At 69.4% G+C, this 113,265-nt stretch carries 102 protein-coding genes and 1 pseudogene (1 of these 103 only partly in view); 66 read left to right on the top strand and 37 right to left on the bottom strand.

Annotated features, from left to right (window positions below; all coding sequences use genetic code 11):
- Positions 1 to 80: the 3' end of an ABC transporter substrate-binding protein gene (locus tag ACSU1G_RS29020; RefSeq protein WP_439284190.1), read on the top strand. Its footprint begins 1,471 nt before the window's first position; only the last 80 of its 1,551 coding nucleotides appear in the window; the start codon falls outside the window, past its left edge; it ends in the stop codon at positions 78 to 80.
- A 78-nt stretch (positions 81 to 158) separates the two neighbouring features.
- Positions 159 to 1,109: an aldo/keto reductase gene (locus ACSU1G_RS29015; RefSeq protein WP_439284188.1), complete on the top strand. Its 951-nt coding sequence runs from the start codon at positions 159 to 161 to the stop codon at positions 1,107 to 1,109.
- A gap of 7 nt (positions 1,110 to 1,116) precedes the next feature.
- Here the strand turns inward: ACSU1G_RS29015 and ACSU1G_RS29010 are convergent, their stop codons facing one another.
- Together ACSU1G_RS29010 and ACSU1G_RS29005 are read right to left on the bottom strand one after the other, a co-directional pair.
- Positions 1,117 to 2,442, bottom strand: a complete 1,326-nt coding sequence (locus ACSU1G_RS29010; protein WP_439284186.1) for an amidohydrolase family protein — start codon at positions 2,440 to 2,442, stop codon at positions 1,117 to 1,119.
- Complete coding sequence (locus ACSU1G_RS29005) at positions 2,439 to 3,587, bottom strand: CoA transferase (RefSeq protein ID WP_439284184.1); 1,149 nt, start codon at positions 3,585 to 3,587, stop codon at positions 2,439 to 2,441. The genes ACSU1G_RS29010 and ACSU1G_RS29005 overlap by 4 nt, the downstream gene beginning before the upstream one ends.
- Before the next feature lie 116 nt (positions 3,588 to 3,703).
- Here ACSU1G_RS29005 and ACSU1G_RS29000 point away from each other — a divergent pair, with 116 nt between their 5' ends.
- From ACSU1G_RS29000 to ACSU1G_RS28930, 15 genes are all read left to right on the top strand, one after another.
- A complete protein-coding gene (locus ACSU1G_RS29000; protein ID WP_439284183.1) occupies positions 3,704 to 4,567 on the top strand; it encodes an alpha/beta fold hydrolase in 864 nt (287 codons plus the stop codon).
- 141 nt (positions 4,568 to 4,708) lie between these two features.
- Positions 4,709 to 6,253 (top strand): ABC transporter substrate-binding protein, encoded by a 1,545-nt coding sequence (locus ACSU1G_RS28995; protein ID WP_439284181.1) that lies wholly within the window; start codon positions 4,709 to 4,711, stop codon positions 6,251 to 6,253.
- Positions 6,254 to 6,343: 90 nt separating this feature from the next.
- A complete protein-coding gene (locus ACSU1G_RS28990) occupies positions 6,344 to 7,369 on the top strand; it encodes an ABC transporter permease (RefSeq protein WP_439284179.1) in 1,026 nt (341 codons plus the stop codon).
- Positions 7,366 to 8,259, top strand: a complete 894-nt coding sequence (locus ACSU1G_RS28985) for an ABC transporter permease (protein ID WP_439284177.1) — start codon at positions 7,366 to 7,368, stop codon at positions 8,257 to 8,259. Before ACSU1G_RS28990 ends, ACSU1G_RS28985 begins: the two co-directional genes overlap by 4 nt.
- Before the next feature lie 8 nt (positions 8,260 to 8,267).
- A complete protein-coding gene (locus ACSU1G_RS28980) occupies positions 8,268 to 9,257 on the top strand; it encodes an ABC transporter ATP-binding protein (protein ID WP_439284175.1) in 990 nt (329 codons plus the stop codon).
- Positions 9,254 to 10,303, top strand: a complete 1,050-nt coding sequence (locus ACSU1G_RS28975; RefSeq protein ID WP_439284173.1) for an ABC transporter ATP-binding protein — start codon at positions 9,254 to 9,256, stop codon at positions 10,301 to 10,303. The genes ACSU1G_RS28980 and ACSU1G_RS28975 overlap by 4 nt, the downstream gene beginning before the upstream one ends.
- Entirely contained in the window at positions 10,300 to 11,562 is a 1,263-nt protein-coding gene (locus ACSU1G_RS28970; protein ID WP_439284171.1) for a 2-hydroxyacyl-CoA dehydratase, read from the top strand. The genes ACSU1G_RS28975 and ACSU1G_RS28970 overlap by 4 nt, the downstream gene beginning before the upstream one ends.
- A 175-nt stretch (positions 11,563 to 11,737) precedes the next feature.
- Entirely contained in the window at positions 11,738 to 12,925 is a 1,188-nt protein-coding gene (locus ACSU1G_RS28965; RefSeq protein ID WP_439284169.1) for a 2-hydroxyacyl-CoA dehydratase subunit D, read from the top strand.
- Complete coding sequence (locus tag ACSU1G_RS28960; RefSeq protein WP_439284167.1) at positions 12,922 to 15,372, top strand: CaiB/BaiF CoA transferase family protein; 2,451 nt, start codon at positions 12,922 to 12,924, stop codon at positions 15,370 to 15,372. The genes ACSU1G_RS28965 and ACSU1G_RS28960 overlap by 4 nt, the downstream gene beginning before the upstream one ends.
- Entirely contained in the window at positions 15,369 to 16,193 is an 825-nt protein-coding gene (locus ACSU1G_RS28955; protein ID WP_439284165.1) for an SDR family NAD(P)-dependent oxidoreductase, read from the top strand. The genes ACSU1G_RS28960 and ACSU1G_RS28955 overlap by 4 nt, the downstream gene beginning before the upstream one ends.
- Before the next feature lie 29 nt (positions 16,194 to 16,222).
- The gene (locus ACSU1G_RS28950) at positions 16,223 to 17,008 is read left to right on the top strand and encodes an SDR family NAD(P)-dependent oxidoreductase (RefSeq protein ID WP_439284163.1); all 786 of its coding nucleotides are present in this window, start codon (positions 16,223 to 16,225) and stop codon (positions 17,006 to 17,008) included.
- A 41-nt stretch (positions 17,009 to 17,049) separates the two neighbouring features.
- Positions 17,050 to 17,343 carry a hypothetical protein gene (locus tag ACSU1G_RS28945; protein WP_439284162.1) on the top strand — a complete coding sequence of 98 codons (294 nt, stop codon included), beginning with the start codon at positions 17,050 to 17,052 and terminating at the stop codon, positions 17,341 to 17,343.
- A 2-nt stretch (positions 17,344 to 17,345) separates the two neighbouring features.
- Entirely contained in the window at positions 17,346 to 18,848 is a 1,503-nt protein-coding gene (locus ACSU1G_RS28940) for a class I adenylate-forming enzyme family protein (protein WP_439284160.1), read from the top strand.
- Positions 18,845 to 20,053: a D-arabinono-1,4-lactone oxidase gene (locus tag ACSU1G_RS28935; RefSeq protein WP_439284158.1), complete on the top strand. Its 1,209-nt coding sequence runs from the start codon at positions 18,845 to 18,847 to the stop codon at positions 20,051 to 20,053. Before ACSU1G_RS28940 ends, ACSU1G_RS28935 begins: the two co-directional genes overlap by 4 nt.
- A gap of 29 nt (positions 20,054 to 20,082) precedes the next feature.
- Positions 20,083 to 21,060, top strand: a complete 978-nt coding sequence (locus tag ACSU1G_RS28930; protein ID WP_439284156.1) for a PaaX family transcriptional regulator — start codon at positions 20,083 to 20,085, stop codon at positions 21,058 to 21,060.
- Positions 21,061 to 21,084: 24 nt separating this feature from the next.
- Here ACSU1G_RS28930 and ACSU1G_RS28925 read toward each other — a convergent pair whose 3' ends face one another.
- Both ACSU1G_RS28925 and ACSU1G_RS28920 read right to left on the bottom strand, forming a co-directional pair.
- Positions 21,085 to 22,053 (bottom strand): enoyl-CoA hydratase/isomerase family protein, encoded by a 969-nt coding sequence (locus ACSU1G_RS28925; protein ID WP_439284154.1) that lies wholly within the window; start codon positions 22,051 to 22,053, stop codon positions 21,085 to 21,087.
- A 191-nt stretch (positions 22,054 to 22,244) separates the two neighbouring features.
- Entirely contained in the window at positions 22,245 to 23,396 is a 1,152-nt protein-coding gene (locus ACSU1G_RS28920) for a YihY/virulence factor BrkB family protein (protein ID WP_439284152.1), read from the bottom strand.
- A 57-nt stretch (positions 23,397 to 23,453) separates the two neighbouring features.
- Between ACSU1G_RS28920 and ACSU1G_RS28915 the strand changes: the two genes are divergently transcribed.
- Together ACSU1G_RS28915 and clpB are read left to right on the top strand one after the other, a co-directional pair.
- A complete protein-coding gene (locus tag ACSU1G_RS28915; protein WP_439284150.1) occupies positions 23,454 to 24,020 on the top strand; it encodes a mycothiol transferase in 567 nt (188 codons plus the stop codon).
- A 169-nt stretch (positions 24,021 to 24,189) separates the two neighbouring features.
- The gene (clpB, locus tag ACSU1G_RS28910) at positions 24,190 to 26,799 is read left to right on the top strand and encodes an ATP-dependent chaperone ClpB (protein WP_439284148.1); all 2,610 of its coding nucleotides are present in this window, start codon (positions 24,190 to 24,192) and stop codon (positions 26,797 to 26,799) included.
- Positions 26,800 to 26,879: 80 nt separating this feature from the next.
- Here the strand turns inward: clpB and ACSU1G_RS28905 are convergent, their stop codons facing one another.
- Positions 26,880 to 27,572, bottom strand: coding sequence for a hypothetical protein (locus ACSU1G_RS28905; RefSeq protein WP_439284146.1), 693 nt, complete (start codon positions 27,570 to 27,572; stop codon positions 26,880 to 26,882).
- A 162-nt stretch (positions 27,573 to 27,734) separates the two neighbouring features.
- On the opposite strand from ACSU1G_RS28905, the gene ACSU1G_RS28900 reads away from it, so the two are divergent.
- Positions 27,735 to 27,947 (top strand): DUF3073 domain-containing protein, encoded by a 213-nt coding sequence (locus ACSU1G_RS28900; RefSeq protein WP_439284367.1) that lies wholly within the window; start codon positions 27,735 to 27,737, stop codon positions 27,945 to 27,947.
- 11 nt (positions 27,948 to 27,958) lie between these two features.
- A complete protein-coding gene (locus ACSU1G_RS28895) occupies positions 27,959 to 28,972 on the top strand; it encodes an NAD-dependent protein deacetylase (RefSeq protein ID WP_439284144.1) in 1,014 nt (337 codons plus the stop codon).
- A gap of 9 nt (positions 28,973 to 28,981) precedes the next feature.
- Here ACSU1G_RS28895 and purM read toward each other — a convergent pair whose 3' ends face one another.
- The 7 genes from purM to ACSU1G_RS28860 all read right to left on the bottom strand — a co-directional run bounded on the left by purM (position 28,982) and on the right by ACSU1G_RS28860 (position 35,650).
- Complete coding sequence (purM, locus tag ACSU1G_RS28890) at positions 28,982 to 30,169, bottom strand: phosphoribosylformylglycinamidine cyclo-ligase (protein WP_439284365.1); 1,188 nt, start codon at positions 30,167 to 30,169, stop codon at positions 28,982 to 28,984.
- A 35-nt stretch (positions 30,170 to 30,204) separates the two neighbouring features.
- Positions 30,205 to 31,794 (bottom strand): amidophosphoribosyltransferase, encoded by a 1,590-nt coding sequence (gene purF, locus ACSU1G_RS28885; RefSeq protein WP_439284363.1) that lies wholly within the window; start codon positions 31,792 to 31,794, stop codon positions 30,205 to 30,207.
- On the bottom strand, positions 31,784 to 32,200 hold the full coding sequence (locus ACSU1G_RS28880) for a hypothetical protein (RefSeq protein WP_439284142.1): 417 nt from the start codon (positions 32,198 to 32,200) through the stop codon (positions 31,784 to 31,786). Before ACSU1G_RS28880 ends, purF begins: the two co-directional genes overlap by 11 nt.
- A gap of 63 nt (positions 32,201 to 32,263) precedes the next feature.
- Positions 32,264 to 33,754: a hypothetical protein gene (locus ACSU1G_RS28875; protein WP_439284140.1), complete on the bottom strand. Its 1,491-nt coding sequence runs from the start codon at positions 33,752 to 33,754 to the stop codon at positions 32,264 to 32,266.
- A gap of 57 nt (positions 33,755 to 33,811) precedes the next feature.
- The gene (locus ACSU1G_RS28870; protein ID WP_439284139.1) at positions 33,812 to 34,237 is read right to left on the bottom strand and encodes a sterol carrier family protein; all 426 of its coding nucleotides are present in this window, start codon (positions 34,235 to 34,237) and stop codon (positions 33,812 to 33,814) included.
- Positions 34,238 to 34,272: 35 nt separating this feature from the next.
- Positions 34,273 to 35,334 carry an asparaginase gene (locus tag ACSU1G_RS28865; RefSeq protein WP_439284137.1) on the bottom strand — a complete coding sequence of 354 codons (1,062 nt, stop codon included), beginning with the start codon at positions 35,332 to 35,334 and terminating at the stop codon, positions 34,273 to 34,275.
- Between the two features lie 19 nt (positions 35,335 to 35,353).
- Entirely contained in the window at positions 35,354 to 35,650 is a 297-nt protein-coding gene (locus ACSU1G_RS28860) for a hypothetical protein (RefSeq protein ID WP_439284135.1), read from the bottom strand.
- A gap of 51 nt (positions 35,651 to 35,701) precedes the next feature.
- On the opposite strand from ACSU1G_RS28860, the gene purD reads away from it, so the two are divergent.
- Together purD and ACSU1G_RS28850 are read left to right on the top strand one after the other, a co-directional pair.
- Positions 35,702 to 37,009: a phosphoribosylamine--glycine ligase gene (gene purD, locus ACSU1G_RS28855; protein WP_439284133.1), complete on the top strand. Its 1,308-nt coding sequence runs from the start codon at positions 35,702 to 35,704 to the stop codon at positions 37,007 to 37,009.
- Complete coding sequence (locus ACSU1G_RS28850) at positions 37,009 to 37,917, top strand: phosphoribosylaminoimidazolesuccinocarboxamide synthase (protein WP_439284131.1); 909 nt, start codon at positions 37,009 to 37,011, stop codon at positions 37,915 to 37,917. The genes purD and ACSU1G_RS28850 overlap by 1 nt, the downstream gene beginning before the upstream one ends.
- Positions 37,918 to 37,999: 82 nt before the next feature.
- On the opposite strand, the gene ACSU1G_RS28845 is transcribed toward ACSU1G_RS28850, so the two are convergent.
- The 4 genes from ACSU1G_RS28845 to ACSU1G_RS28830 form a co-directional block, all read right to left on the bottom strand.
- Positions 38,000 to 39,865 (bottom strand): ABC transporter ATP-binding protein, encoded by a 1,866-nt coding sequence (locus ACSU1G_RS28845; RefSeq protein WP_439284130.1) that lies wholly within the window; start codon positions 39,863 to 39,865, stop codon positions 38,000 to 38,002.
- On the bottom strand, positions 39,862 to 41,838 hold the full coding sequence (locus ACSU1G_RS28840) for an ABC transporter ATP-binding protein (protein ID WP_439284128.1): 1,977 nt from the start codon (positions 41,836 to 41,838) through the stop codon (positions 39,862 to 39,864). Before ACSU1G_RS28840 ends, ACSU1G_RS28845 begins: the two co-directional genes overlap by 4 nt.
- Before the next feature lie 130 nt (positions 41,839 to 41,968).
- Positions 41,969 to 42,940 (bottom strand): metallophosphoesterase, encoded by a 972-nt coding sequence (locus tag ACSU1G_RS28835; protein WP_439284126.1) that lies wholly within the window; start codon positions 42,938 to 42,940, stop codon positions 41,969 to 41,971.
- Between the two features lie 11 nt (positions 42,941 to 42,951).
- Positions 42,952 to 45,165, bottom strand: a complete 2,214-nt coding sequence (locus ACSU1G_RS28830; RefSeq protein WP_439284124.1) for a transglycosylase domain-containing protein — start codon at positions 45,163 to 45,165, stop codon at positions 42,952 to 42,954.
- A 75-nt stretch (positions 45,166 to 45,240) separates the two neighbouring features.
- Here ACSU1G_RS28830 and ACSU1G_RS28825 point away from each other — a divergent pair, with 75 nt between their 5' ends.
- Genes ACSU1G_RS28825 through ACSU1G_RS28815 form a run of 3 tightly spaced genes read left to right on the top strand, consistent with a single transcriptional unit; the run spans position 45,241 to position 46,935 of the window.
- Entirely contained in the window at positions 45,241 to 45,393 is a 153-nt protein-coding gene (locus tag ACSU1G_RS28825) for a hypothetical protein (RefSeq protein WP_439284122.1), read from the top strand.
- Positions 45,390 to 45,851: a RidA family protein gene (locus ACSU1G_RS28820; RefSeq protein WP_439284120.1), complete on the top strand. Its 462-nt coding sequence runs from the start codon at positions 45,390 to 45,392 to the stop codon at positions 45,849 to 45,851. The genes ACSU1G_RS28825 and ACSU1G_RS28820 overlap by 4 nt, the downstream gene beginning before the upstream one ends.
- Before the next feature lie 58 nt (positions 45,852 to 45,909).
- Positions 45,910 to 46,935 (top strand): NUDIX hydrolase, encoded by a 1,026-nt coding sequence (locus ACSU1G_RS28815; RefSeq protein WP_439284119.1) that lies wholly within the window; start codon positions 45,910 to 45,912, stop codon positions 46,933 to 46,935.
- Positions 46,936 to 47,010: 75 nt separating this feature from the next.
- On the opposite strand, the gene ACSU1G_RS28810 is transcribed toward ACSU1G_RS28815, so the two are convergent.
- Positions 47,011 to 47,688, bottom strand: coding sequence for a Crp/Fnr family transcriptional regulator (locus ACSU1G_RS28810; protein ID WP_366219631.1), 678 nt, complete (start codon positions 47,686 to 47,688; stop codon positions 47,011 to 47,013).
- Positions 47,689 to 47,839: 151 nt separating this feature from the next.
- Here ACSU1G_RS28810 and ACSU1G_RS28805 point away from each other — a divergent pair, with 151 nt between their 5' ends.
- Positions 47,840 to 49,033, top strand: coding sequence for a MarP family serine protease (locus tag ACSU1G_RS28805; RefSeq protein ID WP_439284117.1), 1,194 nt, complete (start codon positions 47,840 to 47,842; stop codon positions 49,031 to 49,033).
- Between the two features lie 73 nt (positions 49,034 to 49,106).
- Here ACSU1G_RS28805 and mftF read toward each other — a convergent pair whose 3' ends face one another.
- Positions 49,107 to 50,591 carry a mycofactocin biosynthesis glycosyltransferase MftF gene (gene mftF / locus ACSU1G_RS28800; protein ID WP_439284361.1) on the bottom strand — a complete coding sequence of 495 codons (1,485 nt, stop codon included), beginning with the start codon at positions 50,589 to 50,591 and terminating at the stop codon, positions 49,107 to 49,109.
- A gap of 348 nt (positions 50,592 to 50,939) precedes the next feature.
- Here mftF and ACSU1G_RS28795 point away from each other — a divergent pair, with 348 nt between their 5' ends.
- Both ACSU1G_RS28795 and ACSU1G_RS28790 read left to right on the top strand, forming a co-directional pair.
- Positions 50,940 to 52,625 (top strand): sodium-dependent transporter, encoded by a 1,686-nt coding sequence (locus ACSU1G_RS28795; protein ID WP_439284115.1) that lies wholly within the window; start codon positions 50,940 to 50,942, stop codon positions 52,623 to 52,625.
- Position 52,626: 1 nt separating this feature from the next.
- Positions 52,627 to 52,767 (top strand): methionine/alanine import family NSS transporter small subunit, encoded by a 141-nt coding sequence (locus ACSU1G_RS28790; protein ID WP_439284113.1) that lies wholly within the window; start codon positions 52,627 to 52,629, stop codon positions 52,765 to 52,767.
- Positions 52,768 to 52,972: 205 nt separating this feature from the next.
- Here the strand turns inward: ACSU1G_RS28790 and ACSU1G_RS28785 are convergent, their stop codons facing one another.
- Positions 52,973 to 55,042 carry an acetate--CoA ligase gene (locus ACSU1G_RS28785; protein WP_439284111.1) on the bottom strand — a complete coding sequence of 690 codons (2,070 nt, stop codon included), beginning with the start codon at positions 55,040 to 55,042 and terminating at the stop codon, positions 52,973 to 52,975.
- Positions 55,043 to 55,310: 268 nt separating this feature from the next.
- Between ACSU1G_RS28785 and ACSU1G_RS28780 the strand changes: the two genes are divergently transcribed.
- Genes ACSU1G_RS28780 through ACSU1G_RS28770 form a run of 3 tightly spaced genes read left to right on the top strand, consistent with a single transcriptional unit; the run spans position 55,311 to position 58,191 of the window.
- Entirely contained in the window at positions 55,311 to 56,579 is a 1,269-nt protein-coding gene (locus ACSU1G_RS28780) for a hypothetical protein (RefSeq protein WP_439284109.1), read from the top strand.
- Positions 56,576 to 57,373 carry an endonuclease III gene (nth, locus tag ACSU1G_RS28775; RefSeq protein ID WP_439284107.1) on the top strand — a complete coding sequence of 266 codons (798 nt, stop codon included), beginning with the start codon at positions 56,576 to 56,578 and terminating at the stop codon, positions 57,371 to 57,373. Before ACSU1G_RS28780 ends, nth begins: the two co-directional genes overlap by 4 nt.
- The gene (locus ACSU1G_RS28770; RefSeq protein WP_439284106.1) at positions 57,370 to 58,191 is read left to right on the top strand and encodes an NUDIX hydrolase; all 822 of its coding nucleotides are present in this window, start codon (positions 57,370 to 57,372) and stop codon (positions 58,189 to 58,191) included. The genes nth and ACSU1G_RS28770 overlap by 4 nt, the downstream gene beginning before the upstream one ends.
- 71 nt (positions 58,192 to 58,262) lie before the next feature.
- Here ACSU1G_RS28770 and ACSU1G_RS28765 read toward each other — a convergent pair whose 3' ends face one another.
- The 3 genes from ACSU1G_RS28765 to ACSU1G_RS28755 form a co-directional block, all read right to left on the bottom strand.
- Complete coding sequence (locus tag ACSU1G_RS28765) at positions 58,263 to 59,141, bottom strand: NAD(P)-dependent oxidoreductase (protein ID WP_439284104.1); 879 nt, start codon at positions 59,139 to 59,141, stop codon at positions 58,263 to 58,265.
- Positions 59,142 to 59,176: 35 nt separating this feature from the next.
- The gene (locus tag ACSU1G_RS28760) at positions 59,177 to 60,706 is read right to left on the bottom strand and encodes a GntP family permease (RefSeq protein ID WP_439284102.1); all 1,530 of its coding nucleotides are present in this window, start codon (positions 60,704 to 60,706) and stop codon (positions 59,177 to 59,179) included.
- Positions 60,707 to 61,325: 619 nt separating this feature from the next.
- The gene (locus tag ACSU1G_RS28755; RefSeq protein ID WP_439284100.1) at positions 61,326 to 61,985 is read right to left on the bottom strand and encodes a GntR family transcriptional regulator; all 660 of its coding nucleotides are present in this window, start codon (positions 61,983 to 61,985) and stop codon (positions 61,326 to 61,328) included.
- A gap of 621 nt (positions 61,986 to 62,606) precedes the next feature.
- Here ACSU1G_RS28755 and ACSU1G_RS28750 point away from each other — a divergent pair.
- Both ACSU1G_RS28750 and ACSU1G_RS28745 read left to right on the top strand, forming a co-directional pair.
- Positions 62,607 to 63,470, top strand: a complete 864-nt coding sequence (locus ACSU1G_RS28750) for a transketolase (protein WP_439284099.1) — start codon at positions 62,607 to 62,609, stop codon at positions 63,468 to 63,470.
- Complete coding sequence (locus ACSU1G_RS28745) at positions 63,467 to 64,504, top strand: transketolase family protein (protein ID WP_439284097.1); 1,038 nt, start codon at positions 63,467 to 63,469, stop codon at positions 64,502 to 64,504. The genes ACSU1G_RS28750 and ACSU1G_RS28745 overlap by 4 nt, the downstream gene beginning before the upstream one ends.
- Before the next feature lie 178 nt (positions 64,505 to 64,682).
- Here the strand turns inward: ACSU1G_RS28745 and ACSU1G_RS28740 are convergent, their stop codons facing one another.
- Positions 64,683 to 65,456, bottom strand: a complete 774-nt coding sequence (locus tag ACSU1G_RS28740; protein ID WP_439284095.1) for an SDR family NAD(P)-dependent oxidoreductase — start codon at positions 65,454 to 65,456, stop codon at positions 64,683 to 64,685.
- Positions 65,457 to 65,618: 162 nt separating this feature from the next.
- Between ACSU1G_RS28740 and ACSU1G_RS28735 the strand changes: the two genes are divergently transcribed.
- From ACSU1G_RS28735 to ACSU1G_RS28700, 8 genes are all read left to right on the top strand, one after another.
- Positions 65,619 to 66,365: an alpha/beta hydrolase gene (locus ACSU1G_RS28735; RefSeq protein WP_439284093.1), complete on the top strand. Its 747-nt coding sequence runs from the start codon at positions 65,619 to 65,621 to the stop codon at positions 66,363 to 66,365.
- Positions 66,366 to 66,703: 338 nt separating this feature from the next.
- Entirely contained in the window at positions 66,704 to 67,900 is a 1,197-nt protein-coding gene (locus ACSU1G_RS28730; protein WP_439284091.1) for a hypothetical protein, read from the top strand.
- Positions 67,897 to 69,336, top strand: a complete 1,440-nt coding sequence (locus ACSU1G_RS28725) for a TadA family conjugal transfer-associated ATPase (protein WP_439284090.1) — start codon at positions 67,897 to 67,899, stop codon at positions 69,334 to 69,336. Before ACSU1G_RS28730 ends, ACSU1G_RS28725 begins: the two co-directional genes overlap by 4 nt.
- On the top strand, positions 69,320 to 69,982 hold the full coding sequence (locus tag ACSU1G_RS28720) for a type II secretion system F family protein (protein ID WP_439284088.1): 663 nt from the start codon (positions 69,320 to 69,322) through the stop codon (positions 69,980 to 69,982). The genes ACSU1G_RS28725 and ACSU1G_RS28720 overlap by 17 nt, the downstream gene beginning before the upstream one ends.
- The gene (locus ACSU1G_RS28715) at positions 69,979 to 70,449 is read left to right on the top strand and encodes a type II secretion system F family protein (protein WP_439284086.1); all 471 of its coding nucleotides are present in this window, start codon (positions 69,979 to 69,981) and stop codon (positions 70,447 to 70,449) included. The genes ACSU1G_RS28720 and ACSU1G_RS28715 overlap by 4 nt, the downstream gene beginning before the upstream one ends.
- A gap of 146 nt (positions 70,450 to 70,595) precedes the next feature.
- Positions 70,596 to 70,868, top strand: a complete 273-nt coding sequence (locus ACSU1G_RS28710) for a DUF4244 domain-containing protein (RefSeq protein WP_439284084.1) — start codon at positions 70,596 to 70,598, stop codon at positions 70,866 to 70,868.
- A gap of 78 nt (positions 70,869 to 70,946) precedes the next feature.
- On the top strand, positions 70,947 to 71,336 hold the full coding sequence (locus tag ACSU1G_RS28705; RefSeq protein WP_439284082.1) for a TadE family type IV pilus minor pilin: 390 nt from the start codon (positions 70,947 to 70,949) through the stop codon (positions 71,334 to 71,336).
- Entirely contained in the window at positions 71,333 to 71,779 is a 447-nt protein-coding gene (locus ACSU1G_RS28700) for an Rv3654c family TadE-like protein (RefSeq protein ID WP_439284080.1), read from the top strand. Before ACSU1G_RS28705 ends, ACSU1G_RS28700 begins: the two co-directional genes overlap by 4 nt.
- On the opposite strand, the gene ACSU1G_RS28695 is transcribed toward ACSU1G_RS28700, so the two are convergent.
- Complete coding sequence (locus tag ACSU1G_RS28695; RefSeq protein WP_439284358.1) at positions 71,692 to 74,136, bottom strand: DEAD/DEAH box helicase; 2,445 nt, start codon at positions 74,134 to 74,136, stop codon at positions 71,692 to 71,694. The two genes, ACSU1G_RS28700 and ACSU1G_RS28695, sit on opposite strands and share 88 nt — an antisense overlap.
- 87 nt (positions 74,137 to 74,223) lie before the next feature.
- Entirely contained in the window at positions 74,224 to 74,979 is a 756-nt protein-coding gene (locus tag ACSU1G_RS28690) for a GNAT family N-acetyltransferase (RefSeq protein ID WP_439284078.1), read from the bottom strand.
- A 171-nt stretch (positions 74,980 to 75,150) separates the two neighbouring features.
- Between ACSU1G_RS28690 and trhO the strand changes: the two genes are divergently transcribed.
- The 7 genes from trhO (at position 75,151) to proC (ending at position 84,723) form a co-directional block, all read left to right on the top strand.
- A complete protein-coding gene (trhO, locus tag ACSU1G_RS28685) occupies positions 75,151 to 76,065 on the top strand; it encodes an oxygen-dependent tRNA uridine(34) hydroxylase TrhO (protein ID WP_439284076.1) in 915 nt (304 codons plus the stop codon).
- Positions 76,062 to 77,960: a DUF7059 domain-containing protein gene (locus ACSU1G_RS28680; protein ID WP_439284074.1), complete on the top strand. Its 1,899-nt coding sequence runs from the start codon at positions 76,062 to 76,064 to the stop codon at positions 77,958 to 77,960. Before trhO ends, ACSU1G_RS28680 begins: the two co-directional genes overlap by 4 nt.
- 66 nt (positions 77,961 to 78,026) lie before the next feature.
- Complete coding sequence (locus ACSU1G_RS28675; protein WP_439284072.1) at positions 78,027 to 78,776, top strand: ArsR/SmtB family transcription factor; 750 nt, start codon at positions 78,027 to 78,029, stop codon at positions 78,774 to 78,776.
- Between the two features lie 144 nt (positions 78,777 to 78,920).
- On the top strand, positions 78,921 to 81,767 hold the full coding sequence (gene topA, locus ACSU1G_RS28670; RefSeq protein WP_439284070.1) for a type I DNA topoisomerase: 2,847 nt from the start codon (positions 78,921 to 78,923) through the stop codon (positions 81,765 to 81,767).
- Positions 81,768 to 81,786: 19 nt separating this feature from the next.
- Positions 81,787 to 82,815, top strand: a complete 1,029-nt coding sequence (locus tag ACSU1G_RS28665; RefSeq protein WP_439284069.1) for a Ppx/GppA phosphatase family protein — start codon at positions 81,787 to 81,789, stop codon at positions 82,813 to 82,815.
- 232 nt (positions 82,816 to 83,047) lie between these two features.
- A complete protein-coding gene (locus ACSU1G_RS28660; protein ID WP_439284356.1) occupies positions 83,048 to 83,884 on the top strand; it encodes a sugar phosphate isomerase/epimerase family protein in 837 nt (278 codons plus the stop codon).
- Positions 83,881 to 84,723 (top strand): pyrroline-5-carboxylate reductase, encoded by an 843-nt coding sequence (gene proC / locus ACSU1G_RS28655; protein WP_439284067.1) that lies wholly within the window; start codon positions 83,881 to 83,883, stop codon positions 84,721 to 84,723. Before ACSU1G_RS28660 ends, proC begins: the two co-directional genes overlap by 4 nt.
- A gap of 6 nt (positions 84,724 to 84,729) precedes the next feature.
- Here the strand turns inward: proC and ACSU1G_RS28650 are convergent, their stop codons facing one another.
- Positions 84,730 to 85,401 carry a potassium channel family protein gene (locus ACSU1G_RS28650; RefSeq protein WP_439284065.1) on the bottom strand — a complete coding sequence of 224 codons (672 nt, stop codon included), beginning with the start codon at positions 85,399 to 85,401 and terminating at the stop codon, positions 84,730 to 84,732.
- Positions 85,394 to 86,920, bottom strand: coding sequence for a TrkH family potassium uptake protein (locus ACSU1G_RS28645; RefSeq protein WP_439284063.1), 1,527 nt, complete (start codon positions 86,918 to 86,920; stop codon positions 85,394 to 85,396). The genes ACSU1G_RS28650 and ACSU1G_RS28645 overlap by 8 nt, the downstream gene beginning before the upstream one ends.
- A 202-nt stretch (positions 86,921 to 87,122) precedes the next feature.
- Between ACSU1G_RS28645 and ACSU1G_RS28640 the strand changes: the two genes are divergently transcribed.
- From ACSU1G_RS28640 to ACSU1G_RS28620, 5 genes are all read left to right on the top strand, one after another.
- Positions 87,123 to 88,382 carry an acetoin utilization protein AcuC gene (locus ACSU1G_RS28640; RefSeq protein ID WP_439284061.1) on the top strand — a complete coding sequence of 420 codons (1,260 nt, stop codon included), beginning with the start codon at positions 87,123 to 87,125 and terminating at the stop codon, positions 88,380 to 88,382.
- Between the two features lie 179 nt (positions 88,383 to 88,561).
- A complete protein-coding gene (locus ACSU1G_RS28635) occupies positions 88,562 to 88,753 on the top strand; it encodes a helix-turn-helix domain-containing protein (RefSeq protein ID WP_439284059.1) in 192 nt (63 codons plus the stop codon).
- A 148-nt stretch (positions 88,754 to 88,901) separates the two neighbouring features.
- Positions 88,902 to 89,000, top strand: coding sequence for a 30S ribosomal protein bS22 (locus ACSU1G_RS28630; protein ID WP_009882927.1), 99 nt, complete (start codon positions 88,902 to 88,904; stop codon positions 88,998 to 89,000).
- A gap of 136 nt (positions 89,001 to 89,136) precedes the next feature.
- On the top strand, positions 89,137 to 89,433 hold the full coding sequence (locus ACSU1G_RS28625; protein ID WP_439284056.1) for a glutaredoxin family protein: 297 nt from the start codon (positions 89,137 to 89,139) through the stop codon (positions 89,431 to 89,433).
- Complete coding sequence (locus tag ACSU1G_RS28620) at positions 89,430 to 90,080, top strand: redox-sensing transcriptional repressor Rex (protein ID WP_439284054.1); 651 nt, start codon at positions 89,430 to 89,432, stop codon at positions 90,078 to 90,080. Before ACSU1G_RS28625 ends, ACSU1G_RS28620 begins: the two co-directional genes overlap by 4 nt.
- Positions 90,081 to 90,118: 38 nt before the next feature.
- Here ACSU1G_RS28620 and ACSU1G_RS28615 read toward each other — a convergent pair whose 3' ends face one another.
- Complete coding sequence (locus tag ACSU1G_RS28615) at positions 90,119 to 90,904, bottom strand: hypothetical protein (protein WP_439284052.1); 786 nt, start codon at positions 90,902 to 90,904, stop codon at positions 90,119 to 90,121.
- 81 nt (positions 90,905 to 90,985) lie between these two features.
- Between ACSU1G_RS28615 and ACSU1G_RS28610 the strand changes: the two genes are divergently transcribed.
- The 5 genes from ACSU1G_RS28610 to ccsB all read left to right on the top strand — a co-directional run bounded on the left by ACSU1G_RS28610 (position 90,986) and on the right by ccsB (position 96,217).
- On the top strand, positions 90,986 to 91,654 hold the full coding sequence (locus ACSU1G_RS28610; protein ID WP_439284050.1) for a histidine phosphatase family protein: 669 nt from the start codon (positions 90,986 to 90,988) through the stop codon (positions 91,652 to 91,654).
- A gap of 239 nt (positions 91,655 to 91,893) precedes the next feature.
- Positions 91,894 to 92,496, top strand: coding sequence for a TlpA family protein disulfide reductase (locus ACSU1G_RS28605; RefSeq protein ID WP_439284354.1), 603 nt, complete (start codon positions 91,894 to 91,896; stop codon positions 92,494 to 92,496).
- Positions 92,497 to 92,609: 113 nt separating this feature from the next.
- Positions 92,610 to 93,335: a cytochrome c biogenesis CcdA family protein gene (locus tag ACSU1G_RS28600; RefSeq protein WP_439284352.1), complete on the top strand. Its 726-nt coding sequence runs from the start codon at positions 92,610 to 92,612 to the stop codon at positions 93,333 to 93,335.
- 119 nt (positions 93,336 to 93,454) lie between these two features.
- Positions 93,455 to 95,107 (top strand): cytochrome c biogenesis protein ResB, encoded by a 1,653-nt coding sequence (resB, locus tag ACSU1G_RS28595; RefSeq protein ID WP_439284350.1) that lies wholly within the window; start codon positions 93,455 to 93,457, stop codon positions 95,105 to 95,107.
- A 3-nt stretch (positions 95,108 to 95,110) separates the two neighbouring features.
- Positions 95,111 to 96,217 carry a c-type cytochrome biogenesis protein CcsB gene (ccsB, locus tag ACSU1G_RS28590; protein WP_439284048.1) on the top strand — a complete coding sequence of 369 codons (1,107 nt, stop codon included), beginning with the start codon at positions 95,111 to 95,113 and terminating at the stop codon, positions 96,215 to 96,217.
- 74 nt (positions 96,218 to 96,291) lie between these two features.
- Here the strand turns inward: ccsB and ACSU1G_RS28585 are convergent, their stop codons facing one another.
- From ACSU1G_RS28585 to ACSU1G_RS28570, 4 genes are all read right to left on the bottom strand, one after another.
- Positions 96,292 to 96,909, bottom strand: a complete 618-nt coding sequence (locus ACSU1G_RS28585; RefSeq protein ID WP_439284046.1) for a hypothetical protein — start codon at positions 96,907 to 96,909, stop codon at positions 96,292 to 96,294.
- Between the two features lie 77 nt (positions 96,910 to 96,986).
- Positions 96,987 to 98,963 (bottom strand): alpha/beta hydrolase, encoded by a 1,977-nt coding sequence (locus tag ACSU1G_RS28580; protein WP_439284045.1) that lies wholly within the window; start codon positions 98,961 to 98,963, stop codon positions 96,987 to 96,989.
- A gap of 10 nt (positions 98,964 to 98,973) precedes the next feature.
- Positions 98,974 to 99,297, bottom strand: a complete 324-nt coding sequence (locus ACSU1G_RS28575; protein WP_439284043.1) for a DUF6507 family protein — start codon at positions 99,295 to 99,297, stop codon at positions 98,974 to 98,976.
- Between the two features lie 78 nt (positions 99,298 to 99,375).
- A complete protein-coding gene (locus ACSU1G_RS28570; RefSeq protein ID WP_439284041.1) occupies positions 99,376 to 99,816 on the bottom strand; it encodes a PLD nuclease N-terminal domain-containing protein in 441 nt (146 codons plus the stop codon).
- A gap of 74 nt (positions 99,817 to 99,890) precedes the next feature.
- Here ACSU1G_RS28570 and ACSU1G_RS28565 point away from each other — a divergent pair, with 74 nt between their 5' ends.
- On the top strand, positions 99,891 to 100,247 hold the full coding sequence (locus ACSU1G_RS28565) for a DUF4229 domain-containing protein (protein WP_439284039.1): 357 nt from the start codon (positions 99,891 to 99,893) through the stop codon (positions 100,245 to 100,247).
- Here the strand turns inward: ACSU1G_RS28565 and ACSU1G_RS28560 are convergent, their stop codons facing one another.
- Together ACSU1G_RS28560 and ACSU1G_RS28555 are read right to left on the bottom strand one after the other, a co-directional pair.
- Positions 100,248 to 101,117 carry a 1,4-dihydroxy-2-naphthoate polyprenyltransferase gene (locus ACSU1G_RS28560; protein WP_439284037.1) on the bottom strand — a complete coding sequence of 290 codons (870 nt, stop codon included), beginning with the start codon at positions 101,115 to 101,117 and terminating at the stop codon, positions 100,248 to 100,250. It lies immediately after the preceding gene.
- Between the two features lie 17 nt (positions 101,118 to 101,134).
- A complete protein-coding gene (locus ACSU1G_RS28555) occupies positions 101,135 to 102,397 on the bottom strand; it encodes an AMP-binding protein (RefSeq protein WP_439284036.1) in 1,263 nt (420 codons plus the stop codon).
- A gap of 51 nt (positions 102,398 to 102,448) precedes the next feature.
- Here ACSU1G_RS28555 and ACSU1G_RS28550 point away from each other — a divergent pair, with 51 nt between their 5' ends.
- Together ACSU1G_RS28550 and ACSU1G_RS28545 are read left to right on the top strand one after the other, a co-directional pair.
- Complete coding sequence (locus ACSU1G_RS28550; RefSeq protein WP_439284034.1) at positions 102,449 to 102,652, top strand: CopG family transcriptional regulator; 204 nt, start codon at positions 102,449 to 102,451, stop codon at positions 102,650 to 102,652.
- Complete coding sequence (locus tag ACSU1G_RS28545; protein ID WP_439284032.1) at positions 102,649 to 103,026, top strand: type II toxin-antitoxin system death-on-curing family toxin; 378 nt, start codon at positions 102,649 to 102,651, stop codon at positions 103,024 to 103,026. The genes ACSU1G_RS28550 and ACSU1G_RS28545 overlap by 4 nt, the downstream gene beginning before the upstream one ends.
- On the opposite strand, the gene ACSU1G_RS28540 is transcribed toward ACSU1G_RS28545, so the two are convergent.
- Together ACSU1G_RS28540 and ACSU1G_RS28535 are read right to left on the bottom strand one after the other, a co-directional pair.
- Positions 103,017 to 104,012, bottom strand: a complete 996-nt coding sequence (locus tag ACSU1G_RS28540; RefSeq protein ID WP_439284030.1) for a 1,4-dihydroxy-2-naphthoyl-CoA synthase — start codon at positions 104,010 to 104,012, stop codon at positions 103,017 to 103,019. The two genes, ACSU1G_RS28545 and ACSU1G_RS28540, sit on opposite strands and share 10 nt — an antisense overlap.
- A 108-nt stretch (positions 104,013 to 104,120) precedes the next feature.
- Complete coding sequence (locus ACSU1G_RS28535) at positions 104,121 to 105,854, bottom strand: MFS transporter (RefSeq protein WP_439284028.1); 1,734 nt, start codon at positions 105,852 to 105,854, stop codon at positions 104,121 to 104,123.
- Positions 105,855 to 106,129: 275 nt separating this feature from the next.
- On the opposite strand from ACSU1G_RS28535, the gene ACSU1G_RS28530 reads away from it, so the two are divergent.
- The 4 genes from ACSU1G_RS28530 to ACSU1G_RS28515 all read left to right on the top strand — a co-directional run bounded on the left by ACSU1G_RS28530 (position 106,130) and on the right by ACSU1G_RS28515 (position 111,688).
- Positions 106,130 to 106,888, top strand: coding sequence for a tyrosine-protein phosphatase (locus ACSU1G_RS28530; protein WP_439284027.1), 759 nt, complete (start codon positions 106,130 to 106,132; stop codon positions 106,886 to 106,888).
- A gap of 107 nt (positions 106,889 to 106,995) precedes the next feature.
- Entirely contained in the window at positions 106,996 to 107,628 is a 633-nt protein-coding gene (locus tag ACSU1G_RS28525) for a PadR family transcriptional regulator (protein WP_439284026.1), read from the top strand.
- 59 nt (positions 107,629 to 107,687) lie between these two features.
- Positions 107,688 to 108,425 carry an ABC transporter ATP-binding protein gene (locus ACSU1G_RS28520; protein ID WP_439284348.1) on the top strand — a complete coding sequence of 246 codons (738 nt, stop codon included), beginning with the start codon at positions 107,688 to 107,690 and terminating at the stop codon, positions 108,423 to 108,425.
- Positions 108,422 to 111,688, top strand: a complete 3,267-nt coding sequence (locus tag ACSU1G_RS28515; RefSeq protein ID WP_439284024.1) for an FtsX-like permease family protein — start codon at positions 108,422 to 108,424, stop codon at positions 111,686 to 111,688. Before ACSU1G_RS28520 ends, ACSU1G_RS28515 begins: the two co-directional genes overlap by 4 nt.
- A 125-nt stretch (positions 111,689 to 111,813) precedes the next feature.
- Here ACSU1G_RS28515 and ACSU1G_RS28510 read toward each other — a convergent pair.
- Positions 111,814 to 113,081, bottom strand: a pseudogene (locus tag ACSU1G_RS28510) (IS110 family transposase).
- Between the last annotated feature and the right edge of the window lie 184 nt (positions 113,082 to 113,265).

The following is a 113,265-nucleotide window of genomic DNA, read 5'->3' as shown; positions in this document are numbered from 1 at the left end:
CCGGAAAGAACGTGATCGGCATGCGTGAATGGCTCGGCGGGTTCCCGGTGCTGGACGGGGTGGGGATAGCCGCGAACTGAGGTTGATGTAATCGTCCGTCAGCTCCGCGAACGAGATCACACTCGTTCGCGGAGCTGACGATGCTGCAGGAGGATGGCATGGATATACGTGAACAGTTGGGCCGGCTTGACCCGCGGATCGGGCTCGGCACGAACGTCTTCGGATGGACGGCAGACCGAGTCGAGTCGCATCGCATCCTCGATGCCTTGGTCGATGCGGGCGGCGGGCCGACTCTCGTCGACACGGCCGATGTGTACGTGGCACCGGATTGGGCGGGCCCCGGTGATGACGAGCACTCGGCGGAGGGCGTGCTGGGATCATGGCTGGCGACGCGCAGCTCGGCGCAGCGGGACAACCTGGTCATCGTCACCAAGGTGGGCGGGGGCACCCGCACTCCGGGACTGAGTGCTGCGAACATCCGCCGGGGTGCCGAGGAGTCCCTGCGGATTCTCCACACTGACCACCTGGACCTCTTCTACGCGCACAAGGACGACCCCTCCGTGCCACTGGAGGAGAGTGTGCGCGCGTTCGACGCACTCATCGACGACGGATTGGTCCGTGGCATCGGGTTGTCCACGTTCAGCCCGGAGCGCATGCGGGAGTGGATCCGGGTTGCGGACGAGGTCGGGGCGCGGCGACCGGTGGCGGTCATGGCACGGTACAGCCTGCTCGATCGCACCGCCTTCGAGATGGGATATCTCCCGATCATCGAGGAGTTCGGGATGCACGGATTCCCGTACTTCGTGCTGGCCTCGGGCTTGCTCAGTGGGCGATTCGCCTCGGCGGAGGACGTCTCCCGCAGTGCGCGCGCGGCCATGACGGCCTCGTTCGTCGATGACCGGGCCTTCGAGATCGTCGGCCGTCTGCGGCACCTGGCGCAGGAGGCCGGTGTGGCCCCGGCCGCGTTGGCCACCGCCTGGGTCGCCCGTCAACCCGGAGTGTGCGCGCCGATCGTCGGCGCCCGTACGGCAGAACAGCTCCAGGCGAGCCTGAACGGGTGGGATGCCGTGGCGGCCGAGGCCTTCGCCGAACTGACCGCCTGCTCATGACCTGAGGTCAGTGGTCGAGTACGGCGACCACTCTGGTGCGGGCGAGTGCCGCGCGTGCGGTGCCCCACGGCCGATCGAGCAGGCAGGACGCCGAGTCGCCGACCGCCACGGCGGGGACTGATCCCCCGCCACGCAAGCCGTGGGCGGAGAACATCGCCAGAGCCTCCTCCGGCGTCAGCGACTCGTGGGCACCGAGCGCTTGACCCCCGGGTGTACGCCGGTCGACCGCGACCTGCATCGCGGCCCAGACATTCGAGGCCCCGAACGGAGCGTCCGTTCCGCCGTAGAGCGGCACTCCCGCATCGGCCAGCGACCGCAGGGGCTGGTAGCACGTCTTCTCGCGTGGGGTCAGCGCGGTGGCCAGCCGATCTCCCTGGGTCAGGATGAAGCCGGGATGGGCGCCGACGGAGGCGCCGGAGGCCGCCACGGCCGCCACCAGGTCGGGCGGACAGATGAAGGCATGCTCGAAACGGATCGTGCGGGCACCCGGATTCGCTGTCTCCTCGTGGCAGGCGGCCAGGCCGAGAGCGAGGGCCCCGTCCGTCACCGCATGCAGCGCGAACGGTGCCATCGGTGCTGACACGAAGGACTCTGCGAGGTGGTCCGGGGACGTGCCGAGATGATCGTGCACGAGAAGCTTGACGCCGTCCACCCCACCACCCCGGGCGGCATCGGGGGTGCCGAAGACGGAGACGTCGACGATCCCCGCGGCCGTCGAGCGCAGCGTCGCGGCATCCGTGGCCGTATTGGTGACCGTGAGGTCCGCTGCTCCGACGACCCCCTGGGCACGCATGCGCCGGAACTCCTCGGCGATGTCAGCCGCCGTGATGACGGGTGGAAACGCGGAGAGCGCGGTGTCCTCGTCCCAGAGGACTCCGTCGGACGGGACGGTGAAGCCACGGGAGGCGACCAGCGCCCGTGCGGAGGCGTTCAGCACCCAATGGTGTCCGCTCCTGTGCTGGAGGCGTATCGGCGGTGCTCCGGGCAGGAGCTCTTCGAGGTCGGCGAGGGTGAGCTGGCCGAGGCGGTCACTGTCATAACCCACGATCCGCAGGGCGCGGTCGGATTGCCGGCGCGATCGGATCCGTGCTGCCAATTCGTTCCGGCTACCGACATCGCCCACCTCCAAGGACGTGCGGCGCGCAGCGGCCGAGCGGACGTGGACGTGATGGTCCCGAAGGCCCTGAATGAGCGCTCCACCGTGTGCGTCGATCACCGAGGCCCCGTGCGGTGCAGCCCCGTCCGCAGAGATGTCCTCCACCACGCCGTCCCGGATCACCACGCGGCGGCCGGCGACACCGCCGACCTCGGCGTGAATGACGCAGATGATCACTTCTCGCTCCGGTTCGAGACCAACCAGCTCGCGGTCGTGCGCAGATCCAGGTCCACGACGCCGCTGGCACCGGCGTGCAGAAGCGTGATCACCGCGGTGGCGGCGAGCAGGCCGGTCGCGGGGTCGGCGAGGGCATCGGCGGCGAACACCGGGCGGCCCTCGACCCACCCGACTGCTCCCGCCGCCGCGGCGCAGTCATCGCCGAAACCGATCCGTCCGGCGTCCACACCCGTCGCACCGTGCGCCGTGATGCGGACGAAGATCTGTCCCGGTCGGGGCACCAGGCCCAGCGTCTGAAGGGCACGGGAACGCGCAGAGACGATGACGACGTCGGATTGGTCGACCGCAGCGGCGATTCCACCGCGGTCCCGGGTGTCGAACACGACGCGTTCCTTGGCGCCGTTCAGCCGGTGAGCGAAGTCGGCATCGGACGGGAGCGGGGTCTCGGGGCGGTCGTGTGCCTCATAGCGGCGCACTCGCAAGCCGGCCTGGGCGAGCAACGCAGCGGCCAGCGGGCCGGCCCACAGGGAGGAGAAGTCGGCGACTCGCAGAGTCTCGAGCGGACGGTGAGGGAGGGGAGCCAATCCGCTGAGGTGAAAGGGTGGTGTGGGTCCGGCTTCTCCGGGAAGGCCGACCCGTGCGGACGCGATGTCCAGGAGCACCGCGGTCCCCAGGGCCTCCGCTCGTGAGGTCCCGGCAGCCCAGTCCTGAAGTGCCGTGGTCTCCGGTCGCGTGACCCGACCCCCTGTGAGGGCGCCCAGTGCCTCCTCATCCGAGGGGCGCGCAATGGTGTAGGCCGCCCAGCCCTCGGGATGTCGGAGCAAGTATCCAGCGCCTCGCAATGTTGTCCCGTCGGGGGGAGGCGAGTGGATACCGGTCAGGCGGGCCCGTTCGGAGAGGAGGCCGCCGCCGTCCACATCGACAGACGCGCCCATCCTTCCGGCGAGTTGACGCAGCGTGTGCGCAACCGCGTCCATGCGACCGACGACGTCCCCGGCGGGGACGGCGCCCGACGCGGTGAGGGCGGCCGCGCCCGAGCTCGCCCACTTCTGAGCGGGAGACAGGCCCCCGTCACCGGGGGCCGGGACGGCCAGTGCTGACAGGGTCTGATCGAGCGCGCGGGGCACCTTCAGGGGCATGGTCATCTGCTCGCGGCCTCGTTGGCCTTCCTCCTGTGACGTGGATCATTCGAATATAGAGTAACTTATAGACACTCGATCGGAAAAGGTTTGATTCATTAGAGGAGATCTGGAGGCTGTGGATGTCTGTCGATGATCAGGACACGTTGGAGTTGGGAGCCCTGGCGGCTCATGCGCAGAGTCTCGGCATCCCCATGCCACGCGTCCGCCGGCGACGACTCGCCGCCGAGGCCGGTGACCTGAGTGCTCTGCAGTGGGGCGAGGGGGATCCTCAACTCGTGTTGCTGCATGGAGCCGGCCTGCAATCGGGGACGTGGAATGGGACCCTGCTTCGGCTGGGCAGGCCCGCGGTGGCGATTGACCTTCCCGGCCATGGCCAGTCGGACCACCTGCCGGTCGACGGGTATCGAGTGGCCTCCATGGGGGACATGGTCTCCCAGGCGATCTCGGAGGCGGGGTGGATGGTGGACAGCCTCGTCGGGCACTCCCTGGGCAGCTTCGTCGCCGCCCGGGCGGCGTCTGAACTCGGGGGCGTGAAGGCGCTGGTGGTCCTCGACGCCACCCCGCACCGCGTGGGTTCCCGTGACCCCACGCGGATGCATGCCGGAACCCTGGAGCAACTCGTGAGCGCGATGCGGGAACGCATGCCCCACCGGGATCCGCGGTCACTGGAGCGTGCGCTGCTACGGGACACCCGTCTCCGTGCCGACGGGCTTCGTGAATGGCTGTGGGACGAGGGGTTCATGGACGCCGTGCCACTCAGGGCGATCGAAAGGGACTCCCTCTGGCGCTTCTTCGAGCGGGCTGCGGAGCGCGTCTTCCTGCTGCGCGCGGAGCGGGGCGGGGTGGCAGACCATGAAGCCGAGGAATTCGTCTCGCATGTTCCGCAGGCATCGGTCCAGGTGGTTGAGGGGGCGGGGCACAACGTGCACACGGATCGGCCGGAATGGCTTGCCGAGTGGCTGCGCGACGTGCTGTCCGGATAATCCGTCACGATGCTCTGGTGGGCCATCGATTCGTTGACACTCCCTCAGAAATGTGTAACATCAGTCATATCGACCGGGTGATTTTGATTACATGGTTCGATGATCTTCATTACACTGGCTCGTCCGTCTCATAGGAGTGACATGCAACAGAACACGCAGCGACGCCGTCGCCTGGCCTGGGGTGCTGGATTGACCCTTTCCGCGGTCCTCCTCACCGGCTGTGGTGGAGGCTCAGCGGACGAGCCTTCGGCCTCCGCAGAGACCGACCCCGACGCGACGATCTCCGTCGGCCTCCGCTTCCTGCAGAACTCGTGGGATCCGTCGAAGATGCCGGGAGCGACCATCGTTCCGATCTATCAGATGGTCTACGACAACCTCATCGGCCTGGACCCGGAGCTGAACCTGGTTCCGGCCCTGGCCGAGGAATGGGCCACCACGGACAGCGGAACCACGTGGGAGCTCATGCTGCGCGACGATGCCCAGTTCAATGACGGCACCCCCTTCGACGCTGAAGACGTCAAGGCCACCCTGGAGTACTACGCCGGCGAGGGGTCCAACACCCGCGCGGATCTGGACGGCCTGGAGACCATCGAGGTGGTCGATGACACCACCGTGCGCATCACGCTCGCCAGCCCCAACGTGGGTTTCCCGGAGGTTCTCGCCGGCCGCGCCGGACTGATGCTGAGCTCCGAGACCGTCGCCTCCGGTGATTTCGCGTCCCCGGTGGGGACGGGCGAGTACCTGGTGGAGGAGGACGTTGAAGGGGTGGAGGTCCAATTGGTGCCGAATCCGGACCATTGGGATCCGGACGTCGTGCAGGTCGCCGGTGTGACCCTGCGCTGGATCGAGGACCCGGTGGCCATGGCCAACGCCATGCGCTCCCAGGAGATCGACATGGCCGTGATCGAACCCTCCCAGGCCGACTCGATCGAGGCCGCCGGCATTCCGACGTACGAGGTCCAGGGTGCCCAGCTCGTCGGCATCAGCCTGAACCCCGACCTCGCCCCCGAGCTCGCCGACCCCAAGGTCCGCAAGGCACTGGCCATGGCCATCGACCGAGACGGCATCCTGAACGGACTCATGTTCGGGTACGGCGCCGAGGCGCACCAGTTCATCGCCCCTGAGCGCTTCGGGTACGACGAGAACCTGGACGAGATCCCGTATGACATCGAGGGCGCCCGCGACCTCCTCGCCGAGGCCGGCTATCCCGAGGGCTTCACCTACACGATGGCCGCCCAGGCGAACAACCGGCCGATCGCCGAGGCCATCCAGGCCAGCTGGGCCGAGATCGGCGTGGATGTCGAACTCACCTTCCCGCCCGGCGCCGGCGTCGCGGAGGCCACCTGGACTCAGCCGACGATCCCGATCGCCACCCAGAACCTGGTCCCGGAGATCGACCCGACCCCCTTCCTGTGGCGACACCTCAGCACCGACACGGTCCGCAACCCCGGCGAGGTCGAGGTGCCCGGACTGATGGACCTGCTGCGTGAGGCACAGGTCACCGAGGACCAGGAGGAACGCGGCGAGATCTTCAGCGAGGCCGCCGAGATCACCCGCGAGGAGACATCGGCCTACATTCCGGTGCTGTGGCGCAACTACACCGTCGCCTACAGCGAGGACCTGGTCGGCGTCGAGGAATGGCAGGCCGGTTACCCGATCCTCGACGGCGTCGGCGTCAAGCAGTAGACGGCCCCCCAGGAAGCCAATCAGTGGGGAGGATATCCCTCCCCACTGTGTCCTCTCGCGCGCACACGATCAGAGCAAAGGAAATTCCAGATGACGGCGACACCCGCTGCGGCTGCGGCCGAATCCCGGACGGTCGGGAAACGCAGAACACATCCGAAGCTGACCCTCGGCGCATTGCGATTCATCGGTCTCCGGTTCGGGAGGATGGTGCTCGTCTTCGTGATGGCCACCTTGCTGGTCTTCAGTCTGGCCTCACTGGTCCCAGGCGATCCGGCGATCGCCCTGGCCGGCGAGGACGCCGATCCTGCCACCGTCGCGCTCATCCGAAGCGAACTCGGTCTCGACCGGCCGTGGGCCGTGCAGTACCTCAGCTGGCTCGGGGGACTGCTGACGGGGGATCTCGGTGATTCGCTGATCTACCGCGCCCCGGTCACGGAACTGATCGCGGACCGGTTCCCAGCCTCCTTGTCCCTCGCGGTGACCGCCATGACCCTCGCTGTGATCGGCGGCGTCCTGTTGGGCATGCTCGCGGCGGCGTTCCGCGGCAGGATCGCTGATCGGGTGACGACGGTCCTCTCCACACTCGGGATCGTGACCCCGAACTTCTGGGTCGGCATGATCCTGATCCTGTTGTTCTCGTTCGCCATCCCCCTGTTCCCCGCCGTCGGATACACGGACTTCACGGAGGATCCGGTCGACTGGCTCGCCCACATCATCATGCCGGCCATCGCCCTGGCCCTGGCGGTGGGCGCGGAACTGCAGCGCCAGACCCGGAGCTCCGTATCGGACGTCTTGACGCAGGACTACATCCGGACAGCTCGAGCGCAGGGACTGAGCCGTGGCCGCGTGCTGTGGACACGAGGGCTGAAGAACGGCTCCATGCCCGTCGTCACCGTCATCGGCTACCAGATGGCCGGACTGCTCGGCGGATCCGTCGTGGTGGAGAAGGTGTTCAACATCCCCGGCCTGGGGACCCTCGCCATCGACTCCGTCGTCGCCAAGGACCTACCCGTCCTGCAGGGCATCGTGCTCGTCACCACGGTCATCGTGATCATCGTCAACTTCCTGACGGATGTCCTGTACACCGTCCTCAACCCGAAAGTGCGGGTGTCATGACCCAGACGACGCAGTCAACTGTCAGACCGACCACGCGGCCCGTCGGTCCGCCGAAGCGAGCCGGCTTCCTCAGACGTCTCGCCCAGCAGAAACTGGCGATCGCCGGACTGATCACGTTGGCCGTCGTCATCCTGGCGGCCCTCTTCGGAAACCTGCTCAGCCCGTACAACCCGGATGCGACGAGCCTCAGCGCGGTGCTCCTGCCACCCGGCAGCCCGGGATACCTGCTCGGCACCGACGAACTCGGCCGCGACCTGCTCAGCCGGTTGATCTCCGGTACACAGGTCTCCCTGATGGCCGCACTGCAGGGGACGTCCCTGACCGTTGCCATCGGCGTCACCCTCGGACTGGCAGCCGGTTTCTTCCGCGGTTGGGTGGAGAAGATCATCATGTTCGTCACCGACGTCCTGATGAGCTTCCCCGGCATCCTGCTGGCGATCGCCATTGCCGGAATCCTCGGCCCCAGCCTCAGCAACGCCATGATCGCACTGGGTGTCGTGCTGGCGCCCGGGGCCATCCGTCTCGTGCGAGGTTCGGTCCTCGGAGTCCGGGAGGAGACCTACGTCGAGGCGGCACGCAGCATCGGGACACCCTCGGGGCAGATCCTGGTCCGTCACATCCTCCCGAACGTCGTACCGCCCCTGATCGTCTACATCGCCATCCTCGCCGGCCAGGTCATGCTCATCGAAGCAGGTCTGAGCTTCATCGGCGTCGGTGTCCAGCCGCCTCAGGCGTCCTGGGGAGCCATGCTCTCGTCCTCCTTCGCCTATATCGACCGCGCGCCGTGGCTTGCCGTCTTCCCCGGTCTGATGATCGCGATCTGCGTGTTCGCACTCAACCTGCTCGGTGACGGCATCAGGGACTCGATTGGAAAGAAGGTCACACGATGACAGGAAACATGACAGACCCCATCCTCGAGGTGGAGGATCTGCGCACCGAGATCAAGATCGACGGCCGCTGGCTGTCGGTGGTGGACGGCGTGACGTTCTCCGTCCGCCCGGGGGAGACCCTCGGCATTGTCGGAGAGTCGGGCTCGGGCAAGAGCGTCTCCGCCATGAGCCTCATGGGATTCGTCGGCCGACACCGCGGACAACGCCTGTCCGGGAGGGCCTCGTTCCGTGGCCAGGACCTGCTGGGCATGTCCGAACGCGACCTGGGGAAGCTACGAGGTAACGACATCGCGATGGTGTTCCAGGAACCGATGACCAGCCTGGATCCCTCCTTCAAGGTCGGGAACCAGATCGCTGAGGGCATCCGTCTGCATCAGGGAGTCTCCCGGGATCAGGCTATGCGATTGGCCGTCGAAGCCATGGACAAGGTGCGCATCCCCAACGCGAAGGTCCGAGCGGACAGCTACCCGCACGAATTCTCCGGGGGCATGCGGCAGCGTGTGCTGATCGCCATGGCGATCGCGAACAACCCCGCCCTGCTCATCGCCGACGAGCCGACGACGGCTCTGGACGTGAGCGTGCAGGCGCAGATCCTCACGCTCCTGGCCGAGATGCGTGATGAACTGGGACTCGCCATGGTCTTCATCACCCACAACATGGGTGTCGTCGCCGACATCTGCGATCGCGTCGCGGTGATGTATGCCGGACAGATCGTCGAGACCGGCGAGGTCCGGGAGACGTTCGCTGATCCACTGCACCCCTACACCGAGCGGCTCCTGGCCTCCATGCCGCGACTGCGCGGGGAACGCCGTCAGCTCGAATGGATTCCCGGGACTCCGCCCGGTCCCGCCGGTTTCGCGGAGGGCTGCCGATTCGCGCCACGGTGCACCCATGCCCGTGACGTGTGTCTAGCCCCCACGGACCTGTGGCAGATCGATACCGGACGCGCACATCGCTGCTGGCGTGCCGGCGAATGGAAAGAAGAGGCCTCCGCGTGAGTACTGTCACATCGCCCACAGTTCTGGAGGCCACCGGCCTCGAGGTGTCCTTCCCCGTGGTGCGGGGCGGACACCGCACCACGGTGCAGGCCGTCCGCGGCGTCGACCTCTCCATCGCTGCCGGCGAGACGCTCGGCATTGTCGGTGAGTCCGGGTCCGGGAAGTCCACGCTCGCCCGGGCTGTGATGCGGCTCATCCCCGCCGAGGGAACCGTCGAGTTACTGGGAACAGAGGTCTCCGGCCTCAGCGAACGCGAGTTCCGCGCGCATCGCCGCAAGGTCCAGATGGTGTTCCAGGACCCCTATTCCTCGTTGAACCCGTCGCTCACCGTCGGTCAGAGCGTCGCCGAGCCGCTCACGGTGCACACGAAGATGTCGGCGCGGGAGCGACGGAGCCGCGTCGAGGAGGTGCTCGATCTGGTGGGCCTGCGCCCGGAATTCGCCGACCGGTATCCGGATGAGTTCTCCGGCGGCCAGCGCCAGCGCATCGCGATTGCGCGGGCCATCATCCTGGAGCCGGAGATCCTGATCTGCGATGAGGCCGTCAGCGCGCTGGACGTGTCGACGCAGAACCAGGTGATCAGCCTGCTGGAGAGCCTGCGCGAGCGACTCGGACTGTCCTACCTCTTCATCTCCCACGACCTCGCCGTCGTCCGTCACATCTCCGACCACGTGGCCGTGATGTATCTCGGTGAGGTGCTCGAGGAGGGGCCCGTGGACCGGATCTTCGAGCGCCCGGCACATCCGTACACGCAGGTGCTGCTCGAGGCGGTTCCGGAACCGGACCCCGAACTCCAGCGTTCGACCACCAAGAGGGTGCTGGAAGGGGACATCCCCGATCCGACGAACCCGCCGCCGGGTTGTCCCTTCCAAAGCCGCTGCCCGTTCGCCATGGAGGTGTGCAGCGAGCCGATGCCCGTGGTCGCCGTCGAGGGCGGCGGAATGTCCCGGTGTCACCTGCACACCAGTGGGCCACGGCTGGGCGGTGCCCCACTCGTCTCGCTGAACGATGCGGTGGCGCATCAGGAGCAGAAGGAGACGCGATGACGGAGAAATGGCGAGGCGTGCGCAGCGTCAAGCGGCTCGACTCCGTCCGAGAGGCGACGGCCCTGAACCGCGCCCACAATGAACGGATGTGGGCCGATATCGCGGCGGGCAAACAATTCGTCTTCGGTTACGGACCGATGGAACTGTTCAGCGCCATGGGCCTCTACCTGATCCTTCCCGTGCAGTACGGCTCGGTGATGGCGGCCAAGCAGCTCTACGGCCACTACCAGGCGGCCATCGAGCGCCGCGGCTACTTCCCGTCCCTGGCGAACTACGAGAGCCTGCCCCTCGGCTACTGCTTCGAACCCGATGACGGGGCGCCCTACGGTGGACTGCCCAAGCCGGCCGCGATCTTCGGCGGCTACATGCAGGAGCCGGGGATCTACGAGCTCTACGCACGCGAGTTCGGTGTTCCGGCGATCATGACGGATGATCCCTACCGCCAGCAGGGCATCCCAGACGGCTGGTGGGACGGGCCGGAGTGGCGCGATCCGCGCATCGTGGACTTCTCCGTCGGGGAGCTGCGCACTGCAGTGCGGATGCTCGAGCAGCTGACCGGGGTGCCCTACCGCGAGACGGACCTGCGGGAATTGATGATGCGGGCCAACGAGATGTCAGAGTACTACGAACGCATCGTGCAGCTCGGCTGGGGCGGGCCTGGACCGGCGCTCTTCACCGCAACCGATGCGTACTCCGAGGTCGCCGTCTTCGAGACGCACTTCGGGCAGGAATGGGCGCTGGACCATGTCAAGAAGGTGCACGCTGAGGTCGCCGAACGGGCGGCCGACGGTGCGGTGGCCGTGCCACAGGAGCGCACGCGGCTGCTCTGGGCCGGCACGCCGCTGTGGTTCAACCTCGGTTTCCTGAATGCATGGGAAGAGAGCCATGGTGCGGTCTTCATCGAGACGATGTACCTGCCCCGGGCGAAGCGCCTCATCCAGGATCCCTCCGAGGATGCGCTGCGCGCCGCGTTCCTGCGCCGCCATATGAAGTACACCGGTAGCAGCCCGAAGGCCGCCGCAGAGCTGATCATCGCGCAGTGTCGCGAGTTTCGCGTGGATGGAGTGGTGTTGCCAGCCCGTGCCGCCACCCGGGACACCGTGGCCTCTTCCCGCTACATGGCGCTGGCCTTGAAGCGGGCGGGGATCGATGTCCTGCAGCTGGACTATGCGCCGTTCGACAGTGACGCGTGGGACCAAGAGGCGATGCACGCGCAGGTCACCGAGTTCATCGAGGGCATCCAGGTCCACGGTCAGTGAACGTGACATGACTTTGGACGTCCGACAGCAGAACTGAAGGTCTCCTTCTCGGGCGGCGCGGCGGGCCCCGCCGTGCCTGAGCCCGGGCGACGAGGGATAAGTGTGCGATCCATATGTAACTTTCTAACTTCGAGCGAGTGGTATTATGTTTACTATTAGAGGGCAGGAGGCAGGCATGAGTCACGATGAGGCATTCGAGGTCTTCCACCGTGTCGTCGAGAACCGGTGGGACGCATCCGCGGTGGCGGAGCTGTGCGGCGGATCGACGGCGCCGACCTTGGGATTCCTGGACACGGGATTCCCCGAGGAGATCGCCATCGCCGCAGGATTCCAGCCGATGCTGCTGACGGGGGACCTGTCGCGTACACCCGACCTCATCGACGACCACCTCGATATCTCCGCTCCCGCCCGCATCCGGTACCTCTACGAGGCCCTGGCGACGGGGAGACACGATGCCTGCTCCGTCTGGTGTGTCACCGGTGGTGACCGCTGGATCGGTGAAACGGCCGGGTTCTTCGAGGTCTACTCGGAGGTCTTCGGCGCGCCGAACATCCCCCACGTCCTGTACCTGGAGCGCGCACGCGGCACGTTCGCAGCCCACCGTGAGTACAACAGGGCGGGCATCGAACTGATCGCTGACCAGCTCTCCGGCCTCGGGCCGCGACCGGTCACCTCCGAACGACTGTGGGAGGCGATCCGCCAGGTGAATCGCACCCGTACGTTGCTGGGCGAGGTCGAGGCCTTGCGCTCCGGCGAGACCCCGCGGATCTCCGGAGTGGATGCGCACGCCGTTCTGCTGGCCGCCCTGCTGATGCCGAAGGCCGCCTTCAATGCGGCGCTGGAAGGCGCCCTTTCACGCTTGGGTGGCGCGCCGCCGTCGTCCGCATCCCGGCCTCGTGTCTTCCTCACCGGCAGCGCCGTGGATCATGGCGGTTTCGTCCGCCTGATCGAGGAGCTGGGCGCCGTGGTGGTGGGGGAGGACACCGAGTTCGGGCAGCGGTATGCGCACACACCGGTGGCCGAGGACGGGCCTGATCCGTTCGAGGCGCTCGCGGACCGCTGGACGTACAAGTTTCCGGAGAGCTGGGCCTTCGGCCGTGAGCGCCGGATCGGTGCCCGCGTCGACCTGGCCGCCGGCGCAGCACCCGATGGTGTGATCGCGATCCACCTCCGGGGGGACACCGCCTACGGCTGGGACTACCCGGACCAGGCAGCAGCACTGCAGGAGCGCGGGATCCCGACGCTCGCCCTGCCGGACACCGACTATGCGATGGGGGACGAAGGGCGGCTGCGCGAGTCGATCGCGTTGTTCCTCGAAGGACTTCAGAACGCCACCACTGACAGCACGGAGGAGAAGGAATGAAACCGATGCTCCACGGCATGCGAGTACTGGACCTGAGCGACGAGATGGGATTCGTCTGCGGCAAGATCCTTGCCGAACTCGGCGCAGAGGTGATCAAGGTCGAGCGCCCCGGCGGCGATGCGTCCCGTTTCCTGCCGCCCTTCCGCGGTGATGAGCCCGGCGTCGAGAACAGCCTCTACTGGCGGGCCTTCAACGCGGGCAAGCGCAGCATCGTGCTCGACCTCGACGGCGAGGCGGGTGTGCAGGCCTTCCGCTCGCTCGCGCGCACGGCCGACGTCATCCTGGAGGGATCCAACCCGCGTTTTCTCGCGAGTCGAGGAATCGCTCCCTCCGACCTGCGGGCGGAGAACCCCCGGCTCATCGGTGCCGCGGTCACCGCGTTCGGCCGGACGGGCCCGTACTCCGACTACATCGCCTCGGAGCTGACAGCGGTCGCGATGAGCGGCGTCCTCAACAACACCGGCGATCCCGATCTGCCGCCGGTCAAGGAGTCCCTGGACTCCGGTTACTTCCATGCAGGCGTGGCCGCCGCCGTCGGCGTCCTGCTGGCGTACTACCACGTCGATCTCGCCGGTGACGGGCAGGATGTTGACGTCTCGGTCCAGGAGGTCGCCGCGAGCCGGATGACCTCGGCGATCGTGGCCTGGAGCGAGGGACTGGCGCTGTCCCGTGAGGGACACAAGTCCCAGCTCGGGCCCACGGCCACCGACTGGTTCTGGCCGTGCCAGGACGGTCACCTCTTCTGGCACATGCTCGGTGGTGCCTTCGGCGCCACAGCGAACAAGGCGCTCTCTGACTGGATCAGTGAGTATGAGCCGGTGCACGCCCTGCAGGAGGTCGAGGACTGGTTCGCCTTCGACAAGGCCGGCATCACCCAGGAACAGTGGGAGCGCTACGCCGCGGTGATCGGCCCCTTCTTCGCACAGTTCACGCGAGAGGACATCCGTCGGGAGTCGATCGCACGCGGCATCAATGCCACGGTGGCGAACGAGCCAGGCGACATCCACGCCTGTGAGCACCTGCGGTCGCGTGACTACTGGACCAGGGTGGATGATCCGGCACTCGGAGAGATCGACCTGCCCGCCTACTTCTTCAAGGCGAGCGCAGCCACGAGCGGCATCACCACGCCGGCTCCACTGCTCGGTGCCGACACCGAAGCGGTGCTCGCCGAACTGGCCGAGGCCCCTGGACTCGCGCAGGCCTCCCCGGACGGGCAACGTGAAACGGGCTCGGCCGGTGTGCTCGCCGGAGTCCGCGTCCTCGATTTCGGCTGGGCCCTCGTGGGATCCCTGACGGGCAAGTTCCTCGGCGACCATGGAGCCGAGGTGATCCGGGTGGAGTCGTCGACTCGGCCGGACATGACCCGGGTCGATCGTCGCTTCTCCAAGTCGAGCCGGACGAGCCTGGACGACAAGCCGTGGTTCGCCCACTTCAACACGTCGAAGGAGAGCCTCTCGATCGACCTGAAGAACCCCGCCTCGCGGCCGATCATCGAGGGGCTCATCCGTCAGGCGGATGTCATCAACGAGAACTTCACGCCGGGCACCCTCGCCGGTCTCGGCTACGGCTATGAGGAGGTCATCAAGATCAACCCTGATGTCGTCTACATCAGTGGCAGCCTCTTCGGCCAGACCGGTCCCTTGGCCAAGGAATGGGGCATCGACGGTACGGGTGCGGCCATCTCCGGACGCCTGCACCTCACCGGCTGGCCCGACCGCACGCCCATCACCCCGAGTGCGGGAATCTACGGCGACTACATCGTGCCGCTGGTCAACACGATCGGAGTCGTGGCCGCACTGATCCACCGTCGGCGGACCGGGGAGGGGCAGTATCTCGAGGCGAGCATGTACGAGGTGACGGCCCAGCAGATCGCGCCGGCCATCCTGGACTACCAGGTGAATGGCCGGGAGCAGGACCGGGTCGGCAACCGGGTGGAGAACGCCGCTCCGCACGGCGTGTACCCCTGTGCGGGGGAGGACCGCTGGAGTGCCATCGCTGTCTTCGGCGACGAGGAGTGGGTGAGGTTCGTCGACGCGATCGGTGCGCCCGAATGGACATCCGAACCCGACTTCGCCACCCATTCCGGGCGCAAGCGCCACGAGGACCGCCTCGACGAGCTCGTCTCCCAGTGGACCCGCACGCGCCAGCCTCACGAGGTGATGCGCATCCTGCAGGCCGCCGGGGTCAGGGGAGCAGCGGTCCAGACGCCGCACGATTTCATCGACGCGGACCCCCAGCTGAACCACCGGCAGTTCCTGCGGGAGGTGCCGAACGAGGTGCTGGGCGCGTTCCCACACCAGGTGCCACCGCTCCGTCTCAGCCTGACGCCAGCCAACGTGACGGCGGCGCCGAAGATCGGCGAGCACAACGAGCTGATCATCACTGAACGCCTTGGCATGGACGAGGCGGAGTACATCGAACTGCTCCTGGAAGGAGTCCTGCAATGAGCACTGTGAATCCCACAAGGGCCGGACGATTGAGCGGCAAGACCGCCATCGTCACCGGGGCCGGCACCGGTATCGGCCGGGCGATCGCCGAGATGTTCGCCCGCGAGGGAGCCAGTGTCGTCGTCGCGTGCCGCACGCCGGAGACCGGCGAGGAGACCGTTGACCTGATCCGGGCGGCCGGTGGTGACGCGTTGTTCGTGCAGACCGATGTGTCTGCCGAGACGCAGGTTCGACGCCTCGTCGAGGAGGCGGTGCGGGCGTTCGGCGGGGTCGACATCCTCTGCAACAACCACGCCGTGTACGGTATCGAGCCGCCCGAGCTGTTCGACCTGACCGAGGACGTCTGGGACCAGACGATGGACGTCAACGCCAAGGGTGTCTTCCTCACGATGAAGCACACACTGCCGGTGATGCGGGATGCCGGCGGGGGGGCGATCGTGAACATCTCCTCGATCGCCGCCCTGGTGAAGTCGGCCCTGCCGGCCTACGCCGCATCCAAAGCTGCCGTGAACGCACTGACGAAGGCGGTGTCCGCCCAAGCGGCGGAATACGGCGTCCGTGCCAACGTGATCACCCCGAGCACCATCGAGACCGACCGTCGCTCCGAACTGGCGCACACCTCCGAGTACAAGAACGACTTCATCGCGAACACCGCAGCCGAACAGGCGGCCAAACCGATCCTCAGCAAGGTGCTGCCCGGATTCGGCAAGCCGGACGACATCGCCTACGCGGCGACGTTCCTCGCCTCGGACGAGGCGGCCTACATCACCGGTGTGGTCATGCCCGTCGACGGCGGCACCACACGGACTCGCACGGACTGAGCGCCGTGCTCGAACAGGGAGGGACAACAATGACCAAGGGCAGAGTGGCCGGTAAGGTCACCATCGTCACCGGGGCTGGCAGCGGCATCGGGCGCGGCATCGCCAAGCGTTTCGCAGTAGAAGGGGCCGCCGTGGTGGTGGCGGACATGGCGCAGGACGCCGCTGATGAGACGGTAGACCTCATCTCACAGAGCGGCGGCCGGGCGCTGGCCGTGCGTGCCAACGTCACCCAGGTCGATGACATGGCTGCCCTCGTGGCAGCCACCACGGACGCCTTTGGGGGAGTGGACGTGCTCGTGAACAACGCGGGCATCTCCTTCGGTGACACCCTGAAGCTGCACGAGCTGGAGCAGGACGCCTGGCAGCGGATCATGGACGTGAACCTGACGGGTGTCTTCCTCAGCTGCAAGCACGTCCTGCCCAGTCTCATGGAGCGGGGCGGTGGAGCGATCGTCAACATCGCCTCGGCCGCGGCGATCGGTATGGCGCCGCGTGCGGCCTACGCCGCATCCAAGGGAGGCGTGGTCGCACTCACGCGAAGCCTGGCCTTCCAATACGGCGAGCAGGGAATAAGGGTGAACGCGATCTGCCCCGGACCGGTGGAGACGCCGATGAGCAACGCAGTGCGTGCCTCCGGAATGTACGACGACGACGGCATCGTCGATCTCTCGATCAAACGGCGGGGGACACCCGAGGACATCGCGAACGCCGTGCTGTTCCTCGCCTCCGACGAAGCACGGTACGTGACGGCGGACGTGATCCCCGTCGATGGCGGCGCGCTCCGATTGCGGGCCGAACGTTTTCGTGGCCGATGAAGGCACCACAGGACAAACGTCCCCTAGAAAGGAACCTGAACATGAACAAGTGGACTGCAGGTACACGGCTCTTCAGCACGGTCTCTGCCATCGAAGCGATCATTGTCACGGGAGCAGAGGTGGAACTGGCCTGCGCCGGAGAGCCGATGCTCACGGCGCGCACGGAAGCCTCAGATGCCGCGACGGAAGGCCCCGAACTGGCTGTCGGCAAGAGGTATGAGGACGCCGAGAGCGGCCTCGTGGTGATGGTGACCCGGGCCGGGGTCGGACCGATCACGGCGGACGGCCGAGAACTGACACAGCGCGCGGCCACGGCGCTTCCGTCCTCGGACTGATCATGAGTATCTCAGTTCTGCTCAGCACTGTCGCAGAGATCGTGCCGGACCGGGTGGCCGCAGTGGATGCCTCCGGGCCGTTGACCTATGCCGACGTACAGCGCGACGCGAGGCGGCTCGGCGCGCGCGCGACGGCCGAGGGCGCCGACTGCATCGCCTATGTCGGCACCAATTCCGCGGTGGTCCCGCTGCTGTTGTTCGCGGCCGCGGAGGCAGGGGTCCCGTTTGCGCCCCTGAACTATCGCCTGGCCGATGACCAGCTTCGCCGTCAGACGGAGCGATTGGGCCGTGCGTTGATCGTCACCGATGGGCCCGGCGCGGCACGCATCGGTGTGCCTGAGGGGTGCTCCGTGATGGATGCCTCGGACGCACGTTTCCCGGCTCCAGTAGAAGCCGGGGCTGCCGCGCCCAGTGACGTCGCCGTCTGGTTGTTCACCAGCGGGACGACGGGTGAGCCCAAGATCGTGGAACTCAGCCATGAGAACCTCACCGCCTATATCCTCAGCACCGTCGAGATGCTGTCGGCGCCCGAGGGCGACGCCACGCTCGTGAGCGTCCCGCCCTACCACATCGCGGGGATCGCAGCGGTCCTGTCCTCGGTGTTCGCCACCCGGAAGCTGGTCTACCTCGAGTCCTTCGATGCGGAGGGGTGGATCGCCGCCGCCCGTGAGCACGCGGTGACATCTGCCATGGTGGTGCCGACGATGCTGCAGCGCATCCTGGCCCTGCTGGAAGAGTCCGGCGAAACGCTGCCGGCCCTGCGCGCGCTGTCCTACGGCGGCGGACGCATGCCGGTCGAGCTGATCCGGGCCACGCTGCAGCAACTGCCGCACGTCGGGTTCACGAATGCCTATGGGCTCACCGAGACGAGCTCGACGATCGCCCTGCTCGGCCCGGAGGACCACCGTGAGGCCCTCGCCTCGCCGGACCCCCTGGTGCAGGCCCGACTCGGCTCCGTGGGCCGACCGATCCCGTCTATCGAACTCGAGGTCCGCGGCACGGACGGTGAGGTCCTGCCGTCCGGCGAAGAAGGAGACATCTGGGTCCGTGGGCCACAGATCTCCGGCGCCTATCGGGGCATGGACTCGCACCTGGTCGACGGCTGGTTCGCCACGAAGGACCGCGGGCTGATCGACGAGGGGGGCTACTTGTTCCTCAGCGGTCGAGCGGACGACGTGATCGTCCGTGGCGGTGAGAACATCTCGCCGGGAGAGATCGAGGACGTGCTGCGTGAGCACTCCGCGGTCGCAGACGTGGCCGTCGTCGCGATGCCTGACGACCAGTGGGGCGAGGTGCCCGTCGCCGTCGTGGTGCCCACCGGCGGTACCCAGGTCGACGTCGGCGAGTTGCAGATGCTGGTCCGGTCGCGGTTGCGCTCCTCGCGCGTCCCGGCAGAGATCGTCACCTGGGCGGAACTGCCGCACAACGAGATGGGCAAGCTGTTGCGCAAGGACATCCGCACGATCCTGGCGCAGAGATCCGCAGAGAACGACGTGGTCCGGTGACGTCTACGGCGTCCAGCCCGGGGACCTGGTCGAATTGGACCGGGTCCCGGGCGGTGGAGGTCGCCCGTGCGGAGGTGCCAGCGGATGAGTCCTCGGTCGCGGACGCCGTAGTGCGTGCGCAGGCTGAGGGACGTCAGCTGCGGGCGGTCGGGACCGGCTATTCCTGGTCCGAGGCGGTGGGCGCCGGGGCCGTGCTGGTGCGGACCGACCGATTGCGCGGCGTCAACACGGCCGATCTCGCCGCGGGCACGGCGTGGATCGCAGCGGGGACGAAGCTGCACGAGGTCTGCTCCGCACTGTGGGCAGAGGGCATGGAGTTGCCCACGCTGGGAGGCTTCTCCGGGCAGACGATCGCCGGCGCGATATCGACGGCCACCCATGGCAGCGGACGCCGTGCGGCCTGTCTGTCTGCGTATGTCCAGGCGGTGCGGCTCGTCGACGCGGCTGGGAGTGCCGTCGTGGTGGACGGGAAGCGGCCCGAGGCGTTGCAAGCCGCGCGGGTGGGGCTCGGTCTCTTGGGAGTGATGACCGAGGTCGAGGTGCAGGTCCGTCCCGCCACCTGGTTGCGCATCGATGATTCGTGGCATGCCCACTTCGATCCGCGGTGGCTGAGCGCAGATGACGGAATCCGCCGGGCCGTGCGCTGGCATCCGCTGGGACAGGACGGGTCTCCCGGCATGAGGTTCCAGCTGCGCGAGTGGGTTCCGGTCGCCGAAGACTCCGTCGGAGCGTTGCCCAGCCCGGCAGCACTGGCCACGGGCGGTTGGGAGGAGCCACAGCCGTTCGCCGTCGTGGAGCACGCACTGCCGCTTTCTGGGGCGGCAGAGGCGGTGGAGGCCTTGACCTCGGCACTGGCGCGAGAATCGGACGCACTGTCCGGCATGCCCCTGGCCTTACGGGTCGTCGCACCCGACAACGCGTTCCTGTCGCCAACACAGGGTGAGGCGACGATGACGATCTCCGCGGCGGCACGCTCCACCTCTGCGGGCCGCGGCTTGTTCGGACTGGTCCACGCGGCCTTAGTATCGTATGGAGCCAGACCGCATTGGGCCAAGGAACATCAGTACTCATCGGAGACGTTGAGGGACAGGTATTCGAAGCTCTCCCGATTCGAGACGGTAAGGCAGACCTTTGATCCTCACGGGATGTTCCTCACGCCGGCCATGAGTGACGTGCTGGCGGGCGCAACCGAAGATCTGGCGTGACGGGGGAAATGGTGAGTGATCAGGAGACGATGACGATCGACGAGGAGTTGGAGAGTCTCGCACAGCCGGGGGGCGTAGCCGCGCGCACGACCGAAGGCCGCATGGCTCGAAGGATCACCGCACGCGACCTCATGGCGACCTTCTTTGCCTACTATTGGCGCAATCGTCTGGACATCGAGGTTCCCGGCACCTTCCTCGTCGCCCTGATGGGCGATTTCGAGGTGGCCGCCGCGAACACGCGGGCCACCCTGCGTCGGCTGGAGCGCGACGACTTGCTCGTGACCCGCCGTTCCGGCCGGAACCGCTTCTTCCGCACCGGCCCGCTGGCCCGCACCCGGGCTGAGCCGGGTGTCCACCGCATCCTGAACTTCGGGCTGTCTGACCACTGGGCTGGATGCTGGACGGTCGTCGCCTTCTCAATCCCCGAAGACCAGAGCCGTATCAGAATGGCCCTGCGAGACTCCCTGCGACTGGAGGGATTCGCCCCCTACTATGACGGCGTGTGGATCGCCCCCGGCGACCTTCGGGAAACGGCGATCCTCAAGGCTGACGTACGAGGGGTGGCACAACTCAGTGCGCACCTCGTTGAGGACGCGTCCTTCATGGTCCGCGGCCGGCATCCGATCGAATCCTGGGATCTGGAGGGCATCAATGCGGCCTACTCGGTGCTCCGTGACGAAGCGGTTGGGCTGGCCCGGGAGTTCGAGGGCGGTTTGTTGTCACCCGCGGCCGCCTTGTCGCGTCGCACGCTGTTGCTCACCAAGTACCGGCGGCTCGTGCCGTTGGATCCAGGTCTGCCACTGGCCCTTATGCCCGCGGGGTGGCTGCGCAGCGAGGTGCGGGACGCCGTTGCCGGCGTGTTCGACGCACTCAGTCCGCTGGCGGTCTTCCGGATCGAACAGCTGCTGGAAGGAATCCACGACGGATGGGCGGACCGGGTCAGGGCTGCGGCACGGCTCTCCCTGGATGAGCTCGCCGCGTTCGTGCCAGAGGCAGACCCGGCCTGACTGATCCGTCACCGGGCGCGGAGCTCAGTCCTCGAGGGTATCGATGAGGCCCCACCGCAGCGCCCGGTCAGCGCGGACCGTGATGCCGCTGAGGACCATGTACAGCGTCCTGAAGCGTCCGATGCGGCGAGGAATACTCACGCAGCCGCCAGCCCCGGGGATCAGGCCCATCTGCAATTCCGGCAACCGGAAGAAGGCTCCCGGTGTTGCGGTGATCCGTGAGGCGAACGCCGGAATCTCGATGCCCGCCCCGATACAGGCACCCTGCGCCTGGACGTGTACCCGGTCACCCAGGGTCGCCACGGCACGGCCCACGTGTTGCTGGGTGCGCACCAGGTGCGCAACGGCTAGGTCGTTGGCCAGTCCGAACTCGCCCAGGTCCGCACCCGAGCATAGTGACCGTCCGGCGCCGGTGATCTGAACAGCGGAGATGCTGTCGTCCGCTAGGGGGACCGTCAGCGCCTCGATCAGCGCATCGCGCATGCGGGCGCTATAGGCGTTGTGCCGATCGGGATCGTTCAACGTGATCACGAGCCGGTCGCCCGTCCGCTCCAGGATCACGGGATCTGCCAGCGTCAATGACGGTGAGGGTGGCTTCCGGTGATGGAGCCAGTCCTTGAAGCCAGCCCCACCCAAGAGCGTTCCATAGGCCAGTGACTCCATCTCCAAGGCGGTTTCCACCGGCAGCTCAGTACTGGCGCGGAGAAGCCGGACGAGGATCTCGGCTGCGGCAGGACGCGACCGCACCGCGGTGTCCATGCGCTGGAGTTCTTCCAGGGGGTCAGGCACCAGGACGAGGGGTTGGTTTCGGGTCGACTCGTCCTCCGGCCGCCCGGCAGCGATGACCAGATCGATGTTGCGGACCTGAAGTGGGCCCGGTCGGAGGGACCCAGTGCTCGGGGGGCCCCAGAGGGCCACCGTCACCGGTCCACGCGGATGAGGTTCTCGGTCGAGCAGGTCGTCCAGATGAGCGATCTCCGATGGATTTCCCACGGCCACGATGCGAAGCGGGGAGTCAGGCGGCTCCCTGCCGAATCTCCCGAGAGACACGTCCGCAAGGGACTGGACGTCAAGATGGCTCACCTCCTCAACACTAGAGGATCACGCACCGACCCCACCCAGCTTCGGCACCACCGACTGCGGCCCTCTCCCACGGTATCCGTGGTGGGAGCCCAGGACGCCGATCAGCCGGTGTTGTCCGCGATGCCTGTGTAGGGAGCGCCGGTGGAGAGGGGGCGATCCACGGCGTCGATCGACCAGAGCGTGTCTGCCTCCGCGATCCAGGGGCTGCGGGACAGGGTGACCGGCTTACCCGTGCGCACGGACTCGGCCACCGCCCGGGCGGTGGTCCGGGCCTTGGCGGCATCCTCATCGAGGAATTCGAGCACCCCCGTGTGCCGGGTGCGCAGCTGCAGGGCGTCCGCGGCCGGGAGTCCGGCCGCCAGCTGCCGCCCGCGCAGAAGCTCCGCGTCGAAGGCGGCACCGGCCACCAGCACGATGAACGCCACCCAGAGCACCACCAGGATCACCACCACGCTGTTCAGCGTGCCGATGACCGCGTTGAAGGTGCCGGACAGCCCGGCGAGCCAGCCGAGCAGCACCGTCATGGCGAACAGGATCAGCACCGCGGCCAGCCCGCCCCAGGACAGCCACCGGTACCGCGGCTGCACCACGTTGGGACCACGATGGTAGGCGAGGGTGACGGCCAGGACCAGTACGGCGAGGAGTGCTGGCCACTTGAACACGTTCCAGGCGGTGACCGTGGCGGTGGTCAGCCCCAGAGCGGCGCCTAGGCGCTCGGACAGGCCGCCGCCGATCACGATCAGCAGCAGGACGGCGATGAACGCCGCCATCAGCAGCACGGTCTCCACGAAGATCACCGTACGGAACCAGAGGAACCGACGGCCCTCGCGGGTGTCGTGGATGCGGTGCATGGCCCGGTGGAAGGACGCCAGGGCGTTGGAGGCCGCAATGATGGAGCCGACCAGGCCCAGCACCACGCCGACCACGCCGCCCGAGGTGTTGGCCAAGGCGAGCAGTGCTCCGGTGACCACGTCCGGGTCCACCCCCGGCAGCAGCTCGTGCACCAGCTCCGCGGCCGTCACCACGGTCTGGTCCGCCAGGCCCAGCAGGGAGACGATCGAGACCATGGAGATGGCGGCCGGCACCATGGACAGCACGGTGTAGAAGGTCATGGATCCGGCCACGTCCCACACCTGGATGTCCACGAGCTTCATGATGGTCCTCCGGATCACGTGGAACAGGGTCACTCGCGGCCGGTGGTAGGTGTGCGCCGGTGCCGGACGTTGGAGGAGTCGGCGCAGTCGGCGGGGCATGATCCCGAGGGTACCGCCCCGGGACAGCGCGGCCACGGCCTGCGTACCGTGGAGCCCATGAGCGAACGCGAGACCCTGATCGAGTCCCTGGCCCGCCACCGGGGGTTCCTGCTGACCACGGCGGAGGGCCTGACGGAGGAGCAGGCCCGGAGCCGCAGCACGGTGAGCGAACTGGCGCTGGCCGGGCTACTCAAGCATGTGGCGGACACCGAGGAGCAGTGGATGGACTTCGCCGTACACGGGGCCGGGGCCTTCGGCGACTCCGAGGTCTACGGTGCGGACGTGGACTGGGATGCCGTCGACGAGGAGGCCGCGCGGCTGCAGGAGGCCGGTGACGACTGGTCGGACAGCGAGTGGCAGGACGACCGGTTCACCGTCGCCGAGGAGGAGACGGTGGAGGTGTTGCGCGGCCGGATCACCCAGGTGGCGGACGCCACTGCGGAGATCGTCCGCACCGTGGACCTGGACTCCGAACACGCCCTGCCGGCGGCGCCCTGGTTCGAGGCCGGGGCCAGCTGGAGCGCTAGGCGGGTCATCCTGCACGTGCTGGCGGAGATCAGCCAGCACGCCGGCCACGCGGACATCCTCCGGGAGGCGCTGGACGGCCAGAAGACCATGGGATGACCGCGCAGGTCCTGCCGTCGTCGACGTGGTGGTCGCCTTCGAATCCGGCCTGGAAGCGCGGGGATCCTGATCCCCTGGGGAAGTACCCGTCGACGGGAATAGGGCCTGCGTGAGCAGGGTTGAGTGAGTTAGACTCAACTCTAGATCGAGAATCACCGAAAGGATCAGCATGGACGCGAAGTTCACCACGAAGAGCCAAGAGGTGCTGTCCGGGGCGGCCATGAATGCCTCGACCCTCGGCAACCCCCAGATCGAACCGGCCCACCTGCTCAAGGCGCTGATGGATCAACGCGGTTCGGTGGCGGTGGCCGTCCTCAAGGCCGCGGGTGCGGACCCGGACGTGGTCTCCACCGCGGCCAGCTCCGCCATCCAGTCCATGCCGGCCACCTCGGGCTCCTCCGTGGCCCAGGCTCAGCTCTCCCGCCAGGGGCTGCTCGCGGTGCAGGCGGCCCAGCAGCAGGCCGAGGCGCTCGGGGATGACTACGTCTCTACCGAACACCTGCTGCTCGGACTCGCCGCAGACGCGGGGAAGGCCGGTGCTGCCCTGCGGGACGCCGGCGCCACGGTCGATTCGCTCTCGGCCGCCGTCAAGGAGGTCCGAGGGGACTCCCGGGTCACCACCCCGGACCCGGAGAACACCTTCCAGGCCCTGGAGAAGTACGGCACCGACCTCACGGAGATCGCTCGCTCCGGCTCCCTCGACCCGGTCATCGGCCGTGATTCCGAGATCCGCCGCGTGGTGCAGGTCCTCTCCCGCCGCACCAAGAACAACCCCGTGCTCATCGGCGAGCCCGGGGTCGGCAAGACCGCCGTGGTCGAGGGCCTGGCCCAGCGCATGGTGGCCGGGGACGTGCCCGAGTCCCTGCGCGGCAAGTCCCTGATCTCCCTGGACCTGGGCTCCATGATCGCCGGCGCCAAGTACCGCGGCGAGTTCGAGGAGCGCCTGAAGTCCGTGCTGGAGGAGATCAAGGCCTCTGACGGGCAGATCGTCACGTTCATCGACGAGATCCACACCGTGGTCGGCGCCGGGGCCTCCGAGGGCGCCATGGACGCGGGGAACATGCTCAAGCCCATGCTGGCCCGCGGCGAGTTGCGCCTGATCGGCGCCACCACCCTTGACGAGTACCGGGAGAACATCGAGAAGGACCCAGCCCTGGAGCGCCGCTTCCAGCAGGTCTACGTGGGGGAGCCCACCGTGGATGACACCATCGCCATCCTGCGCGGGCTCAAGGAGCGGTACGAGGCCCACCACAAGGTGGCCATCTCCGACTCCGCCCTCGTGGCCGCCGCCAACCTCTCGGACCGGTACATCTCCGGCCGCCAACTGCCGGACAAGGCCATCGACCTGATGGACGAGTCCGCCTCCCGGCTGCGCATGGAGATCGACTCCGCGCCCGAGGAGATCGACCAGCTGCGCCGCTCCGTGGACCGGCTCACCATGGAGGAGCTCGCGCTCGCGAACGAGACCGACCCGGCCTCCATGGAGCGCCTCGCCGCCCTGCGTGAGGAGATGGCCAATCAGAAGGAGGAACTCGCGGGGCTCAACGCGCGGTGGGAGTCCGAGAAGGCCTCCCTCAATCAGGCCGGTGACCTGCGCGTGCGCCTGGATGAGCTGCGCTCCGCCGCCGATAAGGCGCAGCGGGACGGGGACCTGGCCGAGGCCTCCCGCATCCTCTACGGGGAGATCCCGGCCCTGGAGCAGCAGCTGGCGGCGGCCGAGGCGGGTGAGGGCGGCGGGCCGGCAGGCTCGGGCGCCGGCCAGCACGCGCACCCCACCATGGTCTCCGAGGAGGTCACGGCGGACGACATCGCGGAGGTCATCTCCGCGTGGACGGGCATTCCCGCCGGCCGCATGCTGCAGTCCGAACAGGACAAGCTGCTCTCCATGGAGGAGCACATCGGTGAGCGGCTGATCGGCCAGCGACAGGCGGTGGCCTCGGTATCCGATGCCGTCCGGCGATCCCGCGCCGGGATCTCGGACCCGGACCGGCCCACCGGCTCGTTCCTGTTCCTCGGCCCCACCGGTGTGGGCAAGACCGAGCTGGCCAAGTCCCTGGCGGACTTCCTGTTCGACGACGCTCACGCCATGGTGCGGATCGACATGTCCGAGTACTCGGAGAAGCACTCCGTCTCGCGGCTCGTCGGGGCGCCCCCCGGCTATGTGGGCCACGAGGAGGGCGGCCAGCTGACCGAGCTGGTACGGCGCCGGCCCTACTCCGTGATCCTGCTGGACGAGGTGGAGAAGGCCCACCCCGAGGTCTTCGACATCCTGCTGCAGGTGCTCGACGACGGCCGCCTCACCGACGGCCAGGGCCGCACGGTGGACTTCCGCAATGTCATCCTCATCCTGACTTCCAACCTGGGCTCGCAGTTCCTGGTGGATCCGACCCTGGACGAGGCGGCGAAGAAGGACGCGGTGATGAGGGTGGTCAACTCCTCCTTCAAACCGGAGTTCCTGAACCGGCTGGATGACATCATCCTGTTCGACCCGCTGTCCATCGAGGACCTGACGAGGATCGTGGACCTGCAGGTGGACTCGCTGGCCGGGCGGCTGTCCTCGCGCCGGCTGGCCCTGGAGGTCACCGATGCCGCCCGCGAGTGGCTGGCCCTGACCGGCTTCGACCCGGCCTACGGTGCACGGCCGCTGCGGCGGCTCGTCCAGCGCGAGATCGGCGATCAGCTGGCCCGTGCCCTGCTCTCGGGCACCATCGCGGACGGGGACACCGTCCTGGTGGACCGTGCGGAGGACCGACTGTCCGTGACCCGCAAGGCCGACTGACCGGCCTGCGCTTTCAGTCGACTGGGGGGTGGGTGTTTCGAGAAAACACCCACCCCAAGTCGACTCAAAACGAAGAGGGATCAGCCGTCCTCGTGATCCGTCCAGTCCTCGAAGGACGGCCGGCTCACGAGGGAGGTGTGCAGGGTGCCCTCGTGGGCCACGGCGAGGCAGTCGACCCGGCGGTCGCCCTCGGCCCAGGTGCCCTCGGCGGGGTGGGAGATCTCGACGATGACCTGCGCGTCCGCGGCGCTGTCCAGCTCGATGGTGGCGCAGAAGCGCTCGGCGTCCGCCTTCATGTCCGCCGGGAAGGCCCGCCCGGTGGGCCACAACTTGCGCCCCACCAGCTGGGCCTCGTGGTCTCGGCTGCACTCCACCACGGTGGACGGCTCACCCACGGAGTCGAAGTCGGTGAGGCAGTCCCCGGGCTGGACCTGCACGGGTGGCACCTCGCGGGCGACGATCCCGTCCAGCCCGGGTTCCGCGTTGCGCGAAACAGGAGGACCCGACTCCAGCGACTCGCCGGAACCGTCGTCCTGTGGCGAGGTCAGCAGGGGAACCAGGACGAAGACCACGAGCGCGAGGACCACCAGGGCGGCGGCTGCCACCCACCAGCCTCGCCTGATCGGGGGTTTCGGCGGCGGGGCGTCCGCAGCGGGCCGGGGCGGCAGGTAGGGGACGAAGCGGTCGCCGGGGGCGCCGCCACTGGCAGAGTCCGGGGTCCGGGGGGAGTCAGGTCTTGACTCGTCCGCGGGCCCGTTCGGGGATGTGTCCATGGTTAAGATCCTTTCGGTGCCGCCACGGGGGCCGGCGGCTCCAAGGGGTGCTAAAACATGTTAACCTAGTGACCACGAACCATCATGATCAGTGCATACCCCGGATCAGCCCTGCCTAAGGGGCTGACAGCACGGGGACAGACAACAAAGGGGGTCACGCTCATGGGGCGCGGCCGTCAAAAGGCAAAAGCAACCAAGCAGGCACGGGACATGAAGTACTTCTCCCCGGCCACAGATTTGTCGGCACTGGAGCGTGAGCTTGCCGGCAACAGCGGTTCCAGCCATGACGATGACCAGTACATCGACCACGCGGATCAGTACGCTGATTATGTGGACAGCGCTGAGGAGGACGACGACCCCCAACGCAGGGGTTGATCGTCAGCATGATGCCTGATCCCGCGACGCCGGAGGTCCCCGGGGACCCAGCGGTGCAGGGCGACGGCACCGTCGGTTTCCCCGGGGGCACACTGCACCCGGGGCATCCGGCGGCCAACGGTCACCGGGCCGCATTGCGCTCGATCGAACGCATCGTCGAGGACGCAGCACCGCCGCAGGATCCAGAAGTGGCTCGTCAGGGCATCCTGGAACTGTTGCTGGACCACCGCCCGATGGTGATCACCGGCGCGGGCGTCTCCACCGATTCCGGCATCCCCGATTATCGCGGCCCCGAGGGTTCGCTGCGCCGGCACCGGCCCATGACCTATCAGGAATTCCGGCACGACGACGGCGCCCGGCACCGCTATTGGGCGCGGTCCTTCGTGGGCTGGCGGCAGATGGACGCCGCCGCTCCGAACCCGGCCCACCACACCCTGGCACGCTGGGCGCGCGAGGGCATCCTGGCCGGCGTCGTGACGCAGAACGTGGACGGACTGCATGCGGCGGCGGGCACCGAGGGGCTGATCCGGCTGCACGGGGACCTGGACCGGGTGGTCTGCCTGCACTGCGGTGCGGTGGAGGCACGCCGGTCCTTCGACGCGCGGCTCGCGGAGGCGAATCCCGGCTATCTCGAGGCCGTCCAGGTGGATCCTCTGCTGATCAACCCCGATGGCGACGTCACCCTGGACCAGCGGTGGGTGGACCGTTTCAATCTGGTGGGCTGCCTGGTGTGCGGCTCCGTGGAGCTCAAGCCGGATGTGGTGTACTTCGGCGAGTCCGTGCCCGCCGAACGCAAGGCCGCTGCGCGCCGGGCCTTCGAGGACTCCGGGTCAGTGCTGGCCGTGGGCACCTCGCTGGCGGTGATGAGCGGCTACCGGTTCGTGCTGGACGCGGAGCGCGCCGGCAAGCCGGTGGCCACGCTCAACGGTGGCCCCACCCGGGCCGACGCCAAGGCACAGTACCGCTGGCGTACCCGCGTGGCCCCGGCCCTGGAGTGGCTGGACGCCCGCCTCTCCACGCCCTGAGGGTGGGGCTCAGGCCGCGGCGTAGGCGCCCGTGAGCAGCACGGCGCCGCCGTCCACGCCCTTGGCACCCTGCATGAAGTCCGCTCCGGCGCCGGCGGCCGCGTCCGTCACGCGTCCCACGGTGCCGGCCACCCAGGAGGTCAGGCCGCGGGCGTTCAGGCGGGCCAACGCGGCGTCGGCCGCGGAGGGGTCCACCACGGCCACCATGCCCACGCCGAGGTTCAGGGTCCGCTCCAGGTCCTGAAGCGGCACCCGGCCGAGCTGGCCGATCAGCTCGAAGACGGCCGGCAGGGACCAGGTCCCGCGGTCCACGGTGGCCATGAGGCCCTGCGGCAGCACGCGGGCCAGGTTGGCCGCCAGTCCGCCGCCGGTCACGTGGGAGAAGCCGCGCAGGGCGGCCTCACCGGAGGCGGTGGCCACGGCCGCAGCGGTGCCGGCGACCGGGTCCCCGTTGAGGTGGCGCATCACGTCGAGGCAGTCCGCGGTGTAGATGCGCGTCGGCTCGAGCAGTTCCTCGCCCAGGGTGCGACCCAGGTCGGTGACCTCACGGTGCAGGGACCAGCCGGCGTCGTTGATCACGCGCCGCACCAGCGAGTAGCCGTTGGAGTGGATGCCGGAGGAGGCCATGGCGATGACCACGTCCCCCTGGCGGACCCGCTCGGGGCCCAGCAGGGCGGAGGCCTCCACCACGCCCGTGGCGGCCCCGGCCACGTCATACTCGTCCACGCCCAGCAGGCCGGGGTGCTCGGCGGTCTCCCCGCCCACCAGGGCGGTGCCGGCGAGCGCACAGCCGGCCGCGATGCCGCGGACGATGTCGGCGACCCGCTCGGGCACGACCTTGCCGCAGGCGATGTAGTCGGTCATGAACAGCGGCTCGGCACCGACCACCACGATGTCATCCACCACCATGCCGACCAGGTCGAAGCCGATCGTGTCGTGCTTGTCCAGGGCCTGGGCGATCGCCACCTTGGTGCCCACGCCGTCCGTGGAGGTGGCCAGCAGCGGCTTGGAGTACTTCAGCAGGGCCGAGACGTCGTAGAGCCCGGCGAAGCCGCCGAAGCCGCCGACCACCGAGCTGTTGTGGGTGGCCTTGACGGCGTCCTTCATCAACTCCACGGCCAGGTCCCCGGCCTCCACGTCCACGCCGGCGGAGGCATAGGTGGTGCCAGTGGTGCCGGTGGCGCCGGCAGGGGGCACGACGTCGGCCGGGTCGTTCGGGTGCTTGGGTGCGGTCACAGCGGGGTCCTGTCAGTCTCGGTCAGCAGGGCTTCAAGGGAGGATCCGGGTCCCGGGTCCCCGCCGACGGCGCCGGGGCGCTCGTCCGGGTCCAGGGTGGAATCGGGGGTCAGGGCGGGGACGGCGACCGGCTTCTCCAGCAGGTCCTTGCCGCGTTCGTCCTCGCTGGGCAGCGGGATCGGGTACTCACCGGTGAAGCAGGCGGTGCACAGGGACGTGCGGGGCTGGTGGGTGGCCTCGACCATGCCCTCGGCGGAGATGTATTCCAGCGAGTCGGCGCCGATCGAGGCGGCGATCTCCGCCACCCCGGCGCCGTTGGCGATGAGCTCGGCGCGGGAGGCGAAGTCGATCCCGTAGAAGCACGGCCACTTGATGGGCGGGGAGGAGATCCGCACGTGCACCTCTGCGGCCCCGGCCTCCTTGAGCATCCGGACCACCGCGCGCTGGGTGTTGCCGCGGACTATCGAGTCGTCCACCACCACCACGCGCTTGCCGGCCACCACGGAGGGCTGGACGTTGAGCTTGAGCCGGATGCCGAGCTGGCGCAGGGTCTGCGAGGGCTGGATGAAGGTGCGCCCCACGTAGGAGTTCTTGACGAAGCCCTGGCCGAACGGGATGCCGGACTCCTCGGCGTAGCCCACCGCGGCGGGGGTGCCGGACTCCGGGACGGGGATCACGACGTCGGCCTCGACCGGGTTCTCCCGGGCCAGGGCGCGCCCCATGGCACCCCGCGACTCGTACACGGAACGGCCGGCGATGGCGGCATCAGGTCGGGCGAGGTAAACGTACTCGAACACGCAGTGCGCCGGTTTGGACTCGGCGAAGCGGGTCGAGCGGATGCCCTCCTCATCGATCGCGATGAGTTCGCCGGGGGCGACCTCGCGGATGAAGGAGGCACCCACGGTGGCCAGGGCGGACTGCTCGGAGGCCACCACCCAGCCGCGCTCGAGCCGGCCGAGCACCAGCGGACGCACGCCCTGGGGATCCCGTGCGGCGTAGAGCGTGTGCTCGTTCATGAAGACGAAGGAGAAGGCCCCGCGGATCATCGGCAGCAGCTCGGTGGCCGTCTGCTCCAGAGTGGAGCCGGGCCGGCCCTGCAGCAGGGCCGTGACCAGGGCGGTGTCCGTGGTGTTGCCCTGGGCGATCTCCCCGCGGGTCTGCTTGCCGTAGCGGGACTGCACCAACCGGAACAGCTCGGCGGAGTTCACCAGGTTGCCGTTGTGGCCCAGCGCCACGGTGCCGTCGGCGGTGGCCCCGAGGGTCGGCTGGGCGTTCTCCCAGTTGTTCCCGCCCGTGGTCGAGTAGCGGCAGTGGCCCACGGCGATGTGCCCGGTCAGGGTGTTGAGCGTGGACTCGTCGAAGACCTGGGAGACGAGCCCGAGGTCCTTGTACACGGAGATCCGTTTGCCATCAGAGGTGGCGATGCCCGCGGACTCCTGGCCGCGGTGCTGCAGGGCGTAGAGGCCGTAGTAGGCGAGCTTGGAGACCTCCTCACCCGGGGCCCAGACGCCGAAGACGCCGCATTCGTCCTGGGGGCCCTTCTCATGGGGGTCGAGATCGTGGTTGAGCAGTCCATCACCGTGCATTGTGGTCACGATCGTCATTCTCCCACTTGTCGGTCCACTGCTGTAGGTCATGGTCCTGCACCGCGTAATCGGCGTCCTCGTAGTCCTCGACCACCTCTGCGGTCACGGTGTAGGTGTGCTTCCTGGACCGGCGGTCCAACACGAGCCAGACGAGGGCACCGAGGGCGACGCCGACGATACCGAAGAGCACCACGAAGTAGCCGAAGAGCGAGCCGAAGGTGAAGTCCTCGTTCTCCCCACCGAGCGAGGTCGAGATCAACGCGGCGATCACGCCCAGTACAGCGCCGCCCACCAGGAACACCTGCACCTTCGGGGCCTGCCGGACCACGAGGGTGCGGTGCTCCAGTGAGGCGCCTTCCGGTGGAGTGGCGGGATCGCCCGGGGAACCGTCGGGGGGGAAAGTCATGCCCTCCATCGTACGGGGCACCGGTGCCGGTGCTGGCCATGGGTCGGCGGGTTCTCCGGGCGCCTAACGGTACGGGTTCTGTGGCCCCAGGGGCGGGACTGGCCGCTGCGACCGCTGTGGGGACCGCTGTGGAGACGACTGCGGAGACAGCCGCAGAGACGACCGCAGAGAAGGGCCGAGGGAGAGCACGGTCACCAGGCCGGCCACCACCGCGAGCAGCAGCAGCGCGCCGGCGGCGATGAAGCTGACCAGCCCCGCGCCGGAATCCTGGAGGGGGAGGAAAGAGGCGGCGGCGACGAACACGAGCGCTGTGGCCAGGGTCGAGACCCGGGCGGTCAGGGGCACATAGCGTCCGGAGAACACGGAGTAGAGCACGCCGACCAGGCCCACCAGGGCGCAGAGGACGGCCGCCCCGGCGCCGATGACCAAGGCCCCGAGGACCGCCCAGCCGCCGCCCATCAGGCCCCCGAGGGCCAGCGACGCCGGCACCACGAGGACCGAGGCCGGTACCGCCACGTCCCCGGTCAGGTGCCCGGCCCGGGGCTCACCGGTGCCGGCCAGGGACCGGAAGTCCAGGACCGCCCCGACGATCGCCGCGATGGCCAGCGCTGCAGCCGCCACGAGGAGCAGGATGGCCAGCCCCCACGCCTCGAGGGCGTCCATCAGCGGCAGGATGAGCACGAGGCAGGCCATCCCCAGCGGGGTGGCCACGTGGCGCAGGAACCGCCGGCCACGCCACTCAGGCTCCGCGGCGGCCGCCGGCTTCACGGACTCCGCGGACCACCCTGCTGCCGAGGACCACTCTGACTCCGCGGACCGCGCTGCCGTTGCCGGCCGCTGTACCCCCGCGGGGCCGGTGCCGTCCCAGGAACCGGCCGGGCCGGCGTCGGGCAGCTCTTCGGTGGGGGTGGGGGCGTGCTGCCGCGCGGCCACGACGGCGGCGGCCAGGCCAAGCAGGGCCAGGGCCAGCCCGGCGTAGACGGACACGGTGTACATGGCGGTCTGGCGGAAGAGACTCCCGAGGATCGGGGTGAGCAGTGCGGCGGGGGTCGCGACCGCGGCCAGGGTCAACGCCCCGGCCCCCGGGCGGCCACGGTGCCCTGCCGCGGCGATGGCCCCTGCCACGAGTGCGGCGGCGGCCAGCAGCATCCCGAGCGTGGAGACCACGAGGTTCGTCTGCGTGGCCATCAGCAGCCCGGCGCCGATCCCCGAGTACCAGGCCAGGGCGTAGAGCGAGGTCAGCAGCAGGGAAGCTGTCAGGGTGGCCCCGGCGACGGCCCACCCCCGGGGCCGGGGGTGCCCGGCCCGGCGGCTTCGGAGGAAGGACGTCACGGCGGCGGCGCAGAGAGCCATCACCAGGACGGAGACGAGGACGGTGGCGACCGTCATCAGGCCGCTCAGCGCGGTGAGGTTCCCCCGGGCCGTCGAGGAGGTGATCACCAGCTGGACGATGAGCTGGCCGACCGCGTCGAGGACCACCGCCACGGGTAGGGCCAGGTACCCCACGGCTCCGGCGCGGGTGATCCGGTTCGTGGCCGTGCTGGTCTCGTTCACAGGTTCCCCCTCGTCACGGCCGTGTCCCCAGCCGGTCCCCACGGTACCCGGGCGGCGCTACAGCGGGAGCAGATCCGTGAGGTCGGCCCGGGCCCCGGAGGCCGAGACCTTCCCGCTCCCGACGGCGGCCCGCCAGGTGACCAGCCCCGTGGCCAGCTCCAGCCAGGTCGCCGGGTCCATCTCGATGACGTTCGGCGGTGTGCCGCGCGTGTGGCTGGGCCCCTGAACGCATTGGCAGACGCCGAAGGGGGGAACGCGGACCTCCACGGAGTTTCCGGGGGCGCGGGTGGCCAACTCCTCGAGCGTGTACCGCACGGCGGTCGCCCGGACGCTGCGGGGCAGGGCGGCGGCCTGAGCCGAGCCGGCGGAACCATCTGTACCGGCGGAACCATCTGTATCGGCTGAACCAGCTGAACGGGCCTGGGACCAGGCTTCGAGGGCCGCCCGGCCGTCGTCGGGGGCGATGCGGCGTTTGATGGACACGGGGTCTCCTCCTGCTCCGTTCAGTCCAGCCGGGGTCAGTCCAGCAGTGCCATGACCGGACGGGCCAGCTGCACGCGGCCCACGGGTGTGCCGCGGCCGAGGATCTTCGGCACCACCGTGTCCAGGACACCTGGCAGCGCGTCCAGGTCCACCTGCTCGGGGGCGAACTGGGCCAGCAGCACCAAGGCCACGAGGTTGCCGGCGCGCGTGCCGCCGTCGAGGGCCTTGACGGCCACGGAGGTGCCGTCGGCAGTGGCCATGACCATCACCCCGTCCGCCCCGAGCTTGGCGATCACGCCCAGCTCGCGGATGACCACGGTGTTCGTGTTGGACTCCCCGTGCACCGCCCAGGGGTACTCGAGCATGGCGGTGGCCACGGAGGCGGCGTGGACCTCGGCGTCCCGGCGGTGCGGGGCCGCCGCGACCCGGCCGATCCCGCGGGCCAGGCCGGTCAGGGACAGCACGGGGGCCGGGGCCCCGCAGCCGTCCACGCCCCAGTGGGCCACCGGCTCGCCGCAGTACTCCTCGAGGACGGCGGCCACCTCGCGCTGGACCGGGTGCTCGAGGTCCAGGTAGGTGCGCACGTCATGGCCGCCGTGCTTGGCGGCGGAGAGGAAGCCGGCGTGCTTGCCGGAGCAGTTGTACGCCAGCGGGGTCTTCACGGGGCCGCCGGGGCCGGCGTCCTGGGCCATCTCGATCAGACCGGCCGGGTCCGCGGGCCAGGCGGCCGGGCACTGCAGGAAGGTCTCGTCCATGCCGGCGTAGGAGAGGACCGTGGCGGCGGTCTGCCGGTGACGCGCGGTGCCCCGGTGGGAGCCGCAGGCCAGGGCGATCTGCTCGTCCACCAGCCGGGCCCCGTGCCGCAGCGAGGCGATGGCCTGCAGGGGCTTCAGCGTGGAACGGGGGTAGACCGGGGCGGCGGGGTGTCCGAGGGACGCCAGGAGGGAGCCGTCCGGGGCCGTGACCACGGCCGAGCCGATGGTGCGGGACTCGATGAAGCCGTTCCGGACCACGTGCACCAGTTCGACGGCCTCCTCCACCGTGAAGGTGGCGGCGGGCTGGTGGTGCTGGGGCTGCTGCGGCGGGGTGGCGGGCATGACACCACTGTAAGGGGCGTCAGCGGCCACGCATCCGCAGCCAGGCCGTGAAGCCGATGGCAGCGGCCAGGGACACCACGAGCGAGACCACGGCCACGACCACATCCCCGCGCTCGAAGCCGAACATCCGGGAGCCGAACCACAGGATCAACGCCATGGTCAGCCAGACCAGGATGAACCGGTAGACGGAGCCCAGGGTCTTGCCGGCACCCTGCGGGGCGCGCCCATAGGGGTGGCCGTAGTGCTGCTGCCCGGAGGGGTGGCCCTCCTCGGGAAGGTCCCGGCCGCCGTCGGGCCCGGGGGTGTTGGACGTCATGCGCCCATCGTACTGACCGGCGGGGGCACAGACGGTCTAGGCTTGGGCACCGTGAAGATCCTCGTCCTCGGCTCCGGCGGCCGCGAACACGCCATCATCCGTGCCCTACAGCGGGACCCCGACGTCCGGGAGATCCACGCGGCCCCGGGCAACGCGGGCATCGCCCTCGACGTCCCGGTGCACGAGGTGGACGCCACCGACGTCACGGGGGTCACCGTGTTGGCGGGAGAACTCGAGGCCGACCTCGTGGTCATCGGCCCCGAGGCCCCTCTGGCGGCGGGTGTCTCCGACGCCCTGCACCAGGCCGGGTTCACCGTCTTCGGGCCCTCCAAGGCCGCCGCCGAGCTGGAGGCCTCCAAGTCCTTCGCCAAGGACGTCATGGCCCAGGCCGGCGTCCCCACCGCCGCAGCCCGCACGTGCGCCACAGCGGCGGAGGCGGCGGCCGCCCTGGCGGAGTTCGGCGCGCCCTACGTGGTCAAGGACGACGGCCTGGCCGCCGGCAAGGGCGTGGTGGTCACCGCCGACCGCGCTGAGGCCCTCGCCCACGCCCAGACCTGCTTCGACGTGGGCGGCACCGTGGTCATCGAGGAGTTCCTGGACGGCCCCGAGGTCTCCCTCTTCGTGATCTCCGACGGCACCAACGCCATCCCGCTCGTCCCCGTGCAGGACTTCAAACGGATCGGGGACGGTGACGCCGGCCCGAACACCGGCGGCATGGGCGCCTACACCCCGCTCGACTGGCTGCCGGCAGGCTTCACCGAGGAGGTCATGGAGCGCGTGGCCCGGCCCGTGATCGCCACCATGGCAGACCGCGGCACCCCGTTCGCCGGCGTGCTGTACTGCGGCCTGGCCCTCACCTCGCGCGGTCTCAAGGTCATCGAGTTCAACACGCGCTTCGGGGATCCGGAGACCCAGGCGGTCCTGGCCCGGCTGCGCACCCCCTTCGGCCGTTTCCTGATGGACGCCGCCACCGGGTGCCTGGCCCGGGTGCCCCAGCTGCAGTGGTCCGGCCAGTACGCCGTGGACGTGGTGGTGGCCGCCCGCGGCTACCCGGACTCGCCCGTCAAGGGTGGGACGGTGAGCGGCGTCGAGGCCGCCGAGGCACTGGAGGAGGTGTCCGTGCTGCATGCGGGCACCGGCACCGGGCCCGACGGCGGACTGGTCGCCACCGGCGGGCGGGTCCTGGCCGTCGTCGGGCTGGGGGAGGACCTGGCCCAGGCGCGGGCCCGCGCCTATGCGGGCGTTGCGGAGATCTCGCTGGAGGGGGCTCAGCACCGCACCGACATCGGCCTGCGGGCCGAGCGCGGGGAGATCGTGGTGGCTGACGGAACTGGCGGAACTGACGGGGAGGCACGCTGATGGCGGGACTGGACACCGAGGTACTGGAACTGCCCGGGTGGCGGCACCTCTACTCGGGCAAGGTCCGGGACCTGTATGAGCCCGCCGGGTCCGCCTCGGAGCGGCCCGGCTCGTCGGAGCACCTGCTGGTGGTGGCCTCGGACCGGATCAGCGCCTATGACTTCGTGCTGGACACCGAGATCCCGGACAAGGGCAAGGTGCTGACCCAGCTCTCCCTCTGGTGGTTCGAACAGCTGGACGTGCCGCACCACGTGGTGTCCCTGGACGTGCCGGAGGCCGTGGCGGGGCGGGCCATGGTGGTGCAGCGCCTGGACATGTATGAGGTCGAGTGCATCGCCCGGGGCTACCTGACCGGCTCCGGACTGGCCGAGTACCGGGAGTCCGGCACCGTCACCGGACTCGAGTTGCCGGCAGGGCTGGTGGACGGCTCGAAGCTGGAGCCGGCGATCTTCACCCCCTCCGCGAAGGCGGACGTGGGCGAGCATGACGAGAACATCACCTTCCAGCAGATGGCCCGGTTGATCGGGGACACCCCCGCGCAACGCCTCCGGGAGCTGACCCTTCAGGTGTACACGCGCGCCGAGGCGATCGCCCGGGAACGCGGGATCATCCTGGCGGACACCAAGGTGGAGTACGGACTGGACTCCACGGGGCGGATCGTGCTCGGGGACGAGGTGCTGACCCCGGACTCCTCGCGCTTCTGGGACGTGGACGACTACGAGCCGGGGCGCTCGCAGCCCTCCTTCGACAAGCAGTTCGTGCGCGATTGGCTGACCGGTCCGGAATCCGGCTGGGACCGGGCGTCCGGCGAGGCGCCGCCTGCGCTGCCGGCCGACGTGGTGGCCCAGACCCGCCAGCGGTACATCGACGCCTACGAGCGCCTCACGGGGCTGACCTTCACGGCCTGATCACCGTGTTTTCAGTCGAGTTGGAGTGGGTGTCCTCCTCAAAGACCCACGCCAATTCGACTGAAAGCGTCACGGAACGGGACTAACCGACCAGGGAGTCCTTCCACGCGGCATGCAGTTCGGCGAAGCGGCCGCCGGCGGCGATGAGCTCGGCGGGGGAGCCGTCCTCCACCACCCGGCCGTCGTGCACCACGAGGACGCGGTCGGCGATCTCCACGGTGGAGAGCCGGTGCGCGATGATCAGCGCCGTGCGGTCACCCAGCAGGCGTTCCAGCCCCTGCTGGACGAGCCGCTCGCTGGGCAGGTCCAGCGAGGAGGTGGCCTCGTCCAGGATCAGCACGGCGGGGTCGGCCAGGAAGGCCCGGGCGAAGGAGACCAGCTGGCGCTGGCCGGCCGAGAGCCGGCCGCCGCGCTTGGTGACATCCGTGTCATAGCCGTCCGGCAGGGACAGGATGAACTCGTGGGCCCCCACCGCCCGCGCCGCGGCCTGGATCTCCGCGTCCGAGGCATCCGGACGGCCCAGCGCGATGTTCTCCGCCACCGAACCGGAGAACAGGAACGCCTCCTGGGTCACCATCACCACGTGGTGCCGGAGATCGGCTGCGGAGAGCTGGTCCAACTCCACCCCGTCCAGGGTCAGCGACCCCGAACTCAGATCGTAGAACCGGGCGATCAGCTTCACGAGGGTGGACTTGCCGGCGCCGGTCTGGCCCACCACGGCCACGGTCTGCCCGGCCGGGATGGTCAGGTCGAACTCCGGCAGGATCACCGCCCCGTCCCCATAGCCGAACTCGGCGGCCGTGAACTCGATCCGCCCGTGGGGCTGCCCGGGGGTGTCCGGCAGCGGCACCGTCCGCTCCGCCTCCTTCACGGTGGGTGCCTCCTCCAGCAGGCCGGAGACCTTCTCCAGGGCGGCGGTGGCGGACTGGAACGCGGAGTAGAACATGGCCACCTGCTCCATCGGCTGGAAGACGCGTTTGCCGGCCAGCAACAGGGCCACCAGCACGCCGACGGCCAGCGTCCCGTCCAGCACGCGCAGGCCCCCGAAGAGCAGCATCGCCACCACGGTCAGGTTCCCGGTGATCACCAGGGTGGGCTGGAGGACGCCGAACAGGTTCAGGGACGTCACCATGTCATCGCGGTACTTGGTGGCCAGCTGCCGGTAGGTGGCGTTGTTGCGGCGTTCCTGGCGGAAGGCCTGCACGGCGCGGATGCCGGTCATGGTCTCCACGAAGTGCACGATCATCCGCGCGGAGGACACCCTCGACTCGCGGTACACCGCCTCCGAACGCACCTGGTACCAGCGCACGGCGATCGTCACGGGCACGAACGCCACCGCCAGGATCAGTGCCGAACGCCAGTCCAGGATCACGATCGAGATGCCGGTGAACAGCATGAACATCAGCCCGGAGACGAGCGAGGACACCCCTTGGTCCAGCAGCTCGCGCAGCGAGTCCAGGTCCGAGGTCTGCCGCGAGATCACCCGGCCCGAGGTGTACTTCTCGTGGAATTCGAGGCTGAGGCGCTGCGTGTGCCGGAACACCCAGACCCGCAGGTCCAGCAGCATCGCCTGGCTCAACCGCGCGGTCAGCCACGTGTAGACCCCCAGCAGCAGCCCTGCGGTCAGCGCGGCGGCCACATAGGTGCCCCCGACGCCGGCCAGCACGGGTACGGCGGATTCCCCGACTTCCAGCGCGGAGACCATCCGGGGCAGTCCCCAGTCGATGCCCCACGCGACGATCAACGGGAACGACGCCCGGGCGGCATTGGAGATCACCACGAGCACCGCCGTCAGGAGGAGCTTCCACCTCACCGGCCGCGCGAGGGCCTTCAGCAGTGTCCACGAGCGGGCCCGGACATAGCTGCGCTCCTCACGGTTGAGGTCCAGCCGCTCCTCACCGCGGGTGCCGAGCAGGGTGGGCGGCTGACGGTCCTGACGGCGGCTCATGGCGTCGGTCCCTTCTCTCGGGGCTGGTCGCCGGGCTGCGCGGACTGCTCGGTGGACTGGACCGGCAGCATCCCGGTGATCACCCCGGAGTCCATGACCGATTCGATGGACTTGTCCTCCTCGAAGCTGGAGATGATGAAGCGGTAGGCGGGGGACCGGCCCAGCAGCTCGGCGTGCGTGCCGACATCGTGGATCCGTCCGTCCTGAAGCACCGCCACCCGGTCCGCCAGGGCGACGGTGGAGGGGCGGTGCGCCACGATCAGCGTGGTGGTCCCGGCCAGCACCCGGCGCAGGCGCTGCGTGACGATCTCCTCGGTGCGCACGTCCAGGGCGGAGAGCGGATCGTCCAGCACGAGGATCTCGGGCTGGGTGGCGATGGCGCGGGCCAGGGCGATGCGCTGACGCTGCCCGCCGGACAGGCTCAGGCCCTCCTCGCCGATCTGGGTGTCCACGCCTTCTGGCATCTCGTGCGCGAACTGCGCCTGGGCCGTGTCCAGGGCCAGCTCCAGCAGCTCCTGCGCAGCCGCCGGGTCCGAGGTCACCGTCTCCGGGGCGCCCAGCAGCACGTTGTTCCGGATCGAATCGGAGAACAGGGTGGCGTCCTCGAAGGCGATCGAGACCTTCCGGCGCAGCTCGAGCAGGCCGTAGTCCCGCACATCGACCCCGTCCACCAGCACCCGCCCCGAGGTGGCGTCGTAGAGCCGGGGGACCAGCTGGACCAGCGTGGACTTGCCCGTGCCGGTCAGGCCCACCAGGGCCATGGTCTCCCCGGGCTCCAGGCGCAGGGTGACCTCGCGCAGGATGGGCGGCGCACCCGTGTCCTCGGCTGCATCCGGGAAGCGGAAGCCCACCGACTCGAACGCCAGCCCGCCTGCTCCCGGCACCGGGGCACCCGGGTGCCGGCCGCCGTCGGGCACCGGATCCTGCTCGGCGTGCTCCACCACACCGCCCGCCGGCTCCACCGGGTCCGCGAGGGGATCGGCGATGTCGACCGGGGTGTCCATCACGTCCAGGTGGCGGTCGATGGCGGTCTTGGCGGACAGGGACATGCCCATCAGCTGCCCCACGGACTCCACCGGTCCGGCGAGCACCGCGGTGGTGGCGAAGAAGGCGGCGATGGCGCCCACCGTGAGGTCCCCGGTGGCCACGAGGTAGATCCCGACGGCCAGGGAGATGCCGATGACGGTCTCCGGCAGGGCCACGATCAGGGCGACGAACTGGGAGAGCACCGTGGCCTTGTGGACCTCGGTGTCCCGCAGCGTGTCCGCCTGGCCCCGGAATCCCTCCAGCGCCTCGCCGCCGCGGCCGAAGGCCTTGAGCACGCGGATACCGTGCACGGATTCCTCCACCGTGGTGGCGAGGTCCCCGGCCTGGTCCTGGGACAGCCGGGATGCGGCGCGGAAGTCGTTGCGGAAGTAGAAGGAGCGCCACATGATCGGCACGGCGCCCGCGAGGTAGATCAACCCGAGCACCCAGGAGGTGTTGAACAACAGCACGATACCGACGGTGATCGTGACGATCGAGACCACGAACATCACCGTGCCGAAGGCGATCCACCGGCGCAGCAGGGACAGGTCGCCCACGGAACGGGAGAGCAGCTGGCCGGAGGGCCAGGCATCGTGGAAGGCCACGGGCAGGCGCTGCAGGCGGGTGAACAGGGCGATCCGGGCGCGGTTCTCCACGCCGGCGGCGGGCGGCAGGATGAAGAAGCGGCGGCCGAAGATCAGCAGGCCTTCCGCCAGGCCCAGCCCGGCCATGAGCCAGACGGCGGCCCAGATGTCCGCCGTGGAGCCTCCCGGATGCAGCACCGAGTTCACGAGCTGCTGGATCACCTGGGGGATGGCCAGGGCCACCAGTCCGGCCAGCATGGCGGAGATCAGACCGGCGATCCAGCGCCCGCGCACCCCGTCCAGATAGGGGGAGAGGCGGCGGATGGCCTCGATGAGGCTGCGTTCCCGGTCTGGCGCGGACACGGCAACCCCTCCTGATGGCATCAGGCGGCCGGCGCGGGTGCCGGCGGCCAATCCACCATCCTACGACCGGCGAGATGGTTCTGAAAGATCCCTTTGAAGGTATCGGATCGGGAACGCGCCGGTGGGATGCTCAGGCCGGGGCGACGACGTCCAGCACGACCGCCTCGGGCCGGCAGGCGAAGCGGACCGGGGCCTTGGGGGAGGTGCCGATCCCGGCGGAGACCTCCAGCGGCACGGTGCGCCCGCCGGCCGTCCAGGAGGTCAGCCCGGAGGCCTGCCACGTGGGCAGATCACAGTTGGTCACGAGCGCCCCGTAGAACGGCACGCAGATCTGGCCCCCGTGGGTGTGGCCGGCGAACAGGACGTCCGCGCCATCGTGGACCATGGCGTCCAGCACGCGGCGGTAGGGGGCGTGCGTCACACCGATCCGCAGGGCGCGGGCGGGCTCGGAGCTGGCGCCGGGGAACCCGGGCCACTCATCGCGGTCGAGGTGCGGGTCATCGGTGCCGGCGACGTCCAGGCGGACGTCGTGCAGGATGCGGGAGAACCCCTGGTTGGCCAGGTTGAGCCAGCCGCGCGACTCGAAGGCACCGAACAGCTCCTGCCACGGCAGCTCGGTGCGGTTCGGATCCTGGTGCGAGGGGCCGGCGAGGTAGCGCAGGGGGTTGGCCGGCTTCGGCGCGTAGTAGTCGTTGGAGCCGGGGACGAAGACCCCGGGGACGTCCAGCAGCGGGTCCAGGGCGTCGAGCAGCAGCGGGACGGACGCGGCCGCGCCGATGTTGTCTCCCGTGTTGACCACCAGGTCCGGCTTCACCGAGGCGAGGGAGGACAGCCACGCGAGTTTGTCCCGCTGGGAGGGGATCAGGTGGATGTCGGAGAGGTGCAGGATCCGGAACGGCCGTCCGCCCGGCGGCAGGATCGGCAGTCGTTCGGTGCGCACCGCGAAGTTCCGGGCCTCCACGAGGGCGCCCCAGGCCACCAGGCCCGCTCCGGTGGCGGCCAGCGCCCCGGTGGCCACGGCCGCCTTCGTGGCGGCGGAGGCCCAGGAGGTACGACGCCGGCCACCCGTCTGCCGCGTTCGGCTCACCCGTGCGTCACCCATGGAGTTCCCCCTCAGTCCTCGGTCGAGACGACGGTGTTGGGATCGTAGAACGGCTTCGGGCCGCCACGGTTCTCGACCCTGACGGTCTGGCCGCCCTCGCGGGAGCCCTCGGTCCGCGGATCAGAGGCCGGACCGTTGTAGGCGGTGAAGTCGCCGGTGCCATAGTTGCCGGCCACTGTTCCCATGTAATCCGACCACATGGGCCCGGCGATGATGGAACCCCAGACGTCGTCATAGGTCACGCCGCCGATCTTCTGACCCTCCAGGGAGATCTGGTTGCGGAAGTTGCCGACCCAGGAGGCCGTGGTCAGGCCGGTGGTGGAGCCGATGAACCAGGTCGACGAGGACCAGTTGTTCGTCCCGGTCTTGCCGGCGACCTCGAACGGCATGTCCTGGGCGATGCGCTCGGAGGCGATCGCCTTGAGGGTGTTGTTCAGCTCGGCCACCTGCTGGGTGTCCGCGACCTTCTGGCAGTTCACCGGGGGCACCTGGTAGGAGTTGCCGCGGGTGTCCGTGACCTCGCTGATGAACCGGGGCTCGCAGTAGTTGCCGTCATCGGCCAGCGTGGCGTAGGCGGCCGCCATCATCAGCGGCGAGACCTCCTCGGAGCCCAGCACGAACGACGGGTTCTGGGGGTCGATGTCCTTGCCGGTGCCGGCGTTGTGGATGCCCACGCGGTTCATGACATCCGTGATGCCGCACAGGTCCTGGGCGTAGGAGGCGGCCACGGTGGCGGTGTTGATGGACCAGTAGAGGCCGTAGTCGGCCCGCATCGGCTTGTTCATGTTGGCGATGGCGTTGCGGACGGTCCAGCCGTCCCGGGGGACCACCCAGGACTTGCCCTGCTCGCGGCAGGAGGCCTTGAACGCGGTGCCCTGGGGGTATTCGTTGACGCGGGCGTCCAGGGTGTCCGTCATGGAGTGACCGGATTCGAGCCAGGCCAGGAACGTGAACGGCTTCAGGGTGGAACCGGCCTGGAAGCCGGCGCCGCCGCCCATGGGGCGGTTGACGTTGAAGTTCAGGGTGGTGTGGCCTTCACCCTCGCTGACGGCGTACGTGGTGTTCTGGGCCATCGCCCGGACGTTGCCGGTGCCGGGCTCCACCGTGACGAGCGAGGCCCCCAGCTCACCTTCCGTACCGTCGTCCGAGGTGAAGATCGTGTAGGGGGCGTTCGCCTTGGCCACGTTCTCGGCCTCCCGCTGGAGGGTGGAGTCCAGAGTGGTGGTGATCTGCAGGCCGCCGCGGTCCAGCAGGCGCTGGCGGGACTCGGCATCGGGACCGAAGGTCTCCGAGGTCTGGACCACCCGCTGCACGTAGTCGCAGAAGTAGTTGCCGTACGCCGCGGAGACGCAGCCGGAGTTCAGCGGGTTGACCTTGTCCGGGATCGGCGCCTGGACCGCCTCGTCATATTCCGCCCGGGTGATGACCTCATTGCCCAGCATGGCCGACAGGACGATGTTCCGGCGATCAGTGGCGCCCTGCGGGTTGTTGATCGGGTTGTAGCCGTTGGGGGACTGCACCATGCCGGCGAGCAGCGCGGCCTGGGGGATCGTCAGCTCGGAGGCGTTGGTGTCGAAGAAGTACCGGGAGGCGGCCTCCACGCCGTAGACACGGCCGGAGAAGAGCACGATGTTCAGGTATCCCTCGAGGATCTCCTCCTTGGACATCTCCTTCTCCACGGCCACGGAGAGCTTCATCTCCCGCAGCTTGTCCGCCACGGACTTGGTGCCGGAGATCGTGGTGCGCTCGTTGTTCAGGTACTGCGCGTTGATCAGCACGTTGTTCACGTACTGCTGGGTGATGGTGGAGGCACCCTGGGTCGAGTCCGAGGTGGCGTTGTTCACGAGGGCACGGGTCAGGCCGCGGGCGTCCACACCGCTGTGCTCGTAGAACCGCTCGTCCTCGATCGAGATGATGGCGTCCTGCATGTTCTGGGAGATCTCATCCAGGGTCACCGGCACGCGGTTCTCGGCGTAGAAGGTGGCCAGGACCGTGCCGTCCTTGTCCAGGACGCGGGAGGGGACCGAGAGCGGCTCCTCCTTCAGCTCGGCCGGAAGCTGGTCCAGCATGTCCCCGCCGGCCGTGGCCGTGGCCCCACCCACGGCGGCCATCGGCAGCATCAGCCCCGCCGCGAGGACACCGCACAGCGCACTGACACCGAGGAAGGCGACGATTTTGCCCAGCGTGGTGGCAGTGTCGAAGAAGGGGGACTTGCGATTGGCCATGGGGAGGATTCTACCGGCCGGAGGTCCCCCGTAGGGGACCTCCGCAGTCGGTTGTGGTCCGGCTAGGCTGGGCCCATGACAACCTGGGAATACCTCATCACCCCGCTGCCCCTGCACACTCCCAAGCAGGTGCTGGACATGCACGGCACCGAAGGCTGGGAACTGGTCAACATCGTGACCGGTCCCGAGGGCGGCTCCGTGGCCTACATGAAGCGCCCGAAGCAGTGAGCGCCGTCGAGGCCAGGCTGGCCGAGCTGGGGCTCACGCTGCCCCCGGTGGCGGCCCCCGTGGCCGCCTATGTCCCCGCCCTGGTGGACGGAAACCATGTCTACACCTCCGGGCAGCTGCCCTTCCAGGGTGGGCAGTTGCCCGCCACGGGCAAGGTCGGCGCTGAGGTCGATCCGGCCGAGGCCGCGGAGATGGCGGGAATCTGTGCCGTCAACGCCCTGGCTGCCATCAAGTCCGTCATCGGAGACCTGGACCGGATCGAACAGGTCGTCAAGGTCGTCGGCTTCGTCGCGTCGGACCCGTCCTTCACCGGCCAGCCCCAGGTGGTCAACGGCGCCTCGGAGCTGTTGAGCCACGTCCTCGGCGAGGCCGGAGCACATGCCCGTTCCGCCGTGGGGGTGGCCGTGCTGCCGATGGACACGCCCGTCGAGGTCGAGGTCATCGTCCGGTTCAGTTGAGCCTGCCGGTTCAGTTGAGCCTGCCGGTTCAGCTGACCGCGCCGGCCCCGCGCCGATCATGAGCCAGCCCCCTCCGCCGCCCCGCCGTCCTCCGGCGCCGGAACCGCCCCCCGCCCCACGTGCCGGACTGGCCGTGGGCCACGGGCCGGTCCACCGCCCTGCCAGCGCACTGCAGCCGCGGGCGTTCGAGCTGCCCGAGGACGAGGTCCCCGCGGCACGCAGCTGGTGGGTGCACGGAGAGCGTCGGCCCCGTGCGGCGCGCCGGGCCTCCTCCGTGGCCGTGGTCCGGGATGGGTTGAACGGGGTGGAGACCCTGCTGCGCTACCGGCCGGAGCCCACCCCGCTGGGTTCGGTGGCCTTCCCCGGGGGATCGCTGGATGCCGCCGACGAGGACGGATGCGCCTGGTTCGGTCCCACGCCGGCGCAGTGGTCCCGCGTGCTCGGCGCGCGCGACCACCGCCTGGGACGGCGGCATCTGACCGGGGCCATCCGTGAACTCTTCGAGGCGACCGGGATCCTGCTGGCGGGTCCGGACCGGTACTCGGTGGTGTCCAACCCGGGGGGCGGGGAATGGCCCCAGGCCCGCACCGCCCTGGACCGGCAGGAGATCACGCTCCCGGAGCTCGTGAACCGCCGCGGCTTCGGACTGAGGACGGATCTGTTGCGGGCCGTGGGCCGCTGGCACAGCCCCCACTTCTCGCACCGCCGGTTCGACACCCAGTACTTCGCGGCGGCCGTGCCGTACGGCCAGGACGTGTCACGGCTGGAGGGCCCAGGACACTGGGCCGAGTGGGTGCCGGCCCGGTGGGTGCTGGCCGGACGGGACACCACCGAGGTGGGGGACTGGATCGGCCGCCCGGACACCGTGGGCCGGACGTTCGGCGGACTGACGGTGCCCGCGGTGGAACTGCTGCTGGAGCGCATGGCGGACGCCGGCTCCACCGTCGAGTTCCTCATGGGCCTCACCGTCCGCGGCAGCGTGCCGGACTACACCCCCGAGCTGCAGGGGCACCCGGAGGGGCCCGACGGCGGCGGGTTCCGTCTCAGCGTCGACCTGCCCGGCGGGCAGTGGGCCGGCCGCTGACCCTCCGCGACGTTGTGAGGGCAGAACGCACCGGTGCGTTCTGCCCTCACAACGGACATCAGGAGTGGGTGCGGATCAGCGCGAGCGCTGGCGCAGGCGCTGCAGGTCCAGCACCACCACGGCGCGGTTCTCCAGGCGGATCCAGCCGCGCTGCACGAACTCGGCCAGGGCCTTGTTCACGGTCTCGCGGGAGGCGCCCACCAGCTGGGCCAGCTCCTCCTGGGTGAGATCATGGGCCACCAGCAGGCCGTCGTTGGCCGGACGGCCGAAGCGATCGGCCAGGTCCAGCAGCGCCTTGGCCACCCGGCCGGGAACGTCGGAGAAGACCAGATCCGCCAGGGACTCGTTGGTCTTGGACAACCGCTGGGCCAGGGCCCTCAGCAGCTGTATGGAGACCTCAGGGGTGGACTGGATGACCTTGCGCAGGTTGTCGTGACGCAAACCGGCCAGACGGGCGGCGGAGACCGCCGTGGCCGTGGCCGTGCGCGGGGCGGGGTTGAACAGGGCCATCTCGCCGAAGACCTCACCCGGGCCGAGGATGGCCAGCAGGTTCTCCCGGCCGTCCGGGGCCGTGCGGCCGAGCTTGATCTTGCCGGACATGATGACGTAGAGCTGGTCGCCCTGGTCACCCTCATGGAAGGCGGAGGCGCCGCGGGAGAGCTCCACCTCGGTCAGCTCCGAGGTCAGTGCAGAAAAGACCTCGTCATCCAGGTTGGTGAACAGCGGGGCCTTGCGCAGTACCTCGAGATCCATGTGTCCTTCGTCCTCACTGTCGACTGGCATGCCGGTCATCTTTCGACATGCGGGGCATTACTGTGATCCATTCTGCCCCATCTGCGGCAATGGTAACGGTAAACTGGCCACTCACGCGTGTACGGGGGGCGGACGCAGGAAGAGGGATTCCTTGTTTATCGGACTGACCGTACTGGACTGGGTCCTGGTGGTGGTCCTGTTCGTGTTCCTGATCGCGGGCTACCGCCGTGGCTTCTGGGTCACGCTCGGGACCATTGTGGGATTGGTGGCCGGTGCCGCCGCCGCCTTCTTCTCGATCCCCTTGGTCTCCGAATGGGTCCCTGATCCGGGCTGGCGTCTGCTGGCGATCATCGCCGCCGCGCTCGTGCTGGTCCTCCTGGGACAGGCCATCGGGGCCGCGATCGGACGGGCCATCCGCCTGAGGATGGCCCTGCCCGCGCTGCGGACGGTGGACCGCCTGGCCGGTGCCGTGGTCAACACCGCCGTGGCGGCCGTCCTCATCTCCCTGGTGGCGTTCTCCGCCTCCTCCATGGGCCTGCCGCCCGTGACCACCGCGATCTCCGAATCCCGGGTCATCACCTCCATCAACAGCCTGGCCCCGGAATCCGCCAAGGCACTGGTCGCGCGGGTCCGGTCCGCCGTCGCGGGCTCGGACGTGGTGCCGGAACTGCCCGAACCGGTGACCACCGCCACGCCTCCGGCGCCTACGGCCACGGTCGAGCCGGGTGAGGCGTTGCAGGCGGCCCGCGCCTCGGTGGTGCGGATCTCCGGCACCGCCCTGGTGTGCGGACAGAACCAGACCGGGTCCGGCTTCGCCGTCGCCTCTGATCGGGTGGTCACCAACGCCCACGTAGTCTCCGGACTGACGGAGCCGTCCGTGGAATCCGCCGACGGCACCGTCCACGCCGGCCGTGTGGTCCACTTCGATACCGCCCGGGATGTGGCGGTGATCGCCGTGGACGGGGCCGAGCTGCCCGAGTTGGAGACGGGGGCGGAGCTCGAGGACCAGGAGTCCGGCGTCATCATGGGCTACCCGGCGGGCGGTCCCTTCCAGATAGACCCCGCCCTGGTGCAGGCCCGCGGTGAGGTCACGGTCAACAACATCTACGGGGCGGAGCCCGGGCTCCTGGACATCTACCAGCTGCACGCAGACGTCCAGCAGGGCGGCTCCGGTGGACCGCTGCTGACCCCCGAGGGGGAGGTCGCTGGAATCGTCTTCGCCCGGGCGACCGGCGACGTCAAGGTGGGCTACGCCATCACCGGTGATGAGGCCGAGCAGGCCCTGACCGGGGCAGAGCAGATGGAGGACACCGTCTCCACCGGCCAGTGCATCCAGGGGCACTGACCGGACCAGAACGGTTCAGCGGGCAGCGATGACCGTTGAGGATCGGTGGACCCCACCTCCCCTGCGGCGGAACCTACCGACGTCTCGTCTTCCGGGGCCACCGGGGGAACCGCGGTCGAGGGGTGATGACGTTCGGCACGCGTTCGGAGATCGCGTTGATGATGACACCGGTGCCATAGGACGCATCGTCGAGGAATCTCATCAGCAGGCTGCGTGCCGGATCGAGGCGTGTCGGACGCAGGATGTGGTCGCGCACCGGCTCCCACACCATGGCTGCCGCGACTCCGCGGGCCAGCGCCGACCGCGGCGTCAGCGCGATCGTTGCCCAGCCCACGGGCCACCAGTCACGGCGCAGAAGGTGACCCGTCCAGAACCAATCCGACCCGAGTGAGCGGGCCGTCTCCTCAGCAACGACGCGCCATGGCATCTCGGGGCCGTAGAGGCGTCGCGTGCGGGCCAGTTCGTAGGCGATGATGCCGGCAGCGATCCAGGGCCTGCCGGTCGAGGCAGAAGCCAGGACACCCAGGCCGGACCATGACGGCGAAGCCGGAGTCAGGCGTCGGGGATGCCGCATCTCCAGGAAGGCCGCGGAACTGCCGTACATCACCCGGCGAGACGTGAAGTGCCTCCAGGAGGCTCGAAGTTCGTGGTGCACCACGACATCAGGCACGTAGCGGACCGTCCATCCGGCCTCGTCCATGCGCCAGAACAGGTCCACGTCCTCGCCGACGCGAAGACCCGGCTCAAAGGGCGGATCCGTCACCGCGCTGCGCCGCACGAGGACGGCCGCGCTCGGCAGCCAGCCCACCGGTACCCCGTGGACGACACGGCTGGGCGCGGCGCCCATATCCAGCTCCGAGCGCGTCTCCTCATAGAGCTCCACGGCGCTCTCGCCTCGGACATCCGGGCGTACTCGCGGTCCGACCGCTCCGAGGTGGGCGTCGTCGAACAGTGGCCGCAGCCGGGTCACCCAGTCGGGGCCGGCCAGGGCATCGGCATCGATGAAGGCGACGAAGGGTGCACTCGTCGCCGTGAAGCCGGTGTTGCGGGCACCGCCGGGTCCGGTGTTGACGCTGTGACGGATCAGGCGGGCGCCATGTCGTTCAACGATCGAGGCGATCCGCCCAGCATGCGGTTCCGGGCTGGCATCGTCGACGACGGTGACTGGGAGCGCCTCGGCCTGCAGGGACGCCAGACAGCGTTCGAGTGGACCGGGATCTCCGTAGACGGGCACGACGACTTCGACGTCGTCCACTGGTCCTCGGTCATAGGGCAACGGGTCCACGATCCCGTGGTCGAGGAGGAATATCGCAGCGTTCTGTTCCTGCGGTGTCTCCGCAACGACTCCCGAACGTCTGCCGGCGCGCACACGCAGGGCGAATCTCCGCACCTCGGACGGAAGCACCGTGACCCGGCGCGGAGAACCGCCCAGGGCAACGCGTCGGGCCCGCAACGCGGTCCCGGGCGTCCACGCCAGCGGGCCACTCGTCGCGGAGCCGATATCCCGCTCCGGCCGCTCCGGGAACGTCGGGGGGCCCCAGTCACGGCTTGACTCCATACCGTTCACGCAGTCTCCTCTGCCGTCGCCGGGCCGCCAGCGCTGTCGATGGCTCTGGACACCACTGAAATCGCGGTCATATGTCTCTACCCCCAACGTAAGGCATGGAGCAAACCTTCCGTGAAGGTGGCGCAGACCGGTCGTCTCGGGCCGTCTGGGCCGTCTGGGCGGTCTGGAACCTGCGGCTGACTAGCGACGACCGGGGCCCAAATCGTGCGTGAACCGATCGTCCTGTACTACTGTGGCCGTCATCACATTCTCGCACCGCACCGCTGGTCCACCGCCGTCCTACCCCTGACGGACGGTGTACGGACCAGGCCGGTTGGGTCATTGACCGGGAGGACCTCCGTGTCTACACACACCGCACTGCCCCAGGGAGGCAAGCGAACCCGCGAGGAGTTCGCCGGCCGCTGGGCCTTCATCTTCGCCGCCATCGGCTCCGCCGTGGGCCTGGGCAACATCTGGCGCTTCCCCTACGTCGCCTACGAGAACGGCGGCGGGGCCTTCATCGTCCCGTACCTGATCGCGCTGCTGACGGCGGGTATCCCACTGCTGTTCTTCGACTACGCGATCGGCCACCGCTTCAAGGGCTCCCCGCCCCTGGCCTTCCGCCGGTTGAGCAGGTGGACCGAGTCCATCGGCTGGTGGCAGGTGCTGATCTGCTTCGTGATCGGGGTCTACTACGCCGCGATCATCGCCTACGCCGCCATGTACACCTGGTTCTCCTTCGGCGAGAAGTGGGGTGATGACCCGGAGACCTTCTTCTTCGGGGAATACCTGCAGGTGTCCGAGGGGGTGGCCCCGAACCTCGAGTTCGTCGCAGGGGTCTTCTGGCCGATGTTGATCGTGTGGATCATCCTGCTCGTGGTCCTGGGGGCCGGCGTCCAGCGCGGCATCGCCATGGCCGCCCTGGTGGGCATCCCGGTCCTGTTCATCATGTTCATCGCCCTGGTGATCGTGGCCCTGTTCCTGCCCGGCGCACCGGAGGGCCTGAACGCCCTGTTCACCCCGAACTGGGGCGTGCTGACCGATCCACAGGTGTGGATCGCCGCCTACGGCCAGATCTTCTTCTCGCTGTCCGTGGGCTTCGGCATCATGATCACCTACTCCTCGTACCTGAAGCGCCGCACCAACCTCACGGGCTCCGGCCTGATGGTGGGCTTCACCAACTCCAGCTTCGAGATCCTCTGCGGCATCGGCGTCTTCTCGGCGCTCGGTTTCATGGCTCAGGCCAACGGGGTCGAGGTCGCGGACGTGGTGAGCAACGGCATCGGGCTGGCCTTCATCGCCTTCCCGACCATCATCTCCGAGGCGCCGGCCGGCGTCCTGATCGGCGTGCTGTTCTTCGCCTCGCTCGTGTTCGCCGGTTTCACCTCGCTGATCTCCATCCTCGAGGTGGTCGTCTCCGCCGTGAAGGATAAGCTCGGTTGGAGCCGCTGGACCACGGTGATCGTGGTGGTCGGCGGTTCGGGGATCATCTCCCTGCTGCTGTTCTCCACCACGTCCGGGCTCAACGTCCTGGATGTCACGGATGCCTTCGCCAACAACTTCGGCATCGTGGGCGCCGCCCTCGTGGCCGTGGTGGTGGTCTCCTGGGTGCTGCGGCGGCTGGACAACATGGTCGGCCACCTGAACGCCGTGTCCTCCTTCCGGGTGGGCCGGGTCTACAAGGTCCTCGTGGCCGTGATCCTGCCGATCGTGCTGGCCTACATGTGGGTCTCGGACGTGGTCCTCAAGGCCAAGGACGGCTACGGAGATCTACCCGCGTGGTTTGTGAACACCTTCGGCTGGGGCATGTCGATCGCCCTCATCCTCATCGCGATCCTGCTGTCCCTGCTCCCGTGGGCCAAGAACTCCGCCCTCGATCGGGAGTTGAATGACAACCTCGAACCGGAGGCACTTCCCGAGCACGAGGGCGCCGGCATGGGCGTCGCCTGGGACACCTTCGGTCAAGGGCGCCACAGCGCCGGCCCGCCCACTGCCCAGCCGTCTACCGTCAATCCTCCGACCGACAACCCTCCGAAGGGAGCCTGATATGGACCCGATTGCCATCGTCTTCATGCTCATTGCGATCGTGGTGGTGTGGGGTGGCATGGCAGCCTCCCTGGTCCACCTGCTGAAGAACCCGGACCACCTCTCGGGTGAGGAGGGCATCGCCCCCGGCCCGACCACCTGACCGACAAGCGCCAATACGCGGCGCCGCACCATGCCGCGGTGCCTCATATTGCCGCGGTGCCACAGCAATCGTGCCGGGCCACTGTGATGATCACTGTGACCCGGCACGATTGCTGTGTGCGGTTGTGTGCGGTTGTGTGCGGTTGTGTGCGGCTGTGTGCTCCGAGGCCGGGGGCGAGCGAGAGCAGGCCGCCCCCGGCGGGCTGTTACTTCCGCATGGACTCGGCGATCTGCTGCATGATCGTCGGGTCGGACAGGGTGGAGGCGTCGCCCGGATCGCGGCCCTCGGCCACGTCCTTGAGCAGACGGCGCATGATCTTGCCGGAGCGGGTCTTGGGCAGCTCCGGGACCACCATGATGTGCTTCGGCTTGGCGATGGCCCCGATCTCGGAGGCCACGTGGGCGCGCAGATCGGCCTCGGCCTGTTCCGGGTCAACCGCCCCGTTCGCCAGGTACTCCTCGGTGAGGATCACGAAGGCCACCACTGCCTGCCCCGTGGTGGCGTCGGTGGCGCCGACCACAGCGGACTCGGCCACCATCGGGTGGGACACCAGGGCGGACTCGATCTCCGAGGTGGAGAGCCGGTGCCCGGAGATGTTCATGACGTCATCCACGCGTCCGGTGACCCACACGTCCCCGTCCTCGTCGCGGCGGGCGCCGTCCCCGGCGAAGTACATGCCCTCGAACCGGGACCAGTAGGTCTCCTTGTAGCGTTCCGGGTTGCCCCAGATGCCGCGCAGCATGGCCGGCCACGGGTCGCGGATCACCAGGAACCCGGCGCCGGCGCCGGCGATCGAGACGCCCGCATCATCCACCACGTCCACCGTGATGCCCGGCACGGGCGTCTGGGCCGAACCGGGTTTGGTGGCTGTGACACCCGGCAACGGGGAGATCATGTGGGCTCCGGTCTCGGTCTGCCACCAGGTGTCCACGATGGGGACAGGATCCTGTTTCCGGGCACCCGGGGTGACGGAGCCGTCGTCGTTCTTGGTGCCTGCGCCGGCGTTGCCGCCCACCACGTCCCGGTACCACATCCAGGCCTCGGGGTTGATGGCCTCGCCCACGGAGCCGAGCACACGGATGGAGGACAGGTCGAAGCTGTCCGGCACGGACCGGCCCCACTTCATGCAGGTGCGGATCGCGGTGGGGGCGGTGTACATGATGGTGACGCCGTACTTGGCCACGATCTCCCACCAGCGGCCGTTGTGCGGGAAGTCCGGGGTGCCCTCGTAGATCACCTGGGTGGCGCCGTTGATGAGCGGGGCATAGGTGACGTAGGAGTGCCCGGTCACCCACCCGACGTCCGCGGTGCACCAGTAGACGTCCGTCTCGGGGTGCAGATCGAAAGTATCCCGGTGCGTGACGGCACCCTGGACGAGGTAGCCGCCCGTGGTGTGCAGGATGCCCTTGGGCGTGCCCGTGGTGCCGGAGGTGTAGAGGATGTACAGCGGGTGCTCGGAATCGTGCCAGACCAGCTCGTGCTCGTCCGAGGCCTCCGCCAGCGCCTCGTGCCACCACAGGTCCCGGCCTTCCGTCCACTCCACGTCCTGGTCGTTGCGCTTGACCACCAGGACGTTGGTCACGGTGTGGCCCGGCTCGGCCAGGGCCTGATCCACGGCGGGCTTGAGCATGGAGGGCTTGCCGCGGCGCCAGGAGCCGTCCGCGGTGACCACGAGCTTGGCCTCGGCGTCGTCCACCCGGGAGCGCAGGGCGTCCGCGGAGAAGCCGCCGAAGACCACGGAGTGTACGGCGCCGATCCGGGCGCAGGCCAGCATGGTGATGACGGTCTCGGTGATCATGGGTAGGTACACGGCCACCCGGTCGCCCTTGGTGACGCCCAGGGACTCGAAGGCATTGGCGGCCCGGCGGACCTCCGCGGCCAGCTCGGCGTAGGTCCAGGACTTCGTGTCGCCCGGCTCGCCCTCGAAGTGGATGGCCACGCGGTCACCGAGACCGGCTTCCACATGGCGGTCCAGGGCGTTGTACGCGGCGTTGGTGGTGCCGCCCACGAACCACTTGGCGAACGGGGCGTCGGACCAGTCCAGGACCTCGGAGAAGTCCTGCTCCCAGTGCAACACCTCCCTGGCCTGCTTCGCCCAATAGCCCAGCCGGTCTGCGGCAGCCTCCTCATAGCGGTCCACTCCCGCCACGGCCTGCGCGGCGAACTCCGCCGAGGGCGGGAAGCTGCGGTGCTCGTGCGAGAGGGTGTCCATGGTTCCGCCGCCGGCAGTGGCTGCAGACGGGGTTGCCGGTTCGTTGGACGCTGCTGTGCTCATGCGTACTCCTTGATGGCGCGGGTCACGTGGTGGCCGCCGGACGATCCACAGTTCGTGTAACGGGCGTCACAGGCGGCCTGCCGTCATAGCCTAACGGTCCGGCGGGCCCTATGACACGGAGTGCGACGATCAGGGGACAACCTCCGGTGCTGCTGGTTCAATGGTACTGAGACCATCCACAGGGGAACCGGCGATCACCGCTCGGTCTGGATGCATCGCCCGGCTCTCCCATTGCGGCGGGTGCCCGGGGGATATCAGGAGGAACCGCATGACCACAGCACCGGATTCATCCACCACCACGCCCGCCGGCGGCCGCGGCGCGGGCTTGCGGCTCACCAGCTGGGATGTCGGCTATTTCGCCTCCGCGCTCGTGGTCCTGGCCGGATCGCTCATCCCGCTGATCACGGTGCGGTGGGGCGTGAACCTCTGGGGCGCCTACAACCTGTTCTTCATCGGCATCGGTGTCCTGCTGCCGCTGACCGCCGCCGGGTTCCAGCTGGCCCGCGCCGCCTCCGGGGCCTCCGCCCGTGACGTCCGCGACGCCGGTCCGCGGCTGGGCTCGCTCAGCACCGAACAGTTCGCGCACGTGGCCGCCTGGCTCGCGCTGGCCTTCTACTTCATCACCTTCGCCACCACCCTGGACCCCGTGTTGCTCATCGGCCTGGCCGGCGGGCTCGGGCTCGTGGTGACCTCCCCGCTGCGCGGACTGGTGGCGCCACTGGTCACCGGGGCCGCAGGACGCGCAAGATCCGCGGGGTCTCCGGCTGCGCGCGCCGGCAGCAGCCCGGGCCAGTCCTCGGCCCACACTCCAGGCCGCACTGCGGACATTTTCCCGACGCCGGCCCCGGCACCTGACGCGGGCGAGGTCCAGGATCGATCCGGCCCGGACGCCGACGTCTGGGACACGTCCGCTGAGCCGGATACCCGCGGCGCGGGGGACGCGGAGTTCGCCGCCGGCGCTGCAGGACGGGACGATGCCACCGGCACGGAGGCGGAGGGCTTCCCGAGCCCCGCCTACGGCCAGCCGACCACGCCGGAGTCCCCGAAGGAGTTCCGGGCGTCGGCAGAGACCGGCGACCAGGAAGACGGGCCAGCAGATGGCCAACCCACCGGGGCCGAGATCGATGAGGAACTCGGGATGACGCGGGTCCGCCCGCGGTCCACGGACGAAGCCGCCGCCTCCGCGACGGCGGCCTTCGGCGCATCGGCCGCCGACACCACCGAGGCCACCGACTTCCCCCAGGACACCGGCACCGCCTCAGAGACCGGTTTCACCGATTCCACCGGTTTCGCCGGTGCTGCAGCGTCCGAACCACCCACCCCCCGGGGCACGGAGCCGGCCGAGTACGAGGCCTTCTGGTTCGCGGTGGGCACCCGCCGTTCGGCCGTGGCCCCGGAGGACGGCCATCCCGTCTTCGAACTGGAGCCCGGCGGCTGGATCCTGGCCCTCGAGGACCGCGGCCAGGAGTTCCTGGTGCAGAACACGGATGGCCGTACCGGCGTGCTGAGGGACCTGACGGACATCGAGCGCGCGTGACCGGAGACCCCACCACCGGCGAGAGCACCCTGGCCCGCACGCGTCGGGCCCGCAAGATCAACCGCGTGCTCGCGCAGACCTACCCGTACGCGGTGGCCGAGCTTGATTTCACCAACTCCTTCGAGCTGCTGGTGGCCACGGTCCTGTCCGCCCAGACCACGGACGTGCGGGTCAACGCCACCACCCCGGGGCTCTTCGCCCGGTTCCCGGATGCCGAGGCCATGGCGCACGCGGACGAGCGGGAACTCCAGGAGATCGTGCGACCGCTGGGTTTCTACCGGAACAAGGCCACGGCCATCCAGGGGCTGTCCCGCGCCCTGGTGGAGCACCACGGGGGCCAGGTCCCGGGCACCGTGGACGCGCTGGTGAAGCTGCCCGGCGTCGGCCGCAAGACCGCGTTCGTGGTGCTGGGCAACGCCTTCGGGGTCCCCGGTCTCACGGTGGACACCCACTTCGGCCGGCTGGCCCGGCGGCTAGGGTTCACCGCACAGCAGGACCCGGTCAAGGTCGAACACGAGGTCGCGGAGCTGTTCGAACCCCGCGACTGGACCATGCTCTCCCACCGGCTCGTCTTCCACGGCCGGCGCACCTGTCATGCCAAGCGCCCGGCCTGTGGGGCCTGCCCCGTCGCCCGCTGGTGCCCCTCCTACGGTGCCGGTGAGACGGATCCGGAAGCGGCAGCGCGGTTGCTGAAATACGAGCTGGCCCCGGGTCGCGAGGAGCTGTTGGCCAAGATGCTGGCGGGGGCGAGCCGCGCCGAGCTGCGGGCCGAGGGCTACAGTCTGGGAGCATGATGGAGATCGACGGAGCGCTCGCGGACCTGCGCAGCCTCGTGGACCGGTACGGCACGCTGGACCCGGACCTGGCGGCCCGGCCCCCGCGGCTGCCGGAGGAACACCGGATTCCCGACGACGGCGGCCGCGGCTGGGATTTCGGCATCACCCTGGTGCCCCCGCCCGGTGAGGAGCCTCCGGTCGAATCGGCGGTGCTCGTGCTGTTCGGGGCGCTCGACGACCAACCGGCGCACTTCCACGCCTCCGCCGTCCCCGAGGACCTGGACCTCCTGCTGACCCAGCGGTCCCTGAGCTTGCGCCAGCACCCGGGCCAGATCGCCTTCCCCGGCGGGCGGAAGGACCCCGAGGACGTGGACCACGCCCACTGCGCTGTGCGGGAGGCCGAGGAGGAGACCGGGCTGGACCGGGACGGGGTACGGGTCATCGGCTGCCTCCCGCCGGCGCCGCTGACCGTCTCGAACTTCCAGGTGACCCCCGTGGTGGGCTGGTGGGACCGGCCCTCGGACGTCTTCGTGGTGGACGAGGGGGAGGCCGCCCGCGTGTTCAGGGTGCCCGTTGCTGATCTCGTGGACCCCGCCAACCGCATCACCACGGCCATGAGGAGGGGGGCCGCTGGGAATGCCCAAGTCTTCAGGAGCCCGGCGTTCCTGGTCTCGGACACACTGGTCTGGGGGTTCACCGCGATCCTCATCGATCGGATCCTGGACCTGCTGGGCTGGAGCCAGGACTGGGACCGGAAGCGGATCGTGGACATCACCGACTGGAACTCCACCATGCCCGTGCCGCAGCCCGAGGACACCCGCGCCAACTTTCTATGAGCCCTCTGGCTCATGATTGACCCAAGATCGTTGGATCCGGCTGGCGGGTGTCATGAGTGCGCGGGCGTGGATCATTGCTGGCGGTAGGTCTGGATGACCTGGGAATCGTCCTTCTGCCCCCAGCCTGCTTCCTTCGCGGCCAGGTATTTTGCCTGCGCTGCTGTGATGATCGGCGCGTCGAATCCGATATCGTCGGCGATTTCCTTCACCAGGGTCGAGTCCTTCACGAAGATGTTGATGGTGCTGGTCACCTCGGCGTCGAGGCCTTCCAGCATGCGGGGGCCACGGTCGGAGAGCATCCATGATCCTCCCGCGCCACCGGAGACGGCGGGAAGTACCTTCCTCGGATCCAGGCCGAGTTGTTCCGCGAGGGCAAGTGCTTCGGCTGCGGCGACGATGTGTACCGAGCACAGCAGTTGGTTGACCGCCTTGTAGGACTGGCCTTGGCCGATCGTCGGACCGCAATCGATGATCGTTCCGAATGCTTCGAGGATCGGCCGTACATCATCGATCGCCGTCGAGGATCCCGAGGCGAACAGCCTGAGATCCCCGGTAATGGCCCGGGCAACGCCCCCGGTGACGGGGACGTCGAGCACTCGCACGGTTGGCCGGGCTGCTTCGGCCACTTCGCGCACCGCCTGAGGTCCGACGGTGCTCATCACTACCAGAATGCTGCCGTCCCTCAGGTGACGTAGCAATCCGTTCTCGCCCAGCGTCGTCGCGCGCAGCTGCTCCGGTGTGGCGACCATGCACACGAGGACGTCCGCATCCGCCGCGGATTCCGGTGTCGGTTCGGTGTGCAGTCCTCGTGCAGTCGCCTTCTCGCGCTGTTCCGCGCTCGGGTCGACGCCGGTGACATCGAACCCGGCCTCGATGAGTTGCTCTGCCATCGGCAGACCGATGGCACCGATGCCGATGAAGGTGACACGGCGAAGTGGCGATGGTGACATGAATGACTCCTTAGGTGTCTGGAGGTGGGGTGGGCTCAGAGGAAGAGCTGGAGCAGGAGGCACACGGCCAGGCCGATGACAGCGAAGGTGGACTGGGCGAGGGTGTAGATCTTGAACGTTCCCTTGGTCGTGAATCCCAGCATCTGCTTGAAGATCCAGAAAGTGTTGTCGGTGACGTGCGCCCCGAACGCCGCGCCGGTGCCAGCGGCCAGCATGATCAAGATCGGCAGGGCGTCGACGGAGCCCATAATGGGGGCGAGCAGGGTGGCTGCGGTGATGGCGGCCACCGATGCCGATCCCTGCGCGATGCGCAGGACCGCGGCCACCGTCCAGGTCAGCAGGACCGGTATCGCTGCGTTGGCCTGGAACACGGTTGCCAGCATGTCGCCGATGCCGACCTCGGTGATCACCTGCCCGAGAGATCCGGCGACGCCGGTGAAGAGCAGGATCGAGCCGGAGGTCTGGGCGCCTCGGGTGAGCAGGTCGTCGATGCCGTCGCGCTTGACGACGGGGATCGCGAGAAGGATGCCGATGATCAGGCCAATGAGCAGGGCGACCACGGGGCTGCCGAAGAAGCCGAGTACGGGGATTTCCTGGCCCAGGATGCCGGTGACGGTGTCCAGGATGATGAGCAGGATCGGCACAATGACCGGGAGCATCGAGACCACCAGTGGCAGCTGGCGGGAGGGGGCCGTCACGACCAGGGTGCCCGCGGAGCTGCCGGCGACCTCGGTGGTGCCCTTGGTGGTGATATCCGTCTCGCGATGCGCCTCGAGGCGGGCGCGTTCCTCCTCGATGGACTCTCCGAAGAGGGAATCGTCGAAGCCGGGGTCTAGGTCCGTCGCCGGATTGAAGAACTTCCGCATCATCAGGTCGTGCAGGAAGATGCTGGAGATGATGAAGAAGATGCCCAGGGGGATGCCCCACAGCAACATGGTGCCGAGGTCGACCCCGAGCGGTCCGGCGACCGCGATTGCCGCAACCCCGGGAACCACGATGAGCAGGCCGACCTCAAGACCGATGGCCAGTGAGCCGGCCAGGGTCGCGATACTCTTGCCGGTCCGTTTGGCGATGGTGCCGGCGAGGGGCGCCAGGATCACCAGGGCGACGTCGAAGTAGATCGACGGGAAGATGATGCCCGAGGTGAGGCCCAGGACATAGGGCGATCGCTTCGGTCCGACGAGTTTGAGCAGGCCGTCGACGACGCGCTGCATCGTGCCGGTCGCCGAGAGCGTGGTGCCGATCATGACGCCGAAGCCGATGATCAGGCCCACTTCGGCCATGAGATTGCCGAAGCCGATGTTGACGGCTGCCACTGATTCGTCGAAGCCGAGACCGGCAGCGACGCCGAGATACAGTGCGCCGACGACCAGGGCGACGACGGGGTTGATCTTCGCCCAGACGATCATCAGAACGATGCCGATGACTGCGATGGCGAGATGGACGAGGACGATTATGTCCATGTCTTCTCCATAACGGGTAGCGCCGGAGTTACCGGCAGTCGGATGGTGGTCGAGCAGGGAATAGTCGGCGATCGAGACGACCGGGGCCTCGGTGGACGGCATTGAGTCGAGTCCGTGACTCCTCGTCGTCCGCTGACACTCGTGGTTCGGCGGGCCAGTCGACCAGCGGGAACTTCGTGGCGTTGAAACCGGCCCCGTGAAGGGCCATCCACTGTGGCTCAGTCGCATGTCGACCAGTCATGACCGCTCGTTGACTGTTAACAGTCAACGAACTCTGTCGTGAAGTGTGTCACAACACGCTGAAGAAGCGCAAGGGGTGGAGAGGGGGCACCTGCGAAACGGTCGGTTGCCTGCGACGGCGCGTCTCGGTCAGAGTGGATCGCCCGGGCGAAATCTTCTCTCGACATCCGCGTCAGTGACCGGTTCGGGAGCAAAGAGCGGGTTCGAAGCCGTCGAAAGGGCAGCAGAGGAAGGCTTGCCGTCTCCCTCGGAAATTACTGCGGTAGCAGAAGAGGAGGCAGCTGGTGGATCAATTTCAGAAGCGCCGGTCGTCCAACCATCGAGTGATCACCCGGCATTGGCTTCGATCGACTGGCGCGATCGAGGTTCCCAAGGCGACAGCAGGTCGTGGCAACGGGATGGGTTGCTCCCTGCAGGTTTGATCGCACTGCGGTCCTGCCGTCGCGGCTGGGTGGGCCAGCCTGTCCGCCGGAGAGGGGAGTCAGGAGACGAGGTTGGCCGCGGCTTCGTCCATGTGGGCGAGCATGTGGTCTGCTGCGGCGGCCGGGTCTCCGGCCGCGATGACGTCGGCGATTGCGGTGTGCCGGTCCACGCGCATGTTTCCCACCGCTCGCACCACCCCGGCCCATAAGAAGGACATGCTGATCGAGCCTTCTAGGGCCTTCCACGAGTGCAGTAGCACGGCATTGCCGGTGAGCTGGCACAAGGTGCGGTGGAAATTCAGGTCAGCTTCGATGCGTTCCTCGAGGGTGGCGTCCACGGCTGCCTCCATGGCCCGTACGGCCTCGCGGAGGGTGACGACGGCCGCATCACGGTGCCCCGCCTGGCTCAGCGTGCGGACCGCCAACGACTCCAGGGCTGCCCGCACGGCGAAGATGTCCAGAATCTCCTGGGCGTCCAGGCTGCGCACAGACAACCGGCCCCGCTCCCCCGCGGTGATCAGCCCTTCCTGCTGGAGCTGGCGCATGGCCTCGCGCAGGGTGCCACGGCTGATCTGCAGTTGCTCGGAGACCTCTGTCTCCACCAAGTGGGTTCCCGGCGGCAGCTCGCCAGTCGTGATGGCCCGGCGCAGCGCGGACAAGGCTTGCTCGCGCAGGTTCACCTTGGCCAGTCCGGTCAGGGCGGTCGGCTGAGTGGTCATCGGGGGAAGTCCTTCGCAAAGTGGTGGAGCCGGGAGCGCCGAAGGCGCTCGGTCAAGGCCACTGCCTGGTCAGTGCTGCGTTGACACCGGTGACAGCAGAGGACGGCTCGCGGCCTTGGAGCTCACGTTCGGCGCCAGCCCGAAGCTGCTCCCGGAGTGCGGGTGCCGAGGGCTCGACTATGCATTGATCATACTGGTCCGTTAACCGTCGACGGAGACAGGTGGTCAGATTTCGATCTCAACGCCTTGCTGTGTCGGCCCGGGGGATTCTGTATGACGATCTCCGGGTGGGTGTCGGCAAAGATAGCCATTCAGAGGTCTTGACGGTGCGGAGCCGTGACTTTGGAAAGGCCCGGTTAGCAAGGGCGCCGGGTTTCGGGGGGCTCTGCTCTTGTGATCGGCAAGGTGACATGATTCACTGTTAACCGTCAACATTGCAGGGTGAGATGGATTAGGTGCCCTCCCGTGGCAGCCCGGTCCTGGGGATATTCGAGTCGGCGTGAGCCGATCGGAGCATTCCCTCTTGGCCGTGTGCCTCGCCTCGATAGGCACTTGAATCCTTATGTTGTCGCCTTGCCGTCCATCGTCCGCTTCAGGACCCAAATACCCGAGGTGAAGCTCATGCCAAGTACTACCGACCCCGATGCGGTCGAGATAGAGCGTCTGCAGCGGATCAAGGAGGCGGCCTTCCGGATCCGCACCAATGCCCTGATTCAGGGTGAGGTTCAGGGGCAGGGCTATATCGGCCAGGCCCTAGACATCGCCGATGTGCTGGCTGTGCTCTACGCCGACCAGCTCAACCTGCGCCCGGAAGACCCGCAGTGGGAGGGTCGGGATCGTTGCCTGCTCTCTATCGGTCACTACGCGATCGCGCTCTACGCGGCCCTGGCCGAGGCGAAGTTCTTCCCACTGGAGGAACTGGAAACCTACGCCACTGATGATTCGCGCCTGCCGATGTCGTCAATGGCCTCCTACACCCCCGGGGTGGAGATCTCCGGTGGTTCTCTTGGCCACGGTCTGGTGATCGCCAACGGGGTGGCTCTGGGCTTGAAGCGCAAGGAGAACCCAGCCTTCGTCTACAACATCCTCTCTGATGGAGAGCTCAATGAGGGCTCCACCTGGGAGGCCGCAGCCGTGGCTGCCCACCATAAGCTGGACAACCTGATCGCCATCGTGGACTTCAATGACCAGCAGGCCGACGGCAAGTCCAGCGAGATGCTGGGGATGGACCCGATCGAAGCGAAGTTCGAAGCGTTCGGATGGGTCGCGCGCCGCGTGGACGGCAACGACGTCGCCGCGGTGCTCACTGCTCTGGATGAGCTACGGGACCTGGACGCAGCCCAGCCGCGGTGCCTGATCGCTGACACCAAGCTCGGCAAGGGTGTGGACTTCCTCGAGAACCGCGAGAAGCTGCACTTCATGACCGTCGCCGCCGACGAATGGCAGATGGCCCACGACCGACTGAAGGAGTCGTTTCAGGCATGAACACCACCCCGAATACCAACACAGCAGCCCCGAAGAAGAAGCTGACCTCCGATGCGATGAGCGCCTCCCTCGCCCGAGAGGGGCAGCGTGTCACCCAGGCACCCCTGGGCCACGCCCTGGTAGAACTGGCCCAACGGGACGAACGAGTCGTAGGGTTGTCTGCCGACCTGGCCAAGTACACAGATCTGCACATCCTGCGCGATGCGATGCCGGACCGCTTCTACCAGGTCGGCATGGCCGAGCAGGCTCTGCTGGGGATGGCCGCCGGACTAGCCATGGAGGGCTTCGTCCCGTTCGCCTCCACCTACTCTGTCTTCGCCACCCGGCGGGCATACGACTTCCTGTGCCTGGACATCGCCGAGGCTAACCTCAACGTCAATATGGTGTGCGCCCTGCCCGGGCTGACCACCGGTTACGGGCCCTCCCACCAGGCCACCGAAGACGTGGCGATCCTGCGTGGGATGCCCAACCTGACCATCGTGGACCCGTGCGACGCCGTGGACATCGAACAGGCCGTCCCGCAGCTGGCTGCCCACGATGGGCCTACCTACACGCGCATCCTGCGTGGCAAGGTCCCTCGGGTGCTGGACGAATACGACTACACCTTCGAACTCGGCAAGGCCAAGATGCTCCGCGATGGGGCCGACGTCCTGCTCATCTCCACCGGCCTGATGACTGAGCGGGCGCTGGAGGCCGCCAAGGAATTGGCCACGGACAAGGTGGACGTGGCCGTGCTGCACGTGCCCACGCTCAAGCCGCTGGACGAGGACACCATCCTGCGCGAACTGGCCCGGGACCGTCTCGTGCTGACTTGCGAGAACCACACGATCATCGGTGGGCTCTTCGACGCCGTCGCCCACGCCGCGGTTCGGGATGGCATCTTCCGCCAGATCACCCCGATCGGGCTGCCCGACGAGTTCCTCGACGCCGGCGCACTGCCCACCCTCAACGACCGCTACGGTGTCTCCACCGCAAAGATCGCCGAGCGGGTCAAATCGCTGCTCAGCCCCCAGCGCACCGAGCGCGTGGACTGAGCCCGTTGGGCACATGGGAGGGGCCGGGCAGAGAGTTATCTGTCCGGCCCCTCCCATGTGCGCCCGGGGTTGTGGTCATGCAGCTGGTGGCTTCCGCCCGACCGTCTCCGGCAGCACGACGGCGCCCTGGACCGCGGAGTACCGAGGGCCAGGGCGCCGTGGCGCGGGTGGAAGAACTTCAGTGAATATGGCTGCCGCCGTTGATGTCCAGGGTCACGCCGGTGAGATAGGCAGCGTCTTCGGATGCCAGGAAGGTGATGGCTCCGGCGACTTCTTCGGTTGTGGCTGTGCGGCCTACGGGGACGTCGGCCGCGATGGCAGCCTCCTGCTCCGGGGTGCTGCCGACCCGGATGTTGGTGTCCACGGCCCCGGGGGTTACCGCGTTGACGGTCACCCCGGTCGGGCCCAACTCCCGGGCCAGGGCCTTGGTGAAGCCGAGGATCGCCGCTTTGGCCGCGGAGTAGGGCACTTTGCCGAACACCCCGCCGCCGCGCTGGGCCGAGACCGAGGACATATTCACAATCCGGCCCCAGCCGCTATCAATCATCTGTGGCAGGAACGCCTTGGTGACCAAGTAGGTGCCGGTGGCGTTGACGTCCATGACCTTGTGCCACAGCTCCAGGGTGGTTTCCAGGAACGGGACCGGGGAAGTGATGCCAGCGATGTTGACCACCGCTCCCACCGGGGGAAGGTTGCCGGCTGCCACCTTGGCGACCACCGCCTCACGAGCCGCGTCCACGGCGGCTTCGTCGGACACATCGACCGCATGGCCGAGTGTGGGCACGCCGAACTCTTCGCTGATGTGCTGGGCGACCTCGGTGGACTTCACGCCATCAAGATCCAGGATCACGACCCCCCAGCCTTCACGGGCGAAGCGTCGGGCGGTGATGACTCCGATGCCCTTCTCTGAGGTGGCGCCGGTGATGACAGCGGTGCGTTGAGTGCTCGACATGATGCTCCTCGAATGGGTCAGAAATAGACAGTCCACAGGCGTCGTCATAACCGGACAAACCCAGGGTGCTGGCCTCGTGACGCAGCCGACGACCGTGTGCTACATCACGATACTTCAGTCGACTGTTGACAGTCAACGTCGGGTTGGTGGGATGCTGTGGTGATGGAGTCAAATCGTTCCTCAAAGCCCGACGACCCTTCACCCAGCCAGCACGGACTTCCAGGTGATGCGGTGTCCACCCGACACGTCATCGTCCTTCCCGGAGGTGGCTATTCCGGTTATGCAGAGAACGAGGCGGAGCCCATAGCTGAATGGCTCCGCCTGCTGGGCCTCTCTGCGAGTGTCTTCCGTTATCCGGTGCGCACTGAGCATCCTGCTCCATTGGAAGCGGTAAGGGCTGAGATACGCCGGATCAGGAGCCACGGTGTTGAGCGGATTGCACTGGTGGGATCGTCTGCAGGTGGTCATCTGGCCGGCCATGCCGCACTGACCACTTCGGCCACGGCCTCCGAGCGAGTCGAAGCGGTCATTCTCTGTTATCCGGTGGTGTCCATGGAAATTGACACGGATCGGGGATCCCAACGAGAACTTCTGGGCGCATCTCCTCCTCCCGAGACACGAGCCACTACGTCCCTGGACCGCTTGGTGACCCCGTCGGCGCCGCCTTTCTTCATCTGGCACACCGCCGATGACCCCACGGTTCCCGTGCAGCACTCCTATCTCCTGGCTCAGGCCCTGGCACGCCATGGTGTATCCCACGCCTTGCATGTCTTCCCCGAGGGACCGCACGGCCTCGGGCTAGCTCAGGGCACCGGAGAGCCTGAAGCCTGGCCGGACCTGTGTGCTGCCTGGTTGTCGACGCGGGGATGGCTCGACGAACCTAGGACCCACCGAGCGGCTGACGGATGATCACATCGAGCCCAGTCTCATGCTCAACCGGGCGGTTAAATCACTCCGCGTTCTATTCCGACTTTGATGCCGACCCGGCATAACGGGCAGAACTGCCATTCAACTGGGGACGTTCAGTGTCTCTTCCGGGGTGCTGGCCCTGTTGTTCCTGTTGTTCCTGCGGACCACGGCAACAGAGCAGTCTGGAGCCGGTCAAGTGAACGGCAGTGGAGCTCAGCCGGGCCTCCTGGCTGAGGAGGCCCGGGATACTCCTCCACAGGTGACCGGTGTCTCGCCGGTCCTCCACAGGTGGGCTCCTGCGGGCCTCACCGCCGACGGTGGGCGGCCAGTCTGGATCCATGGCCGCCCATGCATCCTCTCCACTGTCCATTGTGTTCGTCGCCCCGCCTGAGTCGGGTGCGCGCGCCTCCCATGGGCTGATCGGGGGTGACCGGTTCCTGACCGACCTCCTGCGCGCCGAGGTGGCGGCCTGCGTGGCAGCGGTGGGCCACCGCCTACACGTGGTCCCGCGATCCGAGGGATGGTCCGAGCAAGCCGTCACCGCGGCGGCGGTCCCGCCGGCGCTCATCCTGTGGGGACTCGCCCCGGAGGAGGATGCTGCGCCGGATACCCTCCCGGGCGCCCTGCCGGACTCCTGGGCGGACTATTGGCCGAACGCGTGGCCGGACACGTGGCCGGACGCTCCGCCGAGGGATCCGGACCGGCCGGTGATTCCGGTGACCCTGGGCGGGTCGGCCGTGCCCCACGGTGCGCTGGGGCTGCCGGCCGAGTCCCGGCAGCTGTGCCGGGCCCTGGCCCGAGCGGTTCCGGCGGGAACCGGACCCACGTCCCCGCACCGGGCGGCCGTTCTGGTCCACCAGGGAGACGGGCCGGACGGGGACGCCCGGTGGCCGGGGCTGAGCTGGGCGCTGACCATGCTGGGGGCCGGCCCCGGCCGCGGCGTACTCGTGGATGTCCAAGGACCCGGCGGCAGCCTCAGCGCGCGGCTGCGCGCTTTCGAGCCCCCCGCCTCGGGCCGCCTCGGGTGGCAGTCCACGGGTGCCGTCCCGGTCCCCGGGCCCGCACTGATGGGCCGGTTGCCCGGTGCCGGCGGGGTGCGGTGGTGGGGTTGGGCGGCGCCGGGGGACGGGCCGGTGCCGTCCGAGCCTCCGGAGACGCACGGGTCCCTGTGGGCCGAGCGGGAGGCGTGTGTGCAGGTGGCGCACGAGTCATCCCCCTGGACGGTGATGGACGCAGGCCGGGACCTGGACCAGGCCCGCGCGGCTGCGGCCCGAGGGACGCCCGTGGTGCTGTGCACGGATCGGCCCCTGCCCCCCGGACTCGAGGTCCGCCCGGACGTGGTGCTGCAGACCGCCGGCGCGGCCGGGACGTTGCCCTTCCGTCCGGCCGACTGGGCGGGGACGTCGATGGCCGCCTGGGGCAGGTCGGCCCGCCGTGGATCCGGCCGTCGGTTGGCTGCAGAGATCGGGCTGAGGCTGGAGCAAGGGACCGGATCCGGCACCGGTGGTGTCCTAGCCGGGAGGAGCCACTCATGAGCAGGGGATGGGCGCCGGAGCCGCCCCCATCGGCGGGGCGGCGCCAGGGCACGGGACGGTCATTGCGCCGGTCCACAGCTCAGCCCGAGGCCCAGACGGCGGGGCGGCAGCGAGCCCAACGGTGGTTGGCCGGCCGGCTGGCCGACCCGGTGCGGTCACGGAGCAGCGCTGAGACGTTGCGGCCGGACACTGTTCCACCGGAACTGGCCGCGGAGGCCGTGCGCCGGCACCTGCCCGTGGTCACCCCACAGGAGGCCGCCGAGCAGATGAGGGCGGTGACGGATGACCTCACCGGGCTGGGGCCGCTGGCCTTCCCGGCACGGACCCCCGGCGTCACGGACGTCCTCGTCGATGGCGCCGGGACCGTCTGGACGGACGGGATGGACGGACTGCAGGACACGGGCGCGCGTGTGGGCGCCGAGGAGGCCCGACGGCTGGCCGTCCGGCTCCTGTCCCAGGGTGGACGGCGGCTCGACGAGGGCCAGCCGTTCGGCGACGCGCAGGTCAACGGTGCCCGGGTCCACGCGATCCTGCCGCCCCTGGCTGCCGGGGGAACCCAGATCAGCGTCCGGCTGGCGGCACCGGAGCCACCGAGACTCGAAGACCTCGCCCGCGGGTGGCCGCACGGTGAGGTCTGGCTGGCCGCCCTGAGGCAGCTGTTGCACGCCCGCGCCAACCTCCTGATCAGTGGGGCCACAGGATCAGGGAAGACCACCCTGCTCTCGGCGCTGCTCTCAGAGGTGCCCGCCGACGAACGGATCATCACCGTGGAGGACACCCGCGAACTGCGCCCCCGCCACGGCCACGTGGTCTCACTGCAGGCCCGGTCCGGGAACGCCGAAGGGGCCGGTGGCGTGCCCCTGGCCGAACTCGTCCGGCAGGCCCTGCGTATGCGACCAGACCGTCTCATCGTCGGGGAATGCCGTGGGGCAGAGGTGGCGGATTTCCTGGCCGCCATGAACACCGGTCACCGGGGTGCCGCGGGAACACTCCATGCCAACTCCACCACGGACGTTCCGGCCCGGCTATTGGCCATGGGGGCCTTGGCGGGACTGGGGGCCGAGGCACTGACCCTGCAGGCCTCCAGTGCGGTGGATGCCATCCTGCACCTGGAACGCACGGACGCCGGCCGTCACCCGGTCGAGCTGTCCGTGGTCGACCGCGCCGGAGCCGGGGCAGCCTCGCTCCGGGTGGTCCCGGCCTGGTCCCTGACCGGCACGGCCCTGACTCCCGGGCCGGGACGGGACCTCTTGGGGGCCCTGTCCGGCGAGGGCAGGATCCGGGCCAGCGAGACCAGTGAGACCGGCGAGACCAGTGAGACGGGCGGGCCCGGCGAAGCCGACGGACCCGGCGAGTCCGGCGGAGCTGGCGGACCCAGCAGGATCAGCGGTCCCGGTGGCCGGCACCGGGGAGGGCGCCATGTCCTGGGCGACTGAGCGGCAGGATGATCTGCGCGGTGTGCGCGGTGTGCGCGGTGTGGCGCCATGGTGGCCCGGACAGGCACTCCGCCGCCGGGAGAGGGAAGCCGAGGCGTTCATCGCCCTGCTGCGCCGCGCGGCGGCCCTGCTGCAGGCGGGGCGGCGGCCCGAACGGCTCTGGGCGGAGCTGGCCCGCCTGTACACGGGCTGCCGCTCGGTCCCCGGGACCCCGGCCGCCTGCTGCCTGCACCACGTCTTGGTGGAGGCTGACGTCGAGGTCCTGCTCGGGGGACCACCCTTCGCCGGTGTCCGCGGCCCGGGGGAGGGCCGCCACTGGCGGCAGCTGGCCGGCTGCCTCGAGGTCTCCCGGCAGGCCGGTGTCCCCCTCGTCGGACTGTTGGACCGCCTGGCGGATGCCCTGGAGGAGGGGCAGGACGCCCACCAGGCCCGTGAGGCGGCGGCCGCCGGACCGCGTTCCACGGCGAGGCTGCTGGGGTTCCTTCCCCTCGCCGGAATCGGGATGTCCGCCGCCCTCGGCGCCTCGCCGGTGGACTTGTTGTCCGGACCACTGGGGTGGCTGGTGGTGGGCACCGGCGGTGCCCTGGCCGTCGTCGGGCATCTCTGGACAAGCGCGCTCATCCGGCGTTCGGAGTCCACCCCATGAGCACGGATCACCCGGAACCGGCCTTCGAGGACCTCGCCGAGACCACTCTGGACGCCGCCGTGGCCCTGGACCTGCTTGCAGGGTTGCTCGACTCCGGGCAGTCGCTCGTCGCCGGCCTCGACCTGCTGGGCACCCACCTGCCCGGCGCCGGTCCGGTCCGCCGGGTGGCGCTGCTGCTACAGGTCGGTGTCGAGTGGGATGACGCGTGGACGGCCCACGAACCGGAGGCCAGTGATCGGGATCTGCAGGAACTGGCAGGAGAGCTCCGCTTCGCGCACGTCACGGGGGCGCCGACGGCGGCCCTGCTGCGGTCCACCGCGTCCTCCCTCCGACGCCACCGCAAACGGCGGGCCGAGCAACGCGCGGCGGAACTGGGAACGCGTCTGGTCCTGCCGCTCGGGCTGTGCCAATTGCCCTCCTTCATCTGTCTCGGCGTGATCCCGCTGGTCCTGGCCCTGCTGCCCTGAACCGGCTCGCCCACTCCTCCACACCCTTCCCATGTGGCGGATCCATCCAGAACCGGGCCCACCCGACCCCCACGGCAGTCCGGACCACCACAGGCTGGGACCAGGCGTCCACCACCGGCCGCCGCCCCACGAATCGAGGAGACACCATGACTGCCACCCTGCACGCCGAGATCCGGGACCAGCGCCACCAGCGCCACCCGGAACACCAAGACCGGCACCTGACTCAGGACCTGCCCTCGGCTCCCGACCTGCGCCGGGGGCCGGACTGGGGCGATGAGACCGGGGCCCAGACGGCGGAGTACGGGATCGTGACGCTCGCCGCCGTCGGTTTCGCGGGGGTGTTCGCCGTCATCCTGGCGGGTGCGGACGTCCAGGGACTGCTTCTGGACATCGTCAAGAACGCCCTGAGCTTCGGCTGAGGGATACCCACGCCCCGGGGCCCGCCGCCTTCCCCAGGTGGTGGGCCCCGGAGCAGCCGTCTACGACTGGAGGACGCCATGGACCGCGACAACCCGCCTGACCGCGGATCGGTCACCGCCGAGTACGCCGTGATGCTGCCGGCTGCCGCACTGGTCCTGGTCGCCGGACTGCTCGCCGGTGTGGCCACGATGCAGCAGGTGCGGCTGGAGGAGGCAGCGGTGGCCTCGGTCCGCCAACTGGCCCGTGGGGAGAGTGCTGCCGACGCCCAGGCCACGGTCCGCCGGATGGCGGGCGAGGCCACGGGCCTGAGCAGCGAACGATCCGCCGGATGGGTCTCCGTGACGGTAGACCACGCCCCACCGGGGCCTCTGGCTTGGTGGGACGGCTGGACCCTGGACGCCACGGCTCACGCTCCGGACCAGTGGGCTGTCCCTCCGGCGTCTCCGGGCTCTGTGGGATCGCCATGAGCAGCGGCCCGCACGTCCCGCACTGCACCGACGGCCCGCACAGCCCGGCTGCCGACTCCGGTGCCGGCAGCATCACCGTCCTGGTCACGGTGTTCCTGACCCTGGTGCTGCTGGGCACCACCGCGGCCCTGGGCACCTCGGTCACGGCGGCCACCCGGGCTGCCGGTGCGGCTGATCTGGCCGCTCTCGCCGCCGCGGACGCCGTTCGCGGGCTCGTGACAGCGGACGCGTGCGCCCTGGCAGCCCAGACGGTCCAACGCCACGGGGCCGTGATGACCGCATGCACGGCCGAGGGTGACGGCACGGCGCGGGTGCAGACCCGTTTCGACTCCGCCCTGCCGTGGCCCGCGCACGGTCAGTCCCGGGCCGGTCCTCCCGCCCCGTCGATCCCCCACTCCTCAGCCCCGGACCAGTCGCTGCCCGGACCCGGGACGCCCGGGTGACGCGTGCGGGCGGCGGCGGCCCGGACCGCATTCAGCACGAACGCCAGCAGGGTGGCCGCCCCGTCCTTGTCCAGGGGGTTGTTGCGGTTGCCGCACTTGGGGGACTGCACGCAGGAGGGGCAGCCCGAGGGACAGGCACAGGAGCGCACGGTGTCCAGGGTGGCCTGCAACCAGGTCTCGGCCTCGTGGAAGCCCCGCTCGGCGAAGCCGGCACCGCCGGGGTGGCCGTCGTACACGAAGACGGAGGGCTGACCCGTGTCCGGGTGCAGGGCCATGGACACCCCGCCGATGTCCCAGCGGTCGTTCGAGGCGACGATCGGCAACAGGCCGATCATGGCGTGTTCGGCCGCATGCAGGGAACCGGGCAACCGGTCCATGGTCAGCCCCGCAGCCACGAGCACCTCGGAGGGGCAGTGGAACCAGACGGCCGTGGTGAACAGGTCCCGGGCCGGCAGCTCCAACGGCTCCTCGCCGAGGACCTCACCGGAGACCTGGGCCTTGCGCTGATAGGACACCACCTGGGTGGTCACCTTCACCGGGCCGGTGCACCACTGCAGCTCACCCGCATCCACCCGCTCCATGGTGTCCAGGACCTCGATCTCCGTGATGTCGCGTGCCTGCGTGAAGTAGTCCGGCCAGGCCCGGGTCACCAGCACGGCGTGCGCGTCCTCGTCCAGGTCCTCCACCAGGTAGGTGCGGTCCTGGTGCACGTACACGGCGCCGGGGTGGGCCTGGTAATGGGTCTGGGGGGAGCCCATGGTGCCGAGCAGGGCTCCGGTCTCGGTGTCGATGATGTTGGTCGGCCCGCCGCCGTCGTCCCGCAGGGACACCAAGCCGGCCGCATGCTCGGGGTGGGTCCAGAACCAGCCGGCCGGCCGCCGTCGCAGGTATCCCTCCTGCACCAGCTGCTCCACCAGGGCCCGGACCTGCCCTGGGTCCCCGAAGGCCCCGAGCCCGTCCGGGACCAACGGGAGTTCGGCGGCCGCGGCACACAGGTGCGGGGCCAGGATGTGCGGGTTGGTGGGGTCCGTGACCGAGTCCTCCACGGCCAGCTCGAACACGGCCTCGGGGTGGTGCACCACATAGGTGTCCAGTGGGTCGTCGCCCGCCACGTAGAGGGCCACGGACTCCTGCCCGGCGCGTCCGGCGCGGCCCACCTGCTGGAAGAACGAGGCCCGCGTGCCCGGCCAACCGGCCACCAGTACAGCGTCCAGCCCGGCGATGTCGATGCCGAGCTCCAACGCCGGGGTGGATGCCACACCCAGCAACCGCCCGGTCCGCAGAGCCGTCTCCACCTCACGGCGCTCCTGGGGCAGGTACCCGGCACGGTAGGCCGCCACCCGGGACGGCAGGGACGGGTCCACCTCGGCCAGCTCACGCTTGGCGGCGGAGGCCATGGCCTCGGCCCCACGGCGGGAGCGGATGAAGGCGATGGTCCGGGTGCCCGTCACGGCCAGGTCCGCCATCATCCCGGCCGCCTCCGCCGTGGCCGAGCGGCGCACCGGTGCCCCGTTCTCACCCCGCTTGTCCGTCAGCTCGGGCTCCCAGAAGCCCACCGTCACCGACCCGTGGGGGGAGGCATCTGCCGTCACGGCCGTGGCCTCCGCGCCGATCAGTCGGGAAAAGGATTCTGCCGGGTCCGCACTGGTGGCCGACGCCCCGATGAACACCGGCCCGCTGGTCTGCACGCCCACCCGACCCAGCGCAGCCCTGCCCGGAGTGCCCCGGTCCGAACAGTAGTGCGCGCAGACCCGGGCCAGCCGGCGCAGCAACACGGCCACATGGGAGCCGAACACCCCGCGGTACACGTGGGCCTCGTCCACGACCACGAAGCGCAGCCGGCGGAAGAACCGGGACCAACGCTCGTGGTGCGGGAGGATCCCCACGTGCAGCATGTCCGGATTGGTCAACAGCACGTTGGCGTGCTCGCGGGCCCACGTGCGGTCGGCCACGTCGGTGTCCCCGTCATACGGTGCCGGGCGCAACCAGCTGGCCCCGTCCCGGGCCAGGGCCCGCCAGGCCTGCAACTGGTCGGCGGCCAACGCCTTGGTGGGGGAGAGGTACAGCACGGTGCCCGTGGGATCGTCATGCAGGGCGGTTCCGGCGGCCAACTGGTAGCCCAGAGATTTTCCCGAGGCCGTGCCGGTGGCCAGCACCACGTGGGCCCCGGACGCTGCGAGGGAGGCGGCCTCCGCCTGGTGCCGCCAGGGCTCCAGGACGCCGGATCCGCCCAGGGCGTGGATCAGACCCTCCGGAGTGCCCTCCGGCCACGGCACGGTGACGGCCCGGCGTTCGGGCAGGTGCCGGACGTGGAGGAGCTGGGGCGGGACGATCCGGCGGCCGAGGAGACGGATCAGGGCCTCGGCATCCCGGGGATCGTCCGTGCGCGCCTGACCGTCAGGCTCGTCAGTCTCGTCAGGCTCGTCAGGCCCGGCCCCGTCCACTCAGTCGGCGTCCGAGTGGGACGGGTTCCGGTTCTCGTCCTGGGCGGCGCCGTACACGGTGACCGCGGCGAGCTCGGTCCAGCCGAGGTGACCGTAGAGGGCCTGGCCGTCCGCGCCGGCCACCAGCAGCCCCTTCTCCACATCATGTTCCAGCACCAACGAGGCGAGGTAACGCATCACCAGGGAGCCCAGGCCCTGCCGGCGGAAGACGGGGGCGGTCCAGATGCGGTCGAACACCGCATAGCCGTCCACGGCGGCCACCCGGCCGCGGGCCGCCACGGCGCCCTCGCCCTGGGGGTGCTGGTCCGTGCTGGTGATGGTCAACAGGAACCAGTCCGGATCGTTGCGCCGCACCTCGGCCGCGAACTCCTCGGGCACGATCGGGGCCTCGACGTCTTGTCCGCCCATGTCCACCACCATCAACACCTCGTCGGAGGAGATGGCCCGGAGCGGCACGTCTGCGGGGACGGTGGGCGGCGTCCCCACCACCGTCAGCAGCCGGCCGGGATTGTTCTGGACCTCGGCGGACACGGCCTTGAGGGCGGCCTCGTCCGGATTGGCCAGGATGTACTCCCACTCGTGGCCCGCTTCCTGGCCCTCCTGACCGGACCACTCTGCCTCCTGGCGGTCTCCAGACTGGAGGTCACCGCGCAGGGCGGCGTGGACGGCACCATCATGGTGCACTTCATAGTTTCGGCAGCGGGACCAGCCGGTCACCCAGGTGCTGACCAGCGCGTCATTCAGGGCAGAAGTCATAGGAGGAGACTAACCCGCCGCAGACGGAACCTGAACGGGCCCGGGCCTGCTCACCGCCGAATCCAGCCAAATCGTCACCGGTCCGTAGCCTGCGGTACACACCCGGCACGCTTCCGGCGAACGACCGGCGCCCGGCCGCCATCCACCTCCGTCCGGACTACCCTTGATCCGGTGAGCCAGTCCAAGATCGCCCTGTTCTACCGCTTCGCCCCGCTGCCGGATCCGGAGGCCGTGCGCCTCTGGCAGCACGCGCTCGCTGAACGATGGGGCCTCACCGGCCGCATCATCGTGGCCCCCCACGGGATCAACGGAACGGTCGGCGGGCCCATCGCCGCTGTGAAGCAATATGTCAAGACCACCCGCTCCTACGGTCCTTTCGCCGGCCTGGAGATCAAGTGGTCGGACGGCACGGCAGCGGACTTCCCCCGGCTCTCCGTGAAGGTCCGGCCCGAGCTGGTGGCCTTCGGCGTGCCAGAGGAGGTCAGCGTGACGAGCGCGGGCGTGCAGGACACCGGCACCCACCTGGATCCGGCCGCGCTGCACCGGCTCGTCGAGGAGAAGAAGGACGCCGGCACCCCCGTGGTGTTCTTCGACGGGCGCAACGCCGTGGAGGCCGCCATCGGCCGGTTCAAGGACGCCGTGGTCCCGGACACCACCACCACGCGAGACTTCGTCGCCGAGCTCGATTCCGGCAAGTACGACCACCTCCGGGACCAGCCGGTCGTCACCTACTGCACCGGCGGGGTCCGCTGCGAGGTCCTCACCGCCCTGATGCAGCACCGGGGATTCAACGAGGTGTACCAGCTGGACGGCGGGATCGTGAAGTACGGGGAGGCCTACGGGGATGACGGCCTGTGGGAGGGATCGCTCGCCGTCTTCGACCAGCGGATGCGCGTGGAGTTCTCCGACCACGCCGCCGTGATCGGCCGCTGCACCCTCTGCGGGGATCCCACCTCCGAGCTGATCAACTGCACCGATCCGGGGTGCCAGACCCTGGAAGCCGTCTGCGCCGGTTGCGCCGGTTGCGAACCGGACCGTCGCTGCGCCGTCTGCACGGCCGGAACACCGGCGAGGAGGGAACCATGAGCCAGCAGGACACTCCGGGCCAGCCGGACACACCCCCGTTCAACCACACCGTGATCGCACCGCCGGCCTCGGGCTCGGGCGGGAACGGGGTCCGCCGGCTCGCAGCGGACCTGCGCGCCCTGCCGTACACCACCGGCGCGGTCGGGGCGTTGCTCGGCGCGCAGGCCACCGCCGCGCTGGACCGTGAGCAGGCCGAGCCGGCCCGTCTGGTGGTCGCCCGGGTGATGGGCGACGACGGCGCCGTCGCCTCCCAGCGCGCGCTCGCCGCCGTCGTGTCCTGCTGGATGCTCGGCGACCCGGTTCCGGTGGAGGCCCTCGATCAGGCCCTGCCCACCCTGCGGGCGGCCGGCGCCGTGCTCCTGAACCTCGGATGGATCCGTGCCGGGCACTTCCACCCCGTGGTGGACCTCTCCCCGTATGCCACCGACGACCACGGGGACCTGTGGGTGTGCAGCGACCAGACCGCCCTGCAGACCCGTTCCACCCTGCCCTCCTGGCACGTGGTGGGGATCGGCCGGGCCTCGCTCACCCTGGCCGGCAACGTGATCCGCCGGCCGGTGGCCCGCGCCCTGGACCTGGGGACCGGCTGCGGCATCCAGACCCTGCACCTGCTGGCCCATGTGGACCACGTCACCGCCACGGACCTGTCCGAGCGGGCGTTGGGGTTCACGGCCTTCAACCTGGTGCTCAACGCCCAGGCGCTCGGCCTGGCCCGGGAACTGGGCGGAGGCCCGGATACGGACCTCCTGAAGGCGCTGTTCAGCCCGGGCGGCCGGGTCACACTGCTCCGCGGCGACCTGCTCGAACCGGTGTCCGGGCAGCGTTTCGACCTGGTCGTCTCCAACCCGCCGTTCGTCATCACCCCGCGCACGGGTGCAGCGCCGGGGCAACCGGTCGGCATCAACACCTACCGGGACGGCGGACGGCCGGGGGACAGCCTCCTCGCCGAGCTGATCGGGAGGCTGCCGGAACACCTGGAGCCAGGCGGCGTGGCGCAGATGCTCGGCAACTGGGAGATCCACCACGAGGGCCCCGCCGCCGGAGTTGGCGCCGCCGGTGCTGGCGCCCACGGCCTGAGCGGGCAGGACGGTCTGGATGGGCCGGACGGCCTGAGCGGGCCGGATGGTCCGGAACACCGGGTGGCGGGGGCCGCCAGCCCCCAGCGGCACGGCTGGGACGCCCGCCCTCGTTCCTGGGTTGCTTCCGGCACCGACGCCTGGTTCATCCAACGGGACCTGCTGGACCCCTCCGGTTACGCCGAGACCTGGCTACAGGACTCCTCGGAACAGCTGGACCCGGCGGGCTACGCGGAGGGCTATCGCCGCTACCTGGCGGACTTCGAGGCCCGGGGCGTGGCCGCGGTGGGCTTCGGCTACCTCTGGCTGCGCCGCCCGGCCATCCCGCGCGAGGGCCGGATCCGCACCGAGGTCCTTGAGACGGAGCTGCAGCAGCCGCTGGGCCCGGCCTGGGCGGACGCCGTGGAGCGGGGGGACGTGGTGGCCGGCGGGCAGGACGCGGCAGGCCACCCGGCAGACTTCGAACACCTGCGCGGACTGCATGTCCGAGTCCCGGGGCACGTGACGGAGGAACGGCACCAGCGGTTCGGCGCCGAGGACCCGGAGGTCATCCTGGCCCGTCAGGGCGGCGGATTCCGGCGCACCGCCCACCTGGACACCGCCACGGCCGGATTCCTCTCCGCCGCGGACGGGGAGTTCACGGTGGGGCAACTCACCGGCGCCGTGGCGGGACTGCTGGAGCTGGACGAGGCGGCAGAGGCGGCGCTGCTGGAGGCGGTCGCCGAGCTCCTCCTGGAGGGCTTCCTGGTGCCTGCCGCGGACGGCTCTGCGGCCACCTCTGCGGCCCACGCTCCGGCCGAGGGATCGGCCGTTACCTGACTGGAACCTTCCGGGGTGTGAACCAGAGCACCCGAAATGTGAAAGAACTGCCTAGAATCTTTGTCCATGACTGAACAAGACACCGCCCCGACCCACGGGAGCGGAGCGGTGCCGGCCGCCCGAACGCCGGTGGTCATCTCGGATCCCCAGGCCATCAGGGCGCTGGCCCACGAGGCGCGGTTGGAGGCGCTCGAGGAGTTGTTCGCCTCCCAGTCCACCCGTACGGCCACCGAACTGGCCTCCCGGTGTGGCCTGACGCCCTCGGCCATGAGCTACCATCTGCGGGCCTTGGAGAAGTACGGCTTCGTGGAGCGCTCACCCTCCGAAGGAGACGGTCGCGAGCGGCGCTGGAAGGCGGCCGGCTACTCCCTGCTGGTCGACTCGCTGAACCATTCTCCGGCGTCCAAGCAGGCGTTCATCGACGTGCAGTTGAACACCTTCCGTGACCGCATCATGAAGGAGGTGACCCGGCGCGAGGTGGAGGACCAGCAGGTGCGCCAGGCCGCGGAGCAGGCGGTGGCCACGGCCCGGGAGGGCGACGCCGCCCTGGACGGGGAGACGGGCCAGCAGGACCAGCAGAGCCAGCCCGGAGGGTCGGGCGGACGCCGCCCGCCGGTGCTGTCCACCGGGATGGTGTTCGTCAACGCGGAGCAGCGCGAGGAGTTCCAGCGGCGGCTCGCCGGGCTGATCGACGAGTTCGAGGAGCTGAATCCCGCCTCGGAACGCTCCGTGGACGCCGAGCGGGTGTACTACCTCGTCTCGGTCCTGGCAGATGCTGCGCCAGCGGCGCGGGAAACGGCCTCATCGGCACGGTAAGTCGACCTGCGTCAGGGGTAGGGGCCCAGGTGCCGTTACATTGGTAGGGCACCGGGCGGTCCGCCTGGAACCTCGAGGCGGCCATCCACTGGGCCCGCCGGGCCCGGCGGACGATCTCCCGCCCGGCGACGAAAAGGAGCCTGCGTGTCCGAGAAGACGTCCAAGAAGACCACCTCCTCCGGTGACGGAACGAAACTGGTCATCGTGGAGTCCCCCGCCAAGTCCAAATCCATCGCCAAGTACCTGGGCGAGGGATGGGTGGTGGACGCCTCGGCGGGCCACATCCGGGACCTGCCGCAGCCCTCGGACCTGCCGGCGGACATGAAGAAGGGCCCCTACGGGCGGTTCGCGGTGGACACCACCAACCGCTTCGACCCGTACTACGTGGTCTACCCGGACAAGCGCAAACGCGTGGCGGACCTCAAGCGTCTGCTGAAGGACTCCTCCGCCCTCTACCTCGCCACGGACGCCGACCGCGAGGGCGAGGCCATCGCCTGGCACCTGCTCCAGGAGCTCAAGCCGAAGGTCCCCGTCTACCGGATGGCCTTCACCGAGATCACCAAGGAGGGGATCGCCCGCGGCCTGGAGAACGTCCGTGAGATCGATGCCGACCTCGTGGACGCCCAGGAGACCCGGCGCATCCTCGACCGCCTCTTCGGCTACGAGATCTCCCCGGTGCTGTGGCGCAAGGTCCGCCAGGGACTCTCCGCCGGCCGGGTGCAGTCCGTGGCCACCCGCCTGGTGGTGGAGCGCGAACGCGAACGCATGGCGTTCATCTCGGCCTCCTACTGGGACCTGGACGGCACCTTCACCGCCAACGAGGGCAAGGGCGCCGGCGAGTCCTTCACCGCGCGGCTGAACACCGTGGACGGACAGCGCATCGCCACCGGCCGCGACTTCGACGACCGGGGACAGCTGAAGCCCTCCGCCGCCGGCAAGGTCGCCACCCTGAGCGAGGCCACCGCCACGGCACTGGCCGCCGGCCTGCAGGGGGCCACCTTCACGGTCGACTCGGTGGAGGACAAGCCCTACACCCGCCGCCCGGCCGCCCCGTTCACCACCTCCACGCTGCAGCAGGAGGCCTCGCGCAAGCTGCGGTTCTCCTCGAAGGTGACCATGCAGGTGGCCCAGCGCCTGTATGAGAACGGCTACATCACCTACATGCGTACCGACTCGGTCAACCTCTCGGGCGAGGCCGTCACGGCGGCCCGGCGCCAGGCCACCGAGCTCTACGGGCCCGAGTCCATCCCGCAGGCCAAGCGCGTGTACAAGTCCAAGAACGATTCGGCGCAGGAGGCCCACGAGGCCATCCGTCCCGCCGGGGACTCCTTCCGGACCCCCGGCCAGGTCTCCGGGTCCCTCGGAGCGGACGAATTCCGCCTCTACGAGCTGATCTGGAAGCGCACGATCGCCTCCCAGATGGCCGATGCCAAGGGTTACACCGCCACCGTCAAGCTCTCCGGCACCGCCCTGGACACGGGAGGGGAGATGGCCGGTCGGACGGCCGGCTTCAGCGCCTCCGGCACCGTCATCACCTTCCCCGGCTTCCTGGCCGCCTATGAGGAGGGGCGCGACGCCGGCTCGGAACCGGCCGCCGGTGGGTCCGGTTCCGCAGACGGGAAGGACGCCAAGGACAAGCGTCTGCCCGAGGTCTCCACCGGTGAGGCACTGACCGGCGAGGACGTCATCGCCTCCGGCCACGAGACCAGCCCGCCCCCGCGCTACACCGAGGCCTCGATCGTGGCCGAGCTGGAGAAGCGGGAGATCGGCCGCCCGTCCACCTTCGCGCCCACGATCTCCACCATCATGGACCGCGGCTACGTCTCCAAGCGTGGCAACGCACTGGTGCCCTCCTGGACCGCGTTCAGCGTGATCCGGCTGCTGGAGGAGCATTTCGGCAAGTATGTGGACTACGACTTCACGGCCCGCATGGAGGACGACCTGGACCGGATTGCCGCCGGCGACCTGGAACGTGACGCGTGGTTGCAGCAGTTCTACTTCGGGACGGGGTCCGCTGACGACGACCAGCTCGCGGGCCTGAAGGCCGTGGTGGAGAACCTCGGGGACATCGATGCCCGTGCGGTGAACTCCATCCCGGTGGCGGACGGCATCACCCTGCGCGTGGGCAAGTTCGGCCCGTACCTGGAGAAGGACATCCCGGCGGGTTCCCCGGAGGGTACCGACCCCGAGCGCGCCAACGTGCCGGAGGACCTGGCCCCGGATGAGCTGACGGCCGAGAAGGCGGAGGAGATCTTCGCCACCGCCGGCCCGTCCGAGGTCGAGCTGGGCACGGACCCGGAGACCGGCCGGGCCATCGTGGCCAGGGACGGGCGCTACGGGCCGTACGTCACCGAGGTCATCCACGAGATGAGCGAGGAGGAGCTGGCCGCCTGGATGGAGGCCCAGCCCACCGAGTACTACAAGAACGGCAAGCCCAAGCCGAAGAAGAAGCCCGCCAAGCAGAAGCCGCGCACGGGTTCCCTGCTGAAGTCCATGACCCTGGAGACGGTCACCCTCGAGGACGCCCTGAAGCTGATGAGCCTGCCCCGCGTGGTCGGCCAGGATGCCGAGGGCACGGAGATCACGGCCCAGAACGGGCGCTTCGGCCCGTACCTGAAGAAGGGCACGGACTCCCGCTCGCTCGAGACCGAGGAACAGATCTTCTCCATCACGCTGGAGGAGGTCCTCGCCATCTACGCGCAGCCCAAGCAGCGCGGGCGAGGCACTGCGAAACCGCCGCTGGCGGAGTTCGGTGAGGACCCGACGTCGGGCAAGAAGGTGGTGGTCAAGGACGGCCGCTTCGGACCGTACGTGACGGACGGGGAGACCAACATCACCGTGCCGCGCGCCATGGACCCGGAGTCCCTGACGGCCGAGCAGGCCTACGAGCTGCTGGCGGACAAGCGGGCCAAGGGGCCCGCCAAGAAGCCGGCCAAGAAGCCCGCGGCGCGGAAGGCCCCCGCCAAGTCGGCCAAGTCGGCGAAGAAGTAGCGGAAGAAGAAGGCAGACCATGCGCCTGGGCGTACTGGACATCGGCTCGAACACCGTCCACCTGCTGCTGGTGGACGCGCACCCCGGTGCGCGACCCTCCGCCTACGCGGACCACAAGCGCTCCCTGTCCCTGCTCAGCCACCAGGACGAGCAGGGCCGCATCAAGGCCTCCGGGCAGGACGCCCTGGTCACCTTCATCAAGGAGGCCGTCACGTTCGCGGTGGCCAACGGGGCCGAGGACCTGATCGCGTTCTGTACCTCCGCCATCCGGGAGTCCGGCAACGGCGCCGAGGTCTTGGCGCGGGTGACCCAGGAGACCTCGGTGCACCTCACCGAGCTCTCCGGCGACCAGGAGGCCGCGATGACGTACTTCGCGGTGCGCCGGTGGCAGGGCTGGGACGTGGGCTCCATCCTGAACTTCGACATCGGCGGCGGCTCCTTCGAGATCGCCTACGGCACGGATGAGCTGCCCAGCCACGCGGTGTCCATCCAGTTGGGCGCCGGCCGGCTGACGCGTGACTGGCTGGAGGCGGACCCGCCCACACCGAAGTCCACCAAGAAGCTGCGCAAGCACATCCGCTCCATCCTCTCCGGGACGGCTGCCGGGTTCCCGCCGATGACCGGGCCCGTGCTCGTCACCGGCACCTCGAAGACCTTCCGCTCCCTGGCCCGCATCACCGGGGCCGCCCCGCTGGCCGCGGGGCCCTTCGTCAAACGCCATCTGCGGCGCGAGGACCTGACGCTGTGGGTGAACCGGATGGCCGCCATGACCGCGAGGGAACGCGCCGGACTGCCCGGGGTCTCCGAGGTGCGGGCCGCCCAGATGCTCGCCGGCGGCATGGTGGCGGAGGCCGCCATGGAACAGTTCGGGGTGGAGCAGCTGGAGATCTGTCCATGGGCGCTGCGTGAGGGGCTGATCATGCGTAGGCTGGACGCACTGATCCAGGAGGGTCTCCTGGGGCGGGACTCCATCCCGGGGGTGGGGAATGTGGCCCTGAACCCGGATCCGATGCTTCCGGGATTCTCCGTGGGGGTGACGAGTGACTGAACACAGCGAACAGATACCCGGCGAACAGGAGCCCAGCGGGCCCTGGGGCGGCGCCGCCGCAGACCGTGACCGGCGCCCGGCACGGGTGCGGGAAGGCGCCGCGGCCACCCTCGGGGGCACCGCGTATCCTGCCCTGGGTCCCGGCCGACTGGCGGCCGCACTGGAACCGGGCCGGGCCGGCGTCGGGACCGGTTCCGGGGCGGGGACCGATACGGTCAACGACCGTCCCTCGATGGACCTGGAACCACGGCAGATCCCGGTGACCCTGTCCTCCTCCTCGGTGTTCCCGCTGGGCACCCAGGACGTGTTCGCCATGGCCGCCGACCTCGGCTATGACGGCGTGGAGGTCATGGTCACCCACAACTCCTGGTCCCAGGACGCGGTGAAGCTGAACCGGCTCGCGGACCAGCACCAGATGCCGATCCACTCGATCCACGCCCCCACCCTGCTGTTCACCCAGCAGGTCTGGGGCTCGGCCTGGAACAAGATCGCCAAGAGCGCCGATCTGGCCCGCGAGGTCGGTGCCGAGGTGGTGGTGGCCCACCCGCCGTTTCGCTGGCAGGGCAACTACGCCTCGGGCTTCGCCGAGGGCATCCAGGAGATCATGGACGCCACGGGCGTGATGATCTGCGTGGAGAACATGTACCCGTGGCGGGCCGGCGGCCGTGAGGCCAAGATGTACCTGCCCCACTGGGACCCCATCTCCCAGGGGTACGAGCACGTGATCTGGGACTTCTCCCACGCCGCGATCGCCCAGATGGACTCGCTCCACGCCTTCGAGGCCTTGGGGGACCGGCTGAAGCATGTCCACCTCACGGACGGCACCGCCAACGGCAAGGACGAGCACATGCTGCCCGGGGACGGCGACCAGCCCGTGGCCGCCTGCATCGAATACCTCGGGGAGACGGGCTGGGACGGGGCCGTCTGCGTGGAGGTGGGCACCCGCAAGGCCAAATACGCGGGGGAACGCGAGGAGATGCTGATCTACTCGCTCGAGTTCGCCCGGAACCACCTCGCCGCCGGGGCCGCCCGTGCGGCCGAGGCAGCCGAAAGGAACACCACCGCATGAAGAACGCACCGGCCCTCGCCCTGCTCGGACTCGGAAACATGAGCGGTGCCATCCTCGCCGGGATGCTCGCCGCCGGGACGGACCGTGGATCGGTGTGCGCCACCGGCCACTCCGCCGCCAACGCCCGTCAGCGGGAGGACCGCTACGGGGTCACCGTGACCGCCACGGAGACCAATCCGGAGGCCAACCGCAACGCGGCAGCCGGAGCCGACGTGGTGGTGCTGGGCGTCAAACCGAAGGACATCCTGACCCTGTGCCGGGAGATCGCCGGCGCCCTGCGCCCCGGCACCGTGGTGGTGTCCGTGGCGGCCGGCATCCCGCTGGCGGCCATGGAGGCCAACCTGCCGGCCGAGCAGCCGGTGGTGCGGACCATGCCGAACACGCCGCTGACCGTGGGGATGGGCGCGGTCGGGATGGCCGGCGGTGCCGCCGCCACGCAAGAGCACCTGGACCAGGCCGCCGCGCTCTTCGCCGGCTCCGGCACCGTGCACCGCGTGGCGGAGGAGCAGATCGACGCGGTGGCCGCGGTCTCGGGCTCCGGGCCCGCCTACGCCTTCCTGCTCGCCGAGCTGATGGCCGCCGGCGGGGTGGAGATGGGCCTGGACGAGGATCTGGCGAAGGACCTGGCCCGGGCCACGGTGGCCGGCGCGGGGAGGATGCTGGCCGAGCCGGACGTGGACCCGGCGCAACTGCGCCGGGCCGTCACCAGCCCGAATGGCACCACGGAGGCGGCTGTGGACTCGTTCCTCGACGCCGATCTGGCCGGGATCATCGCCCGTGGCATGCAGGCCTCCGCCGACCGCGGCCGGGCGATCAGCGAGGAGTTCGGCGGCTCCTGACCCTCCTCAGGGGCGGGCGGCGAAGCGTTCCAGCAGGTCCGTGTGGCCGGAGACGATCAGCGTGTCCCGGGGGCCCACCATGGTCTCAGGCTGGGCATAGGTGAAGTCCTCGCCCGGGGTCTTCACGCCCACCACCGTCACGCCGTACTTGGCGCGGACGTCCGACTCGGCCAGGGTGAAGCCCACCGCCTCGGTGGGCGGGTACATCTTGACGATCGCGAAGTCATCGTCGAACTCGATGAAGTCCAGCATCCGCCCGCCCACCAGGTGGGCGGCGCGTACTCCGGCATCGTGCTCGGGGAAGATCACATGGTGCGCGCCGATGCGGCGCAGGATCTTGCCGTGGGCCGGGGTGATGGCCTTGACCCAGATGTGGTCCACGCCCAGGTCCACCAGGTTCACGGTGATCAGCACGGAGGACTCGATCGAGGTGCCGACGCCCACCACGGCGGTGGCGAACTCCTGTGCGCCGAGCTGGCGCAGCGCCTCGAGGTCGGTGGCGTCGGCCTCCACCACGTGGGTCAGCACGCCGGAGAACTTCTGCACCAGGGCCCGGTCACGCTCGATAGCCATGACCTCACGGCCCTGGTCCACGAGTTGCTCGCCCACGGCGGCACCGAACCGGCCGAGGCCGACCAGCAACACCGGAGCGTGGGGATCCGGACGGTTCTCAGCCAATGATCGGCCTCTCCTCGGGGTACCGGAACAGGTTCTGCCGCTGACGCAGGGCCAACGCGGACGCGAAGGTGATCGTACCAACACGGCCGGCGAACATCAGGGCGGTCAGCACGTACTTGCCGGAGGGCGGCAGCTCTGCGGTGAGCCCCGTGGTCAGCCCGCAGGTGCCGAAGGCACTGAGAACCTCGAACAGGGGGCGCTGCAGGGACTCGTCGCTGAGGGCCACGAGCGCCATGGTGCCGGTCAGTACGAGCGTGGCACCGAGCGCGAGCACGGAGATGGCCACGCGCACGGATTCGGGGGCGATGGTGCGCCCGTGGGCCGTGACCTCACGGTCACCGCGCGCCTCGGCCACGATCGCCAGGAACATCACGGCCAGGGTGGTGACCTTGATGCCGCCGGCCGTGGAGGCCGAGCCGCCGCCCACGAACATCAGGGCATCGGTCAGCAACAGGGTCTCCGGAGACTGCGCGTTGATGTCATAGAGGGCGAACCCGCCGGAGCGGGACATCACCGAGCCGAACAGTGAGTACTGGATCCGCTCGGCCACGCCGAACTGGCCCAGGGTGGCCTGGTTGGACCACTCGAACACCCCGATCATCAGGGCGCCCCCGAGCACGAGGGCCACGGTGGTGGTGACCGTCAGCTTGGTGTGCAGGTTCCACCGGGACCACCGCCACCGTTGTTTCAGCAGCACCATGACCACGGGGAAGCCCAGGGCCCCGGCGAAGACACCGGCCATCAGCGTCCAGAGGATCCAGGGGTCGTGCATGACGGGGGCCAGCCCGTCCGGGTGGATCGTGAATCCGGCGTTGTTGAAGGCGGACACCGAGTAGAAGACCCCGTTCCAGAGCCCCTCGGAGAGGGAGCCGGTGTGGGCCATGAACCGGGGGATCAGCACCACGGCCAGCGCCCCCTCGAACAGGAACGTGGTGCCCACCACCACGCGCAGCAGGGCGCCGACCTCACCGATCCTGCCGGTGGTCATACCCTCCTGCGTGATCAGCTTGGAGCGCACGCCGAGCCGTTTGGACACGGCCAGCGTCAGCAGGGCGGCCATGGACAGGATTCCCAACCCGCCGATCTGCATCGCCACCAGGATGATCAGCTGGCCGGCGAAGCTCCAGTGCTCGGCGGTGTTCACCGGGGTCAGCCCGGTCACGGACACGGCGGAGGTGGCCACGAACAGGGCGTCGTGGAACGCGGTGATCCGCCCGGTCCGGGAGGCCAGCGGCAGGGACAGCAACGCGGTGAAGACCAGGATCACCAGAGCGAAGGCGAGCAGGGCCGCCCGGGCCGGAGACGCGCCGGCCACGGTGGAGACGAAGCCCCGCAGACGGTTCAGGACCGCGCGGACCCCGGTTGGCTCCGTGCCGGGGGAGAGGGGCCCGACGCGCGGGATGAGGCTCCGTCGTGCCGCGGACGGCGGGCGGCGCAGGGGAGCGGACGACGGCGTGGGGATCCGTCCCCGGGATCGCCGCCGGGGCCGTGGGCCGGGGGTGCGCTGGTGCCGGGTCATGCGGTTGCCTCACGTTCCTTCCCTCGCGGTGACGGCGGTTGTGCCCCCTGGATGCCGTCTGCCCTGACCGGTCCCCATCATCCACCATCGGCGGCCCCCGGCGTTGAGCAGGGCCGCGCGGTGGGTGGAGGACTCCGCGAATCGGGGACCATGACGTCATGCACTGCCCGCGGGGACCGAAGGAAGCATAGTCTGGGCGGTGATGACCACCACACTTCATGGATCCCTCGGTGACGCGCCCAGCGCCGAGGCGGGCCCACAGGGCGACTCCGCCGTTGTCTGGGACGAGTCCCTGCTGCAGTACAGGTTCAGTGATGCCCATCCGATGGCACCCGTGCGGCTGGACCTGACATACCGGCTGTCCGAGGCCTTCGGCCTGTTCGAGCGTTCGGGGGTGCGGCTGATCCGACCGGAGGTGGCCTCGGACGAACTGCTGGCCACCGTGCACGATCCCGAGTACATCCGTGCCGTCCGAGCCGTCAGCACCGGGGAGCGTCCCGCCGACCTGGAGAGGGGACTGGGCACGGAGGACAACCCCGTCTTCCCGCACATCCACGAGGCCTCCGCACGGATCCTCGGGGGGGCGGTGGCCGCTGCCCAGGCCCTCTGGACCGGGGAGGTGCGGCACGCCGTGAACTTCGCCGGCGGCCTGCACCACGCAGGCCGGGGCAAGGCCAGCGGGTTCTGTATCTACAATGACTGCGCCGCCGCCATCCAGCGGCTGCTGGACCTGGGCGCCGAACGGGTGGCGTACGTGGATCTGGACGCCCACCACGGCGACGGCGTCGAGTCCATCTTCTGGGATGATCCGCGGGTGTTGACGATCTCCGTGCATGAGACGGGCATCTCGCTGTTCCCGGGCACGGGCTTCGCCAACGATGCCGGAGGCCCGCAGGCCCTCGGCTCGGCCGTCAATGTGGCGTTGCCCCCGGGCACAGGTGACGCAGGCTACCTCCGGGCGGTGCACGCCGTGGTCCCGCAGCTGCTGGCGGCCTTCCGACCGGAGGCGCTCGTGACCCAGCACGGCTGTGACGGGCATGCCGACGATCCGCTGACCAATCTGAGGATGTCCGTCGAGGGCCAGCGGCAGCTCGCCCTGGACGCCGCGGACTGGGCCCGGGACTACGCCGGGGACCGGTGGCTGGCCACTGGGGGCGGCGGCTACAGCCCCTTCTCGGTGGTGCCCCGGACCTGGACCCATCTGGTGGCCGCGGTGACCGGTCAACCGCTGAAGGGCGGTGCCGTGATTCCGGCGGCCTGGCGCGAGTACGCCGCCCGGGCGGCCGGCTTCGGGCCCGAGGAGGGCCTGGACGGGATCCCCACCGTCATGTCCGACGGGGTGGATGTCTGGTGGCGCTCCTGGGAGGTCGGCTACGACCCCTCGGATGCGGTGGACCAGACGATCATGGCGACGCGCAAGGAAATCTTTCCCTATCATGGGCTCGATCCCTGGTTCGACTAACACGCCGCTGTATGCTCAGGGGGTGTGCCTCCCGTGACGGGAGTGTGCTGAGTGTTCGATAGGATGTCCGAGGATGCCACGCCTGGCGCGGCAGACGTAGAGTGCCGCCAGATGAGCCAGGGCAGTGGAAAAGGGGAACGCAAGTGGTAGATGCCGGTAATTTCGCCGACACGCGCTTCATGACGGTCACGGAAGTGGCCGAGATGATGCGGGTCTCCCGCATGACCGTGTATCGGATGATCCATGCAGGCGAACTCCCCGCCGTGCGCTTCGGCCGGTCCTACCGGGTTCCCGAATCCGCCGTAGAACAGATCCTGCAGACCGGGTCCACGGATTTCCGGGCTACCGGGACGGACGGCGGCAGCGCCTGACACAGCCGACCCACAGGTCGGCAGACGGTCCCGGTTCGTCGCCACACCCGCAGTCAGGGTAGGGTGTTAGGGATCGTTTTGACCACAGATCCACGGACCGGCAACGGGATGTCGTTGCCGGTTCACCAACCACATAAGAGGTCTCCCTATGGGTTCAGTCATCAAGAAGCGCCGCAAGCGTATGTCCAAGAAGAAGCACCGCAAACAACTTCGTAAAACGCGTCACCAGCGCCGCAACAAGAAGTAAGCACCCACGTACGAGGTGTCGAACGTCTCCGGGGTCCTTCCGCCGAAAGGTAGAAGGGCCCCGGAGGCGTTTAAGGCGGGGCCGTCTGGATCAGTCGATGGAGGCTGTCGTGCCGCGCACGCCTACCATGGAGCCGATGAGTGACTTCCAGCAACACCCCGTGCCCGGCCGCCCGGCCTCCGGTCCTGCGCCCCGCGTCGAACTCCTCGTCAAGGACGGCTGCCATCTCTGTGCGGACGCCGTGGCCGTGGTGGACGAGGTGTGCGGCCGGCACGGCGTCACGTGGCAGGCGGTGGACGTGGCCCGGCATCCAAAGTTGGCCGAGCGCCATGCGGAGGAGATCCCCGTGCTGATGGTGGACGGCGTCCAGCGGGACTTCTGGAGGATCGACCCCGCCCGGCTCGAGCGGCTGCTGACCGGGGGCCGCGCGTGACGGACACCGGCCGGGGCCCCGGGGCCGGACTCTCCCGCCCCACCGTCGCCAGGCTGCCCGGGTACCTGCGGGCGCTGTCCGCGCTGGCAGGCTCCGGCACGGTGCGGGTGTCCTCCGCCGAGCTCGCCCGGCTCACCGGGGCCAGTGCGGCGGTGTTGAGACGGGATCTGGCGGGGCTCGGGCACCTGGGCCGCCGCGGGGTGGGATACCCCGTGGCCACGCTCCAGCAGGCCATCAGCCAGGCTCTGGGGCTCGTGCAGGACCAGTCCGTGGTCCTGGTGGGGGCCGGGCACCTGGGCTCGGCGCTGGCCGGATACACAGGTTTCGAGGATCGTGGCCTGCGCCTCTGCGCGGTGCTCGACTCCGACCCCCGTCTCATCGGGCAACGGCGCGGCGCGGTGGTGGTGCAGCCCATCGACGAACTGGAGGACGCCGTCACGACCTCGCGGGCGCGGCTGGCCATCATGGCCGTGCCGACAGCCGCCGCGCAGTCCGTGGCGGACCGACTGGTGGCCGCCGGGATCCGCGGGCTGTTGAACTTCGCCCCCGTGGACCTGGTGGTGCCGGCGGGGGTGAGCGTGCGGGCGGTGGACCTGTCCACGGAGCTACAGATCCTCGCCTTCCATCAGGCCGAGTTGCGGCCGTAGCCGCAGTTGCAGTTGCAGTCGCAGTCGCAGGGGAGGCCCTAGCGGCGGCGCAGGGCCTTCTCCCACGCCTTGGCGCGGAGGTACTCGCTGGAGGGCTTCAGGTAGGCGAAGACGATCCCGGTGGCGCCCAGGATGACGTAGGTGAAGCCCGGGCCGAAGGCGCCGAACAGGGACAGCGCGGCGAGGATCGTGCCGAAGATCCGAGCGAGGTTGGAGCCGCGGCGGATGCCGGTGGCGATCAGCCAGTACAGCGCCACCAGGATGACGGTGAAGACGACGGAGACCACGCGGATCGTGGGCAGCAGGGATTCGATGTCCATGCCGACGGCGCCCGCGGCCTCCATCTGCTGCCGGTACGCGTCCATCATCTGCGGTGTGATCCCCATGGTGGGGGACATCAGCGAGATCATCTCGATGATCAGGAAGGCGATGCCGGCGGCGATGATCAGCCAGTACGAGCGGATGATGCTCCGGGGTCGTTCGATCGGCCCGAACGGCTGCTGGCCGGCATCCGGCTGCGGATAACCGGGGTGCTGCTGGGTCGGATACTGCTGGCCGGGGTGTGGCTGTCCGTAGGGCGACTGGCCATACGGGGACTGCCCCTGCTGCCCCTGGCCGTACGGGGACGGTTGGCCATACGGGGATTGAGCCTGCTGGGCCTGCGGCCCCTGCTGACCACGCTGACCCTGCTGGGCCTCGCGTGCCTGCCGGGCCTGTTCGAGGCGGGCCTGGTGCTCGGCCTGCTGCTCGGGCGTCAGGCGGATGCCGTACTGGGGGCGGTCGCCCGGTTCGTTGCCGGGTTGCTCGGGATGCTGGTCGCTCATGACGGGTCTTTCCTCCGGGGGCTCGGGCGTGCGGGGTGGCTCGGGTCCAACGCTAGCGTCCGATTCTGACAGTATGGTCCTATGCCTCTTGCCACCGTCCACCTCGTCCGTCACGGAGAAGTCCACAACCCGGACCGGGTGCTGTACGGTCGCATCCCCGGCTTCGGGCTCTCGAAGCTCGGACACCGCATGGCCTCGGACCTGGGCGACTGGTTCGCCGGCGAGGCCCGGGCCTCGGGGCGCGCCCCCGTGCTGCTCGTGTCCTCCTCGCTGCAGCGGGCCCGGGAGACCGCCGCGCCCCTGGCTCGTGCGCTGTCCCTCGAGCCCAGCGTGGATGACCACTTCCTGGAGGCCACCAACCACTTCGAGGGGGCTTCAAGGGTGTCCCGCCAGCTGTGGAAGCCACGGCACTGGCCCTTCCTGCTCAACCCCCTGCGCCCGTCCTGGGGTGAGCCCTACACCTCCCAGGTGGCGCGCATGGTCGAGGGGATCCACCAGGTGCGGCGCCAGGCGGTGGACCTCGGTGGCGAGGGGGCCGAGGCGATCATCGTCTCGCACCAGCTCCCCATCTGGGTGACGCGACTGTCCGCCGAGGGCCGGCCGCTGTGGCATGACCCGCGCCAGCGCGAGTGCACCCTCACCTCGGTCACCTCGCTGCACTTCGATCAGGAGGATGCCGCGCCGCGGGTGCAGTACCGCGAGCCCAACGAGGCTCTGCTGGCCCAGGCCTCCAACCTGCCCGGAGCCTGAGCCTGAGATCTTGAGCCCAGAATCCTGAGCCCTGCGCCGGGGCGGGGACGATTCCTCCCGCTTCTACTACAAGCGGTAGAATCCAATGGACGCCCAACCCCCAGTGGAGTATCACGACCTTGATGACCCTTCCGCAGCAGCCCCGCACATCGCGCAGCACCGGTGCAGCCGCCGGCCACGCCTTCGGTGCCCCCGGCCCCGCCTCCGGTGCCCCCGGCGCCGGGCCGAGCCGACGCCGCGTGCTCGCCGGCCTCGCTGGGCTGGCCGCGCTGCCGCTGCTGGCGGCATGCTCGCCGGAGGATCCGCTCGCCGCGCAGGCCGGCAACGCAGACGGTAAGAACTACATCGCCGGGGACGGCTCCGTGCTGGAGATCGCCCCGGAGGACCGGGGGGACCCCGTGCGGTTCACCTCCACCGCCTTCTCCGGCGAGGCGGTCGACTCCGCACACTGGGCCGGCAGCCCCGTGGTGCTGAACTTCTGGTACGCCGCCTGCGCCCCGTGCCGCGTGGAGGCCCCGGATCTGCAGTCGCTGTCTGAGGAGTGGGAGCCCGAGGGCGTCCGTTTCATGGGGGTCAATGTGCGGGACACCGCGGGCACCGCCGCGGCCTTCGAACGGAACTTCGGCATCACCTACCCCTCACTGGAGGACCGCGGGGGGCAGGTGCTGCTGGCCATGACGGACTTCGTCCCGCCGCAGGCCGTGCCCACCACCATCGTGCTGGACCGCCAGGGCCGGGTCTCCGCCCGCATCCTCGGCGTGGCCGAGCGGTCCACGCTCAGTTCTCTGATCTCCACGGCAGCGCAGGAGCCGGCGGATGAGTCTGCCGGCGGACAGGCCTGAGCCACCCCATGCTGCAGGCCACCGCCGGAACCATCGTCACCGCCGCCAACACCGCCGCCGCCAACACCGCCGCCGCCGTCAACACCGCCAATAACCCATTCGCCGAGATCGTCATGGACGGCTCGCTGCTGCTGGCCACACCCATCGCCCTGTTGGCGGGTCTGGTCTCCTTCCTCTCCCCGTGTGTGCTGCCGCTGGTGCCCGGTTACCTGGGCTACGTGACGGGCCTGACGGGGGCGGACCTCCAGGACCAGAAACGCGGCCGGATGCTGCTCGGCATCGCCCTGTTCGTGCTGGGCTTCTCCGCCGTGTTCGTGCTGGTGGGCATCGTGTTCTCCCAGATCACCATCTGGTTGCAGGGGGACGGCGAGTGGCTGACCCGGGTGCTCGGGGTGGTGGTGATGATCCTGGGCGTGGTGTTCATGGGCGGGTTCAACCTGATGCAACAGGACCACCGCCTGCACCTGACGCCGAAGGCCGGGCTGTGGGGCGCCCCCGTGCTCGGGGTGACCTTCGGCCTGGGCTGGGCGCCCTGTATCGGCCCCACCATGGCCGCCGTCCTGGCCATGTCCACCGCGGGCTCCACGAACCCCGGCAAGGGCGCGTTCCTGGCCTTCGTCTACTGCCTGGGCCTCGGCCTGCCGTTCCTGCTGATCGCCCTCGGACTGCGCCGCGGCATGGGCGCCATGAAGTTCTTCCGCACCCACCGCGTGACCGTGATGCGCGTGGGCGGCGGACTGCTGATCGTGCTCGGCGCGCTGATGGTCTCCGGGCTCTGGAACACCTGGGTGATCCAGCTGCAGACCTGGTTCGCCAATGAAGTGAGGTTGCCGATTTGAGCCAGGAAGACAACGTGAGGGCCACCCGCGTGGAGGAGGCCCAGTCAGACACGGCACCCTCCGGACCGGCCGGGCCGCCCACCCCCTCCGGCCCCCGCCAGAGGGGCGGCCGGGATGACGTGGCCGTACCCGCCCTGGGGTTCGCCGGCACCCTGCGTTTCATCTGGACGCAGCTGACGTCCATGCGCACGGCGCTGATGCTGTTGCTGCTGCTGGCGGTGGCCGCCGTGCCCGGCTCCCTGTTCCCGCAGCGGCCCGCCGGCCCGGAGATCGTCAACCAGTACCTCGAGGACAACCCGGTCCAGGGGCAATGGCTGGACCGGTTCCAGATGTTCGACGTCTACTCCTCCGTCTGGTTCTCCGCGATCTACCTCCTGCTGTTCGTCTCCCTGATCGGCTGCGTGTTCCCGCGCGCCGTCAAGCATGCCAAGGACCTGCGGGCCGCGCCACCGCGCACCCCGCGCCGGCTGTCCCGGCTGCCCGAGTACGGCAAGGTCGTCCTGGAGCCGACCGGGCCGTCCCCGGCGGAGGCGGTGGCTGAGGCGGCACGGATCCTGAAGAAGCGCGGCTACCGCACCGAGATCCGGCAGGAGCCCGACGGCGGCGCCTCCGTGGGTGCCGAGCGCGGCTATGTGCGGGAGATCGGCAACCTCCTGTTCCACTTCTCCCTGATCGGCGTCCTGGCCTTCATGGCCGTCGGCGGTCTGCTCAGCTACTCCGGGCAGAAGATCATCGTGGAGGGGGAGGGCTTCGCCAACACCCTGGTCGCCTACGACTCCTTCACCCCCGGCAGCGCCTTCTCCGAGGATCGGCTGGCCCCGTTCTCCATGACCCTGGACGGCTTCGAGGCGGAGTTCGACCGCGAGTCCGAGACCCACTACGGCCAGCCGTTGGACTTCACCGCCCACATGACGGTCCAGGACGGCACCGACGCCGAGCCGGAGCAACAGGATCTGAAGGTCAACCACCCCTTCAACATCGGTGGCACCCGCGTGTACCTGGTGGGCAACGGTTACGCTCCGGAGCTCACGGTGCGGGACGGCGACGGGGACATCGCCTTCGAGGGGCCGGTGGTGGCGCAGGTCCAGGACCAGCTCTACACCTCCCTGATGGTGATCAAGGCCCCGGACGCCCAGCCCGATCAGCTCGGCTTCGTGGGCTTCTTCCTGCCCGCGGCCTACACGGGGGAGGACGGGGTGGCCGTCTCGGTGGATCCGGAACTGTACAACCCCGAGCTCAACCTGAACTCCTACTACGGGGACCTCGGCCTGGACAGCGGCGAACCGCAGAACGTCTACGTGCTGGACACCGCGGACCTGAGCGAGCTGAACAACCGCAACCTCGAGGCCGGCGGCATCACGCTGCAGCCGGGGGAATCCTACGACCTGCCCGAGGGCAAGGGCTCCATCAGCTTCGACGGCGTGAAACGCTACGTGGGCCTGGACATCCACTACGACCCGGGTAAGTGGGGCGTGGGCTTCTTCTCCGTCCTCGCGCTCGTCTCGCTGGTGGTCAGCCTGTTCGTGCGCCGCCGCCGCGCGTGGGTCCGTAGCGCCACCGGGCCGGACGGGTCCACCATGGTGGAGTACGGACTGCTCGCCCGGGGCGAGGACTTCGGGCTCCGCGAGGAGAACGTGAGCCTGCGGCGTCAGTTCGAGAAGACCTGGCCCGTGGTGGCCCCCGAGACCGAGAAAACCACATCCACCGCTTCAACCACTTCTTCGACCACTTCTTCAACCACTGCGTCAAACACGCCGAATCGACCGGAGTAAGCCATGCCCTCCATCAACCTGCAGCTGGCCAGCTACAGCGATCTCTTCATGCTGATCGCCGCCCTGGTCTACGCCGCCGCCTTCATCGTGTTCGCCATCGACCTGTCGACCTCGTCCCGGACGATCCGCACGCTCGAGGCGGAACTGGCGGCGGAGAACGCCGCCGGCGCTGAGACCGGCGCCCAGGCCGAGGCGCGCCGGGAGCAGCTGGTGGGGGCCGGCGTCGTGGGCTCGGAGCAGGAGACGGGCCCGACGGCGGCGCCGGACTCCCACGGGACCGGCACCTCGGCCCCGGTGCGCGGCGCGGACCTCGTGGACGACGACATGGCCTATCTGGGCACCACCCGGCGGCCGGCGGCCAACGTGGCGGTGGCGCTGACGGTGATCGGCATGCTGCTGCACGCCTTCGCCGTGATCGCCCGCGGCGTGGCGGCCCACCGCGTGCCGTGGGGCAACATGTACGAGTTCTGCACCACCGGCGCGCTGCTGGTGGCCGCGGTCTACCTGCTGTTCCTGATCCGCAAGGACATCCGCTTCCTGGGCACGTTCGTCACCGGGCTCGTGGTGATCATGATGGCCGCGGCCACCATGGGCTTCCCCACGCCGATCGCGCACCTGCAGCCCGCGCTGCAGTCGCCGTGGATCGTCATCCACGTCTCCATTGCCGTGCTGTCCTCGGCGCTGTTCACCCTGACCTTCTCCATGAGCGTCCTGCAGCTGCTCCAGCACCGCCGCGAGGCGAGGATGCGGGTCGGGGGCGACAGCCGTCCCGCGTTCATGCGCCTGGTGCCCTCCGCACTGAGCCTGGAGAACTGGTCCTACCGCATCAACGCGGTGGGCTTCGTGATGTGGACCTTCACCCTGATCGCCGGCGCCATCTGGGCCGAGGCCGCGTGGGGCCGTTACTGGGGCTGGGACACCAAGGAGGTCTGGACCTTCGTCATCTGGGTGGTCTACGCCGGCTACCTGCACGCCCGCGCGACCCGCGGCTGGACCGGGGACCGGGCGGCCTGGCTGTCCATCATCGGCTTTGCCTGCCTGGTCTTCAACTTCACGATCGTCAACACGTACTTCCCGGGCCTGCACTCCTACGCGGGCATCCCGGAGTAACCTCTCCGCTTTCAGTCGACTTGGGGTGGGTGTTTCGTGGAAACACCCACCCCAAGTCGACTGAAAACGAGGCGTCAGCTCTCCGAAGGCTCGGGCAGGGGCTGGGGCTCGCCGTTGGTGAACTTCGAGCGGTCGTCGTTCGGGTACAGCGGGTCCGAGGAACCGTACATCGGGTCCAGCTCGGAGCGGGCCATGGTGTGTCCCTCCGGCATCTCGAGGCAGGGCGAGTCGAGCCGCAGACTCAGTTCGGCTTCCCCGGCGCCGGTGCGGTACGTCACGGTCAGGTTCAGGTCCCCCTTGACGGCACCATAGAGCCGATCGCCGTGGGCCCCGCTGCCCTCCTTCGAGGTCCAGCCCGTGTCCTCGGCGGCCTGCCGCACCTGCTCAGCCACCCGTCCTGCCTCCGTCTCGGAGGTTCCGAACTCACCGGTGACGGCCGTCCAGCGCGTCTCGCGGGAGGCCTCCGCAGGGTCGGCGGTGCCCAGACAGCTCTTCTCGGTCAGCGAGCCGAGGCTGTCCCAGCCCGCGGCCCGGGCCAGCCCGGGCGCCTCCGCCTCCATCAGCCGCCCGTACTCGGCTGACTGCTGCTCGGGGTCTCCGGTCGATGTCGGGTTCATGCACCCTCCCAGGGTCAGTGCCGCGGCGCTCAGGACGACGGCGGCCGCAGCGTGGCTGATGATTCGCTTCGTCACCGGGATCCGGCCCCCGTTCGCTGCTGACGTTCCGGTCCTTGCCGGACCAGTGTCCCACGGGCGCCGTGGTGCCTCGGTCACCGGGTCTCCTCGATCGGCACCGAGGGGATGCCGTGCTCGCGGTAGTGGTCCGGGTCGTCCACCAGGGCGTCCTCGTAGAACGGGACCGGGGTGCCCTGGGTGCCTTGGAACACCGGCTTCAGGTGAGGCCGTACCTCGGTTCCGTAGACGACTCCCTCGATGTTCTGGGCCGAGGTGGAACCGGGGTCGAAGTAGTCGGTGTGGCCGCTCATCACCGTGTCGCCGTCGCCCATGAACCCGGATTCCAAGCGGACCGCTCCCATCTGCCGCACCGGGTCGGAGGCTTCCCAGGCGGATCCGCCGTGCGCGCCGCCGCCCAGCGACTGGGCCCAGGAGATCGGATCATCGTGGGTCTGGATCAGGTAGCGGTAGGCGTATTCGTTGTCCGTGTCCGCCGGGGAGGACACCTCGTGGCCGGTTCCGGCGGGCGCCACATAGACGATGTTCGTGGAGTCGAGTCCCTCGCGTTCCGCCGTGCCCAGCAGAGAGCCGCCGGCGCTGTGCCCCACATAGGTGGTCGGGACGTCCCGATGCCGGTCGGTGGACATCTCCAGGTCGGCGGCATGGTCGAACGCGGCCAGCAGGGGCGCACCCTGTTCGTTGAACTTCGAGGTGGCGTTGTCCCGGATCAAGGACTGTGGCAGATCGGTGCCCTGCCAGTAGATGGAGACCGTGCCCTCGGGATCGTGTCCGTCCATGGCGTCCAAGGCGTTGTTGTAGCGGTCCACGCTCGCGATGGTCGTGTGGGTGCCCGGGACGAACGTCACGGCACGTTCGGTGCTGTAGGACGGTTCGCCCCGCATCGTCGCGATCTGGCCGTTCCCGTCCGCGGATACGAAGACCGTGCTGTATCCGGGCGTCTGCCCCGGCTGCGTGGGGAACTGGTCGCGACCATACGCGTCCCACGCCTGGTTGAGTCCGTCCAGCACGGTTTCCAGCCGCTGTTCCTCGGCGTCCCAGACGTTGCGGTCGTGAGCGGCGCCGGGGCCATTGCTGGGGCGGTCGGCACGGTGCTCGTCCAGCTTCTCCGCTGTCTGTTCGCGCAACCCGGCCACGGTGATCTGATTCGTGCGTCCACGGGTGGCCAGCGGCACGCCGTTGAGGACACCGATCACGCCCGGGTAGAGCAGCGCCATCCGTTCCCGCTCTGCACCGGTCAGGCTCAGCCACGCCTCCTGGATCCCCTGGATTCCGTCTTCCGTCAGGTGGGCGTCATCGGCCATCGCCGCGTCCATGATGGACTCCGGGGTGCCGGCCGCCGGGTTGTCCTCCCACCGGTGTTCCGCGAGAGCCCGGGCGGCCTCCGGGTTGGCCGCCAGCCAGTCCCGCAGCTCGTCCTCGTCCAGCCCCTTGAGGTCCCTCCAGATCACGTCCGGATCGATCTCGCCGAACTTCTCGTCCAGTCCGCTGGTCATCGCCGCCCAGTCCTGGACGCCGGTGTCCGTGTCCCGGCGTCCGGCCACGAGCGGAAGGCCCTCGGTGGTGCCGATGCTGATGGCGGCCAGGGCGGTGGATAAGGTCTCCTGAGCCGTCTCCCAGTCCGTGGTGAGGGCGGAGGCGCGGTCGTTGAAGGTGACGATGTCCGTGCGGACCTCTTCCACCAGCGCCTCGTCATTCGAGGACAGGGCGCTGCTGCGGCGGGAGGACAGCCCGGGCCGGGCCTGGTCCAACGACTCCCGTTCGGTCTGCAGCGGCTTGCCGGTCTCCACGAAGTCGTCCAGCGCGTCCTGGGCGGAGGACAGTGCGGTGGCCCAGTCCTCGGCATGCGGGACCAGATCGTCCAGGGCGGTCCAGACCTGCTCCTGGGTGTCCGGATGCTGGTATCCGGTCTCCAGCCCCCGCCAGGAGGCCCGGGCCGCGTCCATGGCCTCCTGGAGGCTCTTCGACTCGGACTTCAGCTCAGCGGCCTTCTCGGTCAGGGTGGTCCAGCTGGCCTCGGCGTCGGGGTAGGTCCCCAGGGCGGGCAGGGGCATGGGGTGTCCCTCAGTCTTCCGTGTCCGGAGGGGTCACCACGGTGAGGGCGTCCGCTGATGACTGTCCCTGCTCCTGCATGCTGGTGTCGCCCTCCAGGAAGGCGTCGGCGGCATCGGCCACGCAGGAGGCCTGGTTCATCAGGATGTCGGCGATCCGCTCGCCCGTGTCCGAGCGGTCGGCCCAGAACCCGGTGAAGGCGGACTCGGCGTCACCGGCCGTGCCGAAGGCCCCGGAGAGGGACTCCCCGGCCGTTTGGGCGTTCCGGGAGGCGGTGTCCAGTTGTTGCCCGTCACCGGCCACCCGCACCAGGGTGGCGTGGACTGTCTCCGGCATGATCTCGTATCCCACGGTCTCCACCGTGCCAGCGCGAGTGCTGTGCCGCCATGGGGAGGACTCCCCATGGCGCGGTCCTCAGGAGTGGTCGGCGCCGCCGTCGGGCTTGGGGGTGTTGGTCCCGCCCGACTCCCCGGAGCCGTTGTCCTTCGGACCCCGCGCATCCCGTGCCTCACGGGCCTTCAGCTCCGCCTCGCGGCGGTCCAGCTCGGCCTGCCGGGACTGCTGCTTGCGCTGGACGTCGAGCTGGCGCAGGAAGGCCGCGTCGTCGTCGGGAGACTGCGGGCGCACCGGCCGGGCCGGACCGGATGCCGAACCACCCACACCGGAAGAGCCACGACGCCGGCCCAGGGCCAGCCAGAGCAGGGCGCCGACCAGCGGGACCAGGACGATCAACACGATCCACACGGGCTTGGGCAGGGCGCGCACCTGGTGCCGCGGCGTCATCAGCGACTCGATGAGGGCGTAGATGATGAGGCCGATGGCGACGATGCCGAGGGGGATCAGGAATCGGGGCATGCGTCCAGTCTACGGACCCGCCCGCCCTGACTGAACAGGCCGTTCTGCGCCGAGGACGGCGGTAGACTGCCGTGGTGCGAGTTCTCAAGTATGCCCTGATCCGTCTGGCCGTCTTCTTCGTGGTCTGGGGCGCCTGCATGCTGTTGAACCTCGGGTGGGTCTTCTCCACGATCGCCGCGGCCGTGATCGCGCTGGCCGCCGGGTACCTGTTCTTCAACGACCTGCGCACGGGGGCCGGCCAGGACGTGGCCAGCGCCTGGGAGGGCCGCGGCAAGGCCGAACGCTTCAAGTCCGAGCAGGCGGACGCCGACGCCGAGGACTCCTACACCGAGGGCCGCTACTTCGAGCCGGGGTCCGAGCCGGGCTCCGAACCCGATACCGATACCGATCCAGGCTCCGAGCCGGGCCCGTGGGAGCCGAAGGGCACGTAGTCAGAGCACCAGCCCGGCCGAGAACAGCACCGCGTAGACGAGCCCCAGGATGCCGGTCAGCTTCAACACCGGGATGAGGTCCTTCCTCTCGGTGGAGCGGACCATGGTGATCGAGGGCTTCACGGCCGCCACCGCGGTCAGCAGCACGAGCCACAGCCAGGGGTGCCGGCCGGTGAAGAACAGGGGCAGCGCCACCGCCACCGCCAGCATCACCACGTAGGACCAGCGGGCGGGGGTATCCCCGAGCCGGGCCGCCAGCGTCATCTTGCCGGTCTGCCGGTCGGTGGGGATGTCCCGGACGTTGTTGGCCATCAGCAGGGCCGTGGACACCAGCCCGCAGCCCACCGCGCCGGCCCAGGCCGGCCCGGACAGGGCCAGGGCCTGCGTGTAGGTGGTGCCGAGCACGGCCACGAGTCCGAAGAAGATGAACACGAAGACCTCGCCCAGGCCCATGTACCCGTACGGCTTCTTCCCGCCCGTGTAGTACCAGGCGGCCGCGATGGCCAGCACGCCGACGACGATCAGCCACCAGGTGCCGGCCCACACCACCAGGGCCAGCCCGGCGAGGGCGCCCAGTCCGAAGCAGGCGAACGCGGCGGCCTTGACGGTGGCGGCGGGAGCCGCCCCGGAGCCGGTCAGGCGCAGGGGGCCCACCCGGGCGTCGTCCGTGCCGCGGATCCCGTCCGAGTAGTCGTTGGAGTAGTTCACGCCGACCTGCAGGGCCAGGGCCACCAGCAGCGCCAGTAGCGCCCGGCCCAGGTGGAAGCCGCCCAGGGCGTAGGCGGCGGCCGAACCGATCAGGACGGGGGCGATCGCCATCGGCAGGGTGCGCAGGCGCGCGCCCTCGATCCACTGGGCGGCTGTGGCCATGGGGGTGGTTCCTTCGTTCAGGGGGTGGTGGTGAAGCGGGTGAGCAGCGCCTGGCGGTCGGTCTTGCCGTTGGGTAGGTGCGGCAGGTCCTCGAGGAGCAGCCACTGTTTGGGGACGGCGGCCGGTCCCAGCTCGGCCCGGATGGCCTCCCGCGCGGCGGCCTCGCTGAACTCCGGCTCCATCCCGGGCACGACGTCGGCCGGAGACCGGGTGCCCCCGCCCCCTGGCGCGGTGTCTGAGCCGAGCGCGATGGCGGCGCACACACGCTGGCCCCACTCGTCGTCGGGCACCCCGCCCGCGAAGGCGGCACGCACCCCGGGAAGGGACTCCAGGACCTGCTGGATCTGGGCGGCGGAGACCTTGATGCCGCCGGTGTTCAGGACGTCATCCACGCGGCCGGTGACGGAGAGCTGCTGCTGGCCGGGGTGCCGCGGGTGGGGCCGGACGGTGCCGGTGTCCTCGGTGCGGAACCAGCGGCTGCCCGCAGTCGTGCCGAAGTGCTCGGCCGTGCGCTGCGGATCGTCGAGGTATCCGGCGGCCACCATGGGCCCGGCCAGCCGGAGCCTCGGCGTGCCCTCGCCGGTGGAGTCGGTGGAGTCGGTGACCAGGTCCGCGGTGACCCCGTCCAGGGGCACGCCGTCATAGACGCAGCCCCCGCACGTCTCGGACATGCCGTACGTCAGGTGCAGGTGGAGGCCCGCCTCCGCCGCCGCGGCGCGGACCGCATCCGGCACCCGGGCGCCGCCGACCAGCACCGCGTCAAAGGTGCGCAGGGCGAGAAGTGCGGGGCCGGCGTCGGGCTCGGTGGGGCCGAGCAGGCGGGCGAGCTGGGTGGGGACGAGGGAGACGGCGCGGAACCCGGTGCCGCGTTCGAGCCGGTCGGTGGCCTCGGCGAAACCCCGTGCGGTGAACGGTCCCGGTGCCAGCGGGACCGGGACGGTGCCGGCGTGAAGGGAACGGGACAGCACAGCCAGCCCGGCCACGAACTGCAGGCCGACCGCCAGCAGCCACTGCCCCTCGCCGCCGATCCGCGCGGCCGTGGCGGCGGCGGAGGCGGCCAGGGCGTCACGGCTCAGCAGGGTCTGTTTGGGGGTCCCGGTGGAACCGGAGGTGCGGACCACCGCCACGACATCGGGCGAGCCGCCGCGCACCGGATTGGTGGCCTCGGGGCGGGGGAGTACCGTGCCGTCCGCGGTGAACTCCACCGGCGGTCCGGAACCGTCCAGCGCGGCGGAGAGTGCGTGCAGGGCGTGGTGGAGGTCGGTAGGGGTCACAGGCACGGATCGATTCTAGCCAGTGACCGTTCGGTATCACACTGATACCATGTGTCCATGGCCATGACATTGCGCACGTCCCCGGACGACGACCGTCGCATTGAGGAGCTCGCCCGGACGCTCGGCGTCTCCAAACATGAAGCCGTACTGCGTGCCGTCCTCGCCGCATCGGATCGCACGGTCAAGCGTGAGCGGGTGGAGCAGTCCGCGGAGCGGCTCACGGCACGCTACGGTGACCTGCTGCGGCGACTGGGCGAGTGAACCTGACGGAGTTCCTGGAGCTGGAGGACGCGCTCCGGCTGTGTGAACTGATCGGACTGGGGCCCGTGAAGGATCTCGGACTCCTGGACAGTGCGCTGCGGCGTCCGGCGACGTCCCTCTATGGCGCCGAGGCCTACCCGACGCTTGCGGCCAAGGGGGCCGCGCTGCTGGAGTCGGTGGTCCGCAACCATGCCCTCGTGGACGGCAACAAGCGTCTGGGGTGGACCGTTCTGGTGGTCTTCCTGGACCTCAACGGCGCATGGCTCGAGGTCGATGATGACGTCGCCTTCGACGTGGTCGTCTCCTTGGCCGCTGGGACCCTGACGCTCGAGGCCCTCACCGCCGTGATCACCGGCTGGCTGGCTCAGAAGTAGTACGGGAAGTCGGACCAGTCAGGGTCCCGCTTCTGCAGGAACGCGTCCCGGCCTTCGACGGCCTCGTCCGTCATGTAGCCCATCCGGGTGGCCTCGCCGGCGAAGACCTGCTGGCCGGACATGCCGTCGTCGGCCATGTTGAAGGCGAACTTGAGCATCCGGATGGCCTGCGGGGACTGGCGGTTGATATCCGCGGCGTACTCCAGGGCGACTTCCTCGAGGCGCTCGTGGTCCACCGCCTCGTTGACCGCGCCCATCGCCACCATCTGCTCGGCCGAGTACTCGCGGGCGAGGAAGAAGATGCCGCGGGCGTTCTTCTGGCCGATGTGACGGGCCAGCAGGGCGGAGCCGTAGCCGGCGTCGAAGGAGCCCACCGTGGCGTCGGTCTGCTTGAACTTGCCGTGCTGCCTCGAGGCGATGGTCAGGTCCGCCACCACGTGCAGGGAGTGCCCGCCACCGGCGGCCCAGCCGTTCACCACCGCGACGATCGGCTTGGGTGTGGTCCGCATCAGCCGCTGGACCTCCAGGATGTGGAGGCGGCCGGCGCGGGCCGGGTCGATGGTCTCGGCCGAGGACTTCTCGGAGCCCTCCACCTCGTAGCGGTAGCCGTCCCGGCCGCGGATGCGCTGGTCCCCGCCGGAGCAGAAGGAGTGGCCGCCGTCCTTGGTGGAGGGGCCGTTGCCGGTCATCAGGATGCAGCCGACGTCCGGGGTCATGCGGGCGTGGTCCAGGGCCCGGAACAGCTCGTCCACGGTGCCGGGGCGGAAGGCGTTGCGGACCTCGGGGCGGTCGAAGGCGATGCGGACCGTGGGCAGGTCCTTGACGATCGCTCCGGCGGCATCCCGTTCCACCTGGCGGTGGTAGGTGATGTCCTCGAAGCCGAAGCCCTCCACCACGCGCCAGCGCTGCGGGTCGAAGAGGTCGGACACCTTCTCGGGAAGGACGTTCTTGTCTGCGGGTGCGGGGGAGGTCTGCTCAGTGCTCACCCGGCCGAGTCTAGCCAGCACTCAACGAGTTGACCCGCCACTCTTCATGATCATCAGGTGCTGATGGCCACGCAGGATGACGGGTCAACGGATCGGGTGAGGCAGGGATCAGGCGACGGGCGCGCCCACGCGAGCGCCGTCGTCGGAATCCTCGGCACCGTCGATCTCACCCGTACCGTCCAAGGCCACGCCGCCGGCACCGGTGGCCGCGGCCTCCCGGGCCTGCTCGGCGAGGGCGAGCATCTCAGCCTCCTCCATGGAGCGCTGCTCCGGCTGGCGGCCGCCCTCGAGGGCGGACTCGGCGGGGGAACCGGGGACCACGGCGGAGCCGATGGAGCCGGGGACCTCGGTGCCGCGCAGGGAGGCACCGGCAGTCTCCCGCATGAACCAGGCGCAGGCCAGGCCCACGGCGCAGGCACCCATCATGTAGTACGCCGGGAACTTCACGTCCCCGGTGGCGCCGATGCCCCACTCGTTCACGAGGGCCGCGGTGCCCCCGAAGATCGAGGTGGCGATGTTGTAGGTGATGGCGAAGCCGGAGAACCGCGCCTGGGTGGGGAACATCGCCGGGAACGTGGCGGTGATGGTGGACAGCTGCGGGATGTACAGCAGGCCCAGCACGGCGAAGCCGAGGATGGCCAGGCCGAAGTTCATGCCCATGAGCATGAACATGGGGATGGCCAGCAGGATCAGCCCGGCCAGGGAGAAGTACCAGGACGGTTTGCGCCCGAATCGGTCCGAGAGCCCGCCCGCCCACGGCATCAGCGTCATCATGGCGATCTCGCCGATGAGGATGACGGCCAGGCCGGCGGCCGCCGGCAAGCCGATCTGCTGTTCCAGGTAGGTCGGCATGTAGGACAGCAGCGTGTAGTTGACCACGTTCACGGAGATCACCAGGCCGGTCATGACCAGCATGGGCTTCCAGTGCTCCCGGAACACCTGGGCCAACCGCGGCGGCTCGACCGTCTCGACCGTCTCGACGGTCGGCTCGGTCTGCCCGTGGACAGCGTCCGGTGCGGTGGCAGCGGCGGCCGGGGAGCCGGCGTCGGGCCCGGTGTTCTCGGTGTCCTCGGCGGACCCGGTGGTGCCGTTCATCTCCTCGAACACGGGGGTGTCATCCAGCTTGGAGCGCAGGTAGAAGCCGATCAGACCCATGGGTGCAGCCAGCAGGAAGGGCAGTCGCCAGCCCCAGTCGGACATCTGCTCGGGGGAGAGCACCAGCTCGAGCAACAACATGACGGCGGTGCCCAGGGCGAAGCCGCCGAGCGTGCCGAATTCGAGGAAGGAGCCGAGGAAACCGCGCTTGCGGTCCGGGGCGTACTCGGACATGTAGGTGGCCGCGCCGCCGTACTCGCCGCCCGTGGAGAAGCCCTGGATCATGCGCAGCACGATCAACAGCACCGGGGCCCACACGCCCACCTGGTCGAAGGAGGGCAGCACGCCGATCAGGAACGTGGCGCCGGACATCATCAGGATCGTCATGGCCAGGATGGTCTTGCGGCCGAGCCGGTCACCGAGGGGGCCCCAGACCAGGCCGCCGATGGGGCGGACCAGGAAGGAGATCGCGAAGGTGGCCAGCGTCAGCAGCATCCCCTGCTCGCCCGGGAAGAAGTGCTGGGTGATGTACGTGGTGGCCACCGCGTAGACGCCGTAGTCGTACCACTCGGTCGCGTTGCCGAGCGCCGAGGCCGCGGTGGCCTTGCGGATGGCCGCGGCCGGTGTCTTCTTCCGGGTGGGGCGGACATGCCGAGAGAACCGGTTGTGGCGCTGTGGCGAACGGCGGGTCGGCGGGGGTGAAACCGGGTTGGGGACAACCGAAGGATGGGACTCTGTTTCAGACACAGGTGATCTTCCTGGTGCGGTTCACCCCGTCAGGGTGTTCCAGGCCCGTTCGGGCGGTAGGCCCGGTCCGCCCGGCTGGGGCGGTCCAGGGGCGCGGGATACGGATCCGGTGTGGATGGCCGCCGGAAGACTGCATCGGTGGCCGGCCTGGGGTGGCAGACAGTAGACCGTAGCGAAGTCGGGGTGGCGCCTGTCAAATCCGGGTGAGGTTCGTCACGGTCCTGACAGCAGCCCGGCTGGGCTCGGCAGGATCCTCGGCGTGGCAGGCTGGGGGCATGAGCGAGGCACCGCAGAACCCTGACCCAGGGGCTCCGATGGACTGGGAGGGGGCCGTCAACGCCCGCCATGTCCTCGGCGGCCTGTACCGCATGGGCCGGCAGGAATGGCTGACCGAGACCGGCTGGCGGCAGCTGCGGGCAGCGGGGATCAGCACCGTCATCGACCTGCGCAACGGCCCCGAGCGACGGCGCCGTCCCACGGACCCGCCGCTCGGCGAGGGGGTCGCCGACGGCATCGACGTGCTGCACCGCCCGGTGGAGGACCCCGTTCACGAGGGGTATGAGGAGTATCTCGCCCCCGCGCTCGCCGACGGTGCGCCCTACCCGAACCACCCGCGCTACTACCCCGCGACGCTGCACTACTTCCCAGACCGGTTGGCCGCCGTCTTCCGAGCGATCGCCACCGCCCCCGGTGGAGTGGTCCTGCACTGCTCGGCCGGCCGGGACCGCACGGGGCTGGTGGTCACCCTGCTGCTGTTGCTCGCCGACCGCCGGGACCTGGTGATCCCCCAGTACGACGCCGGCGCGCGCGGCATCAACGACTGGCACCGCATCAGCCCCGTGCCGCATCCACATGAGCGGCACCTGGTCGGTGACGCGCTGGAGGACTTCCTGGGTGGCCGGATCGAGGCGCTGCAGGGGTTCGCCGACTCCCTGCCGGACGCCGACGCCGTGGCCGCACTGTTGACGGATATCGGCCTGGACGCCGAGGACCTGGCCGCTGTCCGGCGGAAGATCGAGACTCCCCGGGCCTGAGAACGTGGGCTGACGAGCACGCGATTGACGCAGACCCTACCGGGTATGCATACTCAGTGTGCATACCCGGTAGGTTCGCCGGGCCCCACCGGTCCGGGAGGCCACCGATGTCCGTCAAACACAGCCTGCTGGCCCTGCTCACCCAGGGTCCGCGCTACGGCTATCAGCTGCGCGCCGAGTTCGAGGAGCGCACCGGGGGCACCTGGCCGTTGAACATCGGGCAGGTCTACACCACGCTCGACCGCCTCGAACGGGACGGACTGGTGGCGGACCAGGGCGATGACGGCGCGGGCCACCGGAACTACGCCCTCACCGAGGCGGGCCGGGCCGAGGCCGGGGACTGGTTCGTCCAGCCCTCGCGGCCGCAGAACCCACCGCGCAACGAGCTCGCCATCAAGCTGGCCCTGGCCGTGACCACCCCCGGTGTGGACGTGGAACGGCTCATCCAGGCCCAGCGCTCCGCCACGCTGCGGGCGCTGCAGGACTACACCCGCGCCAAGAGGACGGCTGGGGGCGGCGCCGCGGCCGACTCCGGGCCCGGTTCGGGGCCTGACACCGACCTGGCGGGACTCCTCGTGCTGGAATCCCTCATCTTCACCGCCGAGGCGGAGATCCGCTGGCTGGACCATTGCGAGGCCGCCGTGCTGCGCGCCGCCCGTTCGGGCCAGCGGCCCGCGGCCTTCCCCCTTCACCACCAGCGCACGACGCCGGCCGCCTCCTCCCAGCGAAAGTCCCGGTGATCTCCGTGAACGCACGGCATGCATCCCCTGAACCCACCGTCCGCCCCGCCACCCACGGCATGCCGCCACGCCAGATCCTCGAGCTCAGCGCCGTGTCCAAGACGTACGGCGACGGCTCCACCACGGTGGCCGCCCTGCGTGCGGTCGACCTGACCGTCCACGCGGGCGAGTTTGTGGCCGTGATGGGCCCCTCGGGCTCCGGCAAGTCCTCCCTGCTGGCTCTGGCCGGCGGGCTGGACACGGCCACCGGTGGGGAGGTCTACGTCCGCGGCACCCCGCTGAGCCGGATCACCCTGGCGGAGAAGGCCCGGCTGCGGCGTCGGTCCGTGGGCTACGTGTTCCAGGACTACAACCTCATCCCCACCCTGAACGCCGCTGAGAACGTGGCCCTTCCCCTGGAGCTGGACGGGGCCACCCCGGGCAAGGCACACCGCCAGGCCAAGGACGCCCTGCGGCAGGTGGGGATCGAGGATCTGGCCGGCCGGTTCATCGACGAGCTCTCCGGCGGACAACAGCAGCGGGTGGCCATCGCCCGGGCCATCGTGGGGGAGAGGGCCCTGATCCTGGCCGACGAGCCGACCGGGGCGCTGGACTCCGTCACGGGGGAGGAGATCATGGCGGTGCTGCGCCGCCGGGCGGATGCCGGGGCCGGCGTGGTGCTCGTCACCCATGAGGCGAGGCATGCCGGCTGGGCGGACCGGGTGGTGTTCCTGCGGGACGGCCGCGTGGTGGACCAGGCCCGGGCCGAGAACGATCCCCACTCCCTGCTCACCGACGCCCCGGGAACGGCCCGATGAGCGCGGACGGCCGCGAACAGACACCGGTAGACGTCGGTCCCCGCCCGGGCGCCGCTGCCGGCTCCCGCCGCTCCGCCGCGCGGATGGCGGCGCGGGACCTGCGCCGCCACCCCTGGCGGACGCTGCTGATCCTGCTGCTGATCGGCCTGCCCGTGTTCGCGGTGTCCTTCGGCTCGGTCGTCGTGGCCTCCACGGAGCTGCCGACGGCCGCCGAGGAGCGCGAGCAGCTGCTCTGGGGTTATGACGGTTACCTCACCCAGGGAGTCTTCAGCCCGGATGACCTGCAGTCGCCGACCGACCTCTACGGGGCTGTCGACGCCGAGTCCGCCGCGGAAGGGCTGGAGGCGCCCGCCGTGGACGTGGCCGCACTGAATGCGGCGGCGAAGGACTGGCCGGTGTGCCTGCGAGGGGAGGGATGCTCCGTGCAGGACGCCGTCCCCGCCGGCACCGAGGCCACCCTCCTGAGCTCGGGATCGGGGACGCTGACCGTGCCCGGGTCCTCGCTGGATGTACGCCTCGTGGTGGCCGACTTCACCGACGAGGCGCTCCAAGGTCCGGACCGCCGTTTCCAACTGGTGCAGGGTGCTCTGCCCGGCCAGGGTGAGGTCCTGGCCAGCAGCGGCCTGATGGACGAACTGGCGTCCGCCCGGGAACGGGCCACCGCCCGCGGCCTCGAGGCAGGGCCCACAGACCGCGTGGAGCTGGAGATCCCGAAGGCGGACCTGGGTGGGGAGCCCACGCAGGCCACAGAGTCCACGCAGGCCACAGAGCTGACCCTCAGCGGCACCCTGTTGGACCGGATCGACGTCTATCCGAGCGCGCTGGGATTGTTCCAGCCGATGGAGCTGTGGGAGTCCGTCCTCTACGTCCAGGCCGGCAGCGAGACCGCCCAGGCCCTGTTCGACTCCGGCTTCAACGGTGAGGCAGAGGTCACGGCGTACCTGAGCGGGGACGTCCCGGACGACTATGCCGCCTACCGGGCCTACAATCTGGCCGGATTCAGCGTGCTCTTCAAGCCGGTGATGCTCCAGCCCGGGCCCGTTCAGGCGGCCTTCGAGGGCCAGTATTCCGCGGACGGCGCGTGGATGATCCTGGTGCCCCTGCTGTTCGTGGGGGTTCTGGCCCTGGCGGAGGCGGGGCTGCTGGCCGGGGCCGCCTTCGCGGTGGGCGCGCGCCAGCAGCGGCGGTCCACGGCCCTGCTGTCCGTGACGGGTGCCGAACCGGCCACCCTGCGCCAGACCATGGTCTTCTCCGGACTCTGGTGTGGGCTGGTCGGCGCGATCGGCGGGGCCCTGCTGGGTGTGGCCGGTGGCGTGGGAGTCGTCTGGGCCGCTCAGGCCCGCCATATCCCGGCCTACGGTCCGCACGTGCCCTGGTGGCCCGTGGTGGCCGCCGTGGTGCTGGGACTGGTCTGCGCCGTCGTCGCCGCCTGGATTCCGGCCCGCGCCGTGGCCGGGCAGAACGCCTGGGCGGCCATCAAGGGGGCCACCGGGGAACGCAAGCCGGTGAGCAGGCCGGTGCTCCTGACCGGGCTGGTCCTGACAGCAGTCGGGCTGCTGCTGGCCCTCGTGGCGAGCGTGGTGGGGATGGCCCTGCCCACGCTGGGTGCACTGCGGGAGGCCCTGCCGTGGCTGGCCGTGGCACTGGTGGCCTCCGCGCTGCTCCTGCTGCTGGGGGTGCTGATGCTGCTGCCGGGCACCGTGACCGGGGTGGCGCGTCTGGCCGGCCGGCTGCCGGTGTCCCTGCGGATCGCCGCGCGGGACGCGCACCGGAACAGGTCCCGCACCGTTCCGGTGGCCGCCGCCGTGGTGGCCGCTACCGCCGTGGGGACCGCGGTCCTGACGTCCATGGCCCTGGTGGAGGCCGGCTACGAGACACTGGATGGAAGCAATGCCCGCTATGGCTCGCCGTCTCCGGACACCGGGTATGTGTGGGTCCAAGACCATGCCTCGATCGAGAAGATGCTGCGCCAGGAGGCGCTTTACTCGGAGGACGGGCAGCAACCCACCGCCGCGGAGATCGGGATGTACACCGGCGGGGCGAGCGGGGCCGTGCGGCAGCTGCGGGCGGCCGAGGCCACCCCCGGCTCCCCACGGTTGGTGGAGTACTGGGAGGTGCACGGTGCCCAGCCGAGCTGCGAGGTGCTGAGCACCAACGACTGCTCCGAGCTGATGCCCCTGTACCCGCAGGACTCCCCGTGCCGGGCCCCCGTGCCCACACAGGAGATCGTGGATGACCGGCGGGTGGCGGTCGATGAGGCGATGTACGCCATGACCCGTGCCGAGGCGGCCGCCTGCGGGGCTGGCGGGGCCGGCGGGGGAGGCTCCGGCAGCCTGTCCCTCAATGACCCGATGTCCACCCTGATGGTGGTGGACACGCTCCGGCCGGAGACGGTGCCGGCAGCACTGTTCGGTGGGGATGCAGAGGCGATGGCGGCCGTGCAGTCCGGGAAGGCCCTCGTCTTCGACCCGCAGTACCTGGACGGGGAGGGCCGGTTCACGGTGGGCCAGTTCGCCACGGACGTGGACCGGGTCCCCGGGGTCTCGCTGGGGGAGGAGGATCGGGCGTGGTTCGACGAGATGGAGGCCGATGGCGACCCGATCGCCGGGAAGATGGCGATCAGCGCCGCCCAGGGCCGGAACACGATCTGGGAGCCGGAGCGGACGCGCACCCTGGATGCTGTGGAGGCGCCAGCGCCGGAGGGCGACCACCCGATCGCCATCATCCCGGTGACGGCGCTGGCGGGGATGGACCAGGAGATGGCGCTGGACGGCGTGCTGGCCCGGTTCGCCGAGCCGGTCACCACGGATCAGGTGTCGCTGGTCAACGACCTCCTGTCTGCCGACGACCTCTGGCTGTCCTCCATGGCGCAGTCCGCGGGGGACCGGTTCCCGGTCCAGTGGCTGGTCGCCGGGCTGGTGGGTCTGCTGGTGATCTCCGTGGCCGGACTGACCACGGGACTGGCCCTGGCCGACGCCCGGCGGGACCACGCGGTGCTCTCCTCCGTGGGTGCTCCACCGGGGACCCGGAAGTCCATGGCCGCGGCCCAGACCTTCACCGGCGCCCTGCTGGGGACCGCGCTGGGCGTGCCCGTGGGGGCGATCGCGGTGGTGGGGATCGGGCTGATCGACCTCTACTCCGCCGCATGGATCCCCTGGCCGCAGCTGGCGGTCCTGGTGCTGGGTGTGCCCGTGCTGGCGGCGGTGCTGACCTGGCTCGTGGTGCCGGGACGGCTCCCCGTCCGCGAGGCCGACCGCAACTGACCCCCACCCCATCACGGCCTCAGTTGAGGTCGGGAATCGCCGGGCGGATCGACAGTCACCGCTCTCGTGATGAGGGGCGGGCGATGGGGTGAGGATGGAGGTGGGGGGTGCCCCTATGTTCTCTGTCAAGCGGCGGCAGGGGTTTTCACTTCGTAGAGGGTGCCGTCGCGGAGCATGGCGTAGATGACGTCGCAGCGGCGTCGGGCCAAGGCGATCAGGGCCTGGTTGTGTTTCTTACCCTGGGCTCGTTTGCGGTCGTAGTAGGCCCTCGAGAGCGGGTCCTTCAGGGCGGCGAAGGCCGAGAGGAACAGGGCCCGTTTGAGGATCTTGTTGCCCCGTCTGGAGGAGTGGTCTCCGCGGATCGAGGACCCGGATCTCCAGGTCACCGGCGAGAGGCCGGCGTAGGAGGCCAGGTGCCCGGCGGTGGCGAAGTCCTTGCCGACGACCTCGGTGAGGATCCGTGCTTCGGTCCTGATGCCCACCGCCGGAATCGAGCTCAGGACCGGGTGAAGAGGGTGAGCCTCCACGATGGAGTCGACCTGAGTGTGCAGTGTGTCCCGTGAGGTCCGCAGGTCGGCGAGCATCCCGGCTAGCTGAGGCAGCACTACGGCCGCGGCGTTGGTGCCGACCACCACCACGGTCTGGGCGTCCAAGGCGGTGAAGATCTCCCTGGCCAGCCGTTCATACATCCGTGGGGCCAGCCGCTTCAGGCGGGTGGTGACCCGCTTGCGGCCCGCTTTGCGCAGCGCCGCCGGGGTGGGCCAGGTGCGGATGAGGTCCAGTACCGCGGGGTGGTCCAGCCGGGGCCCTAGGACCCGTTCCAGGGCCGGGTGGATCTGGGTCAGCAGCCCGCGGAGGCGATTGCTGGTGGCAGTGACCTGTTTGGCTAGGTCGTCGTCGAAGCCACAGAGCATCGACAGCTCGGCCACCTGCTCGTCGGCGACCTCGATCGAGCGCAGGGTGTGCGGCATGGTGCGGGCAGCCTCGGCGATGATCGCCGCATCCCTGGCGTCGGTTTTGGCCTCACCCGGGTGCAGGTCCGCGATGCGGCGCATCGCCAGCCCGGGCAAGTAGCCCACGGTCACCCCGCAGGCCTGGGCCACCGCGACCGGCAGGGCGCCGATGGTGGCCGGCTGGTCCACCACGAACAACACGGTCCCGTGGGCGGTGAGCTGGTCGATCACCGCCCGCATCTTCGCTTCGTCGTTGGGCAGGGCCTTGTCGTAGAGCTTGGTCCCGGTCCGGTCCAGGGCCACGGCGTGGTGTTCGCCCTTGCCCACGTCGACCCCGAGGAAGACATCGACCTCCGTATGGTTTCTGATCACGTGCACTCTCCGTTCGTCTGACCAGCGTTCACCAGAGCTGGCCCGACTGCGGTGTCAGAGCTCGGCATCCACGTTACGAACGGCCTCGACTACTTCTGCCCGGCCCCTATCAGCGATGTCCCCGGCACCTTCAAGCCCCGGTGACATCACCCCCCGGATCATCAACGACTGGGGGCAGCAATCATGCCGAGGCCTTCCGGCCAGCACACCCACATCCTCTACGAAGAAGGGGCTCCAAGAAAGGTAACGGGG

The organism is Microbacterium sp. A93, assembly GCF_051842835.1.
Note: the sequence above shows the minus strand (reverse complement) of the source record. Positions and strands in the feature narration are given on the sequence as shown.

What these genes read in the sequence shown, in the direction of transcription:
- ACSU1G_RS29015 (WP_439284188.1), top strand. Translation starts at nt 159, where the DNA reads ATGGATATACGTGAACAGTTGGGCCGGCTTGACCCGCGGATCGGGCTC.
- ACSU1G_RS29005 (WP_439284184.1), bottom strand. Translation starts at nt 3,587, where the DNA reads ATGACCATGCCCCTGAAGGTGCCCCGCGCGCTCGATCAGACCCTGTCA.
- ACSU1G_RS29000 (WP_439284183.1), top strand. Translation starts at nt 3,704, where the DNA reads ATGTCTGTCGATGATCAGGACACGTTGGAGTTGGGAGCCCTGGCGGCT.
- ACSU1G_RS28995 (WP_439284181.1), top strand. Translation starts at nt 4,709, where the DNA reads ATGCAACAGAACACGCAGCGACGCCGTCGCCTGGCCTGGGGTGCTGGA.
- ACSU1G_RS28990 (WP_439284179.1), top strand. Translation starts at nt 6,344, where the DNA reads ATGACGGCGACACCCGCTGCGGCTGCGGCCGAATCCCGGACGGTCGGG.
- ACSU1G_RS28985 (WP_439284177.1), top strand. Translation starts at nt 7,366, where the DNA reads ATGACCCAGACGACGCAGTCAACTGTCAGACCGACCACGCGGCCCGTC.
- ACSU1G_RS28980 (WP_439284175.1), top strand. Translation starts at nt 8,268, where the DNA reads ATGACAGACCCCATCCTCGAGGTGGAGGATCTGCGCACCGAGATCAAG.
- ACSU1G_RS28970 (WP_439284171.1), top strand. Translation starts at nt 10,300, where the DNA reads ATGACGGAGAAATGGCGAGGCGTGCGCAGCGTCAAGCGGCTCGACTCC.
- ACSU1G_RS28965 (WP_439284169.1), top strand. Translation starts at nt 11,738, where the DNA reads ATGAGTCACGATGAGGCATTCGAGGTCTTCCACCGTGTCGTCGAGAAC.
- ACSU1G_RS28960 (WP_439284167.1), top strand. Translation starts at nt 12,922, where the DNA reads ATGAAACCGATGCTCCACGGCATGCGAGTACTGGACCTGAGCGACGAG.
- ACSU1G_RS28955 (WP_439284165.1), top strand. Translation starts at nt 15,369, where the DNA reads ATGAGCACTGTGAATCCCACAAGGGCCGGACGATTGAGCGGCAAGACC.
- ACSU1G_RS28950 (WP_439284163.1), top strand. Translation starts at nt 16,223, where the DNA reads ATGACCAAGGGCAGAGTGGCCGGTAAGGTCACCATCGTCACCGGGGCT.
- ACSU1G_RS28945 (WP_439284162.1), top strand. Translation starts at nt 17,050, where the DNA reads ATGAACAAGTGGACTGCAGGTACACGGCTCTTCAGCACGGTCTCTGCC.
- ACSU1G_RS28940 (WP_439284160.1), top strand. Translation starts at nt 17,346, where the DNA reads ATGAGTATCTCAGTTCTGCTCAGCACTGTCGCAGAGATCGTGCCGGAC.
- ACSU1G_RS28930 (WP_439284156.1), top strand. Translation starts at nt 20,083, where the DNA reads ATGACGATCGACGAGGAGTTGGAGAGTCTCGCACAGCCGGGGGGCGTA.
- ACSU1G_RS28920 (WP_439284152.1), bottom strand. Translation starts at nt 23,396, where the DNA reads ATGCCCCGCCGACTGCGCCGACTCCTCCAACGTCCGGCACCGGCGCAC.
- ACSU1G_RS28915 (WP_439284150.1), top strand. Translation starts at nt 23,454, where the DNA reads ATGAGCGAACGCGAGACCCTGATCGAGTCCCTGGCCCGCCACCGGGGG.
- clpB (WP_439284148.1), top strand. Translation starts at nt 24,190, where the DNA reads ATGGACGCGAAGTTCACCACGAAGAGCCAAGAGGTGCTGTCCGGGGCG.
- ACSU1G_RS28905 (WP_439284146.1), bottom strand. Translation starts at nt 27,572, where the DNA reads ATGGACACATCCCCGAACGGGCCCGCGGACGAGTCAAGACCTGACTCC.
- ACSU1G_RS28900 (WP_439284367.1), top strand. Translation starts at nt 27,735, where the DNA reads ATGGGGCGCGGCCGTCAAAAGGCAAAAGCAACCAAGCAGGCACGGGAC.
- ACSU1G_RS28895 (WP_439284144.1), top strand. Translation starts at nt 27,959, where the DNA reads ATGCCTGATCCCGCGACGCCGGAGGTCCCCGGGGACCCAGCGGTGCAG.
- purF (WP_439284363.1), bottom strand. Translation starts at nt 31,794, where the DNA reads ATGCACGGTGATGGACTGCTCAACCACGATCTCGACCCCCATGAGAAG.
- ACSU1G_RS28880 (WP_439284142.1), bottom strand. Translation starts at nt 32,200, where the DNA reads ATGACTTTCCCCCCCGACGGTTCCCCGGGCGATCCCGCCACTCCACCG.
- ACSU1G_RS28865 (WP_439284137.1), bottom strand. Translation starts at nt 35,334, where the DNA reads ATGCCCGCCACCCCGCCGCAGCAGCCCCAGCACCACCAGCCCGCCGCC.
- ACSU1G_RS28860 (WP_439284135.1), bottom strand. Translation starts at nt 35,650, where the DNA reads ATGACGTCCAACACCCCCGGGCCCGACGGCGGCCGGGACCTTCCCGAG.
- ACSU1G_RS28850 (WP_439284131.1), top strand. Translation starts at nt 37,009, where the DNA reads ATGGCGGGACTGGACACCGAGGTACTGGAACTGCCCGGGTGGCGGCAC.
- ACSU1G_RS28845 (WP_439284130.1), bottom strand. Translation starts at nt 39,865, where the DNA reads ATGAGCCGCCGTCAGGACCGTCAGCCGCCCACCCTGCTCGGCACCCGC.
- ACSU1G_RS28835 (WP_439284126.1), bottom strand. Translation starts at nt 42,940, where the DNA reads ATGGGTGACGCACGGGTGAGCCGAACGCGGCAGACGGGTGGCCGGCGT.
- ACSU1G_RS28830 (WP_439284124.1), bottom strand. Translation starts at nt 45,165, where the DNA reads ATGGCCAATCGCAAGTCCCCCTTCTTCGACACTGCCACCACGCTGGGC.
- ACSU1G_RS28825 (WP_439284122.1), top strand. Translation starts at nt 45,241, where the DNA reads ATGACAACCTGGGAATACCTCATCACCCCGCTGCCCCTGCACACTCCC.
- ACSU1G_RS28815 (WP_439284119.1), top strand. Translation starts at nt 45,910, where the DNA reads ATGAGCCAGCCCCCTCCGCCGCCCCGCCGTCCTCCGGCGCCGGAACCG.
- ACSU1G_RS28810 (WP_366219631.1), bottom strand. Translation starts at nt 47,688, where the DNA reads ATGGATCTCGAGGTACTGCGCAAGGCCCCGCTGTTCACCAACCTGGAT.
- mftF (WP_439284361.1), bottom strand. Translation starts at nt 50,591, where the DNA reads ATGGAGTCAAGCCGTGACTGGGGCCCCCCGACGTTCCCGGAGCGGCCG.
- ACSU1G_RS28790 (WP_439284113.1), top strand. Translation starts at nt 52,627, where the DNA reads ATGGACCCGATTGCCATCGTCTTCATGCTCATTGCGATCGTGGTGGTG.
- ACSU1G_RS28785 (WP_439284111.1), bottom strand. Translation starts at nt 55,042, where the DNA reads ATGAGCACAGCAGCGTCCAACGAACCGGCAACCCCGTCTGCAGCCACT.
- ACSU1G_RS28780 (WP_439284109.1), top strand. Translation starts at nt 55,311, where the DNA reads ATGACCACAGCACCGGATTCATCCACCACCACGCCCGCCGGCGGCCGC.
- ACSU1G_RS28770 (WP_439284106.1), top strand. Translation starts at nt 57,370, where the DNA reads ATGATGGAGATCGACGGAGCGCTCGCGGACCTGCGCAGCCTCGTGGAC.
- ACSU1G_RS28765 (WP_439284104.1), bottom strand. Translation starts at nt 59,141, where the DNA reads ATGTCACCATCGCCACTTCGCCGTGTCACCTTCATCGGCATCGGTGCC.
- ACSU1G_RS28760 (WP_439284102.1), bottom strand. Translation starts at nt 60,706, where the DNA reads ATGCCGTCCACCGAGGCCCCGGTCGTCTCGATCGCCGACTATTCCCTG.
- ACSU1G_RS28755 (WP_439284100.1), bottom strand. Translation starts at nt 61,985, where the DNA reads ATGACCACTCAGCCGACCGCCCTGACCGGACTGGCCAAGGTGAACCTG.
- ACSU1G_RS28750 (WP_439284099.1), top strand. Translation starts at nt 62,607, where the DNA reads ATGCCAAGTACTACCGACCCCGATGCGGTCGAGATAGAGCGTCTGCAG.
- ACSU1G_RS28745 (WP_439284097.1), top strand. Translation starts at nt 63,467, where the DNA reads ATGAACACCACCCCGAATACCAACACAGCAGCCCCGAAGAAGAAGCTG.
- ACSU1G_RS28740 (WP_439284095.1), bottom strand. Translation starts at nt 65,456, where the DNA reads ATGTCGAGCACTCAACGCACCGCTGTCATCACCGGCGCCACCTCAGAG.
- ACSU1G_RS28735 (WP_439284093.1), top strand. Translation starts at nt 65,619, where the DNA reads ATGGAGTCAAATCGTTCCTCAAAGCCCGACGACCCTTCACCCAGCCAG.
- ACSU1G_RS28730 (WP_439284091.1), top strand. Translation starts at nt 66,704, where the DNA reads ATGGCCGCCCATGCATCCTCTCCACTGTCCATTGTGTTCGTCGCCCCG.
- ACSU1G_RS28725 (WP_439284090.1), top strand. Translation starts at nt 67,897, where the DNA reads ATGAGCAGGGGATGGGCGCCGGAGCCGCCCCCATCGGCGGGGCGGCGC.
- ACSU1G_RS28720 (WP_439284088.1), top strand. Translation starts at nt 69,320, where the DNA reads ATGTCCTGGGCGACTGAGCGGCAGGATGATCTGCGCGGTGTGCGCGGT.
- ACSU1G_RS28715 (WP_439284086.1), top strand. Translation starts at nt 69,979, where the DNA reads ATGAGCACGGATCACCCGGAACCGGCCTTCGAGGACCTCGCCGAGACC.
- ACSU1G_RS28710 (WP_439284084.1), top strand. Translation starts at nt 70,596, where the DNA reads ATGACTGCCACCCTGCACGCCGAGATCCGGGACCAGCGCCACCAGCGC.
- ACSU1G_RS28705 (WP_439284082.1), top strand. Translation starts at nt 70,947, where the DNA reads ATGGACCGCGACAACCCGCCTGACCGCGGATCGGTCACCGCCGAGTAC.
- ACSU1G_RS28700 (WP_439284080.1), top strand. Translation starts at nt 71,333, where the DNA reads ATGAGCAGCGGCCCGCACGTCCCGCACTGCACCGACGGCCCGCACAGC.
- ACSU1G_RS28690 (WP_439284078.1), bottom strand. Translation starts at nt 74,979, where the DNA reads ATGACTTCTGCCCTGAATGACGCGCTGGTCAGCACCTGGGTGACCGGC.
- ACSU1G_RS28680 (WP_439284074.1), top strand. Translation starts at nt 76,062, where the DNA reads ATGAGCCAGCAGGACACTCCGGGCCAGCCGGACACACCCCCGTTCAAC.
- ACSU1G_RS28675 (WP_439284072.1), top strand. Translation starts at nt 78,027, where the DNA reads ATGACTGAACAAGACACCGCCCCGACCCACGGGAGCGGAGCGGTGCCG.
- ACSU1G_RS28665 (WP_439284069.1), top strand. Translation starts at nt 81,787, where the DNA reads ATGCGCCTGGGCGTACTGGACATCGGCTCGAACACCGTCCACCTGCTG.
- ACSU1G_RS28660 (WP_439284356.1), top strand. Translation starts at nt 83,048, where the DNA reads ATGGACCTGGAACCACGGCAGATCCCGGTGACCCTGTCCTCCTCCTCG.
- proC (WP_439284067.1), top strand. Translation starts at nt 83,881, where the DNA reads ATGAAGAACGCACCGGCCCTCGCCCTGCTCGGACTCGGAAACATGAGC.
- ACSU1G_RS28645 (WP_439284063.1), bottom strand. Translation starts at nt 86,920, where the DNA reads ATGACCCGGCACCAGCGCACCCCCGGCCCACGGCCCCGGCGGCGATCC.
- ACSU1G_RS28640 (WP_439284061.1), top strand. Translation starts at nt 87,123, where the DNA reads ATGACCACCACACTTCATGGATCCCTCGGTGACGCGCCCAGCGCCGAG.
- ACSU1G_RS28635 (WP_439284059.1), top strand. Translation starts at nt 88,562, where the DNA reads ATGACGGTCACGGAAGTGGCCGAGATGATGCGGGTCTCCCGCATGACC.
- ACSU1G_RS28630 (WP_009882927.1), top strand. Translation starts at nt 88,902, where the DNA reads ATGGGTTCAGTCATCAAGAAGCGCCGCAAGCGTATGTCCAAGAAGAAG.
- ACSU1G_RS28625 (WP_439284056.1), top strand. Translation starts at nt 89,137, where the DNA reads ATGAGTGACTTCCAGCAACACCCCGTGCCCGGCCGCCCGGCCTCCGGT.
- ACSU1G_RS28615 (WP_439284052.1), bottom strand. Translation starts at nt 90,904, where the DNA reads ATGAGCGACCAGCATCCCGAGCAACCCGGCAACGAACCGGGCGACCGC.
- ACSU1G_RS28610 (WP_439284050.1), top strand. Translation starts at nt 90,986, where the DNA reads ATGCCTCTTGCCACCGTCCACCTCGTCCGTCACGGAGAAGTCCACAAC.
- ACSU1G_RS28600 (WP_439284352.1), top strand. Translation starts at nt 92,610, where the DNA reads ATGGACGGCTCGCTGCTGCTGGCCACACCCATCGCCCTGTTGGCGGGT.
- ccsB (WP_439284048.1), top strand. Translation starts at nt 95,111, where the DNA reads ATGCCCTCCATCAACCTGCAGCTGGCCAGCTACAGCGATCTCTTCATG.
- ACSU1G_RS28580 (WP_439284045.1), bottom strand. Translation starts at nt 98,963, where the DNA reads ATGCCCCTGCCCGCCCTGGGGACCTACCCCGACGCCGAGGCCAGCTGG.
- ACSU1G_RS28575 (WP_439284043.1), bottom strand. Translation starts at nt 99,297, where the DNA reads ATGCCGGAGACAGTCCACGCCACCCTGGTGCGGGTGGCCGGTGACGGG.
- ACSU1G_RS28570 (WP_439284041.1), bottom strand. Translation starts at nt 99,816, where the DNA reads ATGCCCCGATTCCTGATCCCCCTCGGCATCGTCGCCATCGGCCTCATC.
- ACSU1G_RS28560 (WP_439284037.1), bottom strand. Translation starts at nt 101,117, where the DNA reads ATGGCCACAGCCGCCCAGTGGATCGAGGGCGCGCGCCTGCGCACCCTG.
- ACSU1G_RS28550 (WP_439284034.1), top strand. Translation starts at nt 102,449, where the DNA reads ATGGCCATGACATTGCGCACGTCCCCGGACGACGACCGTCGCATTGAG.
- ACSU1G_RS28530 (WP_439284027.1), top strand. Translation starts at nt 106,130, where the DNA reads ATGAGCGAGGCACCGCAGAACCCTGACCCAGGGGCTCCGATGGACTGG.
- ACSU1G_RS28525 (WP_439284026.1), top strand. Translation starts at nt 106,996, where the DNA reads ATGTCCGTCAAACACAGCCTGCTGGCCCTGCTCACCCAGGGTCCGCGC.
- ACSU1G_RS28520 (WP_439284348.1), top strand. Translation starts at nt 107,688, where the DNA reads ATGCCGCCACGCCAGATCCTCGAGCTCAGCGCCGTGTCCAAGACGTAC.
- ACSU1G_RS28515 (WP_439284024.1), top strand. Translation starts at nt 108,422, where the DNA reads ATGAGCGCGGACGGCCGCGAACAGACACCGGTAGACGTCGGTCCCCGC.